The following is an 86257-nucleotide window of genomic DNA, read 5'->3' as shown; positions in this document are numbered from 1 at the left end:
GCCACCACCACACCATCACCCACCACACCCCCTGGACCGTCACCATCGACCCCCACACCCGACGACCCACCTGGACCCCACCACCCACCACCCACGACACCACACGCTGGAGCTACCGACCCGGCGAGCCGCGACCACGGGCCGCTTGATCCCGGCGTCCCTCCCACGGACCCACTACCTTCTCGCCCATGACATCCGCGGTGAGTCTCCTTCGCTCCGGCTCACTGGCCGAGGCGCCCTACGCCTACGCGGCCTCGGTGCCCGGAGGCAGCCGCCTCCTCTTCATGGCGGGTGCGTGTCCGCTCCGCCCGGACGGGTCGACGGCCGGCGCGGGCGACCGTGGCGAACAGGCCCGGGTCTGCCTCGACAATCTCGTGCAGGCTCTCGACGACGCTGGGGCGGAGCTGACCGACGTCGTGAGCACGCGCGTCCTCGTCGTCGCGGAGACGCGCGCCGACCTCGTGGCGGTCTGGGACGTCGTCAGTGAGCGGTTCGGCGCGCACGACGTACCGAGCACCCTCGTCGGCGTGAGCCTCCTCGGCTACCCCGACCAGCTCGTCGAGATCGAGGCGGTGGCTGCGGTCGCCGACTGACGGCCGCGCCATGGGCCGGCGCCGGTCAGATGAGACCGGTGGCGTCGAACATCCAGGAGGTGTCCGCCGAGCCGAGCTTCTCCAGCCAGTCCGCCGGAGCCGCGTTCACGACCGTGCCGAAGTCCCAGTAGTCCTTCCACAGCGCGACCTTGCCATCGCGCACCCGGTGCACGCTCACGAACGGCAGCTCGACCACCTCCCCGGAGCGGAACGTCCAGGTCTCGGAGTGCTCGTAGAGCACCGCATCGCCCTCGGCGACGAGCAGCCCGTCGTGGTTCTCGTAGCCCGCCAGGTCGAGCAGCCCCACCTGCAGCCGCTTGACGATGTCCGCGGGACCGCGCGCGGCGGCGGTCGGTCCGACCGGCATGTCGACATAGATGCAATCGTCCGTGAGGTACGCCGCCAGGCCGTCCCAGTCGCGGTCCGACAGCGTCCGCCACAGACCCAGTACGGCGTCCCGCGCGTCCACGGCGCTCAGCCCTTGACAGGGATCTGGTTGACCGTGCCCCCGTCGACCACGAACTCCGAGCCGGTGGCGAAGCTCGACTCGTCGCTGAGCAGGAACAGCACGAAGGTCGCGACCTCCCCCGGCTTGCCGGGGCGCCCGAGCGGGATCGGGATCAGGTCCTCGGGCATCGCGTCGGTGGCCGGGGTGCTGATCCGGCCGGGGTGCAGGGAGTTCACCCGGATGCCGTGCGGTGCCAGCTCCATGGCGGCCGACTTGGTCAGGCCGCGCAGGCCCCACTTCGAGGCGACGTACCCGTGCGCCCACGGCGTCCCCCGCAGGCCCTCGATCGAGGAGGTGTTCACGATCGACCCGCCGCCGGCCGCGATCATCGCGTCGGCCGCGGCCCGCATCCCGAGGAACGCGCCGGTGAGGTTGATGTCCAGCATCTGCTGCCACTGGGCGAGCTCGGTGCGCTGCAGCTGGTTGACGTTGAAGATCGCGGCGTTGTTGACGAGGGCGTCCAGCCTGCCGAACTCGGCGGTCGCCGTCTCGACCGCGGCGGTCCAGTCGTCCTCGCTCGTGACGTCGAGGTGGACGTACCGCGTCGCGTCACCGATCTCCGCCGCGAGCGCCTTCCCCTCGTCGTCGAGGATGTCGCCGACCACGACCTGCGCGCCCTCGGCGACCAGCAGCCGCACCGTCGCAGCGCCGATGTTGCGGGCTCCGCCGCTGATCAGGGCGACCCTGCCGTCCATGCGTCCCATCAGTTGATCTCACTCTTCTCGTCGCGGCGGTGGCCGAGGGTGGTGGCGAAGACGCCCTTCGCCGTGGTCAGGGGGAGGTCCAGCGGGGTCCTGATGCCGGCGGGCGCGGTGACCACGTCCGGGATGGCGTTGACGACGCGGCCGGCGGCGAGCGCGATCGCGGCGTAGTTGTGGTCGCCCTTCCGGCTGGTCGGGCAGACGTCGACGACATACGACGGCTCGCCTTTGATCTCGACGCGGTAGCTGCCGCCCTCCTGGGCGGCCTGCGGCCAGTCCGGGCGCAGGTCGGGCCGCAGGCGGGTGGTGTGGTCGACGACCAGCACCTCCTTGCCGGCGACGACGCCCGCGATCCGGAACCGGACCGCAGCGACGCCGCCCTTCGGGATCGTGCCGACGGCCACCTCGATCTCCTCCGGGGCGGGCTCCTGCTCGAACCACTCCGTGATCTCGTCCAGCTCGAGGCCGAAGCCCCTGGCGAGCAGCCGCAGACTCACGCCCCAGGCCGAGGCGAGCATGCCGGGCTGGAACAGCATCGGCAGGTCCTCACCGACCGGGCGCCCGAACCCCATCACGTCGAACATCACCGGGGCGCCGTCGTACGTCGCGTAGTCGGCGATCTCGTAGCAGCGCACCTGCTCGACGCTCTGGCAGGTGCTCGCGACGGCGAACGGGAGCACGTCGTTGGCCCAGCCGGGGTCCACGCCGGTGACGAAGAGGCTGACGTCGTGCTCGCGACAGAGCTCCTCGAACGGGTCGATCATCGAGTCCGGGAAGAGCCCCCACGGGTAGAGCAGCGGGACCGGCGACGTCGCGACGACGTTGGCGCCCGAGGCGAGCAGCGTCTTGATGTCGTCGAGCGCCTCGAAGAACCGGGTCTCGGCCAGCGCGCAGTAGACCGCGCAGTCCGGCCGGGCCTCGAGCGCGGCCGCGAGGTCGTCGGTCGCGGTGACGCCGGTGACGACGTCCAGCCCGGCGAGCTCCCCGGCGTCGCGGCCGACCTTGTCCGGGCTCGACACGACGAGGCCGACCAGCTCGAACCTCGGGTCCTCGATCAGCTGGGACAGCGCGATCCGGCCGACGTTGCCGGTCGCGACGTGGACGACGCGGATCATGCCGGCTCCTCGGGGTAGAACTGCTGCGCCCACTTCCGCAGCGCGGTGAAGCCTGGGTACTCGCCCCGCGACAGCGCGGCGGGATCGGCGTACTTCTGGTGCGACCAGATCACCAGGTCGGCCTCGACCTGCTCGATCACGCCACGCGCTTCTTTGCGGGCGAGGGCGAGCGACGACTCCTCGTCGACGTCCGGGCGACGCCGGGTCCACACCGAGAACCGGACGTCGCAGGTGCGGTCGTCGACGGGCGTCACCGCGAGGCAGGTGCGGTTGTCGAGCATGCCCCAGCTCTTCGTGACGGCGAGCCCGATCCCGGCGTTGATCGCGTTCACGCCGCTGTTGACGTCGTCGATGCTGCCGACCGAGTCGTCGAAGCTGATCGTGAAGTCGACGAAGGCGACCGGCTCGTCGAAGTCGTGCCGGGTGAAGATCGGCACGATCGGGACCTTGTGGACGTACTTGAAGTGGGCGAAGTCGACGCCGTTCTCCAGGACGTACTGCGGGTGCAGCTCCTGCCGCTCGTCGAGCAGGTGTGCGCCGGGATAGGCGGGGTGGTAGTCGTCGGCGCTGGCGCCGTCGTCCCAGGCGGCGAAGACGTCCGGCACCTCGAAGTACGGCGACCGCCGCTCGAGGTCGTGCCAGACGTAGATCGCCTCGTTGCGCTCGGCGGTCGGGAACGTCCGGATCTTCTTGCCGATGTTGGGCCGGTCCTCGTAGGGGATGCAGACGTTGCGGCCCTCGGTGCTCCACTGCCAGCCGTGGAACGGGCACTGGATGACCTCGCCGACGACGGTGCCGCCGTAGCCGAGGTGCGCGCCGAGGTGCTCGCAGTAGGCGTCCATCACCGTGACCGTGCCCGATTCGGTCCGCCACGCGACCAGGTCGCGGCCGAAGTAGGACATCCGGTGCACGCCGCCGACCGGCACCTCGGCCGACCAGGCGACCTGGAACCAGCCGGTCGGGACCATCGAGAGCGTCGGCTTGGCCATGGCCGGGTCCTAGGAGCCGAAGGCGTGGGTCGAGGTGACTCCCCCGTCGATGGCGATCTCGGCGCCGTTGATGTACGCCGACTCGTCGGAGGCCAGGAAGACGTAGAGCGGCGCGATGTCCTCCGGGTAGCCGACCCGGCCGAGCGGGATCTTCGACGCACCGAACTCCATCGCCGCGTCGCCGCCGTGCACCCGGGTCATCGGGGTGTCGATCATCCCGGGGTGGACCGAGTTGACCCGGATGCCCTTGGGGCCGAGCTCCATCGCCGCGCACTTGGTCATGCCGCGGATCGCCCACTTCGTGGCGGCGTACGCCGTGCAGGACGGCATCCCGGCGAGACCCTCGACCGACGACGCGTTGATGATCGAGCCGCCGCCGTTCTTGCGCATCGTGCGGGCGACCGCCTGCATGCCGAGGAAGGTGCCGAGCTGGTTGACCCGCCACACCAGCTCGACCTCCTCGGGGGGCATCCGCTCGATGTCCCCGAAGCGGAGGATGCCGGCGTTGTTGGCGAGCACGTTGACCGGACCGAAGCGCGTGTTCACGTCCTCGACCAGCGCCTCCCACGAGGCCGCGTCGCTGACGTCGTGGTGCACGAAGTGCGCGTCGTCGCCGAGCTCGTCGGCCAGCGCCTGGCCCGGCTCCTTGGCGACGTCGGCCACGGCGACCTTCGCGCCCTCGGCGACGAACTGGCGGGCGATCTCGGCGCCCTGCCCGTTCGCGCCGCCGGTGACGATCGCGATCTTGTTGTCGAGTCGGCCCATGTCGGTTCTCCTGTCAGACCGTGAGCTGCATGATCGAGTCCGCGGCGAAGCCGACGGACGGGTCGCGGTCGGCGAAGAACCCACCGAGCTGCTTGTCGAGGTCGTCGGGGCTCCAGAGGTCGCCCGAGGCGTCGAACCGCTGCTCGACGACGGGTGCGGCGACGACGGCGACCATGCCGCCGTACACCACGAACACCTGGCCGGTGATCCGCTCCGCCGCGGGTGACGCCAGGTAGGCGACGAGCGGCGCGACGTGGTCGGGCGAGTAGGGGTCGACGGCAGAGCCGGACGTGTCCTCGCCGAAGACCTGGGCCGTCATCGCGGTCCGGGCACGCGGGCAGATCGCGTTGGCGCGGACGCCGACCTTGCCGAGGCCGCGCGCGGTCGAGAGCGTCAGCGCGGCGATGCCCGCCTTCGCCGCCGCGTAGTTCGGCTGAGCGGGCGATCCGCCGAGGAAGGCCTCGGACGCGGTGTTGATGACGCTCGCGTGCACCGGCTCGCCGGTCTCCTTGAATTTCGCGCGCCAGTAGGAGGCGGCGTTGCGGGAGAGCAGGAAGTGCCCGCGCAGGTGTACGGCGATGACCGCGTCGAACTCCTCGTCGGACATGTTGAAGAGCATCCGGTCGCGGGTCATGCCCGCGTTGTTGACGACGACGTCGAGCCCGCCGAACCCGTCGACGGCTGCGGCGACCATCGCGTCCGCGGTCTCGCGCCTGCTCACGTCGCCCGCGACGACGGTGACCTCGCCGCCGCGGGACCGGATCTCCTCGGCAGCGTCGTCGCCCGCACCGGGCAGGTCGTTGAGCACGATCCGTGCGCCCGCGTCGGCGAGCGCGAGCGCCTCGGCGCGGCCGAGACCCGCTCCGGCGCCGGTGACGATCGCGACCTTGCCCTCCAGCGACAGCGTCGACGTGGTTCCCACGCTCACTCCTCGACCAGCGAGATCGCGGCACGCGGGCAGGCGGCGACCGCCTGCTCCACGCGCTGGCGGTTCTCGTCGGTGACCTCGTCGCTGTTCAGCTGCAGGAAGTCGTCGTCGTCCAGCTCGAAGATGTCCGGAGCGAGTGCCTCGCACATCGCGTTGGACTCGCACAGGTCGAAGTCGACCTTGATCTTCGTGGTCATGGCAGTTCCTTTCAGACGAGCTTGCTGTGGTCCCAGGTGGCGACGTGGTCGGGGTGCACGACGACCGCCACCCGTTTCGTGGCCTGCTTCTCGACCGTCTCGCGGCCGAAGTCGCCGAGCGCCTCGAACGACTCGGCGCCGACCATCCGGGTCGCGACCTCGGAGCCGATCGAGAAGATCCCGTCGTAGTCACGCACGATCTCCGCGCGCCCGGTGATCGAGATCCCGCGCAGCTCGAAGTAGTCGGTGCCGTCCTCGACCAGCGCGCTGACCCGCGGGTCGCGCTCGAGGTTGCGGATCTTCTGGCTCTTGGCGTAGGTCCAGAACGCGATCTTCCCGTCGCGGAGGATGTAGAAGAGCGTGGACAGGTGCGGCGTGCCGTCGTGGCCGTTGCAGGCCACCTGCACCTTGAGGTTCGCGTCGAGCATCGCCGCGACCTCCTCGTCGCTCATCCGCACCACGTCGCGGTTTCCTGCCATGGCTGATCAACCTTCCGAGGAGTGGCCGGGGAAAACGTGCGCGCTCGGGTCGATGACGACCGCGGCGTTGTTGACGGCGGTGGCCGCCTCGCCGAAACCGGTGGCGATCAGCCGCACCTTGCCGTCGTACTCGGTGATGTCGCCGGCGGCGAAGACCCGCTCGAGGTTCGTGCGCATCGCCGCGTCGACGACGAGGTGGCGCTTCCGGGTCTCGATCCCCCACTCCTGGAGCGGGCCGAGGTCGGCGACGAAGCCGAGCGCGGCGATCACCGCCTGGGCGGGCCGGACGACCTGCTCGCCGTCGACGTCGATCTCGACCTTCTCCAGGGGGCCGTCCGGGCCGTCGCCGCCGAGCAGCGCGGTGACCTGGGCCTTGGTCAGGATCTCGACGCTGGAGGCGCGGACCTGCTCGACCGTGCGGGCGTGCGCGCGGAACGCGTCCCGCCGGTGCACGAGGGTCACCGACCGCGCGATCGGCTCGAGGTTGATCGCCCAGTCGAACGCGCTGTCGCCGCCGCCGACGATGACGACGTCGCGGTCGGCGTACGGGTCGAAGCCCGGGACGAAGAACTCCATCCCGCGTCCGAGCCAGCCCTCGCCGGCGGGCAGCGGCCGCGGGGAGAACTTGCCGATCCCGGCGGTCACGATCATCGCCTTGGCCTCGACGACCGAGCCGTCGTCGAGCGTCAGCGTGACGCCGCCGTCCGGACCCGGCCGGTGGTCGAGGCTGGTGGCGGTGCGCTCGAGGAGGTACGTCGCCCCGGCGCTCGACGCCTGCTGGACCAGGCCGTCGACCAGGTCGCGGCCCTTGACGTTCGGGAACCCGGCGACGTCGAAGATCGGCTTCTCCGGGTACATCGCGGTGACCTGCCCGCCGAGCTCGGGCAACGAGTCCACCACCGCCACGCTCAGGCCGCGGAAGCCGGCGTAGTAGGTGGCGTACAGCCCGGTCGGGCCGGCGCCGACGATCACCAGGTCGCACTCCACGACCTGAACTGTAACGTGTTCTAGTTCCGGTCGCGTCATGACTCCCCTGGTTACTTGGTGTCCAACCCGTCCACGAGCCACCCCTTGTTGGTGTGCACCATCGTGAGCAGCGCGCGGTACTGGGTGTACACGGTCTTCGCGGCCTTGCCGTCGCCGCGGGTGACGTACTCGTTGAGGAAGACCAGCGCCTGCACCTCGGTGTCGTTCGCCCGCACCACACCCTGGCCGACGACCCGGGCCTGCACGTCGGTCTTCTTCCGGATGAACTCCGCCCGGACGTCGTCGGTGGTCGACTTGAAGTCCTTGGCGTAGTCCGGCGTCATCAGCTTGAGAGCCGCGTCGACGTCGTCGTCGTAGGTCTTGTAGTTGCGGCCGACGATCTTCTGGGCAGCGGTCGCCGCCTCGTCGACGGCCTCCTGGACCGCGACCGAGGAGGCGACGACCGGGCGGTCGGAGGGTACGGCGATCGTGCCCGCGGCAGGCGTGTCGGCAACCGGGTTGTCGTGCACCGAGTGCACCACGAACCAGGCGGCCTCGAGCACCAGCACGACGGCCACGACGCTCACGGCGATGGTCAGCAGCCGGGTCGCGCCCGGCCGGCCGAGGACCGCCAGCCGCTCCGGAGCGGGCTCGGTGGCGACCGGAGCCGGCGGTGGCGCGGGCTCGGGCTCGGGCTCGGGTGCGGCCTCGACCTCGACCTCGAGAGGAGCGGGTTCGGTCTCGACGTCGACGGACTCGGGGGCGTCCCCGGCGTCGGCGGTGTCGTCGGAGGGCTGGGAGGGCGTCGCCTGGCCCGCCAGCCGGCGCGGCCGCGAGGTGCCGCCGCGGGAGCTCGCGGGGCGGCGTGGCTTGGAGGTCGTCACGCTGCTCCCCTCACTGGACGAACTGCAGGTCGCGGGTCAACCACTTGCCGTCCTGCTCGACGAGGTCGAGCTGCAGCCGGTAGGTCCTGGAGACAGGCTCGAAGTGGGTGATCTTGTTGGCGACCGTACCGGTCGTCGCGACCAGCACCGTGGCCGAGTCGGGGTCGGAGTCGACGAGTCCGGCCCAGACCACCTTGCTCGTCTGCACCGCCTTGGCGCGGCGGGCGGCCGTGGCGAAGCCGTCCTCGGACTTCTCGTACTGCTTGAGGAACAGACCGGTGGCCAGCGAGCGGACCTGCTTCACCGAGGCCGCGATGTCGTCGTGGCTGATGTTGAGGAACGCGTTGGCCATCTCGGTCGCCGACTCCAGGATCGCCGCGGTGCGCGTCTGCTCGTCGTCGTCGGCCAGGCTCACCGCCGAGATCTGGGCGCTGCCGACGTACTCGCCGGCGCGGGAGCCGCCGATCTCGGACCGGCGGTCCAGCAGCACGTTGGTGGTGTTGTGCCACCAGCTGCCGGCGACGTCACCACCGTCGTCCTTGTACTTCTTCCCGATGGCCAGTCCGCCCAGCAGCGCTGCCACCAGCCCGAGCACGACCACGCAGCACAGGGCGACGTTCAGCCGTAGGTTGCTCCGCTCCTGGTCCTGCTCGACGTCCTGGCCGTCCGTCACCGACCCGTCACCGGGCCCACCAGCAACCACTTCCACGCATCCTCTCCCAGCACCGACATGTCACCCGGCTGGCGCAGCTCCACGGGGTTGCCGTGGGTGTCGACCAGCCCCCTCACCCGACCCGTCAGGGGATCGTAGGAACGTGAGAATACGCGCGGCGGGGACGCGTTGGGGCCCGCGTCGCCGGGGATGCCGTTGGCGCCGCGCATCTCGTAGGGCGGGGGCGACTCGCACTTCGCGTGGTAGTACGGCGCGTCGGTGAGGTCCTGGGTCGAGCGCCACTGGTCCTTGGGCAGGTAGCCCTCGGTGCAGGGCGGCACGCTGTAGTCCATCTGGATGTTGACCTTGCCCCAGCCGTCCTTGGTGAGCCCGAGCGGTCCGTTGTAGATCATCGGCGGGTAGGCGACGAGGAGCTGCTCGATGCCGGCGAGGTGGGTCTGGATCACCTGGCCGGTCGTCGTCAGGTCGCTGAGCAGGATCGGGATGGTCGGCTCGAGGTCCTGCAGCAGGCCGCGCACCTCGTTGGCTGCGGGCCCCGTGCGCTCGAGGACGGTGCGCAGGTTCCCGTCGCTGTCGCGCAGCGCGGTGGTGAGCGTGTTCAGGTCGTTGGCGAAGCTCCGGATGTTCTCCTTCTGCCCCTGCTGGGTCCGGAGGACGGTGAGCCCGTTGTTCAGCAGGGCGATCGTCTGGTCGGTGTGGGCCGACGCCACGTCGAGGAACTGCGAGCCGCTGTCGATCAGCGTCTGCAGGTCGTGCCCGGTGTCGTTGAACATCAGGCCGAGCTCGTGCACGACGACCTTCAGGTCGTTCTTGTTGACCGACCCGACCATCCGGTTGAGGCTGACCAGCAGGGCGCCCTCGTCGACCGGCAACGAGTCCTTGTCGCCGTGGAACGCGGTGCCGTCGACGGCGTAGGGACCCTTGTCGTCCGGGGGCTCGAAGTCGAGGTACTGCTCCCCCACCGCCGACAGGTTGTGCACGAACATCGTCGAGTCGGTCGGCAGCTGGGTGCCCTTCTGGAGCGAGAGCTCCAGCTTGACGCCGTCGTCGATCGCGTTCATCTTCGCGACCTTGCCGATCTTGACGCCCCGGTAGGTGACCTCGCTGCCCTCGTAGAGGCCGCCGGACCCCGGCAGGGTCGCGGTGACCTCGATGTTGCTCCCGCTGAGCTTCGCGAAGAAGCCGAGGTAGTTCGCGGTGACGTACATGATGCCGACGGCGCTCAGCACGACGAACGCCGCCAGGCGGATCCGGACCGCGCGACTCATGCCGTGCCTCCCAGCAGCTCGTCCGGATCCGAGGGTGACGTCGGGTAGGACGACTTGTCACCCGTCAGGCCTCCGGCCAGGCCGCCGAGCAGACCGTCGAGGGTGCCTCCGAGCGGTCCGTGGTTGAGCAGGTCGCCCAGGTCGGGCACCGCGTTGACGATCTGGCAGACCGGGTTGTCCTTGTAGCGGTCGGTCTTGCAGGTCTTCCGCATGTTCTTGAGCAGGTCGAGGGAGCCGAGCACCTTCTTGCACGCCTTGCTGGTGAGCGATCCGCTGGCCAGGCACTTCGGCACCGCGCCGATCAGGCCACCCAGGTCGCCGAGGTCGATCTCGGGGATGCCGAGCGACTTGAAGAGGTACTCGAGGTTGATGTCCATCTCGGCGATGGTGTCGGCGTAGTCGCCCTGCACGATCGCGTTGGCCGACTTGGGGAACGGGAAGCTGACCAGGAAGTTGAGGCCGGGGCCGAGCTGCTGACCGGCGCCGGTGAGACCGTTCAGGATCGGCGCCAGGTGCTTCAGCATCCCCAGCACGTCCTCCTTGCTGGCGTTGATCACCCGGGTGCCGACCCGGCCGAGCCGGTCCAGCGAGCCGAGCATGCCGATCAGCTGGTCGTGCTGGTCGGCGAGCACCTTGATCGCCGGGCCGGTCGCGTCGAGCGCGTCGCCGATCGTGTCCTTCTCGTTGTTCAGCGTCTTTGCGAGGTCGTTGAGCGAGTCGAGCGCGTTGATGATGTCGACCTTCTGGTCGTCCAGGGTCCCGACGACGCCGTCGAGGGAGCTCATGAGGGAGCGCAGCTGGTCCTGGCGGCCGTCCATCACCTCGTTCGCCTCGTGGGTGATCGTGGCCAGCTGGCCGACGCCACCGCCGCTGAGCAGGAAGGAGAGAGCCCCCAGGACCTCCTCGACCTCCGGGTTGCGGCCGGTGACCGAGAGGGGGATGTTGTCGCCGTCGCCGAGGCGGTCGGACGACGCGGGCTCGGAGACCGGCGGCTCCAGGGCGACGTACTTCTCGCCGAGGAGGGACACCTGCTTGATCTCGGCGATCGCGTTGTCCGGCAGGTCGACGTCGTTCTTGACCCGCATCGAGATCTTCGCGTGCCAGCCGACCCGCTCGACGCTGGTCACCTCACCGACGACGACGTCGTCGACCATCACCGGCGACCGCGGCACCACGTTGAGGATGTCGTGGAACTCGGCGGTCACCTGGTAGCTGTCGTCCGCGCTGACCGGGTGGCCCGGCAGCGGCAGGTCGTAGGCGCCGTTGAAGTCGCAGGCGCCGAGGAGCACGACGCACCCGACGGCAGCGGCGATGCTGCGCACGAAGCGGCTCACGGCGTCCCTCCCAGCATCGAGGTCAGGGACGGGTCGTCGACGGTCGAGTAGGTCACGTCGGCGCCCGACTCGGGGAGCGTGAAGCCGTTGCGGGTGTCCTTGACCTGGCCCTTCGGGAGGTACTGGTCGTACTCCGGCGGGATGTTGGGCAGCTTGTCGAGGATCGGTCGCAGGATGCGCTTGATCAGGTTGCACGCGGCGTTCTTGAGGGCGAGCGGCATCCCCGGCTTCTGCATGATGACCGAGCAGATGATCCCGTCGAGGCCCCAGATGTTGCCGGCGATGTCGACCCGGGAGTTCTGCGTGTGCGTGGTCGGGTCCTGCCCGAGCGCGAGGTTGCCGAGGGCCACCGGCGCGATCCGCAGCGCGGTGTCGAGGTTGCCGGACTCGGAGCTGATCGTGGTCATCACCGTGGTGAGCTGCTTGATGTTGTGGGCCAGCGCGTCCCGGTTGTCGTGCACGAAGCTCTGCACGCTGCCGACGGCGCGAGCGACCGAGGCGACGGCGCCCTTCAGGTCGCTGCTCTCGGCGGCGAGCATCCGGGACACACCCGCGAGGTCCTTCATGAACGCGCGGACCAGCTTGTCGTTGCCGGCCAGGGTCTCGGTGAACGACGCCAGCTGGGTGACCGTGTCGAACAGCGGCCCCGCGCCCTCGCCGAACGTCTGCGCGGCCTGGGAGAGCTGCTGGATCATCTCGTTGCCGGCGGTGCCCTGGCCCTCCAGCGCCTTGCGGCCGGCCTGGAGCACGTGGTTGAGGGTGCCGTCCTTGTTGATGCCGTTGGGGCCGAGCGCCTGGGTCAGCGACAGCAGGCTGCTGTAGATCCGGTCCAGCTCCACCGGCACGCCGGTCTCGGGGAGCGCGATGTCGGCACCGTCGGCCATCACGGCGCCGTCGGTGTAGACGGGTGTCAGCTGGACGTAGCGGTCCGCGACGAGCGTCGGCGTGACGATCACCGCCTTGGCGTCCTTGGGGACCTTGTAGTCCGCGTCGTACTCCATCTCGACGCGGACCGAGTTGCCCTCGGGCTCCACAGCGGTGACCTGGCCGACGGTGACGCCCAGGATCCGCACGTCCGTGCCCTTGTAGACCGCCACCGCGCGCGGGAAGTGGGCGGTCACCGTCATCATCTTCTGCGGCGAGCGGAGGATGTTGACCCCGACGCCGACGACGAGCAGCACGAGGATCACGATCACGACGCGTCGGTCGATCCGGCTCCACAGGGTCTTCGCCATCAGTTCCAGCTCCCGAAGCCAGGGACGAACTCTCCGGTGGGGAGCGCCGCGAGGTTGGAGGCGTAGGCGTCGAACCAGGGGCCCGTCCCGACGATGTTGCTGAGGATCGAGACGTAGGGGCCGAGCTGGTGCAGCGTGTCCTTGAGCTGGTCCTTGCGCTCGACCAGCATGGTGAGCAGGCTGTCGACCTGGTCGAGTGCCGGGCCGATCTCCTTCTCGTTGTCCGTTGCGACGCCGCGCAGCTCGATCGCGAGCTGACGGGCGTTGACGAGCAGGTCGTGCACGGCCTGCTTGCGCTTCTGCAGCTCCTGGAAGACGAGGTCGCTGTGGTGCATCAGGTCGACGATGTCGTCCTTCCTCGCGTCGAGGACGTTGGTCACCTGCCGCGAGCTCTGCAGCAGCTGCTGGATCTCCTCGTCGCGCGAGGCCACCGTGCGGGACAGCCGGGCGATGCCGTCGAAGGAGGCCCTGACCTCGGGCGCGGCGGAGTCCAGCGTGCCGGCGACCGTGCTGAGCGCCTGGGAGAGCTGGTGGGTGTTGATCTTGTCGGTCGTCTGGGTGAGGTCGCTGAAGACGCCGACGATGTCGTAGGCCGACTCGGTGTGGTCGAGCGGGATCGTGCCGCCGCTGTCGAGCTGGCCGTCCCCGACAGGCACCACGTCGACGTACTTCTCGCCGAGCAGGTTCAGCACCTCGATCGAGGCCTTGCTGTCCGGCCCGAAGTCGACGTCACCGTCCACCTCGAACTTCACGACCACCTTGGGCCCGTCGAGGGAGACCTTCGTGACCCGGCCGACCTGGATGCCGCCGACCTGGATGATGTCGCCGCTGTGCAGGCCGCTGGCGTCGCTGAACTCGGCGTAGTAGGTGGTCCCCCGGAAGCCCGGGAACTTGGACAGGTTGAACGTGGCGGCGGAGACCACCGCGAGCACCACGAGGGTGATCGCTCCCAGGCGCAGGATCCGCGCGTCGCCGGCCTTCCTCATTTGTCCTGACACCTCGGCGCGGTGGAGTGGAAGTTGAAGTTCTCGATGGCGTCGGAGATCTGGTTGAGGAGCGGCAGGTCCAGTCCCGAGATGATGGGGAGCTTGATCCGCGCGTTCACGGCGCAGATGTAGTACTGGTACCAGGAGCCGTAGGTGCCCGTACGGGTCTGGTCGCTCATGACCTCGGGCATCCGCTTCAACAGGTCCTCGACCGCGGCGCGCTGCTTCGGCTCGTTCAGCAGCTGTGCCAGGTCGTGCAGCGCGGTGATGTCGCTCTTCAGCAGCGGGCGGCCGCGGTGCAGCAGGTCGGCCACCGTGACGGTGAGGTCGGAGATGTGGCCGAGCGAGTCACCGATCGTCTCCCTGTCCCGGGCCAGGTCCTGCATCCAGTTCTTGAGCTGGACCACCAGGCTGGTCAGCTGCTCGTGGTGCTGGTCGACGGTCTTGAGCGTCTCACCGAGGTTGTCGACGACTTCTCCGATCAGCTTGTCGCGGTCGGCGAGCGAGGTCGTGAGCGACGCGGTGTGCTCGAGCAGGCTCTGCACCGTGCCGCCCTCGCCCTGCAGCACCTGGACCAGGTTCATGCTGAGGTCGTTGACCTGGTCGGGCGTCAGGGCCTGGAACAGCGGCTTGAACCCGTCGAAGAGGACGGTCAGGTCGAGCGCCGGCTTGGTGTTGCTGACGTCGATCGTCCCGTCGTCGTCCAGCGGCTTGGCGTCCGCCCCGGGGTTCCCCTCCTCGAGCGACATGTAGCGGTCGCCGACGAGGTTGAGGTAGCGGATCTCCGCGGTCGACGCGTCGGTCAGCTGCACGTCCGAGTCGACCTTGAAGGTCACCTCGGCCATCGTCCGCTCGTAGTGGTCGACCGACTTGACCTCGCCGACGGTCACCCCCGCGATCCGCACGTCGTCGCCGGACTGGAGCATGCTCGCGTTGGTGAAGATCGCGTGGTACTCGTGCTCGGAGCCGAGGCCGATGTTGCCCATGATGACCGTCAGCAGGCCGGTCACCATCACCGAGACCGCGGTGAAGATGCCGAGCTTGATCGCCGCGGCCGTGGTGACCTTGTTGCGCCGGTGGCGCAGCTTCGCGGTGTGGTCCTCGGGCCCGCCCACGTGATCGTTCCAGTCGTTCACCCGTCGGCCCTCTTCCCCTGCCGGACGACCGGTCCGTAGAGCAGCGACCCGAGGGCGCCGTAGGAGTCCGCGGTGTGGCCGCTCCGCGAGGCCAGGAGCGCGTTGACGACCTCCTTGTCGCCGTCGGTGCCGGCCGGCCCGCTGGTGAGGTTGAAGTTGAGGTCGTTGGGGTCGAAGGAGCCGAAGCCGGGCAGCGGGCTGGTCGGACGGTGCTCGTCGATGTCGGTGCCCTGGTTGAGGTGGAACGGGATCCCGTCGCTGTCGGGGTCGGCGAGCTTGGGCAGGCCGAGGCACCAGGGGCCGTGGCCGACGTCGCCGTAGACCGGCTTGTCCTGCTCGCCGTAGACGCGGTACTGCGGCGTGCCGATGACGATGAACTGCTTGACGACGTGGCCGGCGAACGTCTTCGACAGCATCGGCCGGTAGTTGTCGCCGCCGCGGATCAGGCAGGGGAACTCCGGCGAGTACTCGTCGAGCAGCGCGAGCACGGGGTCGGTCACCTGGCCGACGCGGATCAGGTCCTGGGCGTTGTCGTGCAGGATCCGGGTCGTCACGTCGGAGAGACCGGTGAGATCGGAGAAGAACGCGTGCAGGTCCGCTGCCTTCTCGGTGATCGTCTTGCTCGTGACCGTCACGTTGTCGAGGACGTCGAGCAGGTCCGGCGCCGCGTCGTCGTAGGCGCTGGAGACGTCGGACAGGGCGACGAGGTCCTTGCGCAGCGTCGGGAGGTGCGCGCTGATGGCGTTGACGTAGCCGCCGAGCTCGTCGAGGGTCTGACCGATCCGGTTGCCGCGGCCGTCGAGCGCGGTCGCGAGAGCGTTGAGCGTGGCGTTGAGGTCGGCCGGGCGGACCGAGCGCAGCAGCGGGAACAGCTGCGCGAGCACCCGGCTCAGCTCGACGTTCGTCTTCACCCGGTCGGCGGGGATGACGTCGCCGTCCGCGAGGCTGTGGGAGGACGGGTCGTCCGGCCGGACGAGCGCGACGAACTTCTGGCCGAACAGCGTCGTCGGCAGGATCTGCACCGAGACGTTCTCGGGGATCTGCTCGGCCGCGTCCGGGTCGAGGGCGATGTGGATCTCCGCCTGCTCGCCGTCCTGGGTGATGCCGCGGACCTGGCCGACGAGCACGCCGTTGATCCGGACGTCGCCGAACTTCGCGAGCTGCAGCCCGGCCCGCTGCGCCTTGATCGTGATGTCGGTGGTGCGGTCGAAGTCCTTGTTGTAGATCGCGATCGACAGGTAGATCAGCAGCGCGAGGGTGGTCAGGAACGCCACGCCCGCCACGAGCAGCCTGTTGTGCTCGCGGGTGCTGTCGTGGTGGATGTTCACCAGCACGGCGCGCTCACCTCCCGCGCCCGCGTCATCCCGTGATCCTCACGGTGGTGGTCGAGCCCCAGATCGCGAAGCTGAGGAAGAAGTCGGCCACCACGATCGTGACGATGCTGGTCCGGATCGCCTGGCCCACCGCGCGGCCGACCCCGGCCGGACCGCCGGATGCTGTGAAGCCGTAGTAGCAGTGGATGAGGATCACGGCGACCGCGAGGAACAGCAGCTTGAAGAACGACCAGAGCATGTCGACGGGCGGCAGGAACTCGAGGAAGTAGTGGTCGTAGGTGCCCGGCGACTGGTGGTAGATCATCGTGACGATCAGCCGCGGCGAGAGGTAGGACGCGAACAGCGCCACGATGTAGAGCGGGATCACCGCCAGGAACGCCGCGATCATGCGCGTCGTCACGAGGAACGGGAGCGACGGGATGCCCATCACCTCGAGGGCGTCGATCTCCTCCGAGATCCGCATCGCACCCAGCCGAGCGGTGTAGCCGCAGCCGACGGTGGCAGCCATCGCGATCGCGGAGACCAGCGGTGCGACCTCGCGGGTGTTGAAGTAGGCGGAGATGAACGCGCTGAACTTCGCGACGCCGATCTGGCTGAGCGAGGCGTAGCCCTGGATGCCGACCTCGGTGCCGGCGAAGAACGCCATGAACGCGATCACGCCGACCGAGCCCGCGATCATGCTCAGCCCGCCGGCGCCGAAGGCGACCTCGGCGAGCGTGTTCCAGATCTCGCGCGGGTAGCGACGCATGGCGCGAGGGGCCCACCCGAGCGCCTTCGCGTAGAAGAGCAGCTGGTCGCCGTACTGCTCCATCCGGTCGCGCGCGCCCCGGACGAGGTCGCCCGCCGTCTCGGTCACCACGTTGGTCGCCATCAGAGGCCCTGCGGAGGGGAGACTTGGAAGTAGATCGCCGTGATGACCGCGTTCAGGAAGAACAGCAGCATGAACGCGATGATCACCGACTCGTTCACCGCGCGGCCCACGCCGCTCGGTCCACCGCCCGCGTTGAGACCCTTGTAGGCGCCGACGATGGCCGCGAGCCAGCCGAAGAGGGCGGCCTTGATCATCGCGATGTAGAGGTCGGGCAGCGAGGCCAGGGCCGTGAAGTTCGCCAGGAACGCTCCCGCGGACCCGCCCTGCACGATCACGGTGAAGAAGTAGCCGCCGCCGATGCCGGTCGCGATCACGATCCCGTTGATCATGACCGAGACGAAGATCGTCGCGACCACGCGCGGGGCGACCAGGCGCTCGAGCGGGTCGATGCCGAGCACCTCCATCGCGTCGATCTCCTCGCGGATCTTGCGGGCGCCGAGGTCCGAGCAGATCGCCGAGCCTGCGGCTCCGGCGATGATCATCGCGGCCGCGATCGGCGCTGCCTCGCGGACGGTCGCGAGCACCGCGGTCGCGCCCGCGAAGGACTGCGCGCCGAGCTGGCCGGTGAGGCTGCCCACCTGGAGGGAGATGACGGCGCCGAACGGTATGGAGACCAGGATCGTGGGCAACAAGGTGACGCTGGTGATGAACCAGGCCTGCTCGAGGAACTCACGCATCTGGAACGGCTTGGTGAAGATCCGCTTGGTCACCTCGACGACCATCAGGGCGATCTCGCCGGGTCCCCGGATGACCGACGTGGCGCTGAAGGCCATGGCGGATCATCTCCCCGTGTGGTCGTCGGTCGCAGCGTGACGCGTCATAGTAGAACGTGTTCTCATTTTGGCAAACGAGGCACGCTGTGACGGGTTACACATTTTGCTTCTGACTCGCTAACGACCCCCGGTCAGCGACGGTCACGCTACGCGAGACATGAAGTCGCGCGCGGGATGTTCCAGGAAGTGGGTCAGATGTCCTGGTCGGGCGTCATTTGGTCGCCTCGACCATCTGCCGGAGCTCCTTGCGGAGCTCGGAGATCTCGTCGCGGAGCCGGGCGGCCAGCTCGAACTGGAGCTCGGCGGCCGCGGCCTTCATCTGGTCGGTGAGGTCCTGGATCAGCTCCGCGAGGTCGGAGCTCGGCAGTCCGGCGAGCTCGGCGGCGTGGCCGCCGATGTCGCTCTGCCGCAGCGCGGGCGTGGGTGCCCCCTTGCGCGGGCGCACTCCCCCGGCGCGGCCCTTGACCCCGACGTCGGCCCAGGTCTGGAGGAGCTCCTGGGTCGTCTCGTCCTCGCGGGCGAGCATCTCGGTGATGTCGGCGATCTTCTTGCGCAGCGGCTGCGGGTCGATGCCGTTCGCCTCGTTGTAGGCGACCTGCTTCTCGCGGCGGCGGTTGGTCTCGTCGATCGCGGACGCCATCGAGGGCGTCACCTTGTCGGCGTACATGTGCACCTGGCCCGACACGTTCCGGGCCGCCCGGCCGATCGTCTGGATCAGCGACTTGTCGGAGCGCAGGAAGCCCTCCTTGTCGGCGTCGAGGATCGAGACCAGCGACACCTCGGGCAGGTCGAGGCCCTCGCGGAGCAGGTTGATGCCGACCAGGACGTCGTAGGCGCCGAGCCGCAGGTCGCGGAGCAGCTCGATCCGCTTGAGCGTGTCGACCTCGGAGTGGAGGTAGCGGGTGCGGATGCCGGCGTCGAGGAGGTAGTCGGTGAGGTCCTCGGACATCTTCTTGGTCAGCGTCGTGACCAGGACCCGCTCGTTCTTGTCGGCGCGGGTGCGGATCTCGTGGATCAGGTCGTCGATCTGGCCCTTGGTCGGCTTGATGACCACCTCGGGGTCGACCAGACCGGTCGGGCGGATGATCTGCTCGACGACGTCGCCGCGGACCTTGTCGAGCTCGTAGTCGCCCGGCGTGGCCGAGAGATAGATCGTCTGGCCGGTGCGGTCGAGGAACTCCTCCCACCGCAGCGGCCTGTTGTCCATGGCGCTCGGCAGCCGGAAGCCGTGCTCGACCAGGTTGCGCTTGCGGGACATGTCGCCCTCGTACATGCCGCCGATCTGGGGCACCGCGACGTGCGACTCGTCGATGACGAGCAGGAAGTCCTCGGGGAAGTAGTCGAGGAGGCAGTTGGGCGCCGAGCCGCGGCTGCGGCCGTCGATGTGCATCGAGTAGTTCTCGATGCCGGAGCAGCTGCCGACCTGGCGCATCATCTCGATGTCGTAGGTCGTGCGCATGCGGAGCCGCTGGGCCTCGAGCATCTTGCCCTGGCGCTCGAAGGTCGCGAGCTGCTCCTCGAGCTCGGCCTCGATCCCGGCGATCGCGCGCTCCATCCGGTCGTGGCCGGCCACGTAGTGGCTGGCCGGGAAGATGTAGAGCTCGGTGTCCTCGGTCAGCACCTCGCCGGTCACCGGGTGCAGCGTCATCAGCCGCTCGATCTCGTCGCCGAAGAACTCGATCCGGACCGCCATCTCCTCGTAGACCGGGAAGACCTCGAGGGTGTCGCCGCGGACCCGGAAGGTGCCGCGGGTGAACGCCATGTCGTTGCGGGTGTACTGGATCTCGACCAGCCGGCGCAGCACCGAGTCGCGGTCGTGCTCCTCGCCGACGCGGAGCCGCACCATCCGGTCGACGTACTCCTGCGGCGTGCCGAGGCCGTAGATGCAGGACACCGTGGACACCACGATGACGTCGCGGCGGGTGAGCAGGCTGTTGGTCGCGGAGTGGCGTAGCCGCTCGACCTCCTCGTTGATCGAGGAGTCCTTCTCGATGTAGGTGTCGGTCTGCGGGACGTAGGCCTCGGGCTGGTAGTAGTCGTAGTAGGAGACGAAGTACTCGACGGCGTTGTCGGGGAAGAGCTGGCGCAGCTCGTTGGCGAACTGGGCGGCCAGCGTCTTGTTGGGCTGCATCACCAGGATCGGGCGCTGCACCTGCTCGGCCACCCACGCGACGGTGGCCGTCTTGCCGGTGCCGGTGGCGCCGAGCAGGACGACGTCCTCCTCCCCCGCCTGGATCCGGCGGGAGATCTCCTTGATGGCCGCGGGCTGGTCGCCGGACGGCTGGTAGTCCGAGACCACCCTGAACGGGGCGACTCGGCGCTCGAGATCGGTGACGGGGCGCATGTCTTTCAGCGTACGGCGCCCCACGGACACCGCCGAGCCGGCTGGATCAGCGCGGTCGGTCCGGCTGGACCCGCAGGGTCTGGAGCACGGTCGCCAGCATGGCGTAGTGACCGACGAGGAGGACCAGCTCGATCCGCTCCTTCTCGTCCAGGAGCCGGCCGAGCTCGGCCCAGAGCACGTCGGAGAGGTCCTGGTCGGCGAGCAGCTCGTCGGCGGCCCGCAGCAGCAGCTGCTCCCGGTCCGTCAGGGAAGCGGGGAGCTCGGCTGCGGTGTCCTCGACCGCGGCGACCTCGGTCGCGTCGAGCCCGGCTCGCCGGCCGAGCCGCCGGTGCTGGACCAGCTCGTACTGCGAGCCGAGCCGCGCGGCGACCCGCAGGATCACCAGCTCGGCCTCCCGGCGGGCGAGCCGGCCGCCGGGCATCAGCCGGCCGGCGAAGTGCAGCCAGCCCCAGAACAGCCGGCGGTGCCGGCCGAGGGTGCGGAAGACGGCGGGCGGCTCCGTGCCGGTCACGCGGCCCGCCGCCCAGGCGAACGCCGCGACCGCGGGACCGGTCTCCCGCCAGGAGCCCGGCGGGACACGCGGCGCGTCACTCACCGCAGCTCCGCCAGGTCGCTGCGCCGTGCCCGCTCGACGGCCGGCAGGGCGCGGTTGGCGCCGTACCCGAGGACCCGCATGGCGAGGACGTAGCCGGGCGGGAAGTACCGCTGCACCCAGTGGACGAACCGGATGTCGAAGGACGTGTAGACCCAGTAGCGGTTGCGACGGACGCCCTTCCAGATCGCCGCGGCCGCGTGCTCGGGAGTCACCGCCCGCTTCTGGAAGCCGGCCCGGGCGCGACGGAACGCCTTGCTCTGGCTGTCGACGCCGGCGATCCGGATCGTCTCGACGAGGCCGGTGTCGACGCCGCCCGGGCAGACCAGGCTGACGCCGATCCGGTGCCGGCGCAGGTCGAAGCGCAGCACCTCGGAGACACCGCGCAGGCCGAACTTGCTCGCGCTGTAGGCGGCGTGCCAGGGCATCCCGATGATGCCGGCGGCCGACGACACGTTCACGAGCTGGCCGCCACGCCCCGCGTCGACCATCGGCGGCACGAACTCCTCGATGACGTGGATCGGTCCCATCAGGTTGACCTCGACCAGGTCCCGCCAGTCGGAGTGCTCGAGGCCGCGGACCGTGCCCCACCGGGCGATGCCGGCGACGTTGAGGACCACGTCCATGGACCCCGAGCGCGCGGCCACGACCGCGCCCAGGCGGCGTACGGCGTCACGGTCGGAGACGTCGGCCGGCTCGGCGACGGCGACCGTGCCACCGTCGGCCTCGATCTCGGCCGCGACCTTGGCGAGCGCGTCGGCGTCGAGGTCGGTGAGGTGCAGGACGGCGCCGGCGGCTGCGGCCTGCCGGGCCACGGCGCGGCCGATGCCGCTGGCCGCGCCGGTGACCAGGACCTTGCGCCCGGCGAGGTCGGGGACGGGTGGCTTCATGCGTCAGATCCCTACAGGAGCGGTCGGAGCGGCGCGAGGACGGCTTCGGTGAACTTGCGGTGGAGGTCGCGAGCCTCCCACTCGCCGCTGGTCAGCTCGAGGCAGTTGGACTCGTCGACGAGGAAGATCTCCTCGAGCTCCTTGGCGAGCCCGTGGTCGATCACCTCGACGTTGATCTCGAAGTTGCCCTGCAGGCTCAGCCGGTCGATGTTGGCGGTGCCGACCGTGGACCAGGTGCCGTCGACCGTCGCGGTCTTCGCGTGCACCATCGCGTCCCGGTAGCGCAGGATCCGTACCCCGGCGTCGAGCAGCTGGCTGAAGTAGCCGCGGGAGATCCAGTCCGCGACGATGTGGTTGGACTTGAGCGGCAGCAGCAGGCGTACGTCGACCCCGCGCTGCGCGGCGTCCTTCAGCGCGTCGACGAAGTCCTGGTCGGGCAGGAAGTAGGCCGTGGTGAGCCAGATGTTGCGGCTCGCGCGGTTGATGGCCTCGAGGTACATCGAGCGGATGGGGAACATCCACAGCCGCGGCACGTTCCGCTGGAACCGGACCCGGGGCTCCCAGGTCGAGGCGGTCTCCAGCAGCAGCGGCCGCTCGGACGCGCGGAACCGCCGGCGCCGGTTGAGGTTCCAGAAGTCGGCGAACGCGCGCTTGAGGTCCCAGACCGCCGGACCCGTGACCCGCACGTGGGTGTCGCGCCACTCGGTCTCGTAGGCGGACCCGATGTTGTAGCCGCCGACGAACCCCACCGTGTCGTCGACGACGAGGATCTTGCGGTGGTCGCGCCCGTAGCGGCGGAGGTCGAAGAACCGCCAGCCGGCGGCGTAGACGGGATAGCGCAGGACCTTCACCGAGGACGGGAAGCGCTGGAACGAGGGCGACACGACGAGGTTCGCGAAGGCGTCGTAGATGCAGTAGACCTCGACGCCGCGCGCCGCCGCGTCCGCGAGGGCGCGCTTGAACCGCTCGCCGGTGGCGTCGCCCTTCCAGATGTAGGTCTCGAACAGGATCTGCCGCTCGGCGCCCTCGATGGCCGCGAGCATGTCGTCGTAGAGGTCGCGGCCGAAGGTGTAGGTCGTGACCAACCCGTCGCCGACGACGACCTCACCGGGCGGCCGGGTCGGGAAGGGCTTCGGGCGCTTGCCGCGGCGCCGGTAGCTGTCGACGAGGGACATCCCGATCGCCAGGCCGACCTGCAGGCCGAGGACCGTGAGCAGGAGCCGGCGCATGAACGTCCAGACCCGCGCCGTCACCGATTCCCCGCTGAGCCGTGCCACGTCGGCAAATCTAGTGGTCGGCGGACCGCGAGCGTGTCACTGCGTCGTGACCGTGCCGGCCGGGTCGGGGATCCCGGACAGCTGGACGTTCGACGCGAGCCACCCGGAGTCGCTGTCGCCGGGGACCATCGTGAGCGTCGCCCACTGGTCCTCGGTCTTCTGGTTGTCCGATCCGTCGGTGATGGTCTGGTGCACGAACGCGACCACCACGACCGACGTGCCGTCGGCGCCGGGGCGGTACGCCGACTCCTCGACCTCGCCCTTCGCGACGACCTTGCCGAGCCGGACGACGCGCTCGATCTTGTCCTCGCTCCTCGCGAAGTTCTTCTTGACCTCGGAGTTGGTGAGCTGGTCGAGCCAGTCGTAGGTGTCGTCGACGTGCTGGTAGTCGTAGGTCGTCATGTCGACGAGCAGCTCGCGCGCGGCGGACTCCGCCGAGTCGAGGTCGCCCAGGCGGTCCTTGGCGTCGTCGCGCTCGTCCTTGGCGTCGTGCCAGGCCTTGAACAGAAGTCCCGCGGCCACCAGGGCCAGCACCAGCGCGACCACGAGGATCGCCGACAGCAGCTGGGAGCGCTTGTCCTGCACCCGCGTCACCGTACCGGCCCGGGTGCGTGGGCCGCGCCGCGCTGCAGCGTCGGGAACGACGCCGCGCAGTGCCCGCCGGTCTGGAACGGGTGCCGCTCGGGGTCCCAGGGAAGGTGGCGGGTCGTGCCGTAGTCGCACTTGCGGGTTCGGTGCGGGATGATCTGGACGTTCAGCCTCCCGTCGTGGAGCACCGCGATCAGGGCCCGCAGGCCCGGGCTGTACTCCTGCAGCAGGGTCCGCAGGTGCGGCTCGTAGGCCAGGAACATGTCGTCGAAGCTCACGCCGACCGACAGGAAGCCCGGGAGGACCTCCTCGGCGTCGTCGACGAGCGATCGGAGCTGCTTCAGCTGGCCGGGCGTGCGGTCGAGCACGTCACTGAACTCGGGCGTGTAGTTCTTCAGGAACGAGGCGAACTCCTTCGACCTCGTCGCCAGGGTGCGCAGCGAGGTCGCGTTGTCGTTGACGATCCCCAGGACCCGCCCGCCGTTGGTGATCACGCGGTCGGTCTGCGGCCAGATCTCGTCCAGCGTGGCGAGGATCTGGTTGCCCTGGTCGAGGATCTGGCCGAGGTCGTCGCCGGTGCCGGCGAGGCCGGTGCTCAGGTCCTGGAGGACGCTCTTGAGCTTCTTGTCGTCGATCTGGTCGAGGACCTTGTTCACCGCGACGACGGTGGAGCTCAGGCTCTTGGGGATGTCCGTCGACTGCGCGCTGACGGTGTCCCCGCTCTCGAGGTAGGGACCGTCGGCGGACTGCGGCTGGAAGTCGAGGTACTGCTCGCCGACCGGCGACAGGCTGCGCACCTTCGCCATCGCGTCCTGGGGAATCTTGGTCCCGGAGGTGATCTTGATCGTCGCCGCGACGCCGGAGTCGGTCGGCACGATCTGGGTCACCTTGCCGACCTGGACCCCGCGGTAGGTCACGTTGGAGCCCTCGAAGAGGCCGCCGCTCTGGGCCAGGTCGACGGTCACCGTGACCGGACGCGAGGTCAGCGGCTGGTCGAGCACGGCCGAGAAGATGTAGGCCACCGCGAACAGGAAGACGACCACGACACCCACGGCGCTGAGCACCAGCTTGTCGGTCAGGAGCTTGAGCATCTCAGTTGCCTCCACCGGTCAGGCCGCCGAGGAGGCCGTCCAGCCCCAGCAGGTCGTCGCTCGTGGACCCCGTCGATCCCGTCGGGTCCGACGGGCTCTTCGGGCTCTCGGGGCTCTTGGGCAGCAGACCGCCGAGCCCGAGGCCCTGGAGGATCTGGTTGACCTGGTCGGTCGGCAGCACGACCCCGATCAGGTCGAGCAGGTCGAGCAGCCCGCCGACGGGGCCGGTGCCGGTGATGCCGTCCAGGTGGAAGTTGATCTTGATGTTCAGGTAGTCCGTCGGGATCGCCTGCTTCGCCGCGGAGGCCGCCTCCTCGATCGAGCGGAGCATCGCGTCGAACCGGCCGCTGTTGGAGGACAGCTCGGCCAGCGTCGGCTCGACCTCTGCCAGCAGGTTCAGCAGCTGGGTCCGCGTCGCGTTCACGGTGCTGTTCGCGGCGCCCGAGAAGCGCTGCACTGCCTGCAGCAGCTTGGTGAAGCCAGGGGTCGCCCGCCGCAGCACCGCGGCCGCCGGCCGGATCTGCCGCATCGCGTCGTTGATGACGTCCTTGCGGTCGTTGAGCGTCTTCGACAACGAGTTGAGCGAGTTGAGCACCGCGTCGATGCTCTGCGTCGTCGAGTTCGCCTCGGTGAGGAAGGTGCTGGCCCGGTCGAGCAGGCCGCGGATGTTCTCCTCGTTGCCGCCGAGCGCCTTGTTCAGCTCGTCGGTGATGATCCGCAGCTGGTCGAGGCCGCCGCCGTTGATGAGCAGCGACGCCTCGGAGAGCGCGTCCTCCACGGTCGGGGCGGTCTCCGTGTCGGGAAGGCCGAGGGTCGCCCCGTCCTTCATCACCGGTCCGTCGGCCGGGTTGGTGACGTCGATGAAGAGCTCACCGAGCGGGGTCGTGTAGCGCAGTCGCGCGGTCGCGCCCTTGCGGATCTCGGCGTCCTTCTTGACGTCCATCGTGACGTGAGCCGTGTAGTCGTCGACCGTGATCGCGGTGACCTTGCCGCTGTCTACCCCGTTCACCTTGACCGGTGCGCCCTCGGCGAGGTTGAGGGCGTCCCTGAAGTCGGCCTTGAGCTCGATCTTGTCCCCGGACACGCCGGTGCCGGGGATCGGCAGGTCGCGCATCGTCGTGCTGCAGCCGGCGCCGGTGACCGTGACGGCCACGACGACGCTGACGGCGGCCACCCAGCGCCGGGCCCGCCCGTTCATCGGGCACCTCCCCCGACGGCCGGACCGGGCTGTGGGCGGCCGAGCGGCTGCAGGCTGAGCAGGTCGCACACGGCGGGCGGCAGCTTGTCGCAGACACCCTGCAGAAGGCCGCCGAGCGGCGCGAGGGCCAGCGGGTCGAGGACGGTCGGGAGCTTGTTGTCCGACGTCTTCGCGAGCTGGATGTTCTGCAGCGCGAGCGGCATGTCGCGGAGGATCTCCTGGAGCTGGTCCTGCTTGCCGAGCACGTTCCGCATCAGCCGGGTCGAGCCCCCGAGCGCGCGCACGATCTGGTCCCGGTTGTCGACCGCGAACCGGGCGACCTGGGTCACCGCGGTGTTCAGGGTCCGCAGCGCGGTCCGGAAGTTCGTCCGCTCCGAGGCGAGCAGATCGCTGGCCTTGGCGACCTGCTGGATGAAGGTCCGGGCCGTGCCCTCGTTCTGCGCGACCGTGCCGAGCAGGGTGTCGAGCGACTTGATGGTCGCAGCGACGTCCTCGCGCTGCGCGTTCAGGCCGTTCACCCCGTCCGCCAGCGAGTGGATGGTCTGGTTGAGCAGCGGCCCGCGTCCCTGGAGCGCCTTGGTGCCTGCGCTGATGAACCGCTTGACGGCGTCGATGGTGTCCTTGGACCCCGCGATGCCGGTCGCGAACCGGTTGAGCGACTGGAGGACCTGGTCGAAGTCGACCGGGGTGCGGGTCCGGTTCAGCGGGATCTCCGCGCCGTCCTTCATCTCCGGCCCGCCCGTGTAGACGGGCGTCAGCTCGACGTAGCGGTCGGTCGCCACCGAGCGCGCGACGACGACGGCGCCGGCGTCCTGCGGGATCTTGTAGTCGCCGTCGACCTCCATGGTCACCTTGACCCGGTCGCCGTCGGGCGAGATGTCGGTGATCTTGCCGACGACGACGCCGAGGATGCCGACGTCGTTGCCCTTGAAGAGCCCGGCGGAGTCCTCGAAGTAGGCGCTGATCTCCCGGGAGCCGGCGGAGCCGGGAAGCACTCCGCATCCGGACGTCGAGAACAGCACGGCTGCGATGACCGCGAGCGCGAGCCTGCGGAGTGTCGTCGTGCTCACTGGCAACCACCCCGCGCTCCGCACACCGAGTCGTCGGCCGGAAGGGCCGGGTCCTTGACGTAGAGGTCGACCCACGGCCCGTTGCCGAGCGCGTTGGAGACGTAGCGCAGCGACGGCGCCATCACGTCGACCACGTGGTCGAGGGTGTCCTTCTCGTTGTTGAGGAAGTCGATCACGTTGTTGAGGTCGACCAGGGCCGGCTTCAGCTGGCCCTTGGTCGACCGGACGACGGCCGTCAGCGACCGGGACAGCGAGGTGACCTCGATCAGCAGGCGGTGGATCGCCTCGCGGCGCGCGGTCACCTCCGAGACGACCAGGTTGGTCTGGCGCATCAGCTCGACGATGTCGTCGCTGCTGTCGGAGAGCTGGTCGCTCACGTTGCGGGCGGACCGGAGCAGCTCGCCCGCCTGGTCGGAGCGGTTCGCGATCACCTCGGACAGCCGCGCGACGCCCTGCAGCGCCGGCCCGATGTCGCCCGAGCTCGCGCTGAACGTGTCGGCCATCGAGGTGAGTGCCTTGGCCAGCAGCTGGGGGTCGAGCTTGTCGAGCGCCCCTGAACCGCTCTCGAGCACGTCCTGCAGGTTGTAGGGCACCTCGGTGCGGTCGATCGGGATCCGGGAGTCGGCCAGCGTGCCGGAGCCCTCCGGGTCGACCTCGAGGTAGTGGGTGCCGAGCAGCGTGGCCACCTTGACGCTGGCCGTCGTCCGCGAGCCGAGGGCGATGTCCTTGTCGACCACGAAGGTCACCTCCACGTGGTCGCCCTGGAGCTCGATCCCGGTGACCTTGCCCTTCACGACGCCGTGCACCTGCACGTCCTCGCCGTTGCGCAGGCCGGCCGTGTGCTCCAGCTCCGCCGTGTAGGTGCTGGTGCCGAAGTTCACGACGCTGAGCACGACCACGACGCCGGCGACGAGCAGTCCGACGGCGATCCCGACCAGGCCGACCCGGAACGAGTTCCACTCGTTGACGGGCTTCATGAGCACACCTCCGACCAGGGACCGTTGCCGCCGCTCAGGCTGAGCGGGACGGTCGCGGACCCGAGCCCGACGGCGAACGAGCAGACATAGACGTTCAGAGCGCTCTCGTAGGACGTGGCGCGGCCGAGCGACTCGAAGAGCAGCGCGAAGGCGGGCAGCGCCTTCTCGAGCTCCGCACGGGAGTCGCTGAGCTTGCCGGCGACGAGCCGGAGCTGCCGGGAGGTGTTGGTCAGCGGGACCCGTGCCTGCCGGAGCAGCGAGTTGGTCGAGCCGACGAGCTGGCTGATCCCGTCGATGGACGCGCCGATCGACTTCCGGTCGCGCGCCAGCCCGGTCATCATCTTCTTGAGCTCGATGACGGTCGAGGAGATCTGGTCCTTCTGGCTGGTCAGGTTGTCCAGGACCGGCTTGAGGTTGTCCATGACCTCGCCGATGACCTGGTCGCGGTCGGCCACGAAGTTCGTCAGCTGCGAGGTCTGCCGGAGGAGGGACTCGACCGTCCCGCCCTCGCCCTGGAGGACCTTGATGATCGAGGTCGCCAGGGTGTTGATGTCGCCCGGCTTGAGGACCTCGAACAGCGGACGGAAGCCGTTGAGCAGCTCGGTCAGGTCGAAGCCCGGGTCGGTCTGGTCGGTGCCGATCTCGGCCCCGGCCGGGAGCGCCTTGCCGAGCGGCTGACCCGGCTTCGGCGTCAGGGAGATGTACCGCTGCCCGAGCAGGTTCTCGTAGCGCATGCTGATCTCGGTGTTGTCGAGGATCGGCTGGTCCTTCTGGACGAGCAGGGTCACCTGGGCACCGTCGTCGGTGGCGTCGATGGACCTGACCTGCCCGACCCGGACGCCGGCCGCCTTGACGTCGTCGCCGACGCGCAGGCCGTTGACGTCGGTGAACTCGGCGTTGTACTCGATCGTGTCGCCGTTCACGCCGTTGTGCATCGTGTTCACCAGCAGCACCAGCAGCAGGATGCTGGCGAGCGCGAAGAGGAACACCTTGACGGCGACGCTGCGGATGCCGGTCACTGGCCGCCCCCTGCGATGGACGAGAGACCCGCGTTGGCGGCGGCGGAGCGGCCGTAGCCCGGGTGGCTGCTGTAGTAGGGCGGCAGGTCGGTGCGCAGGTTGGCGTCGACCTTGATGAAACCGTGCTCCACAGCGGCGTGGAGGATCCGGCCGGCGGCGAGGTTCACCGTGACCGCGTCGGTGATGCCGGCACGCCGGTTGTCGTAGATGGCGTCGACGAACCGGCCGGTGTCGTTGATCCAGGCGACGAGGTTGCGCTGGTTGCGGCTGAGGAACTGCTGCACGGTGTCCGCGAGGTCGGTGCCGCCGGCGATGAGCGACGTCAGGGCTGCCTCCTGGGTGACGACGGTGTTCAGGAACGGCAGGCTGTCGTGGGTCGCTTGGAGCAGGTCCGGCGCCACGTCGTCGACGACCCCGGTCGCGCTGGCGAGCGCGGAGAGGTCGCTGCGGATCGCCGGCATCCGGCCGTTGATACGGTCGAGGTAGGAGTTGATCGTCCGCACCGACTGGTTCAGCTGGTCGCCGCGCCCGTCCAGCGCCTCGGCCGCCGAGCCGATCGCCGAGGCAAGCTCCTTCGGGCCGAGCGCCTTGACGATGTGGTCGATGTCGTCGAGGGCCTGCTGCAGCTCCAGGGTGCCCTGGGTCTTGTCGGGCCGCACGACGTCGCCCGCCTCGATGTGGTCGCTGGACGGGGTGCCGTGCACGATCAGGTCGACGTACGTCGTCCCGAACACGGTCGCCGGGAGGATCCGGGCGACCACGTTGGCGGGGACGTGGTCGATGTCCTGGTCCGACATCTCGAGGTCGAGGCTGACCGCGCCGTCGTCGGCGCGCGAGATGCCCTTGACCTTGCCGACGATGACGCCGTTCATCTTGACGTCCGAGCCCGAGCGCAGCGCCCCGCCGGCGGTCGCGACCTCGGCGGTGACGTGCGGCGCCTGTCCGAACGTGCCGTTGCTGCGCAGCGAGACCAGGACGCCGACGAGGACGATGCCGACGACGACCACGACGCCCCGGCGGGCGAGCTGCTGGCGGGTGACGGTGCGGGCCATCTCTCTACGCGCCCCTCACCCGGAGATCCGGAAGCCCGGATCCCCGCCCCAGAAGATCAGCGTCAGCACCATGTCGATCACGACGACCGACACGATGCTGGCGCGGACCGCCGTACCCGTTGCCTCGCCGACCGCCTGCGGGCCGCCGCCGACGTTCATGCCGTACCAGCAGTGGATGAGCGCGACCATCATCGCGAAGATGACGATCTTGACGACCGACAGCATGATGTCGCGGCCCTGGATGAGCGAGGAGAAGTAGTGGTCGTACTGCCCGGGCGACTGCCCGAACAGCACCACGACCGAGAGCTGGCTCGCGATGTAGCTCCCGATCAGGCCGATCAGGTAGAGCGGGACGATCGCGACCATGGCCGCGAACACGCGGGTCGCGACGACGTAGCGCATCGGGTCGACCGCCATCACCTCGAGGGCGTCGATCTCCTCGTGGATCTTCATCGAGCCGATCTGCGCGGTGAACCGGCAGCCCACCTGCGCCGCGAGCGCGAGCGCCGCGATGAGCGGAGCGAGCTCGCGGGTGTTGGCGCTGGCGGAGATGAAGCCGCTCAGCGGGGCCAGGCCGACCAGCTCGAGGCCGTTGAAGCCCTCGATGCCGAGCGAGGTGCCGGCCGCGAGCGAGAGCAGCACCATCACGCCGACGGTGCCGCCACCGACGAGGAGCGCGCCGCTGCCCCACGCGATGTCCTTGAGCTGGCGGAGCATCTCCTTGGGATAGAGCGCCAGCATGGACGGCAGGGACTTGATGATGTCGAAGGCGAAGGTGGCGAACGAGCCGAGCTTGGCCAGCGACCCCATCAGCCCGTCGACGGCCCCCACCAGCGAGTCGGAGACCCGGTCGCCGATGGAGCGGGCACGCGGTTGCACGTCGACCACGTCAGCCTCCTGAGGGGAACAGCATCACGTAGGCCTGGGTGAGGCCGACGTTGACGACGGCGAGCAGGATCACGCTGAGCACGACGGCCTGGTTGACGGCGTCCGCCACCGCCTTCGGTCCGCCGTGGGCGTTGAGGCCCTTCTGGGCGGCGACGACGATGGCGATGAAACCGAAGATCAGTGCCTTCAGCTCGGCGACGAACAGGTCCATGGGCTGCGAGAGCCCGACGAACGAGTTGATGTAGGTCCCCGACGAGATCTGGCCGCCGCCGACGACCATGATGAACGCGGTGATCATGGCGGCCATCGCGACGATCGCGGTCAGCAGCACAGCGACCAGGAGCGCGGCGAGGATGCGCGGCGCGACCAGGCGCTGGATGGGCGAGATGCCCATGACCTTGAGGGCGTCGATCTCCTCCCGCGCGGTTCGCGCGCCGAGGTCGGCGCAGACGGCGGAGCCGACCGCGCCCGCGATCATCAGCGAGGTGACCAGGGGCGCTCCCTGGCGGAGCACCCCGATCCCGTTGACGGCGCCGATGAAGCTGTTGGCGCCGATCTGGTTGGCCGCGCCACCGATCTGCACCGAGGTGATCACGCCGAACGGGATCGCGACGAGGATCGTCGGCAGCAGCGACACGCGGATCATGAACCAGCACTGCAGGAGGAACTCGGTCCAGGAGAACCTGCGCGTGACGATGTCGGTGATCCCGAACTGCACGGACTCGATGCCGAGCTTCACGAGCTCACCGGACGTGTTGATGCCCTTCTTGAACCGGCCCGAGAAGCTGTCGAGGAGCGTTTTGCCGCTCGCTGCGATCGTCGCCATACGCCGCCCTCGTTCCCGTCCAGCCCATCTGCCTGTTCCTCGGTGTAACAGTTATCACGTCATTTGGTCACGGTGGTAGGTGTCCAGGAACGGCGAGACGGGGTCCGCGGCGCGGTCGGCGCAGCCCGGCGGCGCCGAGGAGGAGCGGGACGCGCCCCCGTTGCGGGCGCCACGGCTCGAGCAGCACGGCCATCTCGGCGTCGTCGACCGGCGTGCCGGTGAGGGCCCAGCCGACGTCCTTCGCGACGTGGAAGTCACCGAACGACACGGCGTCGGGGTCGCCCAGCGCGCGCTGCCGCACCTCGGCGCTGGTCCACGCACCCACGCCCGGCAGGGACCGGAGCCGGCGGTCCGCCGACGCGGGGTCGGCGGTGACGCGCTCGAGCGCGGTGGCGTGCCGCGCGGCGGTGACGACCGTGCGCGAGCGGGACTCGTCGATCCCGAGGCGCAGCCACTCCCAGGACGGCACCGCCCGGATCGCGCCCGGCTCGGGCTGGAGCCACAGGCCGACGTCCGCGCCGGGGCCGGGCGCCGGCTCGCCGTACCGCCGCACCAGGGTGCGGAAGCCCGCGAACGCCTGCTTGCCCGTCACCCGCTGCTCGATCACGGCGGGCACCAGCGACTCTGTCACCAGGCCGGTGCGGCCGAGCCGCAGATGGGGGTGCCGGCGCCAGGCCTCGGCCACGACGGGGTGCTGGGGCTCGAAGCCGGACCAGTCGTCCGCGGCGCCGAGCAGGTCGGGCAGCTGCGCCAGCGCCCAGGCCGCACCCGGGCCCCAGGCCTCGGCGACCACCTCGCCGTCGCGCCGGCGTACGTCGAGCGCGAGCGTTGCCGGACCCTCGGGAGTGCGGCTCGCCCGCCACTGCCGGCCGCCGACGTCGAGCCGGAGCGTCGGGTCCCCGCTCCCCCGCCGCTGCTGGGCGAGGATGGCGACGACCGGGCAGGGCCAGTCCGGCCGCCATGTGCGAGTCGCCTCCGAGGTCATCGCCACGCACACTAGTGTCCTCCGCACCCGAGCTGCCGAGGAGCGATGTGCCAGTCGAGACCAGCCGTGGTCGCCGCGCCCGGCTCGACCAGGAGGCGGTGCTCACCGCCGCGGAGGAGATCGTCGACCGCGACGGCTACGACTCGCTGACGATGACCCTCCTTGCGGGCGAGCTCGACGCGCGGGTGTCCTCGCTCTACAACCACGTCGAGAACCTCGAGGACCTCCGGTCGCTCGTGCAGCTGCGGGCGATGCGGCTGCTCGGTGACCAGGTGCGGCAGGCCGCGGCCGGGCACGCGGGTGCCGACGGCCTGCGGGTCCTCAGCCACGCCCTCCGGTCCTTCGCGCGCTCGCACCCGCAGCGCTACGCCGCGATCACCCGGCCGGCCATCGACGGCGAGGCGTTCTTCGACGCCGCGAGCGAGACGATCGAGGCGCTCGCGGTCATGGTCCGCTCGGCCGGCCTGCCGGAGGAGCGGATCATCTCCACCGGCATCGCGGTCTTCGCGGCCCTGCACGGCTTCGTGTCGCTCGAGGTCGCCGGGTACTTCGACGGCGTCGACGGCGACCTCGACGAGGTGTACGAGCTGGTCGTCCGCGGCGCGGTGACGGCGGCGGTGCTGGAGGCGACGAAGTGAGGAGGAACGCCGGCCGAGGAACGAGGTCGAGCGGTTCCGACGAGCGAGGAGCCTCGCGAGCGCAGCGAGCGGAGGCGACTCACCGATGAGGCTGGCCGAGCTCGTCGCCGTCTCGGCGGCGGTCGCGGCGACCCGGTCGCGCAAGGAGAAGACGGCACTCATCGCCGACCTCCTCGGGCGGACCGAGCCGGACGAGCGGGCCCTGGTCGCGCACTACCTGAGCGGGCGGCTCCGCCAGCGGCGCACGGGCCTCGGGTGGCGCGGCCTCCAGCAGCTGCCGCCGGCGGCCGAGCAGCCGGGTGCGCTGACGGTGGGCGAGGTCGACGCCGCGTTCGAGAGCATCTCGCGGCTGTCCGGGCCCGGCTCGGCCGGTGCCCGGTCGGCCGCGGTCGCCGAGCTCTTCGGCCGCGCGACCGCCGAGGAGCAGGCCTGGCTGCGCGCGATCGCCGTGGGTGAGGTCCGCCAGGGTGCGCTCGACGCGATCGTGATCGAGGCGGTCGCGGCGGCCGCCGCCGTCCCGCTCGGAGAAGTACGCCGAGCGGCGATGCTCGCCGGCGGGGCGACCTATGCCGTCGACGCGGCCTTCTCCGGCGTCGAAGCGCTCCACGCCATCGGCCTCACCGTCGGCCGCCCGGTCCTGCCGATGCTCGCGTCGTCCGCTCCCGACCTCGCGTCCGCACTCGAGAAGCTCGGCGGACGCCAGGTCGCGGTGGACGCGAAGCTCGACGGCATCCGGATCCAGGTGCACCGCTCGGGTGCGGACGTGGTCGTCGCGACCCGCAGCCTGGAGCAGATCACGCACCGGCTGCCCGAGGTCGTGGAAGCGGTCCTGGCGCTGCCGGCCACCGACCTGGTGCTCGACGGCGAGGCGATCGCCCTCGACGAGGACGGCCGGCCGCGCCCGTTCCAGGAGACGGCGTCGCGGACCGCGAGCAGGCCCGACCCTGAGGGCGGGCGGGCGGGGACGAAGCAGGGGGTCGCCGTGACGCCGTACTTCTTCGACGTCCTCCACCTCGACGGGCGCGACCTGATCGACCTCCCCGCGTCGGAGCGCTGGACGGCCCTGGACGCCCTCGTCCCCGAGCGGCACCGGGTCCCCCGCTGGGTCGGACAGGCGGACGACGTCGAGGCCGCCCAGGCCTTCACCGACCTCGTGCTCGCGGGCGGGCACGAGGGCGTGGTGGTGAAGGACGTGGCGGCGCCCTGGGAGGCCGGTCGGCGCGGCGCCGCGTGGGTCAAGGTCAAGCCGGTGCACACGCTCGACCTCGTCGTGCTCGCTGTCGAGTGGGGCTCCGGACGACGCCGGGGCTGGCTGTCCAACATCCACCTCGGCGCGCGCGACGAGACCAGCCCGACCGGTTTCGTCATGCTCGGGAAGACGTTCAAGGGGATGACGGACGCGATGCTCGCGTGGCAGACCGAGCGGTTCACCGAGCTCGCACTCGACCCCGCCGCGGTGGCCGACCAGCACGTGGTGCAGGTGCGGCCCGAGCAGGTCGTCGAGATCGCGTTCGACGGCCTGCAGCGCTCGAGCCGCTACCCCGGCGGGCTGGCCCTGCGGTTCGCGCGAGTGGTGCGCTACCGGGACGACAAGTCGGCGGACGAGGCCGACGACCTCGCGACAGTTCGAGACGTGGGGAACATTCGGCAATAGGCTCCGCGGGCATGACCCTGCGCGTGGTGATCGCCGAGGACTCGATCCTCGTGCGCGAGGGCGTGCGCCAGCTCATCGAGCGCCAGCCCGACCTCTCCGTCGTGGCCGCGGCAGGTGACCTCGACGAGGTGCGCACGGCGCTCGCTGCCCAGCACGCCGACGAGCCGGTCGACGTGGTGGTGACCGATGTCCGGATGCCGCCGACGTTCACCGACGAGGGGATCCAGCTGGCCGTCGAGCTGCGGCACTCGCACCCGGACGTCGGCGTCGTCGTGCTGTCGCAGTACGCCGAGGCGGTCTATGCCCGCGACCTGCTCGCCGACGGCAGCGCAGGCCGCGCCTACCTGCTCAAGGAGCGGGTGAGCGACCCCGACGAGCTCGGGTCGGCGATCCGGGCCGTCGCCCAGCAGCGCTCGGTCGTCGACCCGGCGATCGTCGAGCTCCTGGTCCGGCCGCCGTCGGAGCGGTCGCCGCTGGCCCAGCTCACCCCCCGCGAGCGGGAGGTCCTCGACCACGTCGCCCAGGGGAAGTCGAACGCCGGCGTCGCCGCGGCGCTCTTCCTCACCGAGCGCTCGGTGGAGAAGCACATCAACGCCGTCTTCTCGAAGCTCGGTCTCGAGATGGCCCCGGACACCAACCGCCGGGTCGCCGCCGTGCTGCTCCACCTCGCCGACAGCCGGGACGGCTGACGCCAGCACCAACGCCGCGGTGTTGCTACCCCCACTGGCGGTGCCGGGTGGGACCAACGAGAATTACGCCGTGGAGGTTCTCATCGTCGACGACCAGCCGCCGTTCCGCGCCGTGGCAGGCCAGCTGGTCTCGCTCATCGGGTGGCACCTCGCCGGAGAGGCGGAGTCCGGCGAGCTGGCGGTCGAGGCCGCGCGGACCCTCCACCCCGGGCTGGTGCTGATGGACATCAACCTCCCCGGCATCAGCGGCATCGAGGCGACGCGGAAGATCACCGACGAGATGCCGGACGTGCGGGTGGTGCTGCTGTCGACGTACGCCGAGGACGACCTGCCGGCCGACGCCCGCGACTGCGGCGCGCTGGCCTACGTCCACAAGGAGGACCTCACTCCTCGGGTGCTGCGCGACCTGATCGCTTGATTGCCCGGGCCGCCGGTCAGGCCGGCACCTCCGCCGCGAGCGGCTCGCCGGGGATCGTGAGCACCAGCCGCGTCCCCTCCCCCGGCGCCGAGTGCACCACGAGCTCGCCGCCGAGCGCACCCAGCCGGTCGCGCATGTTCGTGAACCCGTGCCCCTCCGCGTGCTCCGTCGCGTCGTACCCGGCGCCGTCGTCGGCGATCTCCACGACCAGCCGGCCGTCGGCGCCCCGGACCGTCAGCTCGACCTCGGCACCCTCGCCGGCGTACTTCGCGGCGTTCTGGAGGGCCTCGGTCGAGCAGAAGTACGCCGCCGTCTCCACCGTCTCCGGGTAGCGCCCGGGCAGGTCCACCTCGACCCGGCACGGCAGACCGGCGCGATTGGCGGCCGTGCGCAGCGCCTCGCCGAGGCCGCGGTCGCGCAGCAGCGGCGGGTAGATGCCGTGCGCGAGCGCGCGCACCTCGTCGATCGTCGCCTGGACGTCCTTGCGCAGGTCGCCGAGCATCTGCGCCACCATCTCGCCGTCGCCGTCCTCGGCGACATTGGCGACCAGGCCGATCTTCACCGCGAGCGCCACCAGGTGCTGCTGCGCGCCGTCGTGCAGATTGCGCTCGATGCCGCGGCGCGCCGCGTCGGACGCCGCCACGATGCGCAGCCGGGAGGCCTGCAGCTCCTCGTTGCGCTCGGCGAGCTCCTCGAGGGAGGCCTGGAGCGCGGAGTCGAGCTGGACGTTGTGCAGCGCGAGCCCGAGCTGGTGGGCGAGCTCGACCAGAGCCGCCTCGTCGGCGTCCTCGAACTCCTGGGTACCCGGAGGGCGCACCACGACCACGAGGCCGTGCAGGTCGCCGAGGTGGGCGACCGGGACCACCCGGAAGTCGCCGTGCGGCTCCTCCGGCACGAGGGTCGGCAGCCAGACGGAGACCCAGGCCGGCCCTCCGATCCGCGTCCGCGCGACGGTCGTGGCCTCCGCCCCGGAGACGCGGAGCATCGCCGGCGGCATCGTCGGCACGCTCGTCGTACGGCGCATCGCGTCCGCTGTGCCGGTCCAGATCTCGGCCCGGGTCCCGGGCACCGTCTCGCGCAGCGACTCGGCCAGCTGGAGCATCAGCTCGTCCATCGGCACCGAGCGGCTCATCTTCGCTCCGAAGGCGCTGACGACCTCACCGGTCGACGGCTTCTCCTCGTGGAGCAGCGACCGCACCCACTCGGCGATGCGCCCGCGCACCGGCGGCACCAGCAGGGCCGCGACGGTCGCCGCGAACAGGCTGGACAGCATCACCTCGCGCTCGTGGCCGTCGGGGCTGCCGTTGATGCCGACCACGAGCACCAGGTAGACGGCGACGACGACGAGGGCCGAGCCCGACACCGCCGCCGAGTGCACGAGGACCGACGCGGCCATCCGGTCGCTGACCAGCCATCGCGACCCGACCAGTGCCACCGGCGCGAGCGCCAGCAGCACCAGGAACCAGAAGCCGGGGTGCCGCGGGACGTTGGTCATCAGGTGGAGCGCCCACAGGGAGGCGCCCGCACCGACGGCCGCCACGACGGTGGCCAGGAACCACCGCCGTTGCGTCCTCGTCACCAGGATCGTCGTGTCGGCCATCCTCATCCCCTCCTCGGTTCGGCGAGCATCACTCGGCCCTCAAGATCGTCGTGACCGGCAGGCGGCCGGCGCGGTAGGCGGGCGCTGCGGCGAGCGTCACCGCGTAGGTGTGCGGTCGCGCGGACCCCAGGTCGGTGACGATGCGCCCCACGACGTCCGGGTCCCGCGCGTCCGGCCCCACCTCGACGAGCACCTGGTGCAGTCCGGGTACGGCGAACAGCGAGTCATAGGCGGAAGGAGTGATCCATCCGCCCTCGTGGTACTGGGTCTCGACGCTCGTCGGCACGAAGCCGATCCCCACGACGGTCAGCGTCCGGCTGCTCCTGCTGCCAGCCAGCAGGACCCGCGAGCCGACCGAGAGGTGCAGCTGGTCGGCGGTGGTAGGAGCCAGCGTGACTTCATCCGCGGTCCGAGGCATCCGCCCAGCCGAGAGCACCGTGTCCACCGCGTCGTGGGACGTGTCGATCGACCAGAGCACCACCGAACCGGTTCCGGCCGGCGTCGTCACCGCGCCCGTCAGCGTGTCGGTCACGTGCTCCACGTACGGGAGCGCGCGCAGGTCCGACTCGAGCTGTCGTGCGGGGAGCACTTCGACGCCGTTGTAGCCCGCGACGATGCCCGCCTGCCAGGTCTGACCGAACCGGGCGGGATTGTCGAGGGCCTCGGAGAGGCCCGCGCCGAACACCAGCACGCCCACCACTCCGGCCACGCCGACGACCGCACCCACCATGCCGGGGAGCACCGGCACCGAGCTCGGACCGCGGCCGCGCTCGAGCGCGAACCTCGTTCCGAGCTGCACCGCCGGGGCGGCCGCGGTCCGGCGGACGACGCCGACGATCGTCGAGGGCCGGGAAGGTCGCTCTGCCGACGCCGTCAGGGGCAGCCGTGCGACGACGCAGGTCCACCCCAGCAGCAGCGTGAGCGCCAGAACGGTCACGGTCGCAAGCACCGGCAGGTCGATGTCGATGCCGGGCGACGGCTCCAGGTCGGCGGCCGTGCCGATCGGGAGCCATCGCGACGCGACGATGGACGTGCCGACCGCGACGGCGAGACCTACGACTGCCGCGAGGCCAGGACCGACGGCGGCCGCCCCGACCGCCTGGCCGGGACCGAGCCCCAAGGCCCCTGCGGCGCGGAGTCCGTCGCCGTCAGCAGCGACGTAGCGTGCGATCCACTGACCGACCAGGACCATCGCCGCCACCAGTGCGGCACCGGCGAAGCCCAGCATCCAGGCGGCCTCGAAGCCCGCGGAGTGCCGGACCCGGTCGTAGCGGTCCCCGAGGTCGACGACGTCGGGATAGCCGGACTGCTCGGCCAGGTCGGCCCGCAGTCGCGGGAGGTCGGCGGCGCCGTCGCGGAGCCGCACGAGCGCGTTCGCGGGCGCGTACTCACCGCTGCCCCACAGGTTGTCGGCGTACTGCGTCGTGCCCACGCCCACGTCGTAGGTGTCGGCGAACTGCTGGGTGACGACCGCCTCGTCGGCACGCGCGGGGTCGTAGACACGGCCGGCGAGGACGACCGGTCGCTCGATGGTCCGGAGCATGTCGTCGCGGACCGGGGGCAGGTCGAGCACGACGAGAGACCGCCACCGCCGACGTATGTCGAGCCGGGCGAAGGCCCAGGCTCCAGCCCACGCGGCCATCACTCGGTCCTCAGGACGGTGGCCGCGGGGGTGCGCGCCGCGCCGTGGGCCGGCAGAGCGGCGAGCAGCACTCCGAGCAGCAGCGCGCCCGGGACCAGGAGCAGGAGCGCAGTCAAGGGGAAGGGCGCGGCGTACTGGAGCGGCGTGTAGGTCGCGACCGGTCGCCACAGGCTCCGGCCCGCGGCGACCCCGAGCGGGATCCCGACCGCGAGGCCGACCAGCATCATCACGGTCGCCTGCGTGGTGACGACCAGACGGGTCTGCCCCGGCGTCAGTCCCAGGGCGCGCATCACCGCGACGTCCCGGGAACGGCGCCGCACGGCCAGCGTGAGCGCGTGGCCGAGGGCACCGACCGAGAGCAAGCCGAGGAACAGTCCGAGCACGCGGGGAAGGTCGCGGACCTGCTGGAGCGAGGAGCGGCGGTCGGCCAGGTCGGGCCCGTCGACGGTCAGCCCCTGCTTCGCCAGGTTCGGCAGTGCTGCCGCGACGTCGTGCTGGATCTTCGCCAGCGCCTGATCGGGGGGCACCGACCCGTCGGTCGTGTAGAGCAGGCACCGGAAGAGGAACTTCTCGAAGAGTCGGTGCCAGCCGTCGTCGGTGACCCACCCGCCGTCGTGGTAGGAGTTCGTTCCTCCAGCCTCGGGCATGAGTGCCTCGCCGACGACCTCGAGCCCGACCGACGCGTGGTCGCCCGTCAGCTCCACGGTGTCCCCGACCTGTACGCCGAGCGCGTCGAGGCTGTCGGGCGCGAGCGCGACCTCGCCGGCCGTCTCGGGCATCCGCCCGTCCAGCACCACGGCCCGGTAGACGCCGTCGTAGCTGAAGAGCTGGACCGAGCCGGAACCGTCCGGCTCGGTGGCCACGGAGGACAGCGAGCTCGCCACGCCGCTCATGTAGGAGAACTTCTCCGCCGTGTGCAGCACGACGTCCTTGGGGTCGTAGTCGGTGTTGCCGTAGCCGACGAAGCTGACCGCCTGCTCGGTCTGACCGAACCGCTCGGGGTCGTCGACGGCATCGGCGATCGCGCCGTCGAACACGATGGCGCCCGTGGCGCCGAGCAGGCCGAGCACGGCCCCCACCAGTGCCGGACGCACGGGCACCGCGCTCCGGCCGGCGCCGGGCTCGAGCGCGAAGCGGGTGCCGAGCGACACCGGCACCGGGAGCCCGGCGTTGGCGGCGGCAGTGGCGACCCGCGAGCGCCGGGCCTGCGCCCGCGACCGCGCCGCCAGCAGCGCCCGCCATCCCGCCAGTACGGCGAGCGCCGCCGCGACGAGCAGCAGCAGGGCCGCTCCCCCGCCCAGGACCGCCGGATCGACGTCGACGCCGGGATCGGGCTCCACCAGCGCCGCGGAGCCGATGGGGAACCACGGGGACGCCGCGACCGCGGCACCCACGGCGGCGAGCAGTCCGGCCCCGACCGCCAGCAGCGGGCCGACGCACACCGTGAGCACGAGGCGCGACGGCGTCGCGCCGAGGGCCAGCGCGGTCGGGAGCTCGGCCGCGCCGTACGCGATGTGCCGGCTGATCGCCTGCCCGATGACGAAGAGGGCCGCGAGGACAGCGGCTGCGCAGAACGCCGCGAGGCACGCGGACTCGAACCCGATCCGGTGGCGTCCGATCCGGTCGACCACGTCGATGTCCCACACGTCGACGTCGGAGCGGCCGGTCAGCCGCTCGAGGTCGCTGCGCAACCTGGGGATGTCAGCGGCCCCGTGGTCGAGCCGGACCTGCGCGTTGACCGCCGACCGGAGTCCGGGCCGCTTGGCGTCCTCGGGCCCCAGGACGTTCTCCGGGTAGGTCGCCGCGATCGCCGGGGACACGATGACCACGCCGTGCCGGCCGGGCAGGTCGTAGTTCCACGGGCTGCGGATCGCTCCGACGATCTGCACGTCGACGTGGGGGCCGTGCAGCCGATCGGCCGGCAGGTTGTCGTAGTTCACCTCGTACGGCGCCGGCAGGGCGAGGGTCAGGTGGTCGCCCACCTGGTCGCCGTACTCGCTGAGGAACTGCGGGGTCACCACGACCTCGTGGACATCGTCCGGGTCGAGCATCCGGCCCTCGAGCACGACCGGGCGCTCGACCGTGAACAGGTCGTCCGCGCCGACCGGCGGGTACGTCACGACGTCCGGCGAGTAGTCGCCCACGATCGCGAGTGGATCCGTGATCGCCAGCTCCGCGAGGGCCGTGACGTACGGGAGGTCGCGCACGGCCTGCCAGTCGAAGTCGGGAGTGTTCGCGAGCACGAAGGCGTCGGCCGGGCGGGTCACCGCCTCCAGGCGGTCCGGTGCCGTCGCGCCGCGGTGCGTGGCCGCGGCGGCGGTCAGCACGACGGCCCCTGCGACGGCCGTGAGCACGGCGATGGCGGCGAGCGAGCGCCAGCGGCGACGCACGTCCCACCGGAGCCAGGTCCACGTGGCCCCGAGCCCGCCCATCACTCGGCCCTCAGCACGGCGGCGAGCGGGATCCGCGCCGCCCGCCGGGCGGGCAGGACGGCGAGGAGCACGGTCAGCCCCAGCGAGGCGCCGACCACCCAGAGGACCGCGGACATCGAGGTGGGCGGTACGAACTGCAGCGGCAGCGTCTCCGCGACGGTCCGCCAGAGCGCCCGGCCGAGGACGAGCCCGAGCGGCGCGCCGTACAGCAGGCCGACGGTGACGAAGGTGAGTGCCTGGACGGCGACCGTGGCTGCGGCCTGACCGCCGGTCATGCCGAGGGCGCGGACGACGGCAAGATCGCCTTCGCGGCGGCGGACGGCCAACACGAGGGCGTTGCCGACCACGCCGATGCCGAGCAGGGCCAGGAACGCGGCCAGGACCGCCGGGAAGCGGCGCACGCTGCGGAGGTTCTGGACGGCATCTACCGGCTGCGGCGGGCCGAAGTCGGCGCCGGTGTCGGCATCGAGCCGCTTGATCAAGGTGTCGGACGAGAGCGAGTCGCTGGCGACCAGCAGGGTGTGGAAGTGGAAGTCGTCGAAGAGCAGCGGGTACGAAGACGCCACCACCCAGGCGCCGTCGGTGTAGCCGTTGTGAGCGCCGGGCGGGAGGAACCCGGTGCCCACGACCTGGTAGGAGCGGGTCGCCGCCGAGCCCGTCAGGGAGACCTGGTCCCCGACGCCCACGCCCAGAGCGTCAGCGGTGACCGTCCCCAGCATCACCTCGTCGGTTGCTGCCGGCGCACGGCCGTGCGTCACGACCGGCCCCATCGCCTTCGGCCCGGACCCTCCGGAGTAGACGACCATCGGCAGCCGGTCGTCGTCCGCCGTTGCGTTGCCCTGCCGTGCGTCGAGCACCCCGTCCACGTAAGGAAGGCTGCGCACCTGGTCGAGCAGCTTTCCGGGGTCGCCGTAGTCCTGGCCTCCGAAGCCCACGAACGTCTCGGCCTGCTGGATCTGGCCGAACCGGACCGGATGGGTGATCGCGTCGTCGATGCCGTGCGCGAACACGAGCGCGGCCACGCAACCTGCGGCCGCCGCGATCGCACCGATCTGGGCCGGACGCACCGGTACGGCGTCCTTGCCCCGCTGCGGCTCGAGAGCGAGGCGGGTACCGAGCACGACGGGCACCGGCGCAGAGACCTGGGTGAACCAGGCGGCCACCTTCGACACCCGCGGCGCATGCTCCCCGCGACGTCGGACCGCTCGACGCCAGGATGCCGCGACGGCCACGAAGGTGAGGAACAGCGCGGCCGCGGCCAGCACTGCTGACAGCACGACCGGGTCGAGGTCGCGCCCCGGGCCCGGCTCGTACCGCCGGGCCGACCCGACCGGGAACCACTGCGAGGCGATCCACGCACCGGTCACACCGAGCACGGCGCCGACGACGGCTGCGAGCGCAGCCGGCACGGTGGCCGCGCCGACGACCTGGCCCGGTGACATCCCGAGGGCGGGGCCGGGCGCCAGCCGCTCGATCCCGGCCGCCGCGGTCCTCGCGACGAGCCCGCCGACGAGGAACCCCGCGGCAACCAGAGCGACCAGGCCGAAGGCCGCCAGCGTCCGGGCCTCGAAGCGGATGTTGTCGCGGGCCGGCCGGTTGTACTTGACCTCGGTGTCCCACACGTCGACGTCGGTCTGCCCCGTCAGCCGCCGGGCGTCCTTGGTCAGCGCCGCGATGTCACGCGCCGGATCGTCCAGCCGGAAGATGGAGATGACGGTCATCCTGCTGAGCGGCGCCCCGCCGAGGAGGTTGTCCGAGTAGGCGGTCAGGGTGGCCGGCGACAACGCGGCCTGACCGTCCGGTTCGGCGGCGTCCGCCGTCATCCAGACGCTCCGCACGACGCCCACGACCCGCCAGCCGACCACCGGGCCGTGGGGGTCCTGGACCGGCTCCTGGCGCCGGACTGCCCGGGCGGCCTGGGACGCGTCGGGCAGCTGGACGCGCAGCGTGTCGCCGACGGCGAGGCCGTGGGCGTCCGCGAACTCGGGCGTGATCACGAGCTCGTCGGGGGTGTTCGGGTCGTAGGGCCGGCCATCCAGGACGACGGGCACGTCGATCGTGCGGAACCACTGGTCGTCGGTGGGGGTCGTGAGCCAGTCGTCGCCCTGCGGCTGCACGTCCAGCGGCCGGGCTCCTGCAATCGCGGCAAGCCCGGCCCGTGCCTCGACGTACGGGAGCTGGTCGAACTCGCTCCAGGGGTACTGGATCTGGGGGTTCGCCGGGATCACCGCGTTGAAGGCCCGCGTCTGCTCCACGAGCCGGTCGAGCGCGGTGCCGCCGCGAATCGCGCCGGCGAACGCCGTGGCGACCGTGCCCGACGCGAGTGCGACGACCATCGCGAGCAGCAGGAGCGAGACCCACCGGTGCCGGAGCTCGTGCCGGACCCAGAGCCGGACCCCGCCCACTACTCGGCCCTCAGGACCGCCGCCAGCCGGGCGCGGCCCGCGCGCCGGGCAGGCAGCGCGGCCAGCACGTTGACGACCAGCAGCGCAGCGGGCGCGACGAGCAGCAGGACCAGCACCGGCGTGGGCGGCAGGTACTGCACGGGCGTGAAGCCCGCGACCCAGCGCCACGCCGTGCGGCCGAGCGCGACGCCGATCGGTACGCCGAACGCGAGCCCGAACAGGGCCAGCACGCAGGCCTGCACGACCACGACGAGGCGGCTCTGGGCCGGCGTGAGGCCCAGCGCGCGGAGCACGGCGAGGTCGACCGCGCGTCGCCGTACGGCGGTCGCCAGAGCGTGGCCGATGGCGCCGATGGCGAGGAGGACCAGGAACGCGGCGAGCGCCACCGGCAGCCGACGCACCTCCTCCAGCACCTGGACCGTGCCGTTGTGGCGGACGTCGAGGTCCTCGAGCGGCGTGACGACGCTCATGCAGGTGGGATCGGTGCTCCCCCTGCACGCCTTCGTCGCGAGCTCCTGGAGCTTCGGTTCTGCGGCGAGGATGTCACTGTTGAGGCGTGCGATGCCGGCGTCGTCCTGGTAGGACGGCGCCAGCGCGATGTGCAGGACGTGGAACTTGTAGTCGGTGAACAGGGTGTCGTAGCCGTTGTCGGTGATCCAGCCGCCCTCGTCGTAGTCGTTGTGCGGTCCGGTCGGCAGGAAGACCTCGCCGACGATGTGGAGCCGGCGCGAGCGGTCGCCCGAGGTCAGCGAGATCGTGTCCCCCACGTGCAGACCGGTGTAGTCGAGCGACCCGGACCCGAGCGCGACCTCGTCGGCTGTCTCGGGCATCCGACCGGAGAGAACCGTCGACCCGAGCGGCTTCGTCCCGGGAGACCAGCTCCACAGCTGGAGCGAGCCCTGGCCGTGCGGAAGGTCCGCCACCTGGCCGCGCGAGTCGTTCACGCCGGTGACCTCGGGCAGCTCGTCGAGCGCGTCGACCACGGGCGCGGAGGGCAGGAAGTCGTGTCCGCCGTAACCGACGAAGCCCATCGCCTGGTAGGTCTGGCCGAACCTCTCGGGGTGGTCGGCCGCGTCGTTGATGCCGTGGGACAGGACGCCGACGGCGACGACGCCCAGCACCCCGAACAGCGCACCGACCAGCGCCGGGCGGACCGGCACGGCGGAGCGACCGGTGCCGCGCTCCAGCGCGAACCGGATGCCGACGACGAGCGGGACCGGGGCGTCGGCGTTCGCAGCCGTGGCCGCCGTCGTGGAGACGCGAGCCTTGCCCGCGACCGACCTCCGGGCGGCCGACGCGGAGCTCACGACTGCGCCCGCCACGACCAGGGCGATGATCGCCAGGAACCCCACCGGGAGGACCGCCCAGTCGACCCGCACGCCGGGCTCGGGCTCCACCGCGCGCGCAGAGCCGAGGGGGAACCACGGTGAGCTCGCGACGGCGGCGAGCGCTGCCAGCAGCGCGCCGACGCCCCCGGCGATGATCGGGTTGACCGTCGCGGCGACGAGCACCTGGCGGGGGGTCATGCCGAGGGCGCGGGCGGTGTCCAGCTCGGTCGTGGCCGCGGCGGCGTACCGGCCGATCGCCTGGCCGACGAGCACGACGGCGGCGACCACGGCCGCCAGGCCGAAGGCTGCCAGGAAGCCCGCCTCGTGTCGGCCGATGGCCTCGAGGTGGTCGTAGCCGGCGTCGTAGTCCCAGACGTCGATGGACTTGCCCGAGATCCTCTCGATGTCCGCGCGCAGGCGCGGGATGTCGGCGGCGCCGTGCTCCAGCCGGAACCCGGCGTTCTCCCAGCCCGCCTTGCCCGTGGCACCCATGATGTTGGCGCGGTAGGTGGAGAACAGTGCGGGTGAGAGCGTGATCGCGCCACCGCCGCCACCGTCCTGCACCGCCCACGGGGTCACCACCTTGCCGACGATGTGGACCGTGATCGTCGGTCCGGCGTAGTCGTCGTAGGCCATGTCGTCGGTCGCACCGGTGTCGGCCTGATCCGGGGTCGGCAGCCGGACCTGGATGGTCGACCCGACGCCCAGTCCGTCGGACTCGCCCCAGTCACCGGTGATGACGGCCTCCGAGGGGTCGTCGAAGTCGAGCATCCGGCCGTCGAGCACGACCGGCCGCTCCATGGTGCGCATCCAGGTGTCGTCGTCGCGGAGGAAGTCGATGCTGTCCTCGAGCACCTTGTCCTTCTGTGCCTGCTGGATCTTGGGGGTGGCGGCGAGCACGAAGTGGGTGCTCGCGACGACGTAGGGCAGCTGGTCGATCGGCGTCCAGTCGAAGCCCGGGATGTTCGCGACGGCGAGCGCGTCGACCGGGAGGGTCTGGTCGCGCAGTCGCGGCATGGCGCTGTCCCCGCGGTGCGCACCTGCGAACGCCGTGAGGACGACCCCGCCGGCGAACGCCACGAGCAGCGTCAGCACGACGAGGGACTTCCACCGGCGGCCGACGTCCAGGCGCAACCAGATGAGGGCAGCGGACATGGGAGGACTCAGGCACTCGCGAGCTGCGAGGCGACCTGGCCGTCCCGCATCTGCACCTGCCGGTCCGCACCGGCCGCCACGTCGGGGCTGTGCGTCACCATGATGATCGTCTGGCCCCCGCCGTGCAGCCGCCGGAACAGCTCCAGCACCTCTTGCCCGCCCTCGGTGTCCAGGGCACCGGTCGGCTCGTCCGCGAGCAGCAGGGTCGGCTCGTTGACGAGGGCGCGGGCGATCGCGAGCCGTTGCCGCTGGCCCCCGGAGAGGACCGCCGGCACCTGCTCGCGCCGGTCGGAGAGGCCGAGCAGGTCGAGCAGCTCGTGCGCGCGGGCGACCGCGGCCTTGCGCTTCATCCCACCGAGCACGGCAGGGAGCACGATGTTCTCGGTGGCGCTCACGCCGTCGAAGAGGTTGAAGAACTGGAAGACGATCCCGATGTGGTGACGGCGGAACTTCGCCAGCCAGGCCTCGCTCTGCCCGTCGATGCGCTGACCGTCGACCTCGATGGTCCCCTCGTCGAGCCGGTCCAGGCCGGCGATCGCGTTCAACAGGGTGGACTTCCCGCAACCGGACGGTCCCGTGATCGCGACGAACTCGCCCCGCGCGATGTCGAGGTCGAGGCCGCGCAGCGCCCGGACGGGGGCCAGGTCGGCGGTGAAGGTACGCCGTGCGCCACGCACGCTGACGGCGTGATCCGCGGCGGGATCGGACGTGGTCTCGGTCATGATGTCGGCCTTCCGTTGACGGGAGCGTCGGGGTAGCACGCAAAGGCCCGGACCGCTTGCACCCGGCCCTTCACCTCGCAGGCTCCCAGGTCGGCCCACTCTCCGTCCTGGTTTCCGGCAGCCTCGAGGGTCGGCGCGGAGACGACGGTCGTGCCCGCCGGCCGGGCCAGGTCCTGCAGTCGCTGGGCGAGGTTCACGGTGTCGCCGACGACGGTGTACTCCAGCCGCTCGTCGCTGCCGAGCATCGCGGCGGCCACCTCGCCGGTGGAGACGCCGATCCCGAGGCCGAACGGCAGCAGGCCCTCGGTGCCCCACACCTCGTCGAGCGCCCGCTGCCGCTCGTGCATGTCGGCCGCCGCCAGGAGCGCCTCCTGTGCGTGGTCCGGTCGCGGGTCCGGTGCGCCGAAGACGGCCATCACGGCGTCGCCGACGTACTGCATGACGGTGCCGCCGCGCTCGATGATCGCGGCGTTCATCTCGCGCCGGTGCTCGTTGAGCTGCCGTGCGAGCAGGGCGGGATCGGCGTTCTCGGCGATCGTGGAGTAGCCCCGCACGTCGGACATCAGCACGGTGACGGTCAGCCTCTCGGTGCGCTCGACGGCGCCACGGTCCCGGCGGATCTTCTCGGCGAGGCCGCCGGGCAGCAGCCGGGAGAGGGTCTGGCCCTGCTCCTCGCGGTCCAAGATCGCGGCGTGCAGCATCCGGAGCCGGCGCAGCGCGTCCGCCTGGCCGGCAGACGCCCCCGTGGCGAGGGCGAGGAAGAGGGCCTCGACGGCGTCGTTGACGGCCTCGGGCGTGCTGCCGGTCTGCGCAGCGATGGCCTTCACCGGACGTCCTTCGGCGACGTGCTGCAGCAGCGCCTCCTGCTCGGCGGACAGCCCGCCCTCCGGTCGGGCCGGCGAGACCATCGCCGACACGATCTCGGGGTCGAGCATCGAGCCCCCGGTCGCGACCTCGCGGATCGCCCGGGCCAGCCGGTCCCCGTCGGCGACCCGGTCCTTGAGCAGGTAGGCGTAGCCCGCTGCGCCGTCGCTGAGCAGGTCGATCGCGTACTCCGGGCTGTCAAACTGGCTGAGCACCACGATCGCGGTGCCGGGCAGCAGCCGTCGGATGTAGCGGGCCGCCTCGATCCCCTCGTTCTGGAAGGTCGGGGGCATCCGGATGTCGGTCACGACCACCTGGGGCGCGAGCTCGACGGCAGCCGCGACCAGCTCGTCGTAGTCACCGGCGACTCCGGTCACGGTGATCGTGTCGTCACGGGCGAGCAGGGCCCGCACGCCCTCGCGGACGATCAGGTTGTCGTCGGCGAGCACGACCGTGATCGCGTCGGGAGGGGCGGGGTGGGAGGACACGCCCCCATTCCCCCGCGAACCGGGTGTCGGCGGCCACGGTGCCAGGACCACAGAAAGGGGGCGGTTAGCCACACCCCGCTTGGCATGGTGCCGCCCTGCCGGGTGCGCCGCCGCGCGCCTAGCGTCCTGGACATGTCCGGTACGACGAACACCACGCGGGTCGCGGGGCACGCGACCTCGGTCTCCTGGATCCCGTCCGAGGCCGTCAAGGGAATGATGAAGGGCGCCTTCGCCTCCGGTGTCAGCCACTACGACACGCCGCCCCCGCCGCACATCGACGACCTCTCCGCGATGCGTGACGCCGACGCGTTCCGATTCGCGAACCGGATCGCCGGCTGGGCGGAGTTCGACGGCGACCGGGTCGTCGGCTTCGAGCAGGAGGGCGGCGTCGTGATGGGCGCGACGACGGTCAAGGTCGCCGGCGCCGGTGTCACCTTCGCGGCGGTCACCATGCCGGACCTGCGCCCCGAGCCCGAGGTCGGCGAGGGCTGGGTGCGGTTCACCCAGACCTCCGGCGGCCGCACCGCGCTGCCGCTGCCGCGCCGGGTCTCCAAGCCGCCGTTCGTGCGGATGCAGTCCCCGCTCGTGTGGTCGACGCTCCGCCTGACCCTGCACGCGGACGGGCGCTCCGAGGTGGAGCTGATCGGCGCGAGCCCGTTCCCCCGTCACTGGGTGTACGACGACCGCGACGACCTCGCGCTCAAGGCCGGGGTGGCCGACTGGGCCGAGTGGCTCGGACAGCCCTCCTGGCAGGCGACGCCGTGGGGCGACCAGGACTCACCGGTGGTCGTCGCGGAGGCCGAGAGTGCCCTGGAGCGCCAGCTGTCGCAGGTCCTCATGCACGGTGCCGCGAAGCCGAAGATCCGTGAGGTCAAGGTCGGCGAGACCCTCGTCGACCAGGGCGACTGGGGCAAGGAGCTGTTCCTGGTCCTCGACGGGGTGCTCCAGGTGTCCGTCGACGGCGAGGCCGTCGGCGTGCTCGGTCCCGGCGCCGTCGTCGGCGAGCGGGCGTTCCTGGAGAACCGGCCGCGGACCTCCACCCTGCGCGCCCTCACGGCGGTCCGGGTGGCCGTCGCGCCGGCGGACGCGGTCGACCGGGACGCGCTCGACGAGCTGTCCGGCGGGCACCGCCGCGAGGAGAAGTGAACCTGACCCTGCTCGGCGTCCGCGGCTCCACGGCCGCACCCGGTGCCGACTTCGTCCGCTACGGCGGGCACACGAGCTGCGTCGCGGTCTCCGCCCCCGGCGAGCCCCCTGCCCTCGTGCTCGACGCCGGCACCGGCCTCCGCCGGCTCGGCACCCTCCTCGACGGGCGCCCCTTCCGGGGCGACGTCGTGCTCACCCACCTGCACTGGGACCACGTCCAGGGACTCCCCTTCAGCGGCGCGGTCGACCACCCGGAGTCCCGGGTGCGGCTGCACGTCCCGGTGCCGGACGCCGGCGCCGATCCGCTCGAGGTGCTGCGCCGGGCGATGTCGCCGCCGCACTTCCCCATCGGGCCGGACGAGCTGCTCGGGGAGTGGGAGTTCGTGCCGCTGCTGCCCGGCCCCGTTGCGCTCGACGACGACCGGTTCGCCGTGTCCGCGCGCCGGATCCGGCACAAGGGCGGCGTCGCCTACGGGCTCCGGGTCGCCGAGCCGGGTGGGGTGCAGGCGGCGTACCTCCCCGACCACCTGCTGCTCGACGGCGGTACCGACGGCGCCGCGATCGCCGACGGCGTGGACCTGCTGCTCCACGACGGCCAGTTCGTCGCCTCCGAGCAGCTGCTCGCAACCGCGTACGGCCACACCACCGTCCCCGCCGCGCTCGGGTACGCCGACCACTGCCGCGTCGGCCGCGTCGTGCTCACGCACCACCACCCCGACCGCACCGACGCCGCGCTGGACGAGCTCGCGGCCGCCTTCCCGGAGACGCCCGGCGGCCGACCGGTGGCCTTCGCGGTGCAGGGCACGACCCTTGCCGTGAGCCCGAAGAGGAACGTGTCACAGTAGTGCAACTCCGAGTTGCACATCACGTACAGTGCCGCCATGGCGACTCCAGCAGAGCCCGGGAAGGTGGACGGGCGCCGCAAGGCAGCGGCCGCACGCCGCCGTGCCCGCGAGGCGCAGATCATCGCGGCGACCCGCAACCTGTTCGACACCAAGGGTGTCCGCGACGTCCAGATCGAGGAGATCGCGTCGGCGGTCGGGATCAACCGAGCGATCGTCTACCGGCACTTCACCGGCAAGGAGGAGCTGTTCGCGCTCACTCTGGTCGGCTACCTCGACGAGCTGCGGGAGAGCCTGCAGGAGGCCGCCGACGGTGAGGACTCCCCCACCGACAAGCTCGCGGCCGTCGTCGGCGCCTTCGTCGACTACGGCGTCGCGCACCCGGCCTTCGTCGACTGCGCCCAGGCGCTGATGATCCGTCCCGGCGACGAGCTGCTCGACGAGATCTCCGAGGGCGCGCTGTTCCGGCTCGGCCGCGGCATCACCTCGTGCCTGACGATCTTCTCCGGCGTGCTGGCCAAGGGCGTCGAGGACGGCGCCTTCGAGGTGGCCGACGATCCCGTGCTGCTCGCCAACACCCTCTACGCCAGCGGCCTCGGCGCGCTGCAGCTCGCTCGGCTGGGGATCCTGGTCCACGAGGCCGCCCCCGGCGTCCCCACGGTCGGCCAGGTCACCCCCGAGCAGGTCCGCAAGTACCTCGTGACCTCGGCCCTCGCCCTGCTCACCCCCGCGACGACCCGCACCGCCTGAAGCCACCCGGCGCAAACTGGCGCGAAAAAGCCGCCGACCCGGCGCAAAGTTTGCGACGGGTCGGCGGGATGAGGTGGGTCAGCGCTCCAGGATGGCGACGACGCCCTGGCCGCCGGCGGCGCAGACCGAGATCAGCACCCGGCCCGAGCCCTTCTCCGCGAGAAGCTTGGCGGCGTTGGCGACGATCCGGCCGCCGGTCGCGGCGAAGGGGTGGCCCGCGGCGAGCGAGGAGCCCTTCACGTTGAGCTTGCTGCGGTCGATCGAGCCGAGCGGGGCGTCGAGGCCGAGACGCTCCTTGCAGAACACCGGGCTCTCCCACGCGGCGAGCGTCGAGAGGACCTGCGAGGCGAACGCCTCGTGGATCTCGTAGTAGTCGAAGTCCTGCAGGGTCAGGCCGTGGCGCGCGAGCATCCGCGGGACGGCGTAGGCCGGGGCCATCAGCAGGCCCTCCTTGCCGTTGACGAAGTCGACGGCGGCGACCTCGGAGTCCACGAACCAGGCCAGCGGCTCGAGGCCGTGCTCCTGCGCCCACTCCTCCGAGCCGAGCAGCACCGCGGACGCGCCGTCGGTCAGCGGCGTCGAGTTGCCGGCGGTCATCGTGGCGGCCTCGCCCTTGCCGAAGACCGGCTTGAGCTTGGCGAGCTTCTCCACGGTGGAGTCGCCGCGCAGGTTGTTGTCGCGCTCGAGACCGCGGAAGGGGCTGACCAGGTCGTCCTGCCAGCCCTCGTCGTAGGACTTCGCCATGTTCTGGTGCGACGTCGCCGCGAGCTCGTCCTGCGCCTCGCGCGTGATCTGCCACTCCAGCGCGGTGAGCGCCTGGTGATCACCCATCGACAGCTTGGTGCGCGGCTCGCCGTTGGACGGGATCGCCAGGCCGATGTCGCCGGGGCGGATCGAGGCGAGGACCGCCAGCCGGTCCTTGGTCGTGCGCGCGTTGTTGATCTTGATCAGCTTCTTGCGGAGCTTCTCCGAGATCGCGATCGGGGCGTCCGACGTGGTGTCCACCCCGCCGCCGATGCCGGAGTCGAGCTGGCCGAGCGCGATCTTGTTGGCGATGTAGTTGATCGCCTGCAGGCCGGTGCCGCACGCCTGCTGGATGTCGACGCCCGGGGTCTCCGGCGCGAGCTTGGTGCCGAGCACCGACTCGCGGACCAGGTTGAAGTCGCGGCTGTGCTTGAGCACCGCGCCACCTGCCACCTCCCCGAGCCGTTCACCCTCGAGACCGAAGCGCGCCACCAGCCCGTCGAGGGCAGCGGTCAGCATCTCCTGGTTCGAGGCCGTGGCGTAGGCGCCGTTGGAGCGAGCGAAGGGGATCCGGTTGCCGCCCAGAACGGCCACCCGGCGAACAGTGTTTGCCATGCGTCCTATCCTCACGCGCAGGCCCCGCTGAGAGAACACTTTGAGGGGCAGATCACGAAATGTGGACTCACAGTTACACAAGTAGTTACATGAGGACCATGACTGACAAGTACCAGGGCTTCGTCTCGACCCCGATCGGCAAGCTGCTCGTCAAGAACCTCGGACTCCCGAACCCGACCAAGCTCGAGCGGTACTCCGCCGGCGACCCGCTCGTGAGGGGCACCGTCCTGGTCGGTGGTCGCGGTCGCGTGGCCGAGTCCCTGCCGGGCCTGCTCGACGTCCTGGGGATCGCCAGTGCGAGCCAGCAGGCGGAGGGCGAGAAGTACAAGGGCCTGGTCTTCGACGCCACCGGCCTCACGGCCAGCGAGCAGCTGGTCGAGCTGCAGGAGTTCTTCACGCCCGTGCTGCGGAGCCTCGAGACGTGCCCGCACGTCGTCGTGATCGGCACGCCGCCGGAGCTGGTCGAGGGCCGCGAGCGGGTCGCGCAGCGCGCCCTCGAGGGGTTCACCCGCAGCCTCGGCAAGGAGATCGGCAAGGGCGGCACGGTTCAGCTCGTCTACGTCGCCCCCGGCTACGAGGGCTCGATCCTGTCCACGCTCGGCTTCCTGCTCAGCCCGAAGACGGCGTACGTCTCGGGCCAGGTGGCGCGCATCGGCGCCCACAACGAGAAGAAGGCGGTCGAGGTCGCCGACTGGACCCAGCCGCTGGCCGGCAAGGTCGCCTTCGTCACCGGCGCCAGCCGCGGGATCGGCGAGCAGATCGCCCGGGTCCTGCACCGCGACGGCGCGACCGTCGTCGGGCTCGACGTGCCGCAGGCAGCAGACGAGCTCCAGAAGGTCATGAAGGAGATCGACGGCGACTGGCTGACGCTCGACATCACCGCCCCGGACGCGCCGCAGCGCATCGCGCACCACCTCAAGGAGAAGCACGGCGGCGTCGACATCGTGGTGCACAACGCCGGCGTCACCATGGACAAGAAGCTGGCGAACCAGAAGCCGGAACGCTTCGGCAAGGTGCTGGAGATCAACATCGAGGCCCCCGAGCTGATCACCCAGGAGCTGCTGAGCCAGGGCGTCATCAACGCCAACGGCCGGATCATCGGCGTGTCCTCGATGGCGGGCATCGCCGGCAACCTCGGCCAGACGTCGTACGCCGCCTCCAAGGCCGGCGTGATCGGCTTCGTCGACTCGCTCGCCGGCGAGCTCAAGGACGGGATCACGATCAACGCCGTGGCGCCGGGCTTCATCATCACCCAGATGACCGCCGCGATGCCGCTGGCCAGCCGCGAGGTGGGCCAGCGCCTCAACACGATGGCGCAGGGCGGACTGCCGGTCGACGTCGCCGAGGCGATCGCCTGGTTCGCGTCCGCAGGGTCGACCGCCGTCAACGGCAACGTGGTCCGCGTGTGCGGCCAGATGATGCTGGGCGCCTGACATGGCTGCTGCAGTCAAGACGATCCAGGGTGGCGGCGGCCTGGGCACGATGCTCAAGGCCGCGCTCCCGGCGGTCCCGGGCGTCAACCAGATCCCCGGCGTGAAGAAGTCCGGCGGCGCGCTGCCGGACCTCGAGCTCCGGCGGGAGGACGTGCCGGTCACCCGCGCGGAGGTCGACCGCTACGCGGCGGTGTGCGGCTTCCCGACCAAGGACGTGGCGCCGGTCCCCTACCTGCACATGCTGGCGTTCCCCCTCCACATGGCGCTGATGACCGACCCGTCGTTCCCGTTCCCTGCGATCGGCTCGGTGCACCTCGAGAACACGATCAAGCAGCACCGTCCGGTGGCGATCGGCGAGGTCGTGAGCTTCGGCCTCCGGGCCGACAACCTGCGGGCCAGCACCAAGGGCCGTGCCTGGGACATGAACGTGACCGCCACCGTCGGTGACGAGGTGGTCTGGGAGTCCGTGTCGACGTACCTGCGGGTCGGCAAGGGCGACAAGGAGAACGGTGACCCCGGCATGTCCCTGGCACCGGTCGAGGCCAAGGGTCCGGTCTGGTCGCTGCCGGAGAACCTCGGACGCAGCTACGGCGCCGTCTCCGGCGACCGCAACCCGATCCACCTCCACCCGCTCACCGCGAAGGCGCTCGGCTTCCCTCGCCACATCGCCCACGGCATGTGGAGCAAGGCCCGCTGCATCGCGGCGCTGGAGAACCGGCTGCCCGACGCGGTGCAGGTCGAGGTCGCGTTCAAGAAGCCGATCTTCCTGCCCGGCAAGGCGCAGTTCGGCGCCGACCAGACGGACACGGGATGGAACTTCACCCTGGTCAACCCGAAGAGCGGCGCCCCGCACCTGCTGGGGCGTACCTCGTCGCTCTGAGGCCTACCCGGTCAGAGGATCCCCTGGTGCCTGTCGACCGGCAGCAGCCCGGGTGACCCTGCGAAGTGCGCGGTGTAGCCGGCGAGCTGGATCAGCGTGCGGTCGAGGCCGGACGCCGTGCACTCGGCGGTGCCGCTCGCGTCGGTGACCGCCGTGCAGGCCAGGTTCGTGCCGTTGCCGACGGTGAACGTGACGGTCGCGCCGGCGACGGGCGTGTGCGCGGTGCCGAAGGTGAGGGTCGCCGAGAGGACGCCGTTGCGCATCTTCTTCGTGGTCATGGCCGGCGTCGTCGGGACGATCGTCAGCGTGCTGCTCGTGAACCCGGTGAAGGCGTAATTGGGCGAGGCGAGCGTCCCAACAGCGACGTCGAGCGGGTAGGCCCCCGGCGGCGACGCGGCGGTGGCCGACGTGCTGAACGCGGGTGAACCGGTCAGGTCGGCCGCGGTGTCACCGTTGCGGAAGCCGGTGTACGACGCGCTGAACGCGGGGTCCGCCTCGCCGTACCCGCGGGTGGCGGGGTCGGCCGCGACGGTCAGCTGCCGCTTGTCGATGGTGAACGTGCCCGGCACCAGCACGAAGCGGTAGTTGGCGGCGCTCAGCGTGCCCGCCGCGATGTCGATCGGGTAGCTGCCGGCGTCGCTCTTGACGACCGCCGTCGTGGAGAGGGTCGGGGCGCCGCTGACCACGGAGGCGTCCTCGCCGTTCTGGTAGCCGGTGATCGCATAGCCCAGCGGCGGGTTCGCGAACCCGTAGGTCCGGTGCTCGTCGTCCGCGGTCACGGTCAGCGCCGCCTTCGAGACGTCGAGCGTCGCGGGCGTGTAGGAGCCGATCGTGTAGTTGGTGCTGGACAGCACGCCCCCGGTGCACGACGCCGGGTCGATCGCGTAGTCGTCGGCCACCGGAAGGTCGGGGGCGACGGCCCGGCCGTCGGCCAGCTTCGCGCAGGACACGCCGGACACCGTGAGACCGGCGACGCCGGTGGAGCCCGCGAAGAGCGGGGCGCCGCCGTAGGTCTGCGCCCCCGTGACCGCGACCGCCACGGGCTTGGGGCTCACGGTGAGGGTGCCCGCCACGAAGGTGTTGAGCACGTAGTTGCCCGCCGGCGCGGCCAGCGAGCCCTTCAGGATCGCGATCGGGTAGTCGCCCGGAACAGATCCGGCCGTCGCACTCGTGCCGAGGTTCGGCGAGCCCGTCAGCACCGACGCGTCCTCGCCGTTGACGAAGCCGGTGACCGTGTAGGTGAAGCCGGGGTTGGGGTCGCCGTAGTCGCGGGTCTTGTCGTCGGCGGTCACGGTCAGCGCTGCGCGGTTCACCGTCAGCTTGCCGCCCGCCCAGCCGGCGACGGTGTAGTTCGGGCTCGACGGGACGTCCCCGGTGCAGGTCGCGCCGTCGATCGTGTAGCTCCCGAGCGCCTGCAGGGTCGGCGCGATCGGCGTGCCGTCCGACAGCTTGGTGCAGCTCACGTGGGTGACCGTGAGCCCGGAGACACCGGTCGTGGCGGTGAACGTCGGCTGGCCGCCGTAGGTCTGCACCCCGGTGACCGAGATCGTCACCTGCTTCTGCTGCACGGTCAGCTTGCCCGGCACGAACGTGTTGAGCACGTAGTTGCCGGCCGGCGCCGCGAGCGAGCCCCTGAGGATCGAGATCGGGTAGTCGCCCGGCGCCGAGTTGACCGTCGCGCTCGAGCCGAGGTTCGGTGACCCGGTCAGCACCGAGGAGTCCTCGCCGTTCACGAACCCGGTGACCGTGTAGGTGAACGAGGGGTTCGGGTCGCCGTACTGGCGGGTCTTGTCGTCCGCGGTCACCGTCAGCGCCGCGCGGTTCACGGTGAGCTTGCCGCCCGACCAGCCGCCGATCGTGTAGTTCGGTCCGGACGCGACGTCTCCCGTGCAGGTCGCGCCGTCGATCGTGTAGGAGCCCGAGGCTGCCAGCGTCGGCGCGATCGGCGTGCCGTCGGACAGCTTCGCGCAGGTGACGTTGCTGACGGTCACTCCCGAGACGCCGGTCGTCGCGGTGAACGTCGGCGGCCCGCCGTAGGTCTGCGCCCCCGTGACCGAGATCGTCACCTGCTTCTGCTGGACGGTCAGCTTGCCCGGCACGAACGTGTTGACGACGTAGTTGTTCGCCGTCGCCGTCAGCGAGCCCTTGGAGACCGAGATCGTGTAGTCGCCCGGGGCCGAGGTGGTGGTCGCGTTGGTGCTCAGGTTGGGCGAGCCGCTGAGGACAGAGGAGCCCTCCCCGTTGACGAAGCCCGCGACGGTGTAGGTCAGCGGCGGGTTGGCGTCGCCGTACTGGCGGGTCTTGTTCTCGGCGGTCACCGTCAGCGCCGCGCGGTTGACCGTGAGCCTTCCGCCGGAGTACCCGGAGATGGTGTAGCTCTGGTTGGACAGGACGCCGCCGCTGCAGGTCGAGCCGTCGATCGTGTAGGTGCCCAGGGCTGCGAGGGTCGGCGCGATGGGCGTGCCGCCGGTCAGGCCCGTGCAGGTCATCCCCGAGACGGTCACGCCGGCGACGCCCGTCGTGCCCGAGAAGGTCGGCTGGCCGCCGTAGGTCTGGACGCCGGTGACCGTCACGGTCACCTGCGTGCCGGCGGCGTGCGCGGTGCCGGGGAGTGCGAGCAACGAGAGCAGAGCGAACAGGATCGCGACGGGCGCGAGCGACCTACGAACGGGCATGGCGGACCCCACGGAGAGAAAGACAGAGCCTGCGGAACGTAGCACCGCACGGTGGGCCCGCGGAGCGGTTCGGCGCAGGTCAGCCCGTCCGCGGCCGGATCAGGCCCTCCTGGGCGACCGTGGCGACCAGCGTGCCGTCCCTGGTGAAGACCCGGCCGAGGGAGAGCCCGCGTCCGCCGCCGGCGGACGGCGACCACTGGTCGTAGAGCCACCACTGGTCGGCGCGGAAGGGCCGGTGGAACCAGATGGTGTGGTCGAGCGACGCCATCTGGATGTTGGTGGGGTCCGAGCCGTGGGCGGCGAGCGCGGCGCCGAGCAGCGACACGTCGCTGGCGTAGGTGAAGGTCGCGAGGTGCTCGATCGGGTCGTCGGACAGCTGTCCGTCGATCCGCACCCAGAGCAGCGTCTTCGAGGGCCGGTCGAGGTCCTCGGCGAGCCCGTAGGAGGAGTTGCCGATCCAGCGGACCGCGAGGGCGGCCCACTCGCTGCTCAGCCCGTCGTCGGAGCCGCGCTCCTTCATCAGGTCGAACATGTCGACGCCCTCCTCGGGCGGCTTCACGTCGGGCATCCGGTCCTGGTGCTCGAGACCTTCCTCGGGACGCTGGAAGTTCGCGGTCTGGTAGTAGATCGCCCGTCCGTGCTGACGCGCGACCACGCGCCGGGTCAGGAACGAGCGTCCGTCGCGGATCCGCTCGACGTCGTAGATGATCGGCACCTTGTAGTCGCCGGGCAGCAGGAAGTAGGAGTGCAGCGAGTGCACCTGGTAGCCCGGGTCGACGGTACGGGTGGCGGCGATCAGCGCCTGCGCGGCGACCTGGCCGCCGTAGACCCGCTGGCGGACGGTGTCCGGCTGCTTCCCGCGGAACAGGTCGACGTCGAGCTCCTCGAGGTCGAGCAGCGCCACCAGGTTGGCCGCGTCCTGGTCACTCACGACCCTCCTCCTCCTCGGGGTCGAGCCCGGCAAGGAACCGCTCGAACTGGCGGCCGATCTCCTCGCCCGTCGGCAGCGGCCGGTCCTCGGCCAGCAGGCTCGAGCCCGACTCCTCCGCGCGCTCGAAGGCGTCGTACTGCTGCTCCAGCGCGGCGACGACCTCGCCCACCTCGGTGTTCGCGGCGAGGTAGCGCGCGACCTCCTCGTCCCGGTCCTCGGCGAGCGCGATCAGGTCGGACAGGTCGATCGTGAGCCGGCCCGCGAGCTCGACGTGCTCCAGCAGCGCGATCGACGCGCGCGGGTAGTCGAGCTGGGCGAGGTAGTGCGGCACGTGGGCGACGAAACCCTGGGCGTCGATGGCCCACTCCCCCAGCCGCAGCTCGAGCAGGGCCTGCGCGCTGCTCGGGATCCGCAGCTCGCCGCGCCAGGGGCTGGCGCCCGTGAGCAGGTCCGGGTTGTTGGCGTGGTGGGTGATCGCGATCGGCCGGGTGTGCGGGACGGCCATCGGCACTGCCCCCATGCCGACGACGAGGGTGACGCCGAACCGGTCGACGACCTCCTTCACCGCGCGGCAGAACGCCTCCCACCGGGTGTCGGGCTCGGGGCCGTGCAGGAGGAGGTACGGCGTCCCGCCCGCGTCCTTCAGCAGCCGCACGACGAGCCGCGGCGCGTCGTACTGCTCGTAGTGGTCGCGCACGAACGACATCGCCGGTCGGCGGGCGCGGTAGTCGTGGAGCTCGTCGACGTCGAACGTCGCGACGACGACGCCGCCTCCGCTGGCGCCCGCGGCGACCAGGTGCCGGCACGCGACCGCGCCGGCGCTGCCGGCGTCGAGGAACCCGTCCAGCGCGACCACCATCGTCAGCGAGTCCGTTCCCGACAGCTCGGGGACGTCGTCGACGATGTGGACGAGGCGCGGGGTCGGGGCGGTCACGCGTCCAACCCTAGTGGCCGTTTCCGGTGGTCGAGGAGGTCGCCCTGGCGACCGTCACGAGACCTCAGCCGTAGGTGCTGACCATCAGCGCCGCGCCGCGCTGCGCGAGCTCCGCGGAGGTGAGCCCGAGCACGCGGTGCAGCACCTCGGTCGGGTCGGTGCCTCCGGACAGCTCGTCGAGCAGCCAGAACAGCGTGGACTGGCTGTAGTCGCGGGCGACGTACTCGCAGATCCACCACGCGACGGCGTACCAGGCACGCGCGTCGGGCCCGCTGAACACCTCGTCGCTCGGCAGCTCGCTCAGGCCGCCGGCCACCAGCGTCATCGCCCCGGCCGGCAGCTGACGCTCCGACTCGGGCATCGGCTGGACCGAGACGTACTCGGCGATCCCCTCGGTCAGCCACAGCGGAGCGCCGTGCCCGCGGCGCCCGAGCAGCACGTGGGTCAGCTCGTGCCGCACGAGGCGGCCGAACGACTCGGGGTCCTGGCCGAGGATGTCCTCGCTCAGCATCACCCGGTAGGACGCGATCCGGCTGTCGGGATCGGACATGTCGACCGGCACCGGCACCGTGAGGGCGTCGATCTGCTCCGGGTCGCCGCCGGGGAGCCCGGCGAGCTCGCTGAGGTACGACGGGTCCGAGGTGGCGTAGACGACGACACCCGGGACCTTGTCGACCGGCACCACCTCGGTGTCGTCGTCGACGGCCGACTCGACCGCTGCCAGGACCGTGGTCGCGTCGGACACCGTCTGGTCGTCGAAGATGCCGAGCACGCCGGGGTCCTCGCGCACGTCGATCTTCTCGATGTCCCAGGGCTGGCTGCCGGTGAGGTGGGCCTGCTCCCAGCTCTTGTCGGTGGCCGACGCCAGCCGGTACTTGCCCCCGCGCCCCGGCTGGAACAGGAGCCGGTCCCGGGTGCGCACCGGCGCGACGTCGTAGCCCTGGAGCCGCAGGGTCACCTCGACCTCGCCCCAGTAGCCGTTCGTGTCGCCGTTCCGCTCGAGGCTGCTGCGGTCCAGGCGGTAGCGGAAGGTGCCGACCGGGAGCTGCTCCAGGTTCTCGAAGTACGTCGTCTGCTCCTCCTCGAAGGCGGGGTCGGCGACCACGGTCCTGAGGAAGTCGTCCTCGTTGCCGCTGCGCACCGCCCGCTCCCGCGCCCGGAGGATCCGGTCGATGCCGTGGGCGGCGTCCGCAGCCGCGTCGTAGCTGTAGTGCGGCGGGTCGTCGGAGCAGGCGACCAGCGGCAGGAGGAGCAGTGCGAGCAGCGGAGGAAGTGCGCGCGCCGGGTGCGGGCGCGTCACTTGCTCATCGGGTCCCGTCGACGTCGAGGAAGGCGTGGTCGGGGCTGTCGGCGGTGACGTGGTGGAGGGTGTCGAGAGCGATCGCCTGAGCGGACAGCCCGATCCGGTCGAGGATCACCGCGCGCTTGGCGTGGTCGAGGAACTGCTGCGGGATGCCGTGCAGCCGAACGGGGGTGCGTACGCCGGCCTCGGCCAGCGTCTGCAGGAGCACGGCACCGACCCCGCCGATGACGCCGTTGTCCTCGATCGTCACGACCAGCCGGTGGTCGGCGGCGAGCTCGACGAGCGCCGGGTCGACCGGCTTGACCCACCGGGGGTCGACGACGGTGACGCCCACGCCCTGATCGGTGAGCCGGGTGGCGACGTCCACGGCGGTGCCGGCCATCGCGCCCACGGACACGACGAGCACGTCGCGCTCGCCCTCGCGCACGAGCACGTCACAGCCGCCGACCCGGTCGAGCGCGGGGATGTCCTCCGGCGGCGGGCCCTTCGGGAACCGGACCACGGTCGGGGCGTCGGAGACCTCGACGGCCTCGTCGAGCAGCTCGCGCATCCGGGTCACGTCACGCGGGGCGGCGAGACGCAGCCCCGGCACCACCTGGAGCACCGACATGTCCCACATGCCGTTGTGGCTCGCGCCGTCGTCGCCGGTGACGCCGGAGCGGTCGAGGACGAAGGTCACCCCGCACTCGTGGAGGGCGACGTCCATCAGCACCTGGTCGAACGCGCGGTTGAGGAAGGTCGCGTAGAGCGCGAAGACCGGGTGCAGCCCGCCCATCGCGAGGCCCGCGGCCGAGGTCGCGCCGTGCTGCTCGGCGATGCCGACGTCGAAGGTGCGCTCGGGGAAACGGGCCTGGAACTTGTCCAGCCCGACGGGGTGCATCATCGCCGCGGTGATCGCGACGACGTCCGGCCGGCGCTCGCCGAGCTGGACGACGTGGTCGGCGAAGTAGTCGGTCCAGATCGGGCCCTTCGGCTTCTCCGCGCCGGTCTGGACGTCGAACGGGCCGGGCGCGTGGAACTGGTCGGCCTCGTGCCGCTCGGCCGGGTCGTAGCCGAAGCCCTTGCGGGTGATCGCGTGCACGATCACCGGCCCGCCGAACTTCTTCGCCTGCTCGAGCGCGTGCTCCATGGCCGCGCGGTCGTGCCCGTCGATCGGGCCGACGTACTTCAGGCCGAGGTCCTCGAACAGGCCCTGCGGCGCGACGGCGTCCTTGATGCCCTTCTTCGCGGCGTGCAGCGCGTCGTAGGCGGTGGGGCCGACGACCGGCACCGCGTTGAGGCGGCGCTTGACCATGTCGAGCACCTGCTCGTAGCGCGGGTTCGTGCGCAGCCCGGCGAGCGCCGTCGCGAGGCCGCCGATGGTCGGCGTGTAGGACCGGCCGTTGTCGTTGACGACGATCACCAGCCGGCTGTCGTGCTGGATCGCGATGTTGTTCAGGGCCTCCCAGGCCATGCCGCCGGTCAGCGCTCCGTCGCCGATGACGGCGACGACGTGGCGGTCCTCGCCCCGGATCCGGTAGGCCTTGGCAAGACCGTCGGCGTAGGAGAGCGCGGTGGACGCGTGCGAGTTCTCGACCAGGTCGTGGTCGGACTCGGCGCGGCTCGGATAGCCGCTCATCCCACCCTCGCGGCGCAGGGTGCCGAAGTCGCCGTGCCGTCCGGTGACGAGCTTGTGCACGTAGGACTGGTGGCCGGTGTCGAAGACCACCTTGTCGTGCGGGGAGTCGAACACGCGGTGGATCGCGAGGGTGAGCTCGACGACGCCGAGGTTCGGCCCGAGGTGCCCGGTGTTGGTGGCGACGGTCGTGATCAGGAGGTCGCGGATCTCCCCCGCGAGCGTGGTCAGCTGGTCCTCGGACAGCCCGCGGAGGTCGTGCGGTCCTGAGATCTGGTCGAGGACGGACATGGTCAGCAGTTTAGGCGTTCAGAGGTGGTAGAGCGCGATCGCGGGCTCGTGCAGGCTGCCCATCCAGACCCGGCCGTCGTGCTCCCTGACCCCGGTGACCATGTGGTACGGCGAACCGCGGTCCTCCGCGGCGACGTCGACGTCGTGGACGAGTGTGCCGGCGTCGTCGTAGGCCTGCACGCGGACCGTCTGCTTGGGCTTGGGCTGGAGCGGCTCGGGGACCTTGGTCACGACCCGGCGCAGCGCCATCGGGCCGCGCTGGACCCGCTCGACGACCGGGTCGGTCGGGCTGGCGATCGTGACCCAGATCAGCCCGTCGCTCCCGCGCGCGATGTTGTCGGGATAGCCGGGCAGGTCCGAGCAGAGCAGCTCGCGCTCGCCCGCGCGCTCACCGGTGAGCCACAGCCGGACCACTGTGCGCGCGCCGGTCTCCGCGACGGCGACGTAGGACTCGTCGGCCGCCAGCGCGACGCCGTTGGCGAAGGCGAGGCCGTCGACCATCGTGGTGATGGTGCCGTCGGGTTCCATCCGCAGCAGGCGGCCGGTGCGGGTGTGCTGGACCATCTCGTCCTTCCACCGGTCGATGCCGTGCTTGGTCGAGGAGTCGCTGAACCAGACGGTCCCGTCGGCCGCGACCGCGGCGTTGTTGCAGAACCGCATCGGCGTCCCGGCGACCCGGTCGGTGATGAGGTCGACGCCGCCCGTGCGGGGGTCGACCCAGTGCAGCCCGCGCCGGGCGTCGCAGACCAGGAGCCGGCCGTCGACGTACTCGATCCCCAGCGGGCGGCCTCCGGTGTGGGCGACCCGGTCCACCTTCCGGCCGTCGTGGGAGACGCGGAAGATCGCGCCGTCCTCGGTGCCGGTGAAGACGGCGCCCTCGTCGGGGCCGTCGGGCGCCACGACGACGTCCTCGGCTCCCGGGCCGGGGACGGGGAACACGGTCAGCTTGCTCATCGGCACAGCTCCTCGTAGCGGTCGGAGGCGAGGAAGTCGGGCAGGATCAGGCGCGCCGACCCCGTCTGGGGCAGGTCGCCGAGCCGGCTCGGGTCGACGAAGACGATCTGTCGACCCTCACCGCACACGATGTCGGCGTCGGTGAGCTCGGTGCGGGCGGTGTAGACGAAGGCCTCGTCGAGGGAGTCGTAGGCGGGGTGGAACACCTCGAAGACCCGCCACCGCGGCAACGCGGGCGGCTCCAGCCGGACCCCGGTCTCCTCCTCGAGCTCGCGGTAGGCCGCCTGGTCGGGCTCCTCGCCCGGGTCGACGTGGCCTCCGACGAACCCCCACATGTCGGGGTCGATGACCGGGTGCTCGTCGCGCTCCTGGAGCAGCAGCCAGCCGCGCGGGTCGACGAGGATCACGCAGGCGAACTGCTGGGGCACCGGCTCAGCCTGCCAGGAACGACAACCGCACCTCGCGGTGGTGGTTGTCGACGTTGAGGTCGACCAGGCAGATGCTCTGCCAGGTACCGAGAGCGAGCCGCCCGCCGAGGACGGGCACGGAGGCGTACGGCGGCACCAGCGCCGGCATCACGTGGGACCGGCCGTGCCCGGGCGAGCCGTGCCGGTGGACCCAGCGGTCGTCGGCCGGGAGCAGGTCGCCCAGCGCCGCGATCAGGTCTTCGTCGCTGCCGGCGCCGGTCTCGATGATCGCGATGCCCGCTGTCGCGTGCGGCACGAACACGTGCAACAGGCCGTCGCCGCGGCCGTCGACGTACGCCGCGCAGTCACGGGTGATGTCGAGGACCACGTCCTCGCCGCCGGTGCGGTAGCTCCGCGTCTCCGAGTCCATGCTCAGTCCTCCCGCGCGAGGACCTGCTCGACCCGGTCGACCTTCGCGGTGATCTGGCCGTCGTAGCCCGGCCGGATGTCCGCCTTGAGCACGAGCGCGACCCGCGGCGACACCGCCGCGACGGCATCGACGGCGCGCTTCACGACGTCCATCACCTCGTCCCACTCCCCCTCGACATTGGTGAACATCGCATTGGTCTCGTTGGGCAGCCCCGAGTCGCGCACGACCCGGATCGCCGCCGCCACCGCCTCGGCCACCGAGCCGTTGTCGTCGGACGAACCTGACGGAGCGATGCTGAAGGCCACGAGCATGCCCCAACGCTAGCGGCCCCCGAACCGCCGCGGTGGTCGAGGAGGTCGCGCAGCGACCGGACACCCCGGTGGTCGAGGAGGTCGCGCAGCGACCGGACACCCCGGTGGTCGAGGAGGTCGCGCAGCGACCGGACACCCCGGTGGTCGAGGAGGTCGCGCAGCGACCGTCACGAGACCCGTTCATCCACAGGCACGGCAAGCCGCCCTTGCCCCGCACCCCGTCACGGTTCACCCTCCCGGGATGGCATGGACCTACATCGTCGAGTGCGCAGACGGCTCGTACTACGTCGGAAGCACGACGGACCTCGACCGGCGCATCTGGGAGCACAACGAGGGCGTCGGGGCGGCGTACACCCGCCGGCGACGGCCGGTCGAGCTGGTGTGGTGTGCACAGTTCGCGCGGGTCGACGAGGCGTTCGCCTTCGAGAAGCGCGTCCAGGGCTGGGGACGGGCCAAGCGTCAGGCGTTGATCGAGGGCCGCACCGAGGACCTGGGCGACCTCGCGAGCAGGAGCTGGGCGGCGAGGAAGGCTCGAGGCGCCCTGCGGACCGACGAGCCGGCGGAGCCTACGGGTCTCGTGACGGTCGCCAGGGCGACCTCCTCGACCACCGGGGAACAACCAGCCGAGCCCGTCGAGGAGGTCGCGCAGCGACCGGACACCTCGGTGGTCGAGGAGGTCGCGCAGCGACCGGACACCCCGGTGGTCGAGGAGGTCGCGCAGCGACCGGACACCCCGGTGGTCGAGGAGGTCGCGCAGCGACCGTCACGAGACCCAGAGGTCCCCTCCGACGACCCGTGGGCGCCGCAGTGACCCGCCGCCGGCGGTCCCCCAGCCCGGTCAGAAGACCTTGTAGGCGCCCGGGGTCAGGAAGAAGCCCTTGTGGAGGGAGCTGTCGATGCAGGTGACACCGATCTGCTCGACGACGCAGGAGATGTTCCCGGAGGTGACCAGCGTGGTGGGCTGGACGGTGTCGGCGCCGGGCTGGCGGATCGTGTCGGTGTTGCACTCGGGCTCGGCGCCGGACTTCCGGATCGACACCCGGCCGACGAACTGGCTCGGCGCCTTCGCGCAGACCTGCGGGTCCTTGATGGCGCCGGAGCGCAGCTCGCAGGACGGCGCCAGGTACTTGCTCTTCAGCACGCAGTAGATCGAGTCGCCCGGCGTCGAGAACCGGCTCAGGGAGCTGGTGCTGCCGTCACTGCGGGCGGCCTGGACGTGCGCCTGCGCCTGGACGTACGTCGTCGGCGGCTGGCCGATGTCGACGGGCGGCGCGGACGACGTCGGCGCGCTCGATGTCGACGCGGTCGACGACGAGGCGCTCGGCGAGGAGGAGCCCTGCGTCGGCGTCGGCGCGCTGGAGGTGGCCGGCGGCAGGGCCGGCGAGGTGGTCATCGTGTCGGGCGCCGAGGGGGTCGTGCCCGCCTCCGGGTTGTCCTCGCCGCCGCAACCGGCGGCGAGGCCGAGAACGGCGACCAGCGCCGTCGTACCGAGGATCTTCGCGATGCGCATGGGCTCCATCGTGGCATCCGGGCGTGACGACGGCCCGCCACCACGCGGGTGACGGGCCGTCGGGGGGCTGGTGTCAGCCCTTGAGGAGTGACCGGAGGACGTACTGCATGATGCCGCCGTTGCGGTAGTAGTTCGCCTCGCCGGGGGTGTCGATCCGCACCACGGCGTCGAACTCGACGCCGCCGTCGGTGCTGACCTTGACCGTCCGCGGGGTGTCGCCGTCGTTGAGCGCGGTGATGCCGGAGATGGAGAACGTCTCCTCACCGGTCAGGCCCAGCGACTCGGCGCTCTCGCCCTCGGGGAACTGCAGCGGGATGACACCCATGCCGATCAGGTTGGAGCGGTGGATCCGCTCGTAGGACTCCGCGATGACGGCCTTCACGCCCAGCAGCGAGGTGCCCTTGGCCGCCCAGTCGCGCGACGAGCCGGAGCCGTACTCCTTGCCCGCCAGCACGACGAGCGGGGTGCCGGCCTCCTGGTAGTTCACCGACGCGTCGTAGACGGTCGTCACCGGGGCGTCGTCCGCCGAAGACGCGGAGAAGTCGCGGGTGAAGCCTCCTTCGGTCCCGGGAGCGATCTGGTTGCGCAGCCGGATGTTCGCGAACGTGCCGCGGATCATCACCTCGTGGTTGCCACGCCGCGAGCCGTAGGAGTTGAAGTCCCGCTGCTCGACGCCGTGCTCCGCGAGGTACTTGCCCGCGGGCGAGTCCTTCTTGATCGCGCCCGCCGGGCTGATGTGGTCGGTCGTGACCGAGTCACCCAGCTTGAGCAGGACCCGCGCACCCTCGATGTCGGTGACCGGCTCCGGCTCGTCGGGCATGCCGTCGAAGTAGGGGGGCTTCCGGACGTAGGTCGACTCCTCGTCCCACGCGAACGTCTTGCCCTCCGGCGTGGGCAGCGACTTCCACTGCTCGTCGCCGGCGAACACGTCGGCGTAGTCCGTGGAGAACATCTCCGACGTGATCGCGCCCGCGATCACCTCCTCGACGTCCTTCGCGGACGGCCAGATGTCCTTCATGAAGACGTCGTTGCCGTCGCTGTCCTGGCCGAGCGGCTCGTTGAACAGGTCGACGTCCATCGAGCCGGCCAGCGCGTAGGCGACCACCAGCGGAGGCGACGCCAGGTAGTTCATCTTGATGTCCGGGTTGATCCGGCCCTCGAAGTTCCGGTTGCCCGACAGCACCGAGACGACCGCGAGGTCGTTCTCCTGGACCGCCGCCGAGACCTCGGGGATGAGCGGACCGGAGTTGCCGATGCAGGTCGTGCAGCCGTAGCCGACCAGGTTGAACCCCAGCTTGTCGAGGTACGGCGTGAGGCCGGCCTTCTCGTAGTAGTCGGACACGACCTTCGACCCGGGGGCGAGCGTCGTCTTGACCCACGGCTTGCGCTGCAGGCCCTTCTCGACCGCGTTCTTGGCGAGCAGCGCCGCGCCGATCATGACCGAGGGGTTCGACGTGTTGGTGCAGGAGGTGATTGCTGCGATCGTCACGGCACCGTGGTCGAGCTCGAACGTCGTGCCGTCCTCGAGCGTCACCATCGCCGGGTTGCTCGCGCGGCCGCCGTCGGTCGGGGCCGCCGAGACGTAGTCCTTGGGCGGAGCCGAGCCGTTGCCGTTGTGCGAGGGCACGTCGGATGCCGGGAACGACTCCTCGACCTCCTCGTCGTAGCCCTTGGTGTCCTGCTCGTCGGTGTCGCCGGTGTCGACGTAGTCGGTCAGGGCGCCGCGGAAGGCCTCCTTGGCCTCGGAGAGCGAGACCCGGTCCTGCGGACGCTTCGGACCCGCCAGCGACGGGACGACGGTCGCGAGGTCGAGCTCGAGTCGCTCGGAGAAGCGCGGCTCGGCGGCGGGATCGTGCCAGAGCCCCTGCTCCTTGGCATAGGTCTCGACCAGCGCAAGCTGCTGCTCGGAGCGGCCGGTGAGCTTGAGGTACTTGACCGTCTCCTCGTCGATCGGGAACACCGCGATGGTGGAGCCGAACTCCGGGCTCATGTTGCCGATCGTGGCGCGGTTGGCCAGCGGCAGGGCGGAGACGCCGGGTCCGTAGAACTCGACGAACTTGCCGACCACGCCGTGCTTGCGCAGCATCTCGGTGATGGTGAGAACCAGGTCGGTGGCGGTGGCGCCCTCGGGCAGGTCGCCGTTGAGCTTGAAGCCGACGACGCGCGGGATCAGCATCGACACCGGCTGGCCCAGCATCGCGGCCTCGGCCTCGATGCCGCCGACGCCCCAGCCGACCACGCCGATCCCGTTCACCATCGTGGTGTGGGAGTCGGTCCCGACGCAGGTGTCGGGGTAGGCCTGGGTGACACCGTCCACCTCACGGGTGAAGACCGTGCGGGCCAGGTGCTCGATGTTGACCTGGTGCACGATGCCGGTGCCCGGCGGCACGACCTTGAAGTCGTCGAAGGCGCCCTGACCCCACCGCAGGAACTGGTAGCGCTCGCGGTTGCGCTCGTACTCGATGTCGACGTTGCGCTGGAACGCCTCGGCGTTGCCGAAGACGTCGGCGATCACGGAGTGGTCGATGACCATCTCGGCCGGCGCGAGCGGGTTGATCTTCGAGGCGTCACCGCCGAGCTCGGCCATCGCCTCGCGCATGGTGGCGAGGTCGACGACGCACGGCACGCCGGTGAAGTCCTGCATGATCACCCGGGCCGGCGTGAACTGGATCTCCTTGTCCGGGTCCGCGTTCTCGTCCCAGCCCGCGAGGGCCTTGATGTCGTCGGCCGTGATGTCGGCGCCGTCCTCGGTGCGGAGCAGGTTCTCCAGGAGCACCTTGAGCGAGTACGGCAGGGAGGCGACGTCGAGCCCCTCCCCGGTCACCGCGTCGAGACGGAAGATCTCGTACGACGAGTCGCCCACCTCCAGCGTGCTCTTGGCTCCGAAGCTGTCCTGGCTTGCCATCCCGCGTCTCCGTCCTCGTCGACCTTTGCCCGTGCACGGTCATCCTGCCACCCACGCGCTTTATCTTGACATCAAGATATCTTACCTGGTGGTGCCGGTCAACGCGCCGGGGTCCTCGTCGCCGGCGAACTGCGTCCGGTACAGCTCCTCGTACCTGCCGCCGGCGGAGAGCAGCTCGGTGTGCGTGCCGCGCTCGACGATCGAGCCGTCCTCGACGACGAGGATCAGGTCGGCGGCGCGGATCGTCGAGAGCCGGTGGGCGATCACGATCGCCGTCCGCCCGGCGAGGGCCTCGGCGAGCGCCGCCTGGACGGCCGCCTCCGAGGTCGAGTCGAGGGAGGCCGTCGCCTCGTCCAGGATCACCACCCGTGGCCGCTTGAGCAGCAGCCGCGCGATGGTGAGCCGCTGACGCTCGCCACCCGAGAGCCGGTAGCCGCGCTCCCCCACGACCGTGTCGAGTCCGTCGGGCAGCGACCGGACCAGGTCCGCCAGCCGCGCTCGCTCCAGCGCGTCCCAGAGGTCGTCCTCGCCCGCGTCCGGGTCGGCGAGCAGCAGGTTCCCGCGGATCGTGTCGTGGAACAGGTGGCCGTCCTGGGTCACCATTCCCACGGCGCCACGGATCGCCGCCGCCGTCAGGTCGCGTACGTCGACCCCGGCGAGCCGGACGGCCCCGGAGTCGACGTCGTAGAGCCGGGAGACCAGCTGCGCGATCGTCGACTTCCCGGCGCCGGACGAGCCCACCAGCGCCACGACCTGCGCCGGGTCGGCCCGGAACGAGACGCCGTGGAGCACCTCCTCGCCCCCGCGGGTGTCCAGCGTCGCCACGGCCTCGAGCGACGCGAGCGACACCCGGTCGGCGGCCGGATAGGCGAACCGGACGTCGTCGAACTCGACGGCCACCGGCCCTTCCGGGACCGCCCGCGCGTCAGGCCGGTCCTGGATCAGCGGCTCCAGGTCGAGCACCTCGAAGACCCGCTCGAAGCTGACCAGGGCGCCCATGATCTCCAGGCGGGCGCTCGCCAGCGCGGTCAACGGGGCATAGAGACGCGTCAGCAGCAGGGACAGCGCCACCACGTCACCCGCGTCGAGGCTGCCGCGCAGGGCGTAGTAGCCGCCGAGCCCGTAGACGAGCGCGACCGCCAGCGCGGAGACCAGGGTCAGCGCGGTCACGAAGGTCGTCTGCACCATCGCCGTCCGCACCCCGATGTCGGCCACCCGGCGCGCCCGCGCGGCGAACTCCGCGGACTCCTGCTCGGGGCGCCCGAACAGCTTGACGAGGGTCGCGCCCGGCGCCGAGAACCGCTCGGTCATCTGGTTGCCCATCGCGGCGTTGTGCTCGGCCGCCTCGCGCTGGATCCCCGCCACCCGGCGCCCGATCCGCCGCGCGGGCACGAAGAAGACCGGCAGCAGCACCAGCGCGAGCAGGGTCACCCGCCAGGAGATGCCGAGCATCACCACGAGCGTCAGGACCAGCATCACGGCGTTCGACACTACGCCGGAGAGGGTCGTGCTGAACGCGCGCTGCGCGCCGATCACGTCGTTGTTGAGCCGGCTGACCAGGGCGCCGGTCCGGGTCCGGGTGAAGAACGCGATCGGCATCCGCTGGACGTGGTCGAAGACGGCCGCGCGCAGGTCCAGGATCAGCCCCTCCCCGACCCGCGCCGAGAGCCAGCGGGTGCCCAGCCCGATCGCGGCGTCCGCGATCGCGATCGCGGCGATCACCAACGAGAGCCGGACCACCACGTGCACCGCGTCGCCCCCGACGATCGCGTCGACGACCCGCCCGGCCAGCACCGGGGTCGCCACGGCCAGCGCGGCGCTCACGACGCTCAGCACGACGAACCCGATGAGCTTGCGCCGGTGCGGCCGGGCGAACTCCAGGATCCTCCGAGCCGTGGCCGCGTTGAAGGCCCGCCGCTCGTCGGGCGCCATCATCTGTCGGTGGAGCTGCGTCCACGCAGCCGACTCCATGCTCACGACGTGACCCTACGGCGGGGCGACGACATAGGGTGCTTCCGCTATGCGCGCGACGATCCGTACCTACTGGCGGATCCTCGCGGCAGGCTTCCGCCGGCAGTCGGCGTACCTTGCCGCCGCGTTCGGCGGCCTGGTCGCCAACACGACGTTCGGGTTGCTGAAGGTGGCGCTGCTCTTCGCCACCGTGCGCGCGGCCGGCGGGAGCCTGCAGGGCTACGACGTCGCGACCATGAGCACCTACATCTGGGTCTCCCAGGGGCTCCTCGGGTCGGTGAACCTCTTCGGCCGGATCGACATCGCCGACCGCATCAAGAGCGGCGACGTGGTGGTCGACTTCCTCCGTCCGGTCGACGTGCACGGGGCCGCGGTGGTGACCGAGATCGGGAAGTCGCTGTTCGCGCTGATCCCGCGCGGCATCCCGTCGGTGCTGATCGGGGCGCTGGTCGTGGGGATGTCTCTCCCGGACGACGTGGCGGCGTACCCGATCGGCGCGTTGAGCATCCTGATCGGCATCGCGCTCTCGGCCGCGACGGTCTACCTGGTCGTGGCCGCGCCCGGGTTCTGGCTGGTCGAGACCCGCGGGCTGCAGATCCTCTACATGGTCGTGTCCGGGTTCCTCGCGGGCCTCTTCGTGCCGATCTGGCTCTTCCCCGGGTGGCTGCAGGCCGTCGCCCAGGCGACACCCTTCCCGGCGATGCTGATGTACCCCGTCGACGTCCTGTCCGGCCGGGTCGACGTCTCCGGCGCCCTCACCCTCGTGGCCGCGCAGCTCGGGTGGCTCCTGCTCGTCGCGGCCACCGGCCAGACGCTCACCCGCGCAGGGCGGCGACACCTGGAGGTGCAGGGTGGCTGACGTGCTCGCGGCCCGGCTGCGTCCCTACCGCGCCGTGCTCGCGTCGCGGATCCGCGCGCAGCGCTCCTACCGCGCGAGCTTCGCCCTCGACCTGGTCAGCTCGCTGCTCGTCGGCGTCATCGAGCTCGCCGAGGTGTGGGTGCTGTTCCACAACGTCGTGCGGCTCGGCGGCCTGGAGTTCTCCCAGATCCTCCTCGTCTTCGGGATCGCCGACCTGTGCTACTCGCTCGCCGACCTCTCGTTCGGCCACTGCGACACGCTGCCGACGTACCTGCGCGCCGGGACGCTCGACATCTTCTACCTGCGGCCGCAGCCGCTGCTGCTCCAGCTGATCACGAGCGACATCTCGCTCCGCCGGCTCGCACGGGCCGCCGTCGGTCTGACCGCGCTGGTCGCCGGACTCGTCGTCAACGACATCGACTGGACGGCGGCGCACGGCCTGCTCCTGGCGGTGGCCATCGTGAGCGGCTACGCCACGTTCGCGGGCATGTTCGTCTGGGCGGGTGGCGTGCAGTTCTTCCTCGTGGAGGGCGCGGAGACCACCAACGCGTTCGTGTACGGCGGCCGCTATGCCGCGACCCAGCCGGCCTCCGTCTGGGATCGGCCGCTCTGGGCGGTGTTCGGCTTCTTCTTCCCGATGGCGTTCACCGGCTTCCTGCCGACCCTGACCCTGCTCGGGATCGCGGGACCGGGCTGGCTCCCGGGATGGGCCGGCTGGTGCGCGCCGGTCGCGGGGGCCTGGACCTGGCTGCTGGCGCTCGGGAGCTGGCACGCCGGCGTGCGGCACTACCAAGGAGGCGGCGGATGAGCACACCCAGCACGGACGCGATCGTCGAGACCGCCGGCCTCACCCGCGAGTTCCGGGTCCGCGACGGACTGCGCCGCAGGACGGTCACGGCCGTCGACGACCTGTCGGTGCGGATCGCCCCCGGCGAAGCCGTGGGCTACATCGGCGCCAACGGCGCGGGCAAGTCGACCACGATCAAGATGCTCTGCGGCATCCTCGTCCCGAGCCGAGGCTCGGCCACGACCTGCGGTTTGCGGCCCGTGCCGGACCGGCGGCGGCTGGCCCGCGAGATCGGCGTCGTCTTCGGCCAGCGCTCCCAGCTCTGGTGGGACCTCCCGGTCCGCGAGTCCTTCCGGATCCTCGCCGCGATCCACGCACTCTCCTCCACCGAGGAGCGGCAGCGGACCGACGAGCTCGTCGAGCGGCTCGAGCTCGCCGGGTTCCTCGCGACGCCCGTGCGGCAGCTCTCCCTCGGGCAGCGGATGCGCGCGGAGGTGGCCGCGGCCCTGCTGCACTCGCCGCGGCTGGTGATCCTGGACGAGCCGACGATCGGCCTGGACGTGCTCTCGAAGCAGCGGCTGCGCGAGTTCCTCATCGAGGAGCGCCGGACGCACGGCACCACGCTGTTGCTGACCACCCACGACATGGGAGACGTGGAGCGGCTCTGCGACCGGGTATTGGTGATCGACCACGGGCGGCTCCTCTACGACGGCGGCCTGCCGGGACTCTCGCGCACGGTCGGCGCCGAGCGCGTGCTCGTCGTCGACCTCGCCGAGCCCACCGACGACCTGACCGGCATCCCCGAGAGCCGCCACCTGCAGTCGGAGGGCGGTGGGCTGCGCCAGCGGCTCGCGTTCGACGCGGAGGCCACCACCGCGGCGCGCGTGCTCGCCGCGGTCAGTGGGCGGGTCGACGTACTCGACCTCACGGTGGAGGAGCCGGAGATCGAGGACGTCGTCCGCCGCATCTACGCCGCGCGCCGCCGAGCGTGACCCGTCAGTCGGTCGCCGCCAGCGTCCAGTCGCTGTCGGTCGCGGTGCCGGCGCTGTTGTAGCAGAGCACCGTGATCGTGCTGGAGCTCCAGCCGCCGACCTTGCACCAGACCGCGCCGCCGCCGTAGCCGGACACGACGATGTTGCCGCCGCCGAGGTTCAGCCCGGTGAAGGTGATGCTGTAGTTGCCTGCGCTGTTGTGGACGACGTTCACCGCGCCACCGGACCGGTTGTAGGTGTAGCCGTTGTTGGTGATGTCGGCGTTCGCGGACGCTGAGTTGTTCCACGCGTAACCGCGCACGATGCCCAGGTTCGCGGTCCCGAACACGCTGGGGCTGTTGATGGCACCGCTGGAGAGGCCGTTCGCCGTCGTCGCCGTGTTCGCGTTGTTGGCGTTGTTCGCGTTCGGCACCTGGCCGAGCGAGTTCTCGTCGACGTCCGAGCCGGTGAGCGAGTCGTCCGCGACGTCGGTGCCGGTCAGGGCGTTGTCCTTGGCCTGGATGCTGCCGACGGCGTTGGGGTGGATGTCCCTGCCCTTGACCGAGCCGTTGATGATCTGTGCAGAACCGACCGAGTTGTGCGGCACCAGGGTCGCAGCCACCGCGGCGCCGCTGCCACCGATCGCGATGAGCAGCGCCGCCGTGCTGGCGACGTTGGCGTAGGTCATGCGTCCCTTGAGCTTGCTGAACATGGGTGGACCACCGTTCTCTCTCGTCAATGGGTCAGATGGTCAGCCAAGACCAGATCCCCGACCGGCACCATGACGCGTACGGGCGGGCCCGGACGGGCCATCGGCGGCCCTGGGCGCCGCACGGAATGGCTAGTCGTAACAGGTGATTTGTGACCACATTTCGGCGAGCTGTCGTATTCGAGGGCGGTGGTTCGTGGTGAGGTCGAGACACCACCGAAGGAGAGAACCATGCGTGACCTGATCTACAGCGCGTTCGTGTCGATCGACGGCGTCGTCGACTCCCCCGGCGGCGGCGGGGGCGAGACGCACCGAAGCGCCGGCTGGACGTTCAAGGACATCGAGTTCCGGCCGGAGGCCTACGAGCTCAAGGGCAGAGAGATGCAGGAGGCCGGTGCCCTGATGTTCGGCCGCACCAGCTATGAGGCGTTCGCGCCGGTGTGGCCGGACATCGACGACTTCGCGGTCGTCAAGGACATCCCGAAGTACGTCGTTTCCACGACCCTCGCGGAGGACGCGCTGGTCGACAACTGGGGCGAGACGACGATCCTCCGGTCAGCCCAGGACGTCGCGACGGCCAAGGCCGCGGACGGCGGACCGATCCTGATCGCGGGCAGCGCCACCCTGGCCCGCACCCTCGGGGACGCGGGCCTGATCGATCGCTACCACCTGCTCGTCTTCCCCGTCGTGCTCGGTGCCGGGAAGCGGATGTGGAGCGACACCGACAAGGAGAAGCAGTCGTTGCGGGTCGTGGAGAGCGAGACCTATGGCAACGGCATCCAGAAGCTGGTCCTGGACGTCAGGCGGTGAGCTGGTAGCGCCCGGGGGCGACCCGGACGTAGCGAGGTTCTCGCCAGCCGACGGGCGGTGGGGCATGGCTGAGGTAGCGGTGCCCGGTCGGGGTGATGGTCTCGATCCCGTCGTCGGTGGGTCGCTGTCGCCATCCGGGTGCTTGTTTGACGTGGTTGCAGTCCTCGCACAGTCCTTGGCCGTTGGCTGCGCTCGTCGCACCGCCGTCCTCGACGGGGACGACGTGGTCCGAGTGCCGGACCGGTGCGCCGCAGTAGGGCGTGGCGCAGATCCCTTGGCCGCGGAGCGCTAGGAAGTCGCTGAGCCCGGCGGGGAAGGTCCGCTGCTTGCTGGTCATCGCCACCAGTCGGCCGCGGTGGTCGGCGTAGAGCTGACGGATCCAGGTGTCGAGGTCCCCACTCAGGGAGTGCGCTGCGAGCAGTCGGGCGATCTCGGCCGGGACGACCTCGTCCTCCACGAGGCCCGGGGCGTGCCCACCGAGCAGGGTGGTCGCCGACATGGTGAGGTTGATCCCGACCGGCACGGCCGGGGGCGCCTCGCCGGTGCTCATCGGGACACCAGTCACCCGCGAAACCAGCAGGTCGGCCATGATCTGGCCCCTGCTCCGGGGGTCACCGGCCGCCACCAAGGTGTTGGCGTCCCGCTTCAGCGCCGCATGCACCGAGACGCCCTGGCCGACCGGCAGCAACGCGGTGAGGTAGGTCATCGTGTCCGGCGCCGGCCGGCAGGTCACATGGCGGTCCTTGGCCGCGTTCCTCGCCCGGTCCACGACCGCCTTGGGATCCAGCTCGTAGGCCAGGCGCTTGACCTTCGCCACCAACCGGCGGGTGCCCAGGCCCGCCAGCGCCGTCGGGTCGGCGCACATCTCCTCGTCGACGAAGGACCGCTGCTCAGCGCTCAGGCACGCGGTCTCCCGCAGCACCAGCATCGCCCGCCACTCGTTGAGAGTGCCGTCCTTGAGCCTCGCCACCAGGTGCGGCATCTCCGCGCAGGCGACCTTCGCGAACCCCAGCAGCACCTGGCCCCGGTGCGGGGACTCCTTGCGCGCCAACGCGATCTCGGCCGCGACTCCCCGACCCTGCCGCCGGGCGGGAACCCCCCGCGCCGACTCCGCGCTACGCCGCGCGGCGTCGTAGGCGACACTCGCCTCGGCCTGCACCGCGCAGGCCGCTGACTTCACGGTCTCGAGCAGGCCGATCAGGTCGATCAACGCCGCCGGATCCACCGGCAGCCCCCCACCTTGCAGCGACGCGCACAGCTCAGCGAGCTGCTGCGCTGTGCGGGCGTCCCGGAAGGCCATACAGATAGTCTAATCGAACATCTGTTCGATCGCAAGCTGCGCGCATGCCTTCCCGGCGTCAATGTGGGTCGAGGTGCTGCCTCTCCGAAGGCGCCCAGTTCGCCCAGATTGGGGAACCGCCCGAGCGGCCGTCCGCCTTGTGGGATAGGTAGGGCCATCTGACCTGATCTCAGCGGTGGACCAGGCCGGCATCGGCTCGTCCCCGCAGCCCACCTCGCAGACCTTGAGAAGTCCTGACTTTGCCGCACGCGGGGCGGAATGTTGTCGTAGCGTCCGTCAGACACAGGATGAAGAGACCTCGCGGCCGGCCGACACGATCGACAGCAACTGTCAATCTGACACGCCGACGCACGGCTGCTAAGGTCTCCAGGTTGCCGATGGGCAGGAATGAGTGAGTCAGATGGACAGGCGTGAGGTGCAGCGCAAGCTGGTCGCATCGGAGACCTTCTGCTTTGCCGGCGCCCGCGACTTCCCGAAGGTGTACGAGACGCTGACTCGGCACCACGTTGAGCCCGTTGGCAGCATCTCTGGCCAGCTGTCGTCGTATGCGCACCCAGACCCAGATGCGGACGCTTATAAGGTCGTCCTCGATCTGAAGTCGGGGGACATCACTGTCACTGCCCTTCGCGACGAGTGAAGCGGTTTCTGGCTGTCAGGCGCTCACATCCCGGACAGCTGATCGTGCACCTTGTCGACGCGGCGAGCACGGAACTCGTGGACGCGACCGCTCGAGTGAGCGCTGTATACCCGCTCGCAAACGAGGCTGACGCGCCGCTGCCCTCCAGCGGGTACCTGGTGTTCCTGTTTCCGCGCAGCGCCCAGACCGTGCTGAGCAAGCTGACACGACATGTTGGCGAAGGGATCGCCGTCTTCGCCAGTCACGGTCTTGCATCAGTGATCCTCGTGGTCACGGGGGGACCCGACTCGGAAACGGACGCCGACGGCGCGGAACGGACGCGAATCGATGACCTGCTGGATCTTGTCGATGGCGATCTGTGCGCTGCCGAGATTTGGCCGTTTGAAGGCGAGACAGTTCTCGAGACCCAGACAACCGTCCGACACTGGTCACCTGCTAGCGCTCCCGCGACGTTCGAGGATGTCGAGGCGAGCGATCTGCCTTACGAGGTTCGAACTGAGGTCGAACAATTCAACCTCAACTTCCAATACTTCTGGGCGCGAGCATACAAGTACTGCGACGAGTACGAGGACTTGGCGGCATGGCTGCAAGAGACCGTAAGTGACATAGCGAGAACGGTGGCTGCGTATGCCCGGGCGGACACCGACCCCGCGTCGCTCGATAATCCGCAACAGCACTACGGCCTCGTCAGTCTCCTGGTTGAGATCAACGCCTGTCTGACGATGCTCAACTCGCAAGCCGTGGGAGTCACTCCTCCGCTTACCCAGTCTTCCTTTCCGGTTGGCGAATATTCCCTGTTGGGAATCGGGTCGGCAGCGCGAGCTGCGTGGCGGATCTACCGGCATATGAGCGACATCTTTGCGAACGCGCAACACCTGGATCGGCTGCACGCGATGCGCCATGGTGCCCCGTTCGACTCTGGGGTTGTGCCGTACCGCTTCAACCCAGCCTCCTGGGAGAGTTCGCCCCTCTCCATCGAGACACAGCCTCCCGGTGCCGATCCATCTCCGCCTCGGCGTCACATTGTGTACTTCAGTTCGAGATGGGGCTTCCACCAGACAATTCAATCGGTCAGCCTCAGTTGGCAGTGCATCAACGGCAACGCCGCGACTGACTGGAACCTGTTGACTCTGTCGCACGAGTTCCTCCACTCGCACCTACGCGAGCTGCTCGATGAGCTCTTGCTCGTGCAAGACGACGCCGAACTCGCAGCACTCGTCGAGGCCTACAACTCCGGTGAACCAACCACGTGGAGCATCGCCGCAAAGCAGTTCCTGCTGCAGCGCTTGCGCTGGATCGATCACGGGCTTCAGCTCATCGCAGCTCGCGATACAGCAGAACAGAATGGCCAGAGCCACGTCGAGATTGTGCGCAGCGCCCCGATGACTGCCGAAGAGGCTCATCACCTCTTGCGAGACCGTCTTCGATTCCTTGAGGAGGTCATCGTCCACGTCATGGATTACATCTACTTCTACGACGCCGATGACGAGCTCTTTGTCTCGTCACTGTGGCATTCGTGGGCTCTTGTGCCCAACGTCCAACCGAAGATCGACGAATACGTTCTTCGAACGCTGCTCGCCCTGGCGAGCACCTGGCGCTCCCACGACGAAACCCAAGCATTCGACGACGCGTCCGCTCGCCTTGATTCCTGCTTGGCGTCAATCCTGGATGCGGGCGATCATGGGCTCGTCGGGCTCGCCCGAAGTGTCCTGGACGAGGGTGAAACCAACGTTTCCGGCTCCGGTCGCACGGACCTGCGTACGCGATTCGGGATGGCCTTTCCGTTGGTGCGTTGGACCAAGCAGTTTCTGATCTCAAGCGAACTCCACGCCAAGCTTGCACACGACGAACTGCGCGTTGCCGGTGAACGGGCATACCCCATCGACCCTTGGGAGTTCCCAGACAGCAGGATCGAGAGCCCGACAGGGTTCCTGCTCGACCGTTTCCGTCGGATGACTCGCGCCTACGAGAACGACCGTCTCGAGTCCGACAGCCTCTGGCAGCTGCTTGTGTTGATCTAGGTGCGTAGGAGTGACGCCATGAAGTTTGAGCCTCGACGCTACTCAGCGGTGCTTCTCGCGGCCGACCGCTCTTTGACCGCGCGTCAACTGCTCATGGCGCTGGACTGCGAGCGGAGCGGGATCAAACCTGTCACCCCCATCGGCGAGTGGTCCGTCGGAGCGGGCACCGTGAGAGTACGGGCCAACTATTCCAGGTCGAGCCGGGCGGTCGCTGATGATGACGGGCTGTATCCGCATCGCGTTTTCGTCGCTGATGCCACCATCGACGGGCGGCCTTATCATCTGGTTGCGTCTCCGTACGTACGGTTCCTCGCGAAGTGTCTCAAGCGCCTTGACGACAGTCGGCCGATGCCGCTCATCTACTTCAAGCCATCGATGTCCGACGTCTTTTCGCACTTCGAGACGACGCGGCCGACCCGCCTCGCCGCAACCCGAATTTCGGTTCTGATGGAAGGCGACGTCGGCTTAGAGATCGTATCGCTATCTGGGCGGAATCCCCTGCGAAGCGATCTTCGTCACGCCCTCCTCGGCGTCGCCAGCCCGTATGCGATTCGGGTCAAGGGAACGTTTATCGAGAAACGCCCCGTGAATATTCATGCTGACAGGCACGGCAATATTTGGTGCCACCTTGGAAGCGAGGAGGCTCTCATCAATATGGCAGCCTTCGCGAGTGTAATGATCCGAAACGGACACCTGGCCCCGACGTCCAGCTCGCCGCTCCTTCGTCTTCCCGGTGAGGATTCGGATCTGTGACGCCTGCATATCTTCGCGTTCCGGACACAGCCGCCTCCATGCTGGCAACAGAACTGCGAACCGGCCAGTTGACGTTGGTGCTTGGCGCAGGGGTGTCTCGCGGCATGGGTCTACCGCCGTGGGGCGAACTGGTGGTCGCTCTCGAAACCAACGCCGAGACGAGCATCGGCTCACCCGACGCCAATGCGGATGAGCTTATGCGGCGCACCGACGTCGTTCGTCGTGCGGTCGGCGACTCCGAGAAGTTCCTAGATGCGGTTCACGCTGCCCTTTACGAGGGTGCGCGCCTTCTAGGTTCCCAGTATCCGGAAGTGATGCTTGAGTCGCCTATGCTCATCGCCCTCGGAGCGTTGGTCATGTCTTCGCGACGCGGAAGTGTAACCGACGTCTTCACGCTGAACTTTGACGACGTTCTTGATTGGTACCTGCACTTGCATGGCTTTCGCACCCAAATCGTGAGCGAGTTGCCAGTTCTCTTCCGGGGGGACGTCGATGTTCGCATTCATCACTTTCACGGATTTCTGCCACTGATGTCCACTTACGACCGCTCACGTTGGCTCGTTCTGACCCACCAACAGTTTGTGCGTCGGTTGGCTGAACCAACGTCATCTCCGTGGTCAGCGGTGATGGGCGCAGAATTCTTGTCGAAGACGGTCCTGTTTGTTGGAACCAGCATGTCCGACCTAGACGTCGACGTCATCCTTTCTCGCACGGCGGACCTCGTTGGCGGTTCGCGCCCACTCGGCTTCGTCGTGGGCACCAACGTGCCGGATGACCGGATAGCGGACCTCGAAGAGAGGGGCCTGGTTCCCGTTTCCCTTCCGACCCGCGACGACGTTCCCCGCTTTCTGCTTTCAATCTGCCAGAAGGCGGCGCAGGTCTGAGTCCTAGGCGCGGATTGCAGCACAGCCGAGGGGTGGGCCCGTCCTTGTTCCGGTCAACCAATGCCTGAGAGTAGGCGGCGAAGACGAAAGTCGTCGAAGCCGCGCCGCCGCTCAGGGAACCCTGCCCATCCGGACAACAGGCCGGTGGCAGTGGACCCAACCGTCCGGATGGTCACGGAGAGCTTCACTGCAGCTCGGAGCGGCCTGCCGGGCCCAGGTGAGCTCATTGCCGACGCACTTCCGCCCTCCCCGAAACCAGGCAGCGCGCTAGATCCGGTAGCGGCCAGCGAGTACCTCACTCGAGTGCGCCTGACGCTAGAGGCTCTGGCTGACCAGCTGGCTCAGCTGTACCCGCCTGATCAATGGATCTGGTACACCAGACGCCTGTCAAGTGATCTGTTTTCCGGGCATCTGGTTACGACCCAGTTCGCAGATCACGGCGTCCTCGAAACCCTCACGGGTCTGTCGCGAAATCAGGAGGCCGGAGTCACGCTTGGACCCGAGGGACGCACCATCTTCCCGTTCGGGGTCGAGGATCTGCGACCGGTCGCGTCGATGGCTGCAGTTGCTGTCGCCCTGAGTCAAACGCACTCCTGGATTCGGCGCGCCGGCAAGGGAACCGAATTTGTGGTCCGGTCGGACGATTTGCCCGAGCCCGTCCTCGACGCCGATCTGGAGGGGGCGATCTCCGTCTTCGACGAGCGGGTCGCGGCGGACCTCCAACTGCACTGGCATCCCGCCCTTGAGTTGAATGCGTCGAACGACAAGGTTCACCACCTGCTCGGTGTAACGATGGTGCTCGGACAGTGGCCAAAGGTTCTGGCGTGGGAAGGTCGCCTCCTGGAACGTCGGTGGATCTGGCTCGAGGGTCAATTTCACATGAAATTGATGACACTAGATGGTCTCTTGGACACGGTGGCCGTCGCCGGGCAGTCTGGAACCCGATGGTGGAAGAAAGGAACTCCCTCCGTCGTCGCGTTGCTTCAATCTCTCTGGTACGAGGCGACATTTATGAGTGATTCAGTTGGCAAGAATGTACCGAAGGTCGGGTACATCCGCCGGAAGCGCGACCTCGCAGAGCATTTTCTTGATCTCACTCTCCCGCTGTTGCAGGACGATTTAGAGACCGTGTTTCCAGGTGAGGTGCCTAAGAGCGGTGCGCAGGTCCTCAACGATCTTGAATCTGTCGGCCCCGACCTCTGGCCGATACAGCCGGGCCCAGTCGCGAGGAGATCGGGCGATGAGGTCAGCCTGGACATCTGGGCCGCCTCAGCTCGACTCCACCACGACCTGCTCATTCCCCCGCAAACAGGGGGCGAGATCGTAAACGCCACCGCGTTTCGGTTCGAGCGAGTCGTTCAGGACCGAATCGATAAGACGCCTTGGGTACCATCCGCGAATGCCCGTGCTCTCACCCGAGGACACCTGAAGCTCAATGGCAAGACGTTGACTGACATCGACGCGGTTGCCGAAAAGGACGGAGTTCTCCTCCTGATCTCCTGCAAGAACCTCCCGTTCTCTCCTGCATACGATGCCGGGGAATATCGCGTCATACGAAATGTCGCTTCCACTGTCGATAACGGGGTCGAGTTCTGGCGCAAGATCGTGCAGAAACTGCGCTCGGACCCGACGGGCGACAACTACGACGTCAGTACGTTCGACGAAGTTCACGGAGTTCTCGTCACACCGCACACAACCTATAGCCGGGATTCACAGACTCTCCGGCTCCTTCCGATCGACGGCCTAACAGTGCGGGCGGCCGCGAGCCTGGGAGAACTCCTGAAAGCCCTGGATGGGTGATGGCTCGTAAGCAGGGCCTGTAAGCGCAGGGCGTCGGCGCGCCGTCCCGCTGGCTGGCGGATCGGCGCCGTGCCCCAGACCTTGGGCCTGGGCGGAGGCGTGCTGGCCCTTTCACGCCGCGCCGTGATCACCCCACCATGACCGTCCAAGAAGAATGGGCATGCAGTACGTCGGGCTACCGACCCGGTGAGTGCGTCACTTCGCCGCGACTAGGACGCGCCTGGGCTAGCGACAACTTCGTGAGACGCCGACGTCGCGACGAGGGACCGCGCACCAGATGTGCTAGTCGACCCCGTCCAGATACCGGATTACGAAATGTCCGTCCACCTTCCCTAGTATCAGCGCGTAATGGCCAGGGGTGGGCGAGTATGCCTGCAGCGTGAGGCTGCACTGGAAGTCTCTCCTACTCAGTCCGTAACAGTTCACGACGCCGCCGGGATCGGCCGCCATGTGCGAGATAAACCGCTCGGGGGTCGTGTACGCGTCCCACACCGACCACAGCGCATCAGCATCGCCCGTTTGGCCCCAGTCAAGGACCTGCTGTGCAAAGGCCCGCGCTGCCTTCGTTGACGGCGGGACGAACTTGGCAAGCCACTGACCTGCACGCACTGTGGCCTGACTGCCGTATGACAGGTGGGTGTCCGTCACCTTCGTCGCCCACTTCGTTGCCAAGGCCCGGTATACGAGGTCCTCCCACCGGTGAGGAATCCGACACACGAGATCATCGGCCAGGCAGTACGAGCTGACCCGATCACGGATCATCCAGCTGTACGGGGCGTACCAAGAAGCCGGCACCCGCTTGGGGAACGCAGCGGCCCAGCCGATACCGAGGTCGGAGTCTCCGCCTGTCGGATCCCAACGGACGATCGGTTCAGATGAGCTGTAGGTGGGATCACCGAGCAGGACGACCCCGGCGATGTAGGGCATCCCGTGGGACTCAGGTTCGCTGAAGTGCTTTGCCAGCCAGTGCATGGCGATTCGTACCGACCATGCACCCTGCGAGTAGCCGATGATCTGGAACCGTGGCGCGCCGAGGCATCCATTGTTGTCATCGAACCTGGCCAGGATTGCGTCAACCAGCGCGTCGGCGCCCGACTTGATGCTGGCGAGGTACGCGTCAGGGTCAGTGATTGCCGTCTCCACCGGCAGCGCCGGATACACGACACCCTGACGCACGGAGGTAACCCCACGACCGTTTGCTTCGCCCTGAACCTCGCCAGCCGTCAGTTCTCCAGGTTCCCCGAGGCCCCAGGCGGTGTCGGCGTTGTAGGACGCGGAACTGAGTGGGTCGCCGCCATTGTCAGGCTGAGGGAGTTCGTTGGACCCGCGAACCGAGAGGATCACCATGTCGGGACATTGATCGACCCCGGGCCACTCGATGCTCGACCCCGCCGCGCCAGATCCGGATTGGACGGCCGCTAAGCCCTTGGGCGCCACCGCTAGCGAGAGGACGGCGACGCAGACGGTGACGGCCGCGAGCATGCGACGTGAAAATGGCAGCACCACGGCTCGGTTCCTAACATCGCGAACGGCTCTGCCCGAGCGAGCACATGGTAGAGCCCAGGCCTGGCCGACCGCTGGCTATTGATCAACATGACGATCCAACGGAGATGAGGCCGACAGGCCCCAAAGACCGGCTCGGACGCCCTCGTGAAGGTGCTCCACGGCTAGGTGCGAATTGCGTCTAACCGCCGCTAGCGACCAAGGATCGCTAGTAGTCGGTGAGGTTCCATTCCTTGAACGAGACCACCCATCGCCCACCCTTGCGGTCATAGTTGACCAGTACGTCGAGCTTGCCGTGGCACCCGCCTGCGTAGTCGATGGCGACGTAGCCCATGCCGGGCCCGCCGTCCAGGTTGCCGCCCTTGGCACCGCCCGTGAACCTCTTTTGGAGGCGGTGGCGCGACATCCCTCGGTGGATCTCGCGGAACTCGGTCCTGGTCACCGCGCGGTCAAGGCAGTGACGCGAGGGTTGGGCTTGGGCCGGCGTGACCGTCATGACGACAGGTAGTGCTGCAACGCAGGCCACGGCGGTGATGGCGGACCACATCGGGCGCTGAAGCATCCGCTTGGACCTCCGGTCCGTAGGCGGCTGGGTGCGCTCATGAGGACTCACGGGCGCCAGTACACCAAAGTTGGCGGGCGTGTCGCAGACGAACCAGCGAGATCGCGAGGTCGCAATCAGCGAAGTGTTCGGCCGGCGAATCGCTAATGAATCATCAGGACTGAGAATCGTGCTGGTGTGGCGGCAGTGAGCCGGGAGCAGGATCGCGGCGTCGTCGGCCTGGAACGCCACCGCGGCGAGCCGTGACCGGGCACCCCGTGCTCCGCAGCGTTGCGGGAGATTGCGCGCCCGAGGCGTCGAACGATGAAGGTTGCGTTGGAATCGACCCCGTGAGCGAGCGCTGCCGCGTCAGGCCCGTCAAGCCGCTGATCGCCAGACGCCCTCGGCTGCGGCGAAAGCTCCATGGTTTGAGGTTGGGGGCGGGGCATCCGACAAACGGGCAACCCGACGAGTTGTCATAGAAGGAAGGAGCCTGACCCGGTTCTCCGGACACGGTTGGTTGGTTGATCATGCCGCCGGGGTGGCGGCGGTGTGAAGAGCCTCGAACTCGGCGGGGCTGAGCATGCCGAGCGAGGTGTGCCGGCGGCGGGGGTTGTACCAGGCCTCGATCCATTCGAAGATCGCGCCGCCGAGCTCGTCGATGGTCTGCCAGTGCTGCTGGTCGAGCAGCTCGCGCTGCATGGTCGACCAGAACGACTCGATCATCGAGTTGTCCACCGAGGAGGCGACCCGGCCCATGGATCCGAGCAGTCCGGCGTCGCGCAGGCGGTGCCCGAAGACCCAGGACGTGTATTGGCTGCCCCGGTCGGAGTGAACGATGGTGCCTTCCGGGCGGCGGCGCCAGGTCGCCATCTGCAGGGCGTCGACGACCAGGTCTGAGCGCATGTGGTCCGCGATCGACCAGCCCACCACGACGCGGCTGAACACGTCCAGGACCGCGCAGCAGTAGACCTTCCCGCCGCGGGTCGGATGCTCGGTGATGTCGGTGCACCACAAACGATCCGGGCCATCGGCAACGAACTTGCGTTGCACGAGGTCTTCATGGACCGCGGCAGCCGGCCGGTGGCGCTTCTTCGACTTGTGGCTGATTCCGGCGACCTCCAGCAACCGCATCAACCGCGCGACGCGCTTGCGGCCGACCTTGACGCCCATCCCCAGGCGCAGCTCTGCATGGACCCGTGGGGAGCCGTAGGAGCAGCGTGAGTCGGCGTGGATCGCCACGATCGCGTTCGCCAGGTAGGCGTCCTCGAGGTCGCGGTCCGACGGTGGTCGCTTCGCCCACTCGTAGTAGCCCGATCGTGAAACCCCGAGAACCCGGCAGGTTGAATCGCCCCGGGTCTGATGGAGGCTCTCAATCCATGGAGGATGAGAGTCATGGCAGCACCCAGGAAGTACCCCGACGAGCTGCGTGAGCGGGCCACCCGGATGGCGGTCGAACTGCGGCAGG

The 86257-nt window shown here is 70.0% G+C and carries 78 protein-coding genes; 20 read left to right on the top strand and 58 right to left on the bottom strand.

The genetic code is table 11. The annotated features are described in order from the left end of the window. Positions 1-188: 188 nt before the first annotated feature. Positions 189-593 (top strand): Rid family hydrolase, encoded by a 405-nt coding sequence (locus tag ABD709_RS19615; protein ID WP_344778634.1) that lies wholly within the window; start codon positions 189-191, stop codon positions 591-593. 25 nt (positions 594-618) lie between these two features. Here ABD709_RS19615 and ABD709_RS19610 read toward each other — a convergent pair whose 3' ends face one another. From ABD709_RS19610 to ABD709_RS19450, 33 genes are all read right to left on the bottom strand, one after another. Further along, a complete protein-coding gene (locus ABD709_RS19610; RefSeq protein ID WP_344778632.1) occupies positions 619-1062 on the bottom strand; it encodes a nuclear transport factor 2 family protein in 444 nt (147 codons plus the stop codon). Between the two features lie 5 nt (positions 1063-1067). After that, on the bottom strand, positions 1068-1805 hold the full coding sequence (locus ABD709_RS19605) for a glucose 1-dehydrogenase (RefSeq protein ID WP_344778630.1): 738 nt from the start codon (positions 1803-1805) through the stop codon (positions 1068-1070). Further along, complete coding sequence (locus ABD709_RS19600) at positions 1805-2917, bottom strand: NAD(P)H-dependent amine dehydrogenase family protein (protein WP_344778628.1); 1113 nt, start codon at positions 2915-2917, stop codon at positions 1805-1807. The genes ABD709_RS19605 and ABD709_RS19600 overlap by 1 nt, the downstream gene beginning before the upstream one ends. Beyond that, positions 2914-3906: a Rieske 2Fe-2S domain-containing protein gene (locus ABD709_RS19595; protein ID WP_344778626.1), complete on the bottom strand. Its 993-nt coding sequence runs from the start codon at positions 3904-3906 to the stop codon at positions 2914-2916. Before ABD709_RS19595 ends, ABD709_RS19600 begins: the two co-directional genes overlap by 4 nt. 9 nt (positions 3907-3915) lie before the next feature. Beyond that, a complete protein-coding gene (locus ABD709_RS19590) occupies positions 3916-4671 on the bottom strand; it encodes an SDR family NAD(P)-dependent oxidoreductase (protein WP_344778625.1) in 756 nt (251 codons plus the stop codon). Between the two features lie 13 nt (positions 4672-4684). Next, the gene (locus ABD709_RS19585; protein WP_344778623.1) at positions 4685-5593 is read right to left on the bottom strand and encodes a 3-oxoacyl-ACP reductase; all 909 of its coding nucleotides are present in this window, start codon (positions 5591-5593) and stop codon (positions 4685-4687) included. A gap of 2 nt (positions 5594-5595) precedes the next feature. Then, entirely contained in the window at positions 5596-5796 is a 201-nt protein-coding gene (locus ABD709_RS19580) for a ferredoxin (RefSeq protein WP_344778621.1), read from the bottom strand. Between the two features lie 11 nt (positions 5797-5807). Beyond that, positions 5808-6275: a pyridoxamine 5'-phosphate oxidase family protein gene (locus ABD709_RS19575; RefSeq protein ID WP_344778619.1), complete on the bottom strand. Its 468-nt coding sequence runs from the start codon at positions 6273-6275 to the stop codon at positions 5808-5810. A 6-nt stretch (positions 6276-6281) separates the two neighbouring features. Then, positions 6282-7262 (bottom strand): NAD(P)/FAD-dependent oxidoreductase, encoded by a 981-nt coding sequence (locus ABD709_RS19570; protein WP_344778617.1) that lies wholly within the window; start codon positions 7260-7262, stop codon positions 6282-6284. Positions 7263-7312: 50 nt separating this feature from the next. Beyond that, positions 7313-8125: a hypothetical protein gene (locus ABD709_RS19565; protein WP_344778615.1), complete on the bottom strand. Its 813-nt coding sequence runs from the start codon at positions 8123-8125 to the stop codon at positions 7313-7315. A 10-nt stretch (positions 8126-8135) separates the two neighbouring features. Beyond that, positions 8136-8828 carry a hypothetical protein gene (locus tag ABD709_RS19560; RefSeq protein ID WP_344778613.1) on the bottom strand — a complete coding sequence of 231 codons (693 nt, stop codon included), beginning with the start codon at positions 8826-8828 and terminating at the stop codon, positions 8136-8138. Continuing rightward, a complete protein-coding gene (locus ABD709_RS19555) occupies positions 8795-10066 on the bottom strand; it encodes an MCE family protein (RefSeq protein ID WP_344778611.1) in 1272 nt (423 codons plus the stop codon). Before ABD709_RS19555 ends, ABD709_RS19560 begins: the two co-directional genes overlap by 34 nt. Then, on the bottom strand, positions 10063-11400 hold the full coding sequence (locus tag ABD709_RS19550) for an MCE family protein (protein WP_344778609.1): 1338 nt from the start codon (positions 11398-11400) through the stop codon (positions 10063-10065). The genes ABD709_RS19555 and ABD709_RS19550 overlap by 4 nt, the downstream gene beginning before the upstream one ends. Next, positions 11397-12635, bottom strand: a complete 1239-nt coding sequence (locus tag ABD709_RS19545) for an MCE family protein (RefSeq protein ID WP_344778607.1) — start codon at positions 12633-12635, stop codon at positions 11397-11399. Before ABD709_RS19545 ends, ABD709_RS19550 begins: the two co-directional genes overlap by 4 nt. Further along, a complete protein-coding gene (locus tag ABD709_RS19540; RefSeq protein ID WP_344778605.1) occupies positions 12635-13621 on the bottom strand; it encodes an MCE family protein in 987 nt (328 codons plus the stop codon). The genes ABD709_RS19545 and ABD709_RS19540 overlap by 1 nt, the downstream gene beginning before the upstream one ends. Further along, positions 13618-14757, bottom strand: coding sequence for an MCE family protein (locus ABD709_RS19535; protein WP_344778603.1), 1140 nt, complete (start codon positions 14755-14757; stop codon positions 13618-13620). Before ABD709_RS19535 ends, ABD709_RS19540 begins: the two co-directional genes overlap by 4 nt. Next, complete coding sequence (locus ABD709_RS19530) at positions 14754-16091, bottom strand: MCE family protein (RefSeq protein WP_344778601.1); 1338 nt, start codon at positions 16089-16091, stop codon at positions 14754-14756. Before ABD709_RS19530 ends, ABD709_RS19535 begins: the two co-directional genes overlap by 4 nt. A gap of 25 nt (positions 16092-16116) precedes the next feature. After that, positions 16117-16962, bottom strand: coding sequence for an MlaE family ABC transporter permease (locus ABD709_RS19525; RefSeq protein WP_344778599.1), 846 nt, complete (start codon positions 16960-16962; stop codon positions 16117-16119). Then, the gene (locus ABD709_RS19520; protein ID WP_344778597.1) at positions 16962-17735 is read right to left on the bottom strand and encodes an MlaE family ABC transporter permease; all 774 of its coding nucleotides are present in this window, start codon (positions 17733-17735) and stop codon (positions 16962-16964) included. Before ABD709_RS19520 ends, ABD709_RS19525 begins: the two co-directional genes overlap by 1 nt. Positions 17736-17946: 211 nt before the next feature. Further along, the gene (gene uvrB / locus ABD709_RS19515) at positions 17947-20079 is read right to left on the bottom strand and encodes an excinuclease ABC subunit UvrB (protein WP_344778595.1); all 2133 of its coding nucleotides are present in this window, start codon (positions 20077-20079) and stop codon (positions 17947-17949) included. Between the two features lie 46 nt (positions 20080-20125). Beyond that, positions 20126-20674, bottom strand: coding sequence for a carboxymuconolactone decarboxylase family protein (locus tag ABD709_RS19510; protein ID WP_344778593.1), 549 nt, complete (start codon positions 20672-20674; stop codon positions 20126-20128). Then, positions 20671-21561, bottom strand: a complete 891-nt coding sequence (locus ABD709_RS19505; RefSeq protein ID WP_344778591.1) for an SDR family oxidoreductase — start codon at positions 21559-21561, stop codon at positions 20671-20673. The genes ABD709_RS19510 and ABD709_RS19505 overlap by 4 nt, the downstream gene beginning before the upstream one ends. 11 nt (positions 21562-21572) lie before the next feature. Next, positions 21573-22790, bottom strand: coding sequence for a phospholipase D-like domain-containing protein (locus ABD709_RS19500; RefSeq protein WP_425575197.1), 1218 nt, complete (start codon positions 22788-22790; stop codon positions 21573-21575). 84 nt (positions 22791-22874) lie between these two features. Continuing rightward, positions 22875-23423 (bottom strand): hypothetical protein, encoded by a 549-nt coding sequence (locus ABD709_RS19495; protein WP_344778587.1) that lies wholly within the window; start codon positions 23421-23423, stop codon positions 22875-22877. 5 nt (positions 23424-23428) lie between these two features. After that, positions 23429-24517 carry an MCE family protein gene (locus ABD709_RS19490; protein WP_344778585.1) on the bottom strand — a complete coding sequence of 363 codons (1089 nt, stop codon included), beginning with the start codon at positions 24515-24517 and terminating at the stop codon, positions 23429-23431. Between the two features lies 1 nt (position 24518). After that, entirely contained in the window at positions 24519-25715 is a 1197-nt protein-coding gene (locus ABD709_RS19485) for an MCE family protein (RefSeq protein WP_344778583.1), read from the bottom strand. Continuing rightward, positions 25712-26785 carry an MCE family protein gene (locus tag ABD709_RS19480; protein ID WP_344778581.1) on the bottom strand — a complete coding sequence of 358 codons (1074 nt, stop codon included), beginning with the start codon at positions 26783-26785 and terminating at the stop codon, positions 25712-25714. Before ABD709_RS19480 ends, ABD709_RS19485 begins: the two co-directional genes overlap by 4 nt. Beyond that, positions 26782-27762: an MCE family protein gene (locus tag ABD709_RS19475; protein ID WP_344778579.1), complete on the bottom strand. Its 981-nt coding sequence runs from the start codon at positions 27760-27762 to the stop codon at positions 26782-26784. Before ABD709_RS19475 ends, ABD709_RS19480 begins: the two co-directional genes overlap by 4 nt. Continuing rightward, the gene (locus tag ABD709_RS19470) at positions 27759-28781 is read right to left on the bottom strand and encodes an MCE family protein (RefSeq protein WP_344778577.1); all 1023 of its coding nucleotides are present in this window, start codon (positions 28779-28781) and stop codon (positions 27759-27761) included. The genes ABD709_RS19475 and ABD709_RS19470 overlap by 4 nt, the downstream gene beginning before the upstream one ends. After that, a complete protein-coding gene (locus ABD709_RS19465) occupies positions 28778-29833 on the bottom strand; it encodes an MCE family protein (protein WP_344778575.1) in 1056 nt (351 codons plus the stop codon). Before ABD709_RS19465 ends, ABD709_RS19470 begins: the two co-directional genes overlap by 4 nt. A 15-nt stretch (positions 29834-29848) precedes the next feature. Further along, positions 29849-30721, bottom strand: a complete 873-nt coding sequence (locus tag ABD709_RS19460; protein WP_344778573.1) for an MlaE family ABC transporter permease — start codon at positions 30719-30721, stop codon at positions 29849-29851. 1 nt (position 30722) lies between these two features. Further along, positions 30723-31547 (bottom strand): MlaE family ABC transporter permease, encoded by an 825-nt coding sequence (locus ABD709_RS19455; RefSeq protein WP_344778571.1) that lies wholly within the window; start codon positions 31545-31547, stop codon positions 30723-30725. Positions 31548-31614: 67 nt separating this feature from the next. Then, positions 31615-32532, bottom strand: coding sequence for a DNA-3-methyladenine glycosylase family protein (locus tag ABD709_RS19450; protein ID WP_344778640.1), 918 nt, complete (start codon positions 32530-32532; stop codon positions 31615-31617). A gap of 47 nt (positions 32533-32579) precedes the next feature. Here ABD709_RS19450 and ABD709_RS19445 point away from each other — a divergent pair, with 47 nt between their 5' ends. From ABD709_RS19445 to ABD709_RS19430, 4 genes are all read left to right on the top strand, one after another. Then, positions 32580-33170: a TetR/AcrR family transcriptional regulator gene (locus ABD709_RS19445; RefSeq protein WP_344778569.1), complete on the top strand. Its 591-nt coding sequence runs from the start codon at positions 32580-32582 to the stop codon at positions 33168-33170. 85 nt (positions 33171-33255) lie between these two features. After that, entirely contained in the window at positions 33256-34824 is a 1569-nt protein-coding gene (locus ABD709_RS19440) for an ATP-dependent DNA ligase (protein ID WP_344778567.1), read from the top strand. An 11-nt stretch (positions 34825-34835) separates the two neighbouring features. Beyond that, entirely contained in the window at positions 34836-35513 is a 678-nt protein-coding gene (locus tag ABD709_RS19435; protein ID WP_344778565.1) for a response regulator transcription factor, read from the top strand. Positions 35514-35583: 70 nt separating this feature from the next. After that, positions 35584-35931 (top strand): response regulator, encoded by a 348-nt coding sequence (locus ABD709_RS19430; RefSeq protein WP_344778563.1) that lies wholly within the window; start codon positions 35584-35586, stop codon positions 35929-35931. A gap of 16 nt (positions 35932-35947) precedes the next feature. Here the strand turns inward: ABD709_RS19430 and ABD709_RS19425 are convergent, their stop codons facing one another. From ABD709_RS19425 to ABD709_RS19395, 7 genes are read right to left on the bottom strand one after another with little or no spacing between them, the layout of a single operon-like run. Further along, positions 35948-37531 (bottom strand): GAF domain-containing sensor histidine kinase, encoded by a 1584-nt coding sequence (locus ABD709_RS19425; protein ID WP_344778561.1) that lies wholly within the window; start codon positions 37529-37531, stop codon positions 35948-35950. Between the two features lie 28 nt (positions 37532-37559). Further along, positions 37560-39173 carry an ABC transporter permease gene (locus ABD709_RS19420; protein ID WP_344778559.1) on the bottom strand — a complete coding sequence of 538 codons (1614 nt, stop codon included), beginning with the start codon at positions 39171-39173 and terminating at the stop codon, positions 37560-37562. Further along, the gene (locus ABD709_RS19415) at positions 39173-41605 is read right to left on the bottom strand and encodes an ABC transporter permease (RefSeq protein WP_344778557.1); all 2433 of its coding nucleotides are present in this window, start codon (positions 41603-41605) and stop codon (positions 39173-39175) included. Before ABD709_RS19415 ends, ABD709_RS19420 begins: the two co-directional genes overlap by 1 nt. Further along, positions 41605-44010, bottom strand: a complete 2406-nt coding sequence (locus ABD709_RS19410) for an ABC transporter permease (protein ID WP_344778555.1) — start codon at positions 44008-44010, stop codon at positions 41605-41607. Before ABD709_RS19410 ends, ABD709_RS19415 begins: the two co-directional genes overlap by 1 nt. Further along, on the bottom strand, positions 44010-46493 hold the full coding sequence (locus ABD709_RS19405; RefSeq protein ID WP_344778553.1) for an FtsX-like permease family protein: 2484 nt from the start codon (positions 46491-46493) through the stop codon (positions 44010-44012). Before ABD709_RS19405 ends, ABD709_RS19410 begins: the two co-directional genes overlap by 1 nt. A gap of 8 nt (positions 46494-46501) precedes the next feature. Continuing rightward, positions 46502-47215 (bottom strand): ABC transporter ATP-binding protein, encoded by a 714-nt coding sequence (locus tag ABD709_RS19400; protein ID WP_344778551.1) that lies wholly within the window; start codon positions 47213-47215, stop codon positions 46502-46504. Beyond that, positions 47212-48567 carry an adenylate/guanylate cyclase domain-containing protein gene (locus ABD709_RS19395; RefSeq protein WP_344778549.1) on the bottom strand — a complete coding sequence of 452 codons (1356 nt, stop codon included), beginning with the start codon at positions 48565-48567 and terminating at the stop codon, positions 47212-47214. Before ABD709_RS19395 ends, ABD709_RS19400 begins: the two co-directional genes overlap by 4 nt. Before the next feature lie 132 nt (positions 48568-48699). Between ABD709_RS19395 and ABD709_RS19390 the strand changes: the two genes are divergently transcribed. From ABD709_RS19390 to ABD709_RS19380, 3 genes are read left to right on the top strand one after another with little or no spacing between them, the layout of a single operon-like run. After that, entirely contained in the window at positions 48700-49713 is a 1014-nt protein-coding gene (locus ABD709_RS19390; RefSeq protein ID WP_344778547.1) for a cyclic nucleotide-binding domain-containing protein, read from the top strand. Beyond that, a complete protein-coding gene (locus ABD709_RS19385; RefSeq protein ID WP_344778545.1) occupies positions 49710-50558 on the top strand; it encodes an MBL fold metallo-hydrolase in 849 nt (282 codons plus the stop codon). Before ABD709_RS19390 ends, ABD709_RS19385 begins: the two co-directional genes overlap by 4 nt. Positions 50559-50594: 36 nt before the next feature. Continuing rightward, complete coding sequence (locus ABD709_RS19380) at positions 50595-51305, top strand: TetR/AcrR family transcriptional regulator (RefSeq protein WP_344778543.1); 711 nt, start codon at positions 50595-50597, stop codon at positions 51303-51305. Positions 51306-51383: 78 nt separating this feature from the next. On the opposite strand, the gene ABD709_RS19375 is transcribed toward ABD709_RS19380, so the two are convergent. Further along, positions 51384-52664: an acetyl-CoA C-acetyltransferase gene (locus ABD709_RS19375; protein WP_344778541.1), complete on the bottom strand. Its 1281-nt coding sequence runs from the start codon at positions 52662-52664 to the stop codon at positions 51384-51386. A 98-nt stretch (positions 52665-52762) separates the two neighbouring features. Here ABD709_RS19375 and ABD709_RS19370 point away from each other — a divergent pair, with 98 nt between their 5' ends. Both ABD709_RS19370 and ABD709_RS19365 read left to right on the top strand, forming a co-directional pair. Further along, a complete protein-coding gene (locus ABD709_RS19370) occupies positions 52763-54097 on the top strand; it encodes a 3-oxoacyl-ACP reductase (protein ID WP_344778539.1) in 1335 nt (444 codons plus the stop codon). A 1-nt stretch (position 54098) separates the two neighbouring features. Then, complete coding sequence (locus tag ABD709_RS19365) at positions 54099-54977, top strand: MaoC family dehydratase (RefSeq protein ID WP_344778537.1); 879 nt, start codon at positions 54099-54101, stop codon at positions 54975-54977. 11 nt (positions 54978-54988) lie between these two features. On the opposite strand, the gene ABD709_RS19360 is transcribed toward ABD709_RS19365, so the two are convergent. From ABD709_RS19360 to ABD709_RS19320, 9 genes are all read right to left on the bottom strand, one after another. Beyond that, the gene (locus ABD709_RS19360) at positions 54989-57652 is read right to left on the bottom strand and encodes an MBG domain-containing protein (RefSeq protein ID WP_344778535.1); all 2664 of its coding nucleotides are present in this window, start codon (positions 57650-57652) and stop codon (positions 54989-54991) included. A 79-nt stretch (positions 57653-57731) separates the two neighbouring features. Continuing rightward, positions 57732-58583: an acyl-CoA thioesterase gene (locus ABD709_RS19355; protein ID WP_344778533.1), complete on the bottom strand. Its 852-nt coding sequence runs from the start codon at positions 58581-58583 to the stop codon at positions 57732-57734. Then, complete coding sequence (locus ABD709_RS19350; protein WP_344778531.1) at positions 58576-59517, bottom strand: PAC2 family protein; 942 nt, start codon at positions 59515-59517, stop codon at positions 58576-58578. Before ABD709_RS19350 ends, ABD709_RS19355 begins: the two co-directional genes overlap by 8 nt. Before the next feature lie 64 nt (positions 59518-59581). After that, positions 59582-60817, bottom strand: a complete 1236-nt coding sequence (locus tag ABD709_RS19345) for a hypothetical protein (protein ID WP_344778529.1) — start codon at positions 60815-60817, stop codon at positions 59582-59584. A 4-nt stretch (positions 60818-60821) separates the two neighbouring features. Next, a complete protein-coding gene (gene dxs, locus ABD709_RS19340) occupies positions 60822-62726 on the bottom strand; it encodes a 1-deoxy-D-xylulose-5-phosphate synthase (protein ID WP_344778527.1) in 1905 nt (634 codons plus the stop codon). Positions 62727-62744: 18 nt separating this feature from the next. Further along, positions 62745-63680: an SMP-30/gluconolactonase/LRE family protein gene (locus ABD709_RS19335; protein ID WP_344778525.1), complete on the bottom strand. Its 936-nt coding sequence runs from the start codon at positions 63678-63680 to the stop codon at positions 62745-62747. Further along, on the bottom strand, positions 63677-64108 hold the full coding sequence (locus ABD709_RS19330; RefSeq protein WP_344778523.1) for an NUDIX domain-containing protein: 432 nt from the start codon (positions 64106-64108) through the stop codon (positions 63677-63679). Before ABD709_RS19330 ends, ABD709_RS19335 begins: the two co-directional genes overlap by 4 nt. Positions 64109-64112: 4 nt before the next feature. Further along, the gene (locus tag ABD709_RS19325) at positions 64113-64517 is read right to left on the bottom strand and encodes a YjbQ family protein (protein WP_344778521.1); all 405 of its coding nucleotides are present in this window, start codon (positions 64515-64517) and stop codon (positions 64113-64115) included. A gap of 2 nt (positions 64518-64519) precedes the next feature. Next, complete coding sequence (locus tag ABD709_RS19320; RefSeq protein ID WP_344778519.1) at positions 64520-64828, bottom strand: thiamine-binding protein; 309 nt, start codon at positions 64826-64828, stop codon at positions 64520-64522. A gap of 241 nt (positions 64829-65069) precedes the next feature. Between ABD709_RS19320 and ABD709_RS19315 the strand changes: the two genes are divergently transcribed. Continuing rightward, the gene (locus ABD709_RS19315) at positions 65070-65639 is read left to right on the top strand and encodes a GIY-YIG nuclease family protein (RefSeq protein WP_344778517.1); all 570 of its coding nucleotides are present in this window, start codon (positions 65070-65072) and stop codon (positions 65637-65639) included. Between the two features lie 27 nt (positions 65640-65666). On the opposite strand, the gene ABD709_RS19310 is transcribed toward ABD709_RS19315, so the two are convergent. From ABD709_RS19310 to ABD709_RS19300, 3 genes are all read right to left on the bottom strand, one after another. Next, positions 65667-66338, bottom strand: a complete 672-nt coding sequence (locus ABD709_RS19310) for a hypothetical protein (RefSeq protein ID WP_344778515.1) — start codon at positions 66336-66338, stop codon at positions 65667-65669. Between the two features lie 73 nt (positions 66339-66411). Continuing rightward, positions 66412-69243: an aconitate hydratase gene (locus tag ABD709_RS19305; RefSeq protein WP_344778513.1), complete on the bottom strand. Its 2832-nt coding sequence runs from the start codon at positions 69241-69243 to the stop codon at positions 66412-66414. Between the two features lie 81 nt (positions 69244-69324). Further along, a complete protein-coding gene (locus ABD709_RS19300) occupies positions 69325-71214 on the bottom strand; it encodes an ABC transporter ATP-binding protein (protein ID WP_344778638.1) in 1890 nt (629 codons plus the stop codon). Positions 71215-71263: 49 nt separating this feature from the next. On the opposite strand from ABD709_RS19300, the gene ABD709_RS19295 reads away from it, so the two are divergent. From ABD709_RS19295 to ABD709_RS19285, 3 genes are read left to right on the top strand one after another with little or no spacing between them, the layout of a single operon-like run. Next, on the top strand, positions 71264-72073 hold the full coding sequence (locus ABD709_RS19295; protein ID WP_344778511.1) for an ABC transporter permease: 810 nt from the start codon (positions 71264-71266) through the stop codon (positions 72071-72073). Continuing rightward, positions 72066-72881, top strand: a complete 816-nt coding sequence (locus ABD709_RS19290; protein WP_344778509.1) for an ABC transporter permease — start codon at positions 72066-72068, stop codon at positions 72879-72881. The genes ABD709_RS19295 and ABD709_RS19290 overlap by 8 nt, the downstream gene beginning before the upstream one ends. Further along, a complete protein-coding gene (locus tag ABD709_RS19285; protein WP_344778507.1) occupies positions 72878-73852 on the top strand; it encodes an ABC transporter ATP-binding protein in 975 nt (324 codons plus the stop codon). Before ABD709_RS19290 ends, ABD709_RS19285 begins: the two co-directional genes overlap by 4 nt. A gap of 4 nt (positions 73853-73856) precedes the next feature. On the opposite strand, the gene ABD709_RS19280 is transcribed toward ABD709_RS19285, so the two are convergent. Next, a complete protein-coding gene (locus ABD709_RS19280; RefSeq protein ID WP_344778505.1) occupies positions 73857-74543 on the bottom strand; it encodes a hypothetical protein in 687 nt (228 codons plus the stop codon). A gap of 228 nt (positions 74544-74771) precedes the next feature. Here ABD709_RS19280 and ABD709_RS19275 point away from each other — a divergent pair, with 228 nt between their 5' ends. After that, positions 74772-75350 (top strand): dihydrofolate reductase family protein, encoded by a 579-nt coding sequence (locus ABD709_RS19275; protein ID WP_344778503.1) that lies wholly within the window; start codon positions 74772-74774, stop codon positions 75348-75350. Here ABD709_RS19275 and ABD709_RS19270 read toward each other — a convergent pair. Then, complete coding sequence (locus tag ABD709_RS19270) at positions 75340-76650, bottom strand: HNH endonuclease (protein ID WP_344778501.1); 1311 nt, start codon at positions 76648-76650, stop codon at positions 75340-75342. The two genes, ABD709_RS19275 and ABD709_RS19270, sit on opposite strands and share 11 nt — an antisense overlap. 400 nt (positions 76651-77050) lie before the next feature. On the opposite strand from ABD709_RS19270, the gene ABD709_RS19265 reads away from it, so the two are divergent. The 5 genes from ABD709_RS19265 (at position 77051) to ABD709_RS19245 (ending at position 82745) form a co-directional block, all read left to right on the top strand. Continuing rightward, a complete protein-coding gene (locus ABD709_RS19265; RefSeq protein ID WP_344778499.1) occupies positions 77051-77287 on the top strand; it encodes a hypothetical protein in 237 nt (78 codons plus the stop codon). Between the two features lie 77 nt (positions 77288-77364). Continuing rightward, entirely contained in the window at positions 77365-79308 is a 1944-nt protein-coding gene (locus tag ABD709_RS19260) for a hypothetical protein (protein ID WP_344778497.1), read from the top strand. An 18-nt stretch (positions 79309-79326) separates the two neighbouring features. Continuing rightward, the gene (locus ABD709_RS19255) at positions 79327-80061 is read left to right on the top strand and encodes a hypothetical protein (protein ID WP_344778495.1); all 735 of its coding nucleotides are present in this window, start codon (positions 79327-79329) and stop codon (positions 80059-80061) included. Further along, complete coding sequence (locus ABD709_RS19250) at positions 80058-80945, top strand: SIR2 family protein (protein WP_344778493.1); 888 nt, start codon at positions 80058-80060, stop codon at positions 80943-80945. The genes ABD709_RS19255 and ABD709_RS19250 overlap by 4 nt, the downstream gene beginning before the upstream one ends. A 168-nt stretch (positions 80946-81113) precedes the next feature. Further along, positions 81114-82745 carry a hypothetical protein gene (locus ABD709_RS19245; protein ID WP_344778491.1) on the top strand — a complete coding sequence of 544 codons (1632 nt, stop codon included), beginning with the start codon at positions 81114-81116 and terminating at the stop codon, positions 82743-82745. A 282-nt stretch (positions 82746-83027) separates the two neighbouring features. Here the strand turns inward: ABD709_RS19245 and ABD709_RS19240 are convergent, their stop codons facing one another. From ABD709_RS19240 to ABD709_RS19230, 3 genes are all read right to left on the bottom strand, one after another. After that, positions 83028-84251, bottom strand: coding sequence for a cutinase family protein (locus ABD709_RS19240; protein WP_344778489.1), 1224 nt, complete (start codon positions 84249-84251; stop codon positions 83028-83030). A gap of 205 nt (positions 84252-84456) precedes the next feature. Next, positions 84457-85041 (bottom strand): hypothetical protein, encoded by a 585-nt coding sequence (locus tag ABD709_RS19235; RefSeq protein WP_344778486.1) that lies wholly within the window; start codon positions 85039-85041, stop codon positions 84457-84459. A 276-nt stretch (positions 85042-85317) separates the two neighbouring features. After that, a complete protein-coding gene (locus ABD709_RS19230) occupies positions 85318-86166 on the bottom strand; it encodes an IS3 family transposase (protein WP_344778636.1) in 849 nt (282 codons plus the stop codon). Between the last annotated feature and the right edge of the window lie 91 nt (positions 86167-86257).

It is taken from the genome of Nocardioides panacisoli (genome assembly GCF_039537325.1).
GTDB classification, from domain to species: domain Bacteria; phylum Actinomycetota; class Actinomycetes; order Propionibacteriales; family Nocardioidaceae; genus Nocardioides; species Nocardioides panacisoli.
Note: the sequence above shows the minus strand (reverse complement) of the source record. Positions and strands in the feature narration are given on the sequence as shown.

Excerpts from the sequence above, each read along its gene's own strand:
- ABD709_RS19270 (WP_344778501.1), bottom strand. The coding sequence starts at position 76,650 with ATGGCCTTCCGGGACGCCCGCACAGCGCAGCAGCTCGCTGAGCTGTGC.
- ABD709_RS19520 (WP_344778597.1), bottom strand. The coding sequence starts at position 17,735 with ATGGCCTTCAGCGCCACGTCGGTCATCCGGGGACCCGGCGAGATCGCC.
- ABD709_RS19440 (WP_344778567.1), top strand. The coding sequence starts at position 33,256 with ATGAGGCTGGCCGAGCTCGTCGCCGTCTCGGCGGCGGTCGCGGCGACC.
- ABD709_RS19360 (WP_344778535.1), bottom strand. The coding sequence starts at position 57,652 with ATGCCCGTTCGTAGGTCGCTCGCGCCCGTCGCGATCCTGTTCGCTCTG.
- ABD709_RS19295 (WP_344778511.1), top strand. The coding sequence starts at position 71,264 with ATGCGCGCGACGATCCGTACCTACTGGCGGATCCTCGCGGCAGGCTTC.
- ABD709_RS19415 (WP_344778557.1), bottom strand. The coding sequence starts at position 41,605 with ATGGGCGGGCTCGGGGCCACGTGGACCTGGCTCCGGTGGGACGTGCGT.
- ABD709_RS19590 (WP_344778625.1), bottom strand. The coding sequence starts at position 4,671 with ATGGGCCGACTCGACAACAAGATCGCGATCGTCACCGGCGGCGCGAAC.
- ABD709_RS19420 (WP_344778559.1), bottom strand. The coding sequence starts at position 39,173 with ATGGCCGCGTGGGCTGGAGCCTGGGCCTTCGCCCGGCTCGACATACGT.
- ABD709_RS19335 (WP_344778525.1), bottom strand. The coding sequence starts at position 63,680 with ATGAGCAAGCTGACCGTGTTCCCCGTCCCCGGCCCGGGAGCCGAGGAC.
- ABD709_RS19490 (WP_344778585.1), bottom strand. The coding sequence starts at position 24,517 with ATGCTCAAGCTCCTGACCGACAAGCTGGTGCTCAGCGCCGTGGGTGTC.
- ABD709_RS19575 (WP_344778619.1), bottom strand. The coding sequence starts at position 6,275 with ATGGCAGGAAACCGCGACGTGGTGCGGATGAGCGACGAGGAGGTCGCG.
- ABD709_RS19265 (WP_344778499.1), top strand. The coding sequence starts at position 77,051 with ATGGACAGGCGTGAGGTGCAGCGCAAGCTGGTCGCATCGGAGACCTTC.
- ABD709_RS19285 (WP_344778507.1), top strand. The coding sequence starts at position 72,878 with ATGAGCACACCCAGCACGGACGCGATCGTCGAGACCGCCGGCCTCACC.
- ABD709_RS19455 (WP_344778571.1), bottom strand. The coding sequence starts at position 31,547 with ATGGCGACGATCGCAGCGAGCGGCAAAACGCTCCTCGACAGCTTCTCG.
- ABD709_RS19400 (WP_344778551.1), bottom strand. The coding sequence starts at position 47,215 with ATGACCGAGACCACGTCCGATCCCGCCGCGGATCACGCCGTCAGCGTG.
- ABD709_RS19500 (WP_425575197.1), bottom strand. The coding sequence starts at position 22,790 with ATGCGCCGGCTCCTGCTCACGGTCCTCGGCCTGCAGGTCGGCCTGGCG.
- ABD709_RS19600 (WP_344778628.1), bottom strand. The coding sequence starts at position 2,917 with ATGATCCGCGTCGTCCACGTCGCGACCGGCAACGTCGGCCGGATCGCG.
- ABD709_RS19315 (WP_344778517.1), top strand. The coding sequence starts at position 65,070 with ATGGCATGGACCTACATCGTCGAGTGCGCAGACGGCTCGTACTACGTC.
- ABD709_RS19615 (WP_344778634.1), top strand. The coding sequence starts at position 189 with ATGACATCCGCGGTGAGTCTCCTTCGCTCCGGCTCACTGGCCGAGGCG.
- ABD709_RS19300 (WP_344778638.1), bottom strand. The coding sequence starts at position 71,214 with ATGGAGTCGGCTGCGTGGACGCAGCTCCACCGACAGATGATGGCGCCC.
- ABD709_RS19425 (WP_344778561.1), bottom strand. The coding sequence starts at position 37,531 with ATGGCCGACACGACGATCCTGGTGACGAGGACGCAACGGCGGTGGTTC.
- ABD709_RS19275 (WP_344778503.1), top strand. The coding sequence starts at position 74,772 with ATGCGTGACCTGATCTACAGCGCGTTCGTGTCGATCGACGGCGTCGTC.
- ABD709_RS19545 (WP_344778607.1), bottom strand. The coding sequence starts at position 12,635 with ATGGCGAAGACCCTGTGGAGCCGGATCGACCGACGCGTCGTGATCGTG.
- ABD709_RS19390 (WP_344778547.1), top strand. The coding sequence starts at position 48,700 with ATGTCCGGTACGACGAACACCACGCGGGTCGCGGGGCACGCGACCTCG.
- ABD709_RS19435 (WP_344778565.1), top strand. The coding sequence starts at position 34,836 with ATGACCCTGCGCGTGGTGATCGCCGAGGACTCGATCCTCGTGCGCGAG.
- dxs (WP_344778527.1), bottom strand. The coding sequence starts at position 62,726 with ATGTCCGTCCTCGACCAGATCTCAGGACCGCACGACCTCCGCGGGCTG.
- ABD709_RS19380 (WP_344778543.1), top strand. The coding sequence starts at position 50,595 with ATGGCGACTCCAGCAGAGCCCGGGAAGGTGGACGGGCGCCGCAAGGCA.
- ABD709_RS19485 (WP_344778583.1), bottom strand. The coding sequence starts at position 25,715 with ATGAACGGGCGGGCCCGGCGCTGGGTGGCCGCCGTCAGCGTCGTCGTG.
- ABD709_RS19605 (WP_344778630.1), bottom strand. The coding sequence starts at position 1,805 with ATGGGACGCATGGACGGCAGGGTCGCCCTGATCAGCGGCGGAGCCCGC.
- ABD709_RS19475 (WP_344778579.1), bottom strand. The coding sequence starts at position 27,762 with ATGAAGCCCGTCAACGAGTGGAACTCGTTCCGGGTCGGCCTGGTCGGG.
- ABD709_RS19325 (WP_344778521.1), bottom strand. The coding sequence starts at position 64,517 with ATGGACTCGGAGACGCGGAGCTACCGCACCGGCGGCGAGGACGTGGTC.
- ABD709_RS19580 (WP_344778621.1), bottom strand. The coding sequence starts at position 5,796 with ATGACCACGAAGATCAAGGTCGACTTCGACCTGTGCGAGTCCAACGCG.
- ABD709_RS19405 (WP_344778553.1), bottom strand. The coding sequence starts at position 46,493 with ATGTCCGCTGCCCTCATCTGGTTGCGCCTGGACGTCGGCCGCCGGTGG.
- ABD709_RS19505 (WP_344778591.1), bottom strand. The coding sequence starts at position 21,561 with ATGAAGCCACCCGTCCCCGACCTCGCCGGGCGCAAGGTCCTGGTCACC.
- ABD709_RS19465 (WP_344778575.1), bottom strand. The coding sequence starts at position 29,833 with ATGGCCCGCACCGTCACCCGCCAGCAGCTCGCCCGCCGGGGCGTCGTG.
- ABD709_RS19595 (WP_344778626.1), bottom strand. The coding sequence starts at position 3,906 with ATGGCCAAGCCGACGCTCTCGATGGTCCCGACCGGCTGGTTCCAGGTC.
- ABD709_RS19280 (WP_344778505.1), bottom strand. The coding sequence starts at position 74,543 with ATGTTCAGCAAGCTCAAGGGACGCATGACCTACGCCAACGTCGCCAGC.
- ABD709_RS19255 (WP_344778495.1), top strand. The coding sequence starts at position 79,327 with ATGAAGTTTGAGCCTCGACGCTACTCAGCGGTGCTTCTCGCGGCCGAC.
- ABD709_RS19540 (WP_344778605.1), bottom strand. The coding sequence starts at position 13,621 with ATGAGGAAGGCCGGCGACGCGCGGATCCTGCGCCTGGGAGCGATCACC.
- ABD709_RS19245 (WP_344778491.1), top strand. The coding sequence starts at position 81,114 with ATGGTCACGGAGAGCTTCACTGCAGCTCGGAGCGGCCTGCCGGGCCCA.
- ABD709_RS19305 (WP_344778513.1), bottom strand. The coding sequence starts at position 69,243 with ATGGCAAGCCAGGACAGCTTCGGAGCCAAGAGCACGCTGGAGGTGGGC.
- ABD709_RS19525 (WP_344778599.1), bottom strand. The coding sequence starts at position 16,962 with ATGGCGACCAACGTGGTGACCGAGACGGCGGGCGACCTCGTCCGGGGC.
- uvrB (WP_344778595.1), bottom strand. The coding sequence starts at position 20,079 with ATGCGCCCCGTCACCGATCTCGAGCGCCGAGTCGCCCCGTTCAGGGTG.
- ABD709_RS19320 (WP_344778519.1), bottom strand. The coding sequence starts at position 64,828 with ATGCTCGTGGCCTTCAGCATCGCTCCGTCAGGTTCGTCCGACGACAAC.
- ABD709_RS19555 (WP_344778611.1), bottom strand. The coding sequence starts at position 10,066 with ATGAGTCGCGCGGTCCGGATCCGCCTGGCGGCGTTCGTCGTGCTGAGC.
- ABD709_RS19310 (WP_344778515.1), bottom strand. The coding sequence starts at position 66,338 with ATGCGCATCGCGAAGATCCTCGGTACGACGGCGCTGGTCGCCGTTCTC.
- ABD709_RS19370 (WP_344778539.1), top strand. The coding sequence starts at position 52,763 with ATGACTGACAAGTACCAGGGCTTCGTCTCGACCCCGATCGGCAAGCTG.
- ABD709_RS19365 (WP_344778537.1), top strand. The coding sequence starts at position 54,099 with ATGGCTGCTGCAGTCAAGACGATCCAGGGTGGCGGCGGCCTGGGCACG.
- ABD709_RS19375 (WP_344778541.1), bottom strand. The coding sequence starts at position 52,664 with ATGGCAAACACTGTTCGCCGGGTGGCCGTTCTGGGCGGCAACCGGATC.
- ABD709_RS19450 (WP_344778640.1), bottom strand. The coding sequence starts at position 32,532 with ATGACCTCGGAGGCGACTCGCACATGGCGGCCGGACTGGCCCTGCCCG.